Annotated in this window: 108 protein-coding genes, 1 tRNA gene and 1 riboswitch (2 of these 110 only partly in view); of the genes, 59 read left to right on the top strand and 50 right to left on the bottom strand. The window is 60.1% G+C overall.

Features of this window, described 5'->3' with window-relative positions; translation table 11 throughout:
• The 3 genes from CKA81_RS11240 to CKA81_RS11230 all read right to left on the bottom strand — a co-directional run.
• Positions 1 to 51, bottom strand: partial view of a ferritin-like domain-containing protein gene (locus CKA81_RS11240; protein ID WP_128355360.1) — the start only. Its footprint begins 459 nt before the window's first position; 51 of the gene's 510 nt are visible here — the first part of the coding sequence; the start codon lies at positions 49 to 51; the stop codon falls past the left edge of the window.
• 63 nt (positions 52 to 114) lie between these two features.
• Positions 115 to 579: a DUF2269 family protein gene (locus CKA81_RS11235; protein WP_128355359.1), complete on the bottom strand. Its 465-nt coding sequence runs from the start codon at positions 577 to 579 to the stop codon at positions 115 to 117.
• Positions 567 to 1856, bottom strand: coding sequence for an SDR family oxidoreductase (locus CKA81_RS11230; RefSeq protein WP_164878386.1), 1290 nt, complete (start codon positions 1854 to 1856; stop codon positions 567 to 569). Before CKA81_RS11230 ends, CKA81_RS11235 begins: the two co-directional genes overlap by 13 nt.
• Positions 1857 to 1946: 90 nt before the next feature.
• Here CKA81_RS11230 and CKA81_RS11225 point away from each other — a divergent pair, with 90 nt between their 5' ends.
• On the top strand, positions 1947 to 2417 hold the full coding sequence (locus CKA81_RS11225; protein WP_128355357.1) for a hypothetical protein: 471 nt from the start codon (positions 1947 to 1949) through the stop codon (positions 2415 to 2417).
• Here the strand turns inward: CKA81_RS11225 and CKA81_RS11220 are convergent.
• From CKA81_RS11220 to gshA, 4 genes are all read right to left on the bottom strand, one after another.
• Positions 2414 to 5563 carry an error-prone DNA polymerase gene (locus CKA81_RS11220; RefSeq protein ID WP_128355356.1) on the bottom strand — a complete coding sequence of 1050 codons (3150 nt, stop codon included), beginning with the start codon at positions 5561 to 5563 and terminating at the stop codon, positions 2414 to 2416. The two genes, CKA81_RS11225 and CKA81_RS11220, sit on opposite strands and share 4 nt — an antisense overlap.
• Positions 5564 to 5569: 6 nt before the next feature.
• A complete protein-coding gene (locus CKA81_RS11215) occupies positions 5570 to 7018 on the bottom strand; it encodes a Y-family DNA polymerase (protein ID WP_128355355.1) in 1449 nt (482 codons plus the stop codon).
• Positions 6948 to 7661 (bottom strand): translesion DNA synthesis-associated protein ImuA, encoded by a 714-nt coding sequence (gene imuA / locus CKA81_RS11210; RefSeq protein WP_128355354.1) that lies wholly within the window; start codon positions 7659 to 7661, stop codon positions 6948 to 6950. Before imuA ends, CKA81_RS11215 begins: the two co-directional genes overlap by 71 nt.
• Positions 7662 to 7747: 86 nt before the next feature.
• On the bottom strand, positions 7748 to 9319 hold the full coding sequence (gene gshA / locus CKA81_RS11205) for a glutamate--cysteine ligase (RefSeq protein WP_128355353.1): 1572 nt from the start codon (positions 9317 to 9319) through the stop codon (positions 7748 to 7750).
• Between the two features lie 56 nt (positions 9320 to 9375).
• Here gshA and CKA81_RS11200 point away from each other — a divergent pair, with 56 nt between their 5' ends.
• Complete coding sequence (locus CKA81_RS11200) at positions 9376 to 9885, top strand: hypothetical protein (RefSeq protein ID WP_128355352.1); 510 nt, start codon at positions 9376 to 9378, stop codon at positions 9883 to 9885.
• On the opposite strand, the gene CKA81_RS11195 is transcribed toward CKA81_RS11200, so the two are convergent.
• Entirely contained in the window at positions 9827 to 10084 is a 258-nt protein-coding gene (locus tag CKA81_RS11195; protein WP_128355351.1) for a helix-turn-helix domain-containing protein, read from the bottom strand. The two genes, CKA81_RS11200 and CKA81_RS11195, sit on opposite strands and share 59 nt — an antisense overlap.
• Before the next feature lie 158 nt (positions 10085 to 10242).
• Positions 10243 to 10321, top strand: a riboswitch (SAM riboswitch).
• On the opposite strand from CKA81_RS11195, the gene metX reads away from it, so the two are divergent.
• The 5 genes from metX to CKA81_RS11170 all read left to right on the top strand — a co-directional run bounded on the left by metX (position 10311) and on the right by CKA81_RS11170 (position 16947).
• Complete coding sequence (metX, locus tag CKA81_RS11190; RefSeq protein WP_128355350.1) at positions 10311 to 11564, top strand: homoserine O-succinyltransferase MetX; 1254 nt, start codon at positions 10311 to 10313, stop codon at positions 11562 to 11564. It overlaps the preceding riboswitch by 11 nt.
• Positions 11561 to 12172, top strand: coding sequence for a methionine biosynthesis protein MetW (metW, locus tag CKA81_RS11185; protein WP_180014077.1), 612 nt, complete (start codon positions 11561 to 11563; stop codon positions 12170 to 12172). The genes metX and metW overlap by 4 nt, the downstream gene beginning before the upstream one ends.
• Positions 12169 to 13443: a muropeptide transporter gene (locus tag CKA81_RS11180; RefSeq protein ID WP_128355348.1), complete on the top strand. Its 1275-nt coding sequence runs from the start codon at positions 12169 to 12171 to the stop codon at positions 13441 to 13443. The genes metW and CKA81_RS11180 overlap by 4 nt, the downstream gene beginning before the upstream one ends.
• 90 nt (positions 13444 to 13533) lie before the next feature.
• The gene (locus tag CKA81_RS11175; RefSeq protein WP_128355347.1) at positions 13534 to 15675 is read left to right on the top strand and encodes a TonB-dependent receptor; all 2142 of its coding nucleotides are present in this window, start codon (positions 13534 to 13536) and stop codon (positions 15673 to 15675) included.
• Complete coding sequence (locus tag CKA81_RS11170) at positions 15676 to 16947, top strand: PepSY-associated TM helix domain-containing protein (RefSeq protein WP_128355346.1); 1272 nt, start codon at positions 15676 to 15678, stop codon at positions 16945 to 16947.
• 2 nt (positions 16948 to 16949) lie between these two features.
• Here CKA81_RS11170 and CKA81_RS11165 read toward each other — a convergent pair whose 3' ends face one another.
• Both CKA81_RS11165 and CKA81_RS11160 read right to left on the bottom strand, forming a co-directional pair.
• Entirely contained in the window at positions 16950 to 18305 is a 1356-nt protein-coding gene (locus CKA81_RS11165; RefSeq protein ID WP_128355345.1) for a sensor domain-containing diguanylate cyclase, read from the bottom strand.
• Positions 18289 to 19071: an exodeoxyribonuclease III gene (locus CKA81_RS11160; protein ID WP_128355344.1), complete on the bottom strand. Its 783-nt coding sequence runs from the start codon at positions 19069 to 19071 to the stop codon at positions 18289 to 18291. Before CKA81_RS11160 ends, CKA81_RS11165 begins: the two co-directional genes overlap by 17 nt.
• 119 nt (positions 19072 to 19190) lie before the next feature.
• Here CKA81_RS11160 and pyrE point away from each other — a divergent pair, with 119 nt between their 5' ends.
• On the top strand, positions 19191 to 19862 hold the full coding sequence (pyrE, locus tag CKA81_RS11155; RefSeq protein ID WP_128355343.1) for an orotate phosphoribosyltransferase: 672 nt from the start codon (positions 19191 to 19193) through the stop codon (positions 19860 to 19862).
• A gap of 14 nt (positions 19863 to 19876) precedes the next feature.
• On the opposite strand, the gene gatB is transcribed toward pyrE, so the two are convergent.
• The 3 genes from gatB to gatC are packed head-to-tail and all read right to left on the bottom strand — an operon-like array spanning position 19877 to position 23178.
• Positions 19877 to 21331: an Asp-tRNA(Asn)/Glu-tRNA(Gln) amidotransferase subunit GatB gene (gatB, locus tag CKA81_RS11150; protein ID WP_128355342.1), complete on the bottom strand. Its 1455-nt coding sequence runs from the start codon at positions 21329 to 21331 to the stop codon at positions 19877 to 19879.
• Positions 21331 to 22866 carry an Asp-tRNA(Asn)/Glu-tRNA(Gln) amidotransferase subunit GatA gene (gatA, locus tag CKA81_RS11145; RefSeq protein ID WP_128355341.1) on the bottom strand — a complete coding sequence of 512 codons (1536 nt, stop codon included), beginning with the start codon at positions 22864 to 22866 and terminating at the stop codon, positions 21331 to 21333. Before gatA ends, gatB begins: the two co-directional genes overlap by 1 nt.
• A 3-nt stretch (positions 22867 to 22869) precedes the next feature.
• The gene (gene gatC / locus CKA81_RS11140; RefSeq protein WP_128355340.1) at positions 22870 to 23178 is read right to left on the bottom strand and encodes an Asp-tRNA(Asn)/Glu-tRNA(Gln) amidotransferase subunit GatC; all 309 of its coding nucleotides are present in this window, start codon (positions 23176 to 23178) and stop codon (positions 22870 to 22872) included.
• A gap of 225 nt (positions 23179 to 23403) precedes the next feature.
• On the opposite strand from gatC, the gene CKA81_RS11135 reads away from it, so the two are divergent.
• From CKA81_RS11135 to rodA, 5 genes are all read left to right on the top strand, one after another.
• Complete coding sequence (locus CKA81_RS11135; protein WP_128355339.1) at positions 23404 to 24447, top strand: rod shape-determining protein; 1044 nt, start codon at positions 23404 to 23406, stop codon at positions 24445 to 24447.
• Positions 24448 to 24515: 68 nt separating this feature from the next.
• Entirely contained in the window at positions 24516 to 25400 is an 885-nt protein-coding gene (mreC, locus tag CKA81_RS11130; protein WP_128355338.1) for a rod shape-determining protein MreC, read from the top strand.
• Complete coding sequence (gene mreD / locus CKA81_RS11125) at positions 25381 to 25959, top strand: rod shape-determining protein MreD (protein WP_128355337.1); 579 nt, start codon at positions 25381 to 25383, stop codon at positions 25957 to 25959. Before mreC ends, mreD begins: the two co-directional genes overlap by 20 nt.
• 9 nt (positions 25960 to 25968) lie before the next feature.
• On the top strand, positions 25969 to 28029 hold the full coding sequence (gene mrdA, locus CKA81_RS11120; RefSeq protein ID WP_128355336.1) for a penicillin-binding protein 2: 2061 nt from the start codon (positions 25969 to 25971) through the stop codon (positions 28027 to 28029).
• A complete protein-coding gene (rodA, locus tag CKA81_RS11115; RefSeq protein ID WP_128355335.1) occupies positions 28026 to 29162 on the top strand; it encodes a rod shape-determining protein RodA in 1137 nt (378 codons plus the stop codon). Before mrdA ends, rodA begins: the two co-directional genes overlap by 4 nt.
• Positions 29163 to 30006: 844 nt before the next feature.
• On the opposite strand, the gene mutY is transcribed toward rodA, so the two are convergent.
• Genes mutY through CKA81_RS11100 form a run of 3 tightly spaced genes read right to left on the bottom strand, consistent with a single transcriptional unit; the run spans position 30007 to position 32660 of the window.
• The gene (gene mutY, locus CKA81_RS11110; protein WP_128355334.1) at positions 30007 to 31080 is read right to left on the bottom strand and encodes an A/G-specific adenine glycosylase; all 1074 of its coding nucleotides are present in this window, start codon (positions 31078 to 31080) and stop codon (positions 30007 to 30009) included.
• A gap of 3 nt (positions 31081 to 31083) precedes the next feature.
• Positions 31084 to 31992 carry a cell division protein FtsX gene (locus CKA81_RS11105; protein ID WP_128355333.1) on the bottom strand — a complete coding sequence of 303 codons (909 nt, stop codon included), beginning with the start codon at positions 31990 to 31992 and terminating at the stop codon, positions 31084 to 31086.
• Entirely contained in the window at positions 31989 to 32660 is a 672-nt protein-coding gene (locus CKA81_RS11100; protein ID WP_128355332.1) for a cell division ATP-binding protein FtsE, read from the bottom strand. The genes CKA81_RS11105 and CKA81_RS11100 overlap by 4 nt, the downstream gene beginning before the upstream one ends.
• A gap of 224 nt (positions 32661 to 32884) precedes the next feature.
• Here CKA81_RS11100 and CKA81_RS11095 point away from each other — a divergent pair, with 224 nt between their 5' ends.
• The 6 genes from CKA81_RS11095 to CKA81_RS11070 all read left to right on the top strand — a co-directional run bounded on the left by CKA81_RS11095 (position 32885) and on the right by CKA81_RS11070 (position 39032).
• Complete coding sequence (locus CKA81_RS11095) at positions 32885 to 33904, top strand: amino acid ABC transporter substrate-binding protein (RefSeq protein WP_128355331.1); 1020 nt, start codon at positions 32885 to 32887, stop codon at positions 33902 to 33904.
• A 99-nt stretch (positions 33905 to 34003) separates the two neighbouring features.
• Positions 34004 to 35188, top strand: a complete 1185-nt coding sequence (locus tag CKA81_RS11090; protein ID WP_128355330.1) for an amino acid ABC transporter permease — start codon at positions 34004 to 34006, stop codon at positions 35186 to 35188.
• Positions 35189 to 36286, top strand: a complete 1098-nt coding sequence (locus tag CKA81_RS11085) for an amino acid ABC transporter permease (RefSeq protein WP_128355329.1) — start codon at positions 35189 to 35191, stop codon at positions 36284 to 36286.
• Positions 36287 to 36314: 28 nt separating this feature from the next.
• A complete protein-coding gene (locus CKA81_RS11080) occupies positions 36315 to 37055 on the top strand; it encodes an amino acid ABC transporter ATP-binding protein (RefSeq protein ID WP_128355328.1) in 741 nt (246 codons plus the stop codon).
• Between the two features lie 97 nt (positions 37056 to 37152).
• Positions 37153 to 38148, top strand: coding sequence for a Bug family tripartite tricarboxylate transporter substrate binding protein (locus CKA81_RS11075; protein ID WP_128355327.1), 996 nt, complete (start codon positions 37153 to 37155; stop codon positions 38146 to 38148).
• Positions 38149 to 38366: 218 nt separating this feature from the next.
• Positions 38367 to 39032, top strand: coding sequence for an OmpA family protein (locus CKA81_RS11070; protein WP_128355326.1), 666 nt, complete (start codon positions 38367 to 38369; stop codon positions 39030 to 39032).
• A 14-nt stretch (positions 39033 to 39046) separates the two neighbouring features.
• Here CKA81_RS11070 and CKA81_RS11065 read toward each other — a convergent pair whose 3' ends face one another.
• Positions 39047 to 39436 (bottom strand): helix-turn-helix domain-containing protein, encoded by a 390-nt coding sequence (locus CKA81_RS11065; protein WP_164878385.1) that lies wholly within the window; start codon positions 39434 to 39436, stop codon positions 39047 to 39049.
• 112 nt (positions 39437 to 39548) lie between these two features.
• Here CKA81_RS11065 and CKA81_RS11060 point away from each other — a divergent pair, with 112 nt between their 5' ends.
• Positions 39549 to 40274 (top strand): winged helix-turn-helix domain-containing protein, encoded by a 726-nt coding sequence (locus tag CKA81_RS11060; RefSeq protein WP_164878384.1) that lies wholly within the window; start codon positions 39549 to 39551, stop codon positions 40272 to 40274.
• Between the two features lie 8 nt (positions 40275 to 40282).
• Here CKA81_RS11060 and CKA81_RS11055 read toward each other — a convergent pair whose 3' ends face one another.
• Positions 40283 to 41533 (bottom strand): D-amino acid dehydrogenase, encoded by a 1251-nt coding sequence (locus CKA81_RS11055; RefSeq protein WP_128355323.1) that lies wholly within the window; start codon positions 41531 to 41533, stop codon positions 40283 to 40285.
• A gap of 181 nt (positions 41534 to 41714) precedes the next feature.
• Here CKA81_RS11055 and CKA81_RS11050 point away from each other — a divergent pair, with 181 nt between their 5' ends.
• Complete coding sequence (locus CKA81_RS11050) at positions 41715 to 42203, top strand: Lrp/AsnC ligand binding domain-containing protein (RefSeq protein WP_128355322.1); 489 nt, start codon at positions 41715 to 41717, stop codon at positions 42201 to 42203.
• On the opposite strand, the gene proB is transcribed toward CKA81_RS11050, so the two are convergent.
• The 6 genes from proB to CKA81_RS11020 form a co-directional block, all read right to left on the bottom strand.
• Positions 42187 to 43362, bottom strand: coding sequence for a glutamate 5-kinase (proB, locus tag CKA81_RS11045; protein ID WP_128355321.1), 1176 nt, complete (start codon positions 43360 to 43362; stop codon positions 42187 to 42189). The genes CKA81_RS11050 and proB overlap by 17 nt on opposite strands.
• Positions 43363 to 43386: 24 nt before the next feature.
• Complete coding sequence (gene obgE, locus CKA81_RS11040; RefSeq protein WP_128355320.1) at positions 43387 to 44493, bottom strand: GTPase ObgE; 1107 nt, start codon at positions 44491 to 44493, stop codon at positions 43387 to 43389.
• 87 nt (positions 44494 to 44580) lie between these two features.
• Positions 44581 to 44841, bottom strand: a complete 261-nt coding sequence (gene rpmA, locus CKA81_RS11035; protein WP_128355319.1) for a 50S ribosomal protein L27 — start codon at positions 44839 to 44841, stop codon at positions 44581 to 44583.
• A 34-nt stretch (positions 44842 to 44875) separates the two neighbouring features.
• Positions 44876 to 45187, bottom strand: coding sequence for a 50S ribosomal protein L21 (gene rplU / locus CKA81_RS11030; RefSeq protein ID WP_128355318.1), 312 nt, complete (start codon positions 45185 to 45187; stop codon positions 44876 to 44878).
• Positions 45188 to 45309: 122 nt separating this feature from the next.
• Entirely contained in the window at positions 45310 to 46536 is a 1227-nt protein-coding gene (gene argJ, locus CKA81_RS11025; RefSeq protein ID WP_128355317.1) for a bifunctional glutamate N-acetyltransferase/amino-acid acetyltransferase ArgJ, read from the bottom strand.
• A gap of 39 nt (positions 46537 to 46575) precedes the next feature.
• The gene (locus tag CKA81_RS11020) at positions 46576 to 47073 is read right to left on the bottom strand and encodes a MarR family winged helix-turn-helix transcriptional regulator (protein WP_128356754.1); all 498 of its coding nucleotides are present in this window, start codon (positions 47071 to 47073) and stop codon (positions 46576 to 46578) included.
• Positions 47074 to 47203: 130 nt separating this feature from the next.
• Here CKA81_RS11020 and CKA81_RS11015 point away from each other — a divergent pair, with 130 nt between their 5' ends.
• From CKA81_RS11015 to CKA81_RS10985, 7 genes are all read left to right on the top strand, one after another.
• Positions 47204 to 48286, top strand: a complete 1083-nt coding sequence (locus tag CKA81_RS11015; protein WP_128355316.1) for a M14 family metallopeptidase — start codon at positions 47204 to 47206, stop codon at positions 48284 to 48286.
• Positions 48287 to 48407: 121 nt separating this feature from the next.
• Positions 48408 to 50747 (top strand): bifunctional salicylyl-CoA 5-hydroxylase/oxidoreductase, encoded by a 2340-nt coding sequence (locus CKA81_RS11010; protein ID WP_128355315.1) that lies wholly within the window; start codon positions 48408 to 48410, stop codon positions 50745 to 50747.
• The gene (locus tag CKA81_RS11005) at positions 50744 to 51532 is read left to right on the top strand and encodes an SDR family NAD(P)-dependent oxidoreductase (RefSeq protein ID WP_128355314.1); all 789 of its coding nucleotides are present in this window, start codon (positions 50744 to 50746) and stop codon (positions 51530 to 51532) included. The genes CKA81_RS11010 and CKA81_RS11005 overlap by 4 nt, the downstream gene beginning before the upstream one ends.
• Positions 51533 to 51590: 58 nt before the next feature.
• Positions 51591 to 52442 carry an enoyl-CoA hydratase family protein gene (locus tag CKA81_RS11000; RefSeq protein WP_128355313.1) on the top strand — a complete coding sequence of 284 codons (852 nt, stop codon included), beginning with the start codon at positions 51591 to 51593 and terminating at the stop codon, positions 52440 to 52442.
• Entirely contained in the window at positions 52442 to 53629 is a 1188-nt protein-coding gene (locus CKA81_RS10995) for an acyl-CoA dehydrogenase family protein (RefSeq protein WP_128355312.1), read from the top strand. The genes CKA81_RS11000 and CKA81_RS10995 overlap by 1 nt, the downstream gene beginning before the upstream one ends.
• Before the next feature lie 75 nt (positions 53630 to 53704).
• Complete coding sequence (locus CKA81_RS10990) at positions 53705 to 55369, top strand: AMP-binding protein (protein ID WP_128355311.1); 1665 nt, start codon at positions 53705 to 53707, stop codon at positions 55367 to 55369.
• Complete coding sequence (locus tag CKA81_RS10985; RefSeq protein WP_128355310.1) at positions 55366 to 55767, top strand: RidA family protein; 402 nt, start codon at positions 55366 to 55368, stop codon at positions 55765 to 55767. Before CKA81_RS10990 ends, CKA81_RS10985 begins: the two co-directional genes overlap by 4 nt.
• Positions 55768 to 56106: 339 nt before the next feature.
• Here CKA81_RS10985 and CKA81_RS10980 read toward each other — a convergent pair whose 3' ends face one another.
• The 6 genes from CKA81_RS10980 to thiD form a co-directional block, all read right to left on the bottom strand.
• Positions 56107 to 56757 carry a zeta toxin family protein gene (locus CKA81_RS10980; RefSeq protein WP_128355309.1) on the bottom strand — a complete coding sequence of 217 codons (651 nt, stop codon included), beginning with the start codon at positions 56755 to 56757 and terminating at the stop codon, positions 56107 to 56109.
• Positions 56757 to 57101, bottom strand: a complete 345-nt coding sequence (locus tag CKA81_RS10975; protein WP_164878383.1) for a type II toxin-antitoxin system prevent-host-death family antitoxin — start codon at positions 57099 to 57101, stop codon at positions 56757 to 56759. Before CKA81_RS10975 ends, CKA81_RS10980 begins: the two co-directional genes overlap by 1 nt.
• Positions 57102 to 57476: 375 nt before the next feature.
• Positions 57477 to 57743 (bottom strand): YkgJ family cysteine cluster protein, encoded by a 267-nt coding sequence (locus CKA81_RS10970; protein ID WP_128355307.1) that lies wholly within the window; start codon positions 57741 to 57743, stop codon positions 57477 to 57479.
• 36 nt (positions 57744 to 57779) lie between these two features.
• A complete protein-coding gene (hemL, locus tag CKA81_RS10965) occupies positions 57780 to 59060 on the bottom strand; it encodes a glutamate-1-semialdehyde 2,1-aminomutase (protein WP_128355306.1) in 1281 nt (426 codons plus the stop codon).
• A gap of 31 nt (positions 59061 to 59091) precedes the next feature.
• Positions 59092 to 59748, bottom strand: coding sequence for a thiamine phosphate synthase (thiE, locus tag CKA81_RS10960; RefSeq protein ID WP_128355305.1), 657 nt, complete (start codon positions 59746 to 59748; stop codon positions 59092 to 59094).
• The gene (gene thiD, locus CKA81_RS10955) at positions 59745 to 60521 is read right to left on the bottom strand and encodes a bifunctional hydroxymethylpyrimidine kinase/phosphomethylpyrimidine kinase (protein ID WP_228255704.1); all 777 of its coding nucleotides are present in this window, start codon (positions 60519 to 60521) and stop codon (positions 59745 to 59747) included. Before thiD ends, thiE begins: the two co-directional genes overlap by 4 nt.
• A gap of 181 nt (positions 60522 to 60702) precedes the next feature.
• Between thiD and CKA81_RS10950 the strand changes: the two genes are divergently transcribed.
• Genes CKA81_RS10950 through CKA81_RS10935 form a run of 4 tightly spaced genes read left to right on the top strand, consistent with a single transcriptional unit; the run spans position 60703 to position 62675 of the window.
• Positions 60703 to 60867 carry a rubredoxin gene (locus CKA81_RS10950; RefSeq protein ID WP_128355303.1) on the top strand — a complete coding sequence of 55 codons (165 nt, stop codon included), beginning with the start codon at positions 60703 to 60705 and terminating at the stop codon, positions 60865 to 60867.
• 41 nt (positions 60868 to 60908) lie between these two features.
• A complete protein-coding gene (locus tag CKA81_RS10945; protein WP_128355302.1) occupies positions 60909 to 61502 on the top strand; it encodes a YqgE/AlgH family protein in 594 nt (197 codons plus the stop codon).
• Positions 61495 to 61914, top strand: a complete 420-nt coding sequence (gene ruvX / locus CKA81_RS10940) for a Holliday junction resolvase RuvX (protein WP_128355301.1) — start codon at positions 61495 to 61497, stop codon at positions 61912 to 61914. Before CKA81_RS10945 ends, ruvX begins: the two co-directional genes overlap by 8 nt.
• Positions 61911 to 62675, top strand: a complete 765-nt coding sequence (locus CKA81_RS10935) for a lysophospholipid acyltransferase family protein (protein ID WP_164878382.1) — start codon at positions 61911 to 61913, stop codon at positions 62673 to 62675. The genes ruvX and CKA81_RS10935 overlap by 4 nt, the downstream gene beginning before the upstream one ends.
• Here the strand turns inward: CKA81_RS10935 and CKA81_RS10930 are convergent.
• From CKA81_RS10930 to mpl, 8 genes are all read right to left on the bottom strand, one after another.
• Positions 62666 to 63502: a symmetrical bis(5'-nucleosyl)-tetraphosphatase gene (locus CKA81_RS10930; RefSeq protein WP_128355300.1), complete on the bottom strand. Its 837-nt coding sequence runs from the start codon at positions 63500 to 63502 to the stop codon at positions 62666 to 62668. The genes CKA81_RS10935 and CKA81_RS10930 overlap by 10 nt on opposite strands.
• Entirely contained in the window at positions 63499 to 64677 is a 1179-nt protein-coding gene (gene lptG / locus CKA81_RS10925) for an LPS export ABC transporter permease LptG (protein ID WP_128355299.1), read from the bottom strand. The genes CKA81_RS10930 and lptG overlap by 4 nt, the downstream gene beginning before the upstream one ends.
• Positions 64678 to 64754: 77 nt before the next feature.
• A complete protein-coding gene (gene mtgA / locus CKA81_RS10920; protein ID WP_128355298.1) occupies positions 64755 to 65477 on the bottom strand; it encodes a monofunctional biosynthetic peptidoglycan transglycosylase in 723 nt (240 codons plus the stop codon).
• 3 nt (positions 65478 to 65480) lie between these two features.
• Positions 65481 to 66335: a shikimate dehydrogenase gene (aroE, locus tag CKA81_RS10915; protein ID WP_128355297.1), complete on the bottom strand. Its 855-nt coding sequence runs from the start codon at positions 66333 to 66335 to the stop codon at positions 65481 to 65483.
• 3 nt (positions 66336 to 66338) lie between these two features.
• Entirely contained in the window at positions 66339 to 67220 is an 882-nt protein-coding gene (locus tag CKA81_RS10910) for an energy transducer TonB (RefSeq protein ID WP_128355296.1), read from the bottom strand.
• Between the two features lie 12 nt (positions 67221 to 67232).
• On the bottom strand, positions 67233 to 69119 hold the full coding sequence (locus tag CKA81_RS10905) for a ribonuclease catalytic domain-containing protein (RefSeq protein ID WP_128355295.1): 1887 nt from the start codon (positions 69117 to 69119) through the stop codon (positions 67233 to 67235).
• A gap of 46 nt (positions 69120 to 69165) precedes the next feature.
• On the bottom strand, positions 69166 to 69759 hold the full coding sequence (locus CKA81_RS10900; protein WP_128355294.1) for a YqiA/YcfP family alpha/beta fold hydrolase: 594 nt from the start codon (positions 69757 to 69759) through the stop codon (positions 69166 to 69168).
• Positions 69760 to 69780: 21 nt separating this feature from the next.
• Positions 69781 to 71154 carry a UDP-N-acetylmuramate:L-alanyl-gamma-D-glutamyl-meso-diaminopimelate ligase gene (gene mpl, locus CKA81_RS10895; protein ID WP_128355293.1) on the bottom strand — a complete coding sequence of 458 codons (1374 nt, stop codon included), beginning with the start codon at positions 71152 to 71154 and terminating at the stop codon, positions 69781 to 69783.
• 114 nt (positions 71155 to 71268) lie between these two features.
• Between mpl and CKA81_RS10890 the strand changes: the two genes are divergently transcribed.
• The 8 genes from CKA81_RS10890 to CKA81_RS10855 all read left to right on the top strand — a co-directional run bounded on the left by CKA81_RS10890 (position 71269) and on the right by CKA81_RS10855 (position 77756).
• Complete coding sequence (locus CKA81_RS10890; RefSeq protein ID WP_128355292.1) at positions 71269 to 71778, top strand: TlpA family protein disulfide reductase; 510 nt, start codon at positions 71269 to 71271, stop codon at positions 71776 to 71778.
• Positions 71779 to 71888: 110 nt separating this feature from the next.
• Positions 71889 to 72323: a type II 3-dehydroquinate dehydratase gene (gene aroQ, locus CKA81_RS10885; protein WP_128355291.1), complete on the top strand. Its 435-nt coding sequence runs from the start codon at positions 71889 to 71891 to the stop codon at positions 72321 to 72323.
• 80 nt (positions 72324 to 72403) lie between these two features.
• Complete coding sequence (gene accB, locus CKA81_RS10880) at positions 72404 to 72838, top strand: acetyl-CoA carboxylase biotin carboxyl carrier protein (protein WP_128355290.1); 435 nt, start codon at positions 72404 to 72406, stop codon at positions 72836 to 72838.
• Between the two features lies 1 nt (position 72839).
• Positions 72840 to 74186, top strand: coding sequence for an acetyl-CoA carboxylase biotin carboxylase subunit (gene accC, locus CKA81_RS10875; protein ID WP_128355289.1), 1347 nt, complete (start codon positions 72840 to 72842; stop codon positions 74184 to 74186).
• A gap of 14 nt (positions 74187 to 74200) precedes the next feature.
• The gene (prmA, locus tag CKA81_RS10870) at positions 74201 to 75106 is read left to right on the top strand and encodes a 50S ribosomal protein L11 methyltransferase (protein WP_128355288.1); all 906 of its coding nucleotides are present in this window, start codon (positions 74201 to 74203) and stop codon (positions 75104 to 75106) included.
• A gap of 4 nt (positions 75107 to 75110) precedes the next feature.
• A complete protein-coding gene (locus CKA81_RS10865) occupies positions 75111 to 76244 on the top strand; it encodes a zinc-ribbon and DUF3426 domain-containing protein (protein ID WP_128355287.1) in 1134 nt (377 codons plus the stop codon).
• An 8-nt stretch (positions 76245 to 76252) separates the two neighbouring features.
• Positions 76253 to 77194 (top strand): carbohydrate kinase family protein, encoded by a 942-nt coding sequence (locus tag CKA81_RS10860; RefSeq protein ID WP_128355286.1) that lies wholly within the window; start codon positions 76253 to 76255, stop codon positions 77192 to 77194.
• A 61-nt stretch (positions 77195 to 77255) separates the two neighbouring features.
• Positions 77256 to 77756 (top strand): outer membrane lipoprotein, encoded by a 501-nt coding sequence (locus CKA81_RS10855; RefSeq protein WP_128355285.1) that lies wholly within the window; start codon positions 77256 to 77258, stop codon positions 77754 to 77756.
• Between the two features lie 58 nt (positions 77757 to 77814).
• Here CKA81_RS10855 and CKA81_RS10850 read toward each other — a convergent pair whose 3' ends face one another.
• The 5 genes from CKA81_RS10850 to CKA81_RS10830 all read right to left on the bottom strand — a co-directional run bounded on the left by CKA81_RS10850 (position 77815) and on the right by CKA81_RS10830 (position 87414).
• Complete coding sequence (locus tag CKA81_RS10850; RefSeq protein WP_128356750.1) at positions 77815 to 78378, bottom strand: YggT family protein; 564 nt, start codon at positions 78376 to 78378, stop codon at positions 77815 to 77817.
• Between the two features lie 183 nt (positions 78379 to 78561).
• The gene (locus tag CKA81_RS10845) at positions 78562 to 79365 is read right to left on the bottom strand and encodes a histone H1-like DNA-binding protein (protein WP_128355284.1); all 804 of its coding nucleotides are present in this window, start codon (positions 79363 to 79365) and stop codon (positions 78562 to 78564) included.
• 156 nt (positions 79366 to 79521) lie between these two features.
• Positions 79522 to 80685, bottom strand: coding sequence for a ribonucleotide-diphosphate reductase subunit beta (locus CKA81_RS10840; protein ID WP_128355283.1), 1164 nt, complete (start codon positions 80683 to 80685; stop codon positions 79522 to 79524).
• Positions 80686 to 80704: 19 nt separating this feature from the next.
• Entirely contained in the window at positions 80705 to 83629 is a 2925-nt protein-coding gene (locus CKA81_RS10835; protein WP_128355282.1) for a ribonucleoside-diphosphate reductase subunit alpha, read from the bottom strand.
• A 287-nt stretch (positions 83630 to 83916) separates the two neighbouring features.
• On the bottom strand, positions 83917 to 87414 hold the full coding sequence (locus tag CKA81_RS10830) for an indolepyruvate ferredoxin oxidoreductase family protein (RefSeq protein ID WP_128355281.1): 3498 nt from the start codon (positions 87412 to 87414) through the stop codon (positions 83917 to 83919).
• 114 nt (positions 87415 to 87528) lie between these two features.
• On the opposite strand from CKA81_RS10830, the gene CKA81_RS10825 reads away from it, so the two are divergent.
• Entirely contained in the window at positions 87529 to 87981 is a 453-nt protein-coding gene (locus CKA81_RS10825) for an Lrp/AsnC family transcriptional regulator (protein WP_128355280.1), read from the top strand.
• 21 nt (positions 87982 to 88002) lie between these two features.
• Here CKA81_RS10825 and CKA81_RS10820 read toward each other — a convergent pair whose 3' ends face one another.
• A complete protein-coding gene (locus tag CKA81_RS10820; RefSeq protein WP_128355279.1) occupies positions 88003 to 88440 on the bottom strand; it encodes a CopD family copper resistance protein in 438 nt (145 codons plus the stop codon).
• Between the two features lie 151 nt (positions 88441 to 88591).
• Here CKA81_RS10820 and CKA81_RS10815 point away from each other — a divergent pair, with 151 nt between their 5' ends.
• On the top strand, positions 88592 to 89083 hold the full coding sequence (locus CKA81_RS10815) for a hypothetical protein (protein ID WP_128355278.1): 492 nt from the start codon (positions 88592 to 88594) through the stop codon (positions 89081 to 89083).
• On the opposite strand, the gene gltX is transcribed toward CKA81_RS10815, so the two are convergent.
• The gene (gene gltX / locus CKA81_RS10810; RefSeq protein ID WP_128355277.1) at positions 89084 to 90493 is read right to left on the bottom strand and encodes a glutamate--tRNA ligase; all 1410 of its coding nucleotides are present in this window, start codon (positions 90491 to 90493) and stop codon (positions 89084 to 89086) included.
• Positions 90494 to 90575: 82 nt separating this feature from the next.
• Between gltX and CKA81_RS10805 the strand changes: the two genes are divergently transcribed.
• Positions 90576 to 93062: a bifunctional acetate--CoA ligase family protein/GNAT family N-acetyltransferase gene (locus CKA81_RS10805; protein ID WP_128355276.1), complete on the top strand. Its 2487-nt coding sequence runs from the start codon at positions 90576 to 90578 to the stop codon at positions 93060 to 93062.
• On the opposite strand, the gene CKA81_RS10800 is transcribed toward CKA81_RS10805, so the two are convergent.
• Together CKA81_RS10800 and yjgA are read right to left on the bottom strand one after the other, a co-directional pair.
• A complete protein-coding gene (locus CKA81_RS10800; protein WP_128355275.1) occupies positions 93048 to 93719 on the bottom strand; it encodes an alpha/beta hydrolase in 672 nt (223 codons plus the stop codon). The two genes, CKA81_RS10805 and CKA81_RS10800, sit on opposite strands and share 15 nt — an antisense overlap.
• The gene (gene yjgA / locus CKA81_RS10795; RefSeq protein WP_128355274.1) at positions 93716 to 94264 is read right to left on the bottom strand and encodes a ribosome biogenesis factor YjgA; all 549 of its coding nucleotides are present in this window, start codon (positions 94262 to 94264) and stop codon (positions 93716 to 93718) included. Before yjgA ends, CKA81_RS10800 begins: the two co-directional genes overlap by 4 nt.
• A gap of 59 nt (positions 94265 to 94323) precedes the next feature.
• Here yjgA and pmbA point away from each other — a divergent pair, with 59 nt between their 5' ends.
• The 7 genes from pmbA (at position 94324) to erpA (ending at position 100438) form a co-directional block, all read left to right on the top strand.
• Entirely contained in the window at positions 94324 to 95691 is a 1368-nt protein-coding gene (pmbA, locus tag CKA81_RS10790) for a metalloprotease PmbA (protein WP_128355273.1), read from the top strand.
• A 101-nt stretch (positions 95692 to 95792) separates the two neighbouring features.
• A complete protein-coding gene (locus tag CKA81_RS10785; RefSeq protein ID WP_128355272.1) occupies positions 95793 to 96896 on the top strand; it encodes a TRAP transporter substrate-binding protein in 1104 nt (367 codons plus the stop codon).
• 242 nt (positions 96897 to 97138) lie between these two features.
• Complete coding sequence (rplM, locus tag CKA81_RS10780; protein WP_128355271.1) at positions 97139 to 97567, top strand: 50S ribosomal protein L13; 429 nt, start codon at positions 97139 to 97141, stop codon at positions 97565 to 97567.
• A gap of 9 nt (positions 97568 to 97576) precedes the next feature.
• Positions 97577 to 97969: a 30S ribosomal protein S9 gene (gene rpsI / locus CKA81_RS10775; RefSeq protein WP_128355270.1), complete on the top strand. Its 393-nt coding sequence runs from the start codon at positions 97577 to 97579 to the stop codon at positions 97967 to 97969.
• Positions 97970 to 98125: 156 nt separating this feature from the next.
• Positions 98126 to 99193: an N-acetyl-gamma-glutamyl-phosphate reductase gene (gene argC / locus CKA81_RS10770; protein ID WP_128355269.1), complete on the top strand. Its 1068-nt coding sequence runs from the start codon at positions 98126 to 98128 to the stop codon at positions 99191 to 99193.
• Between the two features lie 54 nt (positions 99194 to 99247).
• Positions 99248 to 100006 carry a DUF6776 family protein gene (locus tag CKA81_RS10765; RefSeq protein ID WP_128355268.1) on the top strand — a complete coding sequence of 253 codons (759 nt, stop codon included), beginning with the start codon at positions 99248 to 99250 and terminating at the stop codon, positions 100004 to 100006.
• Positions 100007 to 100069: 63 nt separating this feature from the next.
• A complete protein-coding gene (erpA, locus tag CKA81_RS10760; protein WP_128355267.1) occupies positions 100070 to 100438 on the top strand; it encodes an iron-sulfur cluster insertion protein ErpA in 369 nt (122 codons plus the stop codon).
• 11 nt (positions 100439 to 100449) lie between these two features.
• On the opposite strand, the gene CKA81_RS10755 is transcribed toward erpA, so the two are convergent.
• Together CKA81_RS10755 and CKA81_RS10750 are read right to left on the bottom strand one after the other, a co-directional pair.
• Complete coding sequence (locus CKA81_RS10755) at positions 100450 to 101562, bottom strand: anhydro-N-acetylmuramic acid kinase (RefSeq protein WP_128355266.1); 1113 nt, start codon at positions 101560 to 101562, stop codon at positions 100450 to 100452.
• 20 nt (positions 101563 to 101582) lie between these two features.
• A complete protein-coding gene (locus tag CKA81_RS10750) occupies positions 101583 to 102947 on the bottom strand; it encodes a M23 family metallopeptidase (RefSeq protein ID WP_128355265.1) in 1365 nt (454 codons plus the stop codon).
• Positions 102948 to 103190: 243 nt separating this feature from the next.
• On the opposite strand from CKA81_RS10750, the gene tyrS reads away from it, so the two are divergent.
• From tyrS to CKA81_RS10715, 7 genes are all read left to right on the top strand, one after another.
• Positions 103191 to 104420 (top strand): tyrosine--tRNA ligase, encoded by a 1230-nt coding sequence (gene tyrS, locus CKA81_RS10745; RefSeq protein WP_128355264.1) that lies wholly within the window; start codon positions 103191 to 103193, stop codon positions 104418 to 104420.
• 23 nt (positions 104421 to 104443) lie between these two features.
• Complete coding sequence (locus CKA81_RS10740; protein WP_128355263.1) at positions 104444 to 105088, top strand: YbhB/YbcL family Raf kinase inhibitor-like protein; 645 nt, start codon at positions 104444 to 104446, stop codon at positions 105086 to 105088.
• Positions 105089 to 105268: 180 nt separating this feature from the next.
• The gene (glyA, locus tag CKA81_RS10735) at positions 105269 to 106513 is read left to right on the top strand and encodes a serine hydroxymethyltransferase (RefSeq protein ID WP_128355262.1); all 1245 of its coding nucleotides are present in this window, start codon (positions 105269 to 105271) and stop codon (positions 106511 to 106513) included.
• A gap of 39 nt (positions 106514 to 106552) precedes the next feature.
• A complete protein-coding gene (nrdR, locus tag CKA81_RS10730) occupies positions 106553 to 107014 on the top strand; it encodes a transcriptional regulator NrdR (protein WP_128355261.1) in 462 nt (153 codons plus the stop codon).
• Positions 107011 to 108147: a bifunctional diaminohydroxyphosphoribosylaminopyrimidine deaminase/5-amino-6-(5-phosphoribosylamino)uracil reductase RibD gene (gene ribD / locus CKA81_RS10725; RefSeq protein WP_394342511.1), complete on the top strand. Its 1137-nt coding sequence runs from the start codon at positions 107011 to 107013 to the stop codon at positions 108145 to 108147. The genes nrdR and ribD overlap by 4 nt, the downstream gene beginning before the upstream one ends.
• A gap of 10 nt (positions 108148 to 108157) precedes the next feature.
• Complete coding sequence (locus CKA81_RS10720; RefSeq protein WP_128355260.1) at positions 108158 to 108781, top strand: riboflavin synthase; 624 nt, start codon at positions 108158 to 108160, stop codon at positions 108779 to 108781.
• Between the two features lie 62 nt (positions 108782 to 108843).
• Positions 108844 to 108934, top strand: a tRNA-Ser gene (locus CKA81_RS10715).
• 935 nt (positions 108935 to 109869) lie between these two features.
• Here the strand turns inward: CKA81_RS10715 and CKA81_RS10710 are convergent.
• Positions 109870 to 110511: a DUF4136 domain-containing protein gene (locus CKA81_RS10710; protein WP_164878381.1), complete on the bottom strand. Its 642-nt coding sequence runs from the start codon at positions 110509 to 110511 to the stop codon at positions 109870 to 109872.
• A 750-nt stretch (positions 110512 to 111261) separates the two neighbouring features.
• On the opposite strand from CKA81_RS10710, the gene CKA81_RS10705 reads away from it, so the two are divergent.
• Positions 111262 to 112134 carry an RES domain-containing protein gene (locus CKA81_RS10705; RefSeq protein ID WP_128355258.1) on the top strand — a complete coding sequence of 291 codons (873 nt, stop codon included), beginning with the start codon at positions 111262 to 111264 and terminating at the stop codon, positions 112132 to 112134.
• Between the two features lie 285 nt (positions 112135 to 112419).
• The gene (locus CKA81_RS10700) for an IS3 family transposase (protein WP_394342510.1) occupies positions 112420 to 112445 on the top strand; it runs 1338 nt beyond the window's last position. Within the gene, positions 112420 to 112445 belong to an annotated coding region that runs on past the window's edge; the region does not span the whole gene.

Here is a 112445-nt window from a genome sequence, read left to right as displayed (position 1 = left end):
GGCGTGTGCGTCACGTAGCCAGTCCAGCAGATGCTCTGTTGCGTCATTCATGGTTGTGCTCCGATTGTGAGGTTTTCGACAAGGAGCACTCAGCAAAAGCTGTACCGGCGGTTGCTATACCGGCTTGGCAACCATCAGATAAAACACAATGACGAAAGCGAAAAAGGCGGGAATGCCCAAGGCGAACCAGGCGCGGAACCAGCGCCAATAAGCGGGTGGCAAGGGGCTGTGCTGTTGCGCGGCCAGTTGTGCCAGGTTGCGCAGGCGTATCTGTATGCCGACCACAGGCAACCAGCAGGCAATGGCAAGCGCGTACAAGATAATAGAGTGGTACAGCCAGGCCGCGTCCAGCGGAAAACCGGCCATATACACCAACCAGAAACCGGTCACCGGTTGAGCGATGGCAGTGGTGGCGGTAAATAAATAATCCGCAATCACCACATAGCCCGACACCCGTGCGATCACCTGCACGTCCTTGGACAAGGTGGCCAGCAGCAGATAGAAAGCGCTGCCGATGCCGGTGCCGAATAATATCGTCGAGCTCAACACATGCAGCCATTTAAGAATCACGTAGTCCATGTGCGGTCCTCCAGCTCGTACAGTATCCATAGAGCCGCAAGGAACGGCAGGTTCTTCAGGACGGGGCCGTAGGGGTGCAGCCAGAATTCAGGCAGCTTGACGGTGATGATGGCGGTGTAGGCCAGCACCAGTGTCGCTTGCGCCAGCCATATCAGGCGCGACCTGCGGGGCAGCAGGGCCAGCACGCCCAGCAGTACATCCAGCGCCGCCGCGCCATACAAGAACAGCGGCTGCAGCGGGGGCGGCACGCCGCTGCGGGCCAATAGCGCGTAGCTTTGTTCGACGGGGTACAGGCCCAGAGAAACCAGGCCGGTAACAATCCAGACGAGGCCTACAGCCCATCGCAGCATGGGTAGCAGCCATCGCAGGCGCGCCTGGGCGGCGACCGCGTCGGCATAGCGTGAGGGTACGAACTGGCGGGGAGCGCGTGGCCGGTGCCCCAATAAAGATTGCGTCGCGGCTGCGTCAGCCGTGTTGCCCCGTTGCAGCATGTCCAGGGTTTCGGTGTCGAGAAAACCGCCAGGCAAGCGGTTGCCGATGCGGGCCACCATGCGCATGATGGGCATGGGTATCGCCACGAATCTTGCGGGGCTGCTAAAGCCCATGGCGCGTCGCAGTGCTGCATAGAACGACCGCAAGGATATGGGTTCCGGCCCCACGATGGCCACCCGTCGGTCGGGCCCGGGGGCGGACTCGATCAGGCGCAGCAACACGCTGACCACATCATCAATGTGCACGGGCTGAACTTGCTGAGTGCCGCCGCCGGGCAGTGGGATGAGCGGCATGCTGGCGTAGCGCTCGAACAGAGCCGCGCTGGCGCCGCCGGGGCCATAGACCAAGGAGGGCTGGGCAATGGTGGCCTGTACCGGCAGGGCCAGCAGAAAGTCATCGGCGGCTTTCTTGCTCAGGTGGTAGCGCGAGGCGGCTTGCTCGTCGGCACCCAGCGCCGAGATTTGCACAATATGGCGTACGCCGATTTCGGCGGCGGCCGTAAACAGTGCAATCGGCGCGGCACGATGCAGGGTGTCGAAGGTCTGACCGGGCAATTCGCGCAAGATGCCTACAGCATTAACCACCACATCGACGCCATTGAGCGCGGGCATCCAGTCTTGGGGATGTTGTGCCTTGTTGAAATCCACGACAACCTGCGACAGGCCGGGCCGCGCCGCAGCGCGGGCCTTGCGGACGGCGCACACTACGTCGTGTCCGGCATCCAGCAGTGCGGTGAGCAGATGCCGCCCAATAAAGCCTGATGCTCCGGTAAGCAAAATCTTCATGCAAGCCTCTGAGTCGTTCAACAGATCGTTACAAGGGCGGGACTGCGTCTTGCTATTCTAGGTTGCCGCTGCCGGTAGGGGAGCCCAAAAATGAAAACATTGGTAAGGCTGTTAAAGCGCGCCTTGGTATCAGGCAGTTCCGCAAGCGTGGCATCCACCGTTGCCCTGTTGCATGGTGGAGTGCGCGATTGCCGCAGCGCGATTGCGCCGGTAAACGCTGTAAGTCATTGGGTCTGGGCCGACAAGGCGCTGCGTCAACAGGATAGTTCGTGGCGTTATAGCGTTGCGGGGTATTGCATACATCATGCGGCATCGGTTTTCTGGGCGGTGGCGTACGAGTATCTGGTGTGCCGCTGTAAACCGCAACCCAGCAAGAAGCAGGCACTGGCCATTGCCGGCGGTGTTGCAGCCATGGCTTGCGTGGTCGATATGAAGTGCACCCCCGAGCGCTTGACGCCCGGGTTCGAGCGGCGCCTTGGCAAGCCGGCGCTGGCCGGAGTCTATGTGGCCTTTGGCTTGGGGCTGGTGCTGCATACGCTGTTAAGCTCCAAGAAACCTTAATGGAAGTTGCGGCTGGTGGTGGCAAGCCTGCCTAATAGTGGGCTTAAGTCCACCAGCCGGCCCACGACCAGATTCTGGACACCGCTTTCCGATTGCCACACGCCATAGGCACCGAGCAAGCTGGCGCTTAAAACTTCACGACGCTGCTTTTCCACGATGTCGGGGCGCACAATCAGGTTGACTTGTCCGGCTTCATCTTCCAGCGTAATAAACACCACCCCCTTGGAGGTGCCTGGGCGCTGGCGCACCGTGACGATGCCGCAGGCGCGCACCAGCCGTCGGTTGGGCTGCTCGCGCAAATCAGCCGAGGAAGAAAACCGCAGGGCTGTCAGTTTGTCGCGCAGCAAGGCTAGCGGATGGCGTCCCAGGGTCAGGCCTTGCGAGCGGTAGTCGGCTATCAGAGACTGGCCTTCGGTCAGCAAAGGCAGCATGGGTTGTACAGGTTCGCGGATGTCAGCCTGGTTCAGCAAGCCGCGCTCAGGAGTGCTGACCACGGCTTCCCAAAGCGCGGCCCGCCGATGTCCGGCCAGGGCTTGCAATGCATCACCGGCTGCCAAGGCATTCAAGTCCAGACGCCCCAGGTTGGCCCGGCGGGCAAGGTCGGCCACCGAAGCAAAGGGACGTATGGAACGCGCTTCTTCAATGCGCCATGCACTTTCCTTTTGCATGCCCTTTAGCTGGTTCATGCCCAGGCGAACGGCAGGGGGCTGGCCGGCAATGGGCTCAAGCGTGGCGTCCCAGCGGCTGCAGGTAACATCCACCGGACGCACTATCACGCCATGGCGGCGTGCATCTTGCACCAATGCCGAGGGCGAATAAAACCCCATGGGCTGACTGTTGAGCAGGGCAGCCAAAAAGGCCTGGGGCTCGTGGCACTTGAGCCAGCAACTGGCGTACGCCAGCAAGGCAAAGCTGGCAGCATGGCTTTCTGGAAAACCGTATTCGCCGAAGCCTTGTATTTGCCGAAAAATCTGTTCGGCGAACTCAGGGTCGTAACCGCGGCTGGCCATGCCGCCGATGATCTTGTCATAGAACTTGCCCAGTCCGCCCTTGCGGCGCCAGGCTGCCATGGAGCGACGCAACTCGTCGGCTTCGCCGGCAGAGAAACCCGCAGCCAGCATGGCAATTTGCATGACTTGTTCCTGAAAAATAGGGATGCCCAGCGTGCGCTCCAGCGCTTTGCGCACATCTTCGCTGGGGTAGGTGACCGGCTCCAGCTTCTGGCGTCGGCGCAGGTATGGGTGCACCATGCCTCCCTGAATGGGGCCAGGACGAACAATGGCCACCTCGATGACCAGGTCGTAGAATTCGCGGGGGCGCATGCGCGGCAACATGGACATTTGCGCTCGCGATTCGATCTGAAAAGTGCCGATCGTGTCGGCGGCGCAGATCATGTCGTAGGTGGCGTCGTCTTCGGCGGGGATGTCCTGGAGTTCGAAAGGTTCGCCGCGCTGCTCTGACACATATTCCAGTGCCCGGCGTATCACGCTAAGCATGCCCAGCGCCAGGATATCCACTTTAAGCAAGCCCATGGCGTCAAGGTCATCCTTGTCCCACTGCACCACACTGCGATCGGCCATGGCGGCATTCTCGATGGGAACCAGCCGGCATAGTGGTCCGCGCGAAATAACAAAGCCGCCCGGATGCTGAGACAAGTGACGAGGAAAGCCCAACAGCCTTTCAGCCAGGCTGATCCATTGCTGCGTCGTGGGTGAGTTCGAGTCCAGTCCGCATTCGGCCATGCGGGCCGCCAGATTGGCCCGGCCATCCCAATAGTGATAAGACTTGGCGACGGCGTCGATGATCATGGGGTCTATGCCCAGCGCCTTGCCGGTGTCGCGCAGCGTACTTTTGACGCGATAAGTAATGACCACTGCGGTCAATGCTGCGCGATCGCGGCCGTATTTCTCATAGATGTACTGGATGACTTCTTCGCGTCGCTGATGCTCGAAGTCCACATCGATGTCGGGTGGCTCGTTGCGCTCTTTGCTGATGAAGCGCTCGAACAAATTGTTGCCCCGGGCCGGATCCACTTCGGTGATGCCCAGGCAATAACAGACGGCGCTATTGGCCGCAGACCCGCGACCCTGGCACAGTATTTTGCGGCTGCGTGCGAACTTTACGATGTCATAGACCGTAAGAAAGTAGGGCTCGTAGTGCAGCTCGGCGATCAGGGCCAGCTCATGCTCGAGCTGTTCTTGCACATTCAGCGGTATGCCTTTGGGGAAGCGGCGATGCGCACCGATATAGGTTTCCTGACGTAGATAAGCTTCCGGGCTAAACCCTGCCGGGCAGATTTCGTCCGGGTATTCGTATTTCAATTCGTCCAGCGTGAATGGACATTGCGTGGCAACCTCGAGGGTTTCCTCCAGCGTTTCGCGCGGATAAAGATTGGCCAGGCGCATGCGGGCACGCAAGTGGTGCTCGGCGTTGGGCGCGCGCTGAAAGCCGCATTCCTGTACCGATTTGCCCAGCCGTATGGCAGTCAAGGTGTCGTGCAGGGGCTTGCGCGAACGTACATGCATTTCGACCTGTCCGGTGGCGACGACGGGCATGTTGGCATGGCGCGCCGCCGCCAATACAGCGGCCTTGTGCCTGTCGTCCTGAGCGCGATGCAGCAAGGTCAGGGACATCCAGCAGCGGCCGGGGAAGGTGGCGGCCACCCATTCTGCCTGGGCCAGCAGACGCTCGAAGGGGGCGCCATACTCGGGCACCAGCAGCACGACGCATTCGGGCAGCCCTTGCAAATGAGCCAGTTGTGGATCGGCGGGATGATCGATGTCGGTGGGCGAAAGCCGATATTCGCCCTTGGGTGCACGCCGACGGCCCAGGGTGATGAGTTCGCACAGGTTGCCGTAGCCGCGTCGTGTTTGAGCCAGTGCCACGATCTGTACCGCCGGCTTCGTGTCGGCGTTGCGCAAGATAAAGCTTGCGCCCGTCAAGAGCGGCAGGTTTTGCTTCTTGGCTTCCACGTAGGCCCGGACCACGCCGGCCACCGAACATTCGTCGGTAATTGCGATGGCCGCATAGCCCAGTTGTGCTGCACGCGTCACGAGCTCTTCGGGGTGCGAGGCACCGCGCAGAAAGGTATGGTTGGTCAGGCAATGAAGCTCGACATAAGGCGGCAGGACGGGATCGCTATACATGGCACGCTAGGCAAACAAACCATGAAGAAACCAGCCGCTGTGTGCGCCGCGTTCCTGGTAAAGCCAGTATCGGGTGCCATCGGATGCCTGGGCAATAAAGTAATCGCGCACGGCCAGGCCATTCCACCACCCGTCTTCTATGCGCTCGGGACCGCGCAGAATGCGCAAGGGAGAGCCATAAAAGGGCCGATGCTGGCGCAGCGGCAGGGCGATGGGTGTATCCAGCAGCCAGAAAGGTCGCTCCGCGTCGTCTTTGCATGGTACGCGGGTCGCAACCTGGTCGACTGCGCTCCAGCGGTTGGCGATTTCCGGGCGGTGGTCGGCAACCGGGTTGGGGTGCAATACGTTCTCGCGGCCCAGTCGGGCCACCAGCAGTTCGAGCAGACGGCGACGATCCGCGGGCGTGCCGCCAGGATCCGGAAACAAATCCGTGCAGACGGGCGACATGGTCTCGGTATCGGTCGCCTGCAGCGCAACAGCAACGATGGGGGCAGCCAATTGCAGATTGTGCAGACGTTCTTGCAATAGCCGCAGCAAATGGCCGGACTCCCAGGTGGGCGCACCCAGCGCCAACTCAAGCGGCGTGGGTGCCCGGGCATGGCGGCCGCGCTCGTGTTCCAGCAGCAAGATGACGCGGGTGACGGCGCGCTGATGCGCCGCCAGCCAGCCACAAAGCTGTTCGATCAAGCGGTGCGCAACAAATTGCACGGCCTGGGCATGTTCGACGCGCTCCATCAGTTCAATGCGGCCTGAAAACTCGGGCGGAGCCTGTATCCATTCAAGCAGTTCGGGTGCCTGGCCATAGGCAGCATCCAATGCTTGCAGCACGGTCTTGTGGGTACGCCGTTGCAGACCTGCTCGGGGCAAGGCGCGCAAAGCCGCCAGGGTCGTGCCGCCTATGCCTTCCAGCCAGTCCAGGTAAGGCCGAGCCGCGGGCAGGGCAGCGCAAGGCAAGCGGTCCAGTCGCCGGGCCAGTGTAGGCAGCCGAAGGCTGCGTCGGTGGCGAGCGACCGTGCAGGTAGCCAGCAGCCAGGCCCCTGCGGCCGTGGGCGCCAAGGAAATGCGTGCTGTGGGCCCCAGGGCGCATAGGGATGCCTGTACCCGTTGCAACAATTTGCGCACCCCGCCAAAAAGGCTCAGGCTGGCGAAGACTTCCAGCAGCAATGTGTTGTTCTCGCCTTGTGCCACCTGCGGCGTGTATTGCAGCAAGGCCAGCGCCACCTCGTTGATGCTGCGCGCTTCAACATGGGCATCGTAGTGCGCCAGGGTAGCTTGCGGGCACAAGGCATGGACGCCCCGACTGCGCATGCCGGGTCGTACGCCAAACTGCATGGCAAGCGGAGAGCAGGCCCGGACTTTGTCGTGCTCGAGGATAACGGCGGCCTCAGTGCGCCAGTTCGGGCACAGAGCGTCCAGGCCGGGGTGCAGAAGGTGCACGCCTATCCATAATCGCATGGTCAAACTCGGAAAATCGGGTGTCGGGATAAAGACGAATTTTTATGGGGTCTTCCAGCGTGCCGCCCCGGCGTTTCAGGATGGAAGCATTCAAGCCTTGAGCAGAAGGCTGTAAAGCCAGGCGCAGCGGAGCGGGCGAGGCCTGGCTGGCGGCGTCCAGCGGGCGGATCAGCGCAAACAGGCTGGTGCTTTCCTGGGCAGCCAACTGCAAACGGCGCAATACCTGATTGCGTATCGAGCTTTGCCACAGCAGGACGGCGCCAAATGCGCCACTGCGCAATACTTGTTCTGCTGTCCAGAATGCATCGGCCGAGCGCGCGGCCCGTATCCAGAGCAATTGCGCAGGATTGCCGCCCCAGGCTGCCCATGCCGTAAATTGGGGTGGGTGCGGTGGTTGTATCAACACAATTGGGCGGTGGCTTAAGCCCAGCAGGGCGGGCCGCAATAATTGCAATTCGCCGATGCCGGTTTGTTGCACCAGGATGTCGATAAGATTGCCCAAAGGCCATCCGCCGCCCGGCAGTTCAGTCGATAGGGCGGGGTAGCCAGTGTCGGTGTAATGGCCCGGTGAGCGTGCCAATTGCGAGGCGCGCCACAAGGCGGGATGGATCTGGTCGGGCCGGGAAGAAAGTGCTGTGCCCATAGTGCTCTCCTGCAAATATACTGTACAAATATACAGTATATTTTCTCAGGGAGATGTAACGCAACGCGCTGGGCCAGTCGGCGATGTCAGGGGGTAGGTGGTGGCTTCAATGCGGCATGATAGCGCGCCACATAGCTGGAAAAATCTTCCGTATCGCTGTCTTCCAGTTGCTGTTGGGCAATAAAAGATTCCTGCGTACGGCGATCATATTCCTGCTGAACCGCCGCATCCAGCGGCTGGGCGCGCAGGGCATCCCGGTGCGCCATGCTTTGCTGCAGGGCAAGCTCGTGCATGCTTATGCCCTGGTCGCGCAAGGTTTGGAGTATCCGGGCAGAAGGCGTGTTGTTGCCATCGCGCACTTTATCGGCTTGCTCGGCCAGTGCGGCGGCGTGGTGCTCATTGCCATAAGCCTGATCCAGCAGGCGGGCGTACGGCGCCATCCGCTCCATTAGCTCGGCACTCCAGTCGGCCAGCGACTTGGGTTTGTTCTGATCGATCAGCATCAAGCCGGGTTTGCGCCCTTCCTTGACGACCAGGTTGAAGTTGTCGTGGCTGTCGCGACAAAAACCATTATTGGGAAACAAGCGGCTGGGCTCTGTTGCGCAAAACAGCAGGAAGGTGTCCATAAAGCGGCTGGTGACGGCCGAGATGCCGGTGGGCGATAGCGGGTCGATGTCCAGGCAACGCACTTCGACGTATTGCACGCCCCGTTCGGCCAGTGCCGTAGCGGGACGTTCGCAGCGGCCGGTGCTGCGCTTGGGACGGATGTTGGAGTAGTACTCGTTTTCGATCTGCAGGATGTTGGTGCTTAACTGTATCCATTCGCCATTGCGATGCGTGCCGATGGCTTGATAAGCGGGCCACGGCGTCGTGACGGCGGCATGCATGCGCGCCAGAAAGGTTTCCAGATCGTTATAGCAAAGCTGCAGATCGGATTGCGCCTTGTTCTGGTAGCCCAAATCGCTCATGCGCAGGCTGGTGGCATAAGGCAAATACAAGGTGTCTTCATCCAGCTTGGGCAGGTCGTGCTTCAAGCCGCGCACAAAGCTTGATGACACTGCCGGCGATGCGCCGAACAAATACATCAGCAGCCATGAATACCGCGTGAAATTGCGGATGAGCGCCAGATAGCCCTTGGAGCGCTGTTCATCCAGCGTGGCGCCTTCTGTGCCCAGCACATCCCATAAAGCATCGGGCAAGGAAAAGTTATAGTGCACGCCGGCAATGCATTGCATGGCCTTTCCGTAGCGCTCGGCCAAACCGCGCCGATACACATGCTTGAGCATGCCGGTGTTGGAGGTGCCGTACCAGGCGATAGGGATGTCGGCCTCGGAAGGCAGCAGCGCAGGCATGGACTGATTCCAGATCAGCTCATCCTGTAATTGACAGGCTACATAGCGATGGGTTTGTTCAAGTTCGTGTATGAGGCTTTCGGTAGAATGGTGAGTACCCGTAATCAGTTCCAGCAGCGCTTCAGAATAATCCGTGGTGATTTGGGGGTGCGTCAATGGTGCGCCGAGAGCACGCGGATGCGGCGTGGTGGCAAGCTCGCCATGGGCATCCACACGCAGGCCTTCTTTTTCAATACCGCGCAATATGCCCTTCAGCACCGGCAGATGTGGGCCAAGCACTGCATGGCGTGGGTTACTTGAGCTCATTTACGGATATCTTTAAAGAAAGTCTTGTCGCTGGCGATTTTACCTGAGGAGTGGTGGTGCTACGTTTCGCTTTGATTATGTTGCTGTCCGGTTTGCTGGCAGCTTGCTCGCCTACCTATGATTGGCGAGAAATGCCTATAAACGACGGCGCAATCAGCGCTTATTTTCCAGCCAAGCCCATTACTCAGGCACGCGACCTTACGTTTTCGGGGCACGAGCTGTCTTTTACGCTAACCAGCGCTCCGGTGGATGATGTGCTCTTTACTGTAGCCTACGCCGCCTTGCCGGCGCCCATGCAGGATGATGCGGCGGCCAGTAAGGCGTTTGCCGATGCCGTGGTGCAGTCCTTGTACCGTAATCTGGGCGCCGAGGTGCCGCAAGACCTGCCCGCTACAGGACAGCCTTTTATGATCGAAGGCATGTCGCCGCAAGGCCCCGTGCGATTGCGGGCCACCGTGTGGCTGACTGAGCATGCATTGATAGAGGCCCTGGTAACCGGCGATAGCGCTACGTTCCCCGAGGCAGAGGCCGATGAGTTTCTACGGGGCGTGAAAGTGGCTCGGTAAGCGCGGGAAGCAGACCATGCTGCAGGGCGGCCGTAATGGCGGCTTGGCGGCTATGCACACCCAACTTGCGGCAGGCATTATGAATATGAAAGTTGATTGTGCGTTCGGTAAGTCCGAGGATCACGCCCACTTCCCAACTGGTCTTACCCAGTGCGGCCCATTGCAGGCAGCACAATTCCCTATCGGTGAGCTGCGCCATGAACGTCCTCTCCTTTACCCGATTGATTACATTTTCTCATAGAATGTATCAAGTTTTATCACGAAGGTAAAATCGCGTGGGATAAAAACGCGTGCATAGATGCCTCCTTGTCGGAAGGGCTACCATCAGTCCCGCGGTTAGGGGGTGGTAAAATCCCCCTTCGACACAGCGCCGATTTGCTTGATCTGCTTGCGGGCGCCTCATAAATCCAGCTAAAGAGGTCCTTATGGCCGAACTTTCCGTTACCGATATTTCTTCTTCCTTGCCTGCTGTCCCGTCCGAGATTGCTCCAGTCACCATTCCCCCAGGGTCGGTCGGTATTGTCTCCCCCCAATACATCGCTTTTGATCAGCCGCTGGCCCTTACCAGCGGCCAGGTGCTGCCCAGCTACGAGCTTGCCGTTGAAACCTATGGCGAACTTAACGCCGAACGCAATAACGCCGTACTGATTTGCCACGCGCTGAATGCCTCACACCATGTCGCAGGCATATGTGCAGACAATCCCAAGGACATCGGCTGGTGGGACAACATGGTGGGGCCGGGTAAAGCTGTCGACACCGACCGGTTCTTCGTCATTGGTGTGAACAACATCGGTTCATGCTTCGGCTCTACCGGCCCTGCCAGCATCAATCCGGCGACTGGCCAGCCCTGGGGCGCCGCTTTTCCCATGCTGACGGTGGAAGACTGGGTGCGTGCCCAGGCCCGGTTGGCCGATCATTTCGGTATTCAGAAGTTTGCCGCGGTCATGGGCGGATCGTTGGGTGGCATGCAGGCCTTAAGCTGGGCCATTACCTGCCCGGAGCGGGTCGGCCATTGCATCGTCATTGCCAGCACGCCGCGTTTGTCAGCCCAGAATATCGGCTTCAACGAGGTGGCGCGCCGCTCTATTATCAGCGACCCGGACTTCCATGGTGGTGACTACTACGCGCAGGGCACCGTCCCCAAACACGGGCTTTCCGTAGCACGCATGGTCGGCCACATTACCTATTTGTCGGATGACGACATGGCCGCGAAGTTCGGCCGTGCCCAGCGCGCGCCGGCCGACAATGGCGAATTCCACTATGGCTACGGCGTTGAGTTCGAGGTGGAGTCCTATCTGCGCTACCAAGGCGAAAAGTTCTCGACCTACTTCGACGCCAACACGTATTTGCTGATTACACGGGCGCTCGATTACTTCGACCCCTCGCGCAGTCACGGCGGCGATCTGGCGCGCGCCCTGCAGCATGTGCAGGCCGACTTCCTGCTGGTGTCCTTCAGTACCGACTGGCGTTTCCCGCCGGCAAGGTCGCACGAGATCGTGCGCGCGCTGCTCAAGAACAAGCGGCCGGTCACCTACGCCGAGATCGACGCGCCCCACGGCCATGACGCCTTCTTGCTGGACGACGCCCGCTACCATGCGGTGGTGCAGGGCTACTACGACCGCATCGCCGCAGGGTTGGGCTTGCCCGAGCGCCAGCAAACGTCAGGAGTATTGGCGTGAATCAAACTACCGTTGCGCCCCGGCATGTGCGGGCCGACCTTCGACGCATTGCCAGCTGGATAGAACCAAAAAGCCGGGTATTGGATCTGGGCTGCGGCGACGGCACCTTGCTGGCCTATCTGCAGACCAACAAGAAGGTGGTCGGTGCCGGCGTCGAACTGAACGATGAGCACTTCATCGCCTCAGTGCGACGTGGCGTGTCGGTGATTCAGCAGGATCTCGAAGAAGGCCTGGCCCTGTTCGATGACCAGCAGTTCGATACCGTGGTCTTGTCGCAGACCTTGCAGTCCATGCGCCACACCGAGCATATTTTGCGCGAGATGGCCCGGGTGGCTCGGTTTGGCATTGTGTCCTTTCCCAATTTTGGCTATTGGCCGCATGGTTGGTCCATATTGCGCGGACGCATGCCGGTAACCGGCGAAATGCCGTATCAATGGTTCGATACCCCCAATATCCATCTGTGTACGCTGCGCGACTTCGAGTCCCTGGCGGCAAACTTGCAATTGCGCATCACGCATCTGGCCACGTTCAATGGCAACAAAGAAGTTAAACTGCTGCCCAGTTGGCGTAGCACCCTGGCGGTGTATCGCTTCGAATCTCCCAACTGAAACACAAGGGGCCGGTTATCGCTTCGTTCACCAGTGTTTATGCCAGCCCGCGTGTCATCCCTTTGTTGGTGCTGGGCTTTGCCAGCGGGCTGCCGCTGGCCTTGACGGGGGGAACCCTCCAGGCCTGGGCCACAGTCGAAAACGTCTCACTGCAAAACATCGGCTTCCTGACGCTGATCGGTACAGCCTACACCCTGAAGTTCCTGTGGGCCCCGCTGGTTGACCGCTATGCGCCGCCCCTGTTGGGGCGGCGCCGTAGCTGGATCTTCATTACACAGTTGTTGTTGGCCGCCTGCGTGGCCGCCATGGGCTTGTTCTCGCCCGGCGGGCATCTGGGCCTATTGGCCGCATTGGCCGTCCTGGTAGCTTTTCTTTCGGCTACGCAGGATATCGCTTTTGATGCCTACAGTACCGATGTGCTGCACCGGGAGGAGCGGGCCGCGGGCGCCGCGGTCAAGGTCCTGGGCTATCGCTTGGCGATGATCGTATCGGGCGGGCTTGCGCTGGTGTTGGCCGATCAGTGGCTCGGTTGGCAGAATACCTATTTCTTGATGGGCGGCTTCATGGGCCTGTGCGCGATCGCAACCGTGCTGGCTCCCGAACCGGAAGTCGTAGCGCGCGCGCCACGCTCCTTGCGCAGCGCCGTGGTTGAGCCGCTATCAGAGTTTTTCAGTCGCCGTGGCGCCATCACGATCTTGCTGCTGATCGTGCTTTACAAGCTGGGCGACGCCTTTGCAGGAGCGCTGTCCACCACCTTCCTGCTGCGCGGCGCCGGCTTTACGGTATCGGAAGTGGGTAGCATCAACAAGGTCTTTGGCCTGGCCGCCACGATCGTCGGCGCCCTGGCGGGTGGGGCACTCATGGCCCGCCTGGGGCTATACCGGTCGCTGATGCTGTTTGGGATCTTGCAGGCGGTATCCAACTTCGGTTATTGGGTACTGGCCGTTACGCCGCCGCATCTTTATTCGATGGCGCTGGTTGTCGCGCTGGAGAACGTCTGCGGCGGTTTGGGCACCGCCGCTTTCGTGGCCTTGCTGATGGCCTTGTGCAGGCAGGAGTTCTCGGCCACGCAGTTTGCCTTGCTTTCCGCCTTGTCGGCCGTGGGGCGTACTTACCTTGCCGGCCCCTTGACGCCGCCCCTGGTGCAATCATTGGGCTGGCCCGGCTTCTTTGTCATTACGGTATTGATCGCCATCCCGGGTCTGGTGCTGTTGTGGTGGCGCCGGGCGGAAATCAGAAGTCTGGACGCTGTCCCCGAAACGCAACAGTAGGGCACGTAGAACGATGCGTGATTGACCCTGGTTATTTGGACATGAGAGAATGCGGATCATTCTCAATATCAATTCCGCATCAGGAATATCATGCCCAAGCCTCTCCCGCTGTACGCCGTACTTCTCGCTGTTTTCGCTAGTACGCCGGTCATGGCGCAAACTATCTCCGCAGCTGCCAACACGCTGGAGACCATTACGGTGACCGGAGACGGGTCGGTCAACAACGCGACACCCGAAGCCTACGCAGGAGGCCAAGTTGCCCGCGGCGGCCAGGCCGGCATTTTGGGCAACCTGGACATGATGGACATGCCCTTCACCCAGACCAGCTATACGTCCAAGCTGATCCAGGATCAACAGGCCCGTACCTTGGGCGACGTGTTGAAGAACGATCCGTCGGTGCAAGTGGGTAACGGCTTTGGCAATCAGGCCGAGACTTTTGTAATACGGGGCTTGGCACTGAATAATGACGATCTCTCGTTCAATGGCTTGTATGGCATATTGCCGCGGCAAATTCTTCCCATCGAGATGGTCGAGCGTGTCGAGGTGTTCAAGGGAGCAAGCGCGTTCTTGAACGGTGCCGCGCCGGGGGGCTCGGGTGTCGGGGGACTGATCAATATCCAGCCCAAGCGGGCGGGCGACGATCCCCTTACGCGTCTGAACCTGGACTACACCGGGCCTGCTCATTTCGGGGGCGGTGTGGATATCGGCCGCCGTTGGGGCGAAGACAACCGCTTTGGGATACGTGTCAACGCCGCACAGCATGATGGCGATATATCTTTGCATGACGCCGATATGCGCAGCACGGTGGGGACGGTTGGACTGGATTTCCGTGGGGACGGCGTGCGGGCATCGCTGGATGCAGGCTATCAAAAAATACGCTTCGATCAGCCCCTGCCGACGGTGCGCCTCGCCGGCGATACGGCGCCGCCTGCTGCACCTTCGACGCATACCAACTACGGTCAGCCTTGGTCTTACACCGACCTGGAGAGCACCTTTGGCGTGGCGCGGCTCGAGTACGACATTACGCGCAACTGGACGACTTATGCTGCGGCCGGCATGAGTCGCGACAACGAGCACGGCGACTACGCCGGACCGTTTGTTGGCGCGAATGGTGAAGGTACGGTCGGACTGTTCGGGGCCGCGTATCGTCGCGACACGCTGACCGGCGAAGTGGGGCTGCGAGGAGAATTCGATACTGGATCTGTTGGGCACAGGGTGAACCTGGCGTATTCGGCATTGAACTCAGATAGTTTTGACGGCTGGGTTTCCTCGGCAGCGTCTCCCACCAATTTGTATGACGAAGCTTACATACCGCGCCCCGCCGGCGTGCCTTCGGCTGGCGACCTCGATACCAACCTGGCAAGTCAGGTCAAGTTGCGCAGTTTTGCGGTCGCCGATACGCTCTCATTGTTCGAGGGCGATGTGCTTCTGACCCTGGGCGCGCGGCATCAATCCATCGTCCAGGTAGCGCACGATGCGTTCACACCTGGCAAGTACGATGAATCCGCTACGACACCCGTCTTGGGCTTGGTGCTGCGTCCGTGGGATTCCGTATCGCTGTATGCCAATCGGATCGAAGGCTTGACGCAAGGCGGCCGCGCATCCAATGATCCCAGTGTGGTGGACAATCCGGGTGCAACACTGGGGCCCATACGCAGCAAGCAGACTGAGCTTGGTATCAAGGTGGACTTTGAAAGCTACGGCGGCAGCCTCGGCGTTTTCCAGATAGAGAAGCCGGAAGTAGACGTTGTTCAGCGGGTGTATGGAATTGCGGGCAAGCAGCGCAACCGCGGCGTCGAGCTGAACCTGTATGGCGAGCCGCTATCGGGATGGCGTGTGCTGGGCGGGGTGACCTACATGGATGCCCGGCTGATCGATACTCCGGACGGCGCGCTGGATAATCACCGCGCCCGAGGCGTCCCGCGCTTCCAGGGAACGCTCAGCACGGAATGGGATGTTCCGACAGTTAGTGGCCTGACGCTGCAGGCCAGCCTGATCCATCGCGGCGCGCAATATACATCCTCCGCCAACACTTATGAGATTCCCAGCTGGACGCGTGTGGATCTGGGTGTGGTGTATCGCAGCAAGATCCAGGGGCGTAATGTGACGTACCGCGCTGGCGTGGATAACGTCGCCGACCGCCGCTACTGGGCTACGGTGGCCCCGCAGTATGGTCAGCTTACTCAGGGTCGCGGTCGCACTTTCAAACTGTCGATGTCCGTAGACTTTTAAATGCGCGCTTTTGCTACGCTGGTCCATCGCTGGGCCGGCCTGTTCATTGCCTTGTTCCTGCTCGTTTCCGGACTGACCGGGGCGGTGATCTCTTGGGACCATGAAATCGATGAATGGCTTAACAGCGATCTATACAAGGTCGAGAGCCAGGGCGAATTCCGTCCGCCCCTCGAATTGATGCGCATCATCGAAGCCAGCGACCCGCAAGCGCAGGTGGTGTACGTTCCTTTGCATTTCGAGGCCGGCCACGCGGCCACCTATCTGGTGCAGCCGCGTATCGATCCGGCTACGGGCAAGCCGTTTCCGCTGGACTACACCGAGGTCTTCATTGATCCAGTCACGGCGCAGATCGTCGGCAGGCGCGACGCCAGCGAAGTTTCGCTGTCGCGCCGGGCGTTGATGCCATTCCTTAACGATCTGCACGAAAGCCTGCATGTCCCGGCGTTCTGGGGCTCCGATCGCTGGGGTTATCAGTTCATGGGCATCGTGGCGCTGGTCTGGCTGCTGGACAGCTTCGTAGCCTTGTACCTGACGTTTCCCATCAGGCGGCAACAGGCAGCGGCCCGGCGAGCAATGTTGGCCGCGGATGCTCCCAAGCCGTCGCAGGACAGTCGCTGGTGGGGGCGCTGGATGCCGGCCTGGCGTGTGCGCTGGAAGGCGGGAGCCTACAAGCTTAATTTCGACTTGCACCGTGCCGGCGGCTTGTGGATATGGGGCGTCATCCTGGTGATCGCCTTCACTTCGTTCTCTTTGAACCTGTACCGCGAAGTGTTCTTTCCCGCGATGTCGATGGTGTCGCAGGTAACACCAGGACCATTCGAGACGCGCCCTGCTGCGCCGCTACACCAGCCCATAGCGCCCACCATCACTTATGAGCAGATCCTGCAGCAGGCCCATGAGGAAGGGGAAGCGCGCAACTGGGAGCGCCCGCCGGCGGGCATCTTTTATGCCAGAAGCCTGGGCTTTTACAGTGTCGCGTTTTTCCATCCCGGTGCAGATCATGGCAGCGGCGGCATGGAAATAGCCAATATGTACTTCGATGGGGCGGATGGTCGCTTCCTGGGCGATTATCTACCGTGGCGGGGCAGTGCAGCCGACATCTTCGTGCAGTTGCAGTTTCCGCTGCATTCGGGGCGGATACTTGGTTTACCGGGAAGGGTGCTGATGTCGCTGATGGGGTTAATGGTTGCCATGTTGTCAATCACGGGCATTGTGATCTGGGTGCGCAAGCGCAAGTCCAGACTGCATGCAAGGGCCGGCAGCGTCGCGTAAGCTTATTGATGGCACTCAACGCGGTTGCGACCGCCTTTCTTGGCGCGGTATAGGGCTTCGTCGCTTCTGTTCAGTGCCAGGCTGGCATCGTCGTCGCTGGCATGAAGGTTAGCGATGCCGACGCTGACCGTCAGTACGACTTTCTGGTCGCCGACCAACAGCGGCGATGCTGCCAGGGCCCGTTGCAGGCGGCGAGCAAAATTCATGGCGGCCTCCGCGCCACAGCGGCGCAACAACACGGCGAACTCTTCGCCGCCCATGCGGCCCGCCACGTCGGTGGCGCGCAGTTGCTGGCGCAGCATTGCAGCAAAGTGCTGCAGCCCCAGGTCGCCAATGGCATGGCCCCACTGGTCATTGATGGTTTTGAAGTAGTCCAGATCGCACATCAGCACGGCAGCACTTCCGTCGCCGTCGCGCTTCATGCGGGCCAGTTCAGCGCCCAACTGATCCATGAAGTAGCGCCGATTGGGCAGCTGGGTAAGGTCGTCCGTCGTTGCGGACAGCTGCAGTTCGGCTTCGATGCGCTTGCGCTCGGTAACGTCGGTGATGAATCCGCGCCATACCATGGTGCCGTCTTCCAGCCGTTGCGGACGGGCGTCCAGTTGCCGCCAGCCCAGCCCCTGGCGGGGCAATAGCACGCGGAAATCAAGACGCCAGGGCGCCAGTGTGCTGGCCGAGCGGGCTCGGGATTCGCGATAGCGGGGTATGTCTTCGGGATGGATCACTCGCTGTATTGCGGCGGGATCGCGCAGCGCCTGTTGGGGCTCTAGCTCGTAGATGTCGCGCACCCCTGCGCTGACATAAGTAAAAAAGCCCCTGCCGTCGGCGTCGTCCTGATAACAGAAGACCAGGCCCGGCACCTCGTCGGTCAGGAAGGTAAGCAGGTCCACCGTCTGCTGCAGTGTTTCCGAAAGGCCGCGCAGTGCAGTGATGTCAGTGGTCGTGCCAACCATGCGCAGGGCGTTGCCGTGGGCATCGCGCTCCATGACTTTGCCGCGGCTATGCACCCATTTGTAATTCCCATCCTTGCAGCGCAGCCGGTGCTCCACCTCGTAAATCTCGGTGGTGCCATCCGCGTGAGCCTTCATGGTTGCCTGGACGTAGGCCAGGTCGTCGGGATGGACGCGCTTGTAGCTCTCACTCAGTTGGTTGGAGATTTCATGATCCGCATAGCCCAGCATGGCTTTCCACGCGCGGGAGTAATGAATCTGGTTGGCCGGGATGTCGCGATCCCATACGCCGGTGCCGCTGCCTTCCAGGGCAAGCGCCATGCGGCGCTCTCGTTCACGTAGTGCGCCCAGTTCGCTGCGTAATGCTTGCAGCTCGGCATCTGCTGTCAGGTCAGGCCGCCCAGTCATAATCGATAGTCAGCGGCGCGTGGTCGCTGAACCGCTGATCTTTATAGATGGCGGCGGATGTTGCGGTGGCGGCGATCTGCGGCGTGGCGATCTGGTAATCGATGCGCCAGCCCACATTCTTGGCCCAGGCCTGCCCCCGGTTGCTCCACCAGGTATAGGCGGCATCGGTGGCCTCCGGATACAGCGAGCGATAGACGTCTTTCCATCCCAGCTCGTCGAACACTTTAGTCAGCCAAGCGCGCTCTTCGGGCAGAAAGCCGCTGTTTTTGCGATTGCCTTTCCAGTTCTTCAGGTCGATTTCCTGATGCGCGATATTCCAGTCGCCGCACAAGATAACCTGCCGACCGCATGCGGCCAGCGTGGCCAAATGGCCGAAAAAGTGCTCCATGAACACATACTTTGCCGCCTGCCGATGATCGCCACTGGAGCCCGAGGGCAGGTACACCGAAATGATAGACAGTTCGTCGTAGACGAGCTCCAGATAACGGCCTTCGGCATCGATTTCGGGCACGCCCAAGCCTTCGATGATTTGCAGCGGTTGCTGGCGTGCGTAGATGCCCACACCGCTATAGCCCTTCTTTTCCGCATAGTGGAAATAACCGTAATAGCCCGTGGGGTTGAGCATGTCGGCAGTCATGTTGTCGGCCTGGGCCTTGAGTTCCTGAAGGCAGACGAAGTCGGCCTGCTGCTGCGGCAGCCAGTCGAGTAACCCCTTGGTGACGGCGGATCTGATGCCGTTCAGGTTGGCGGAAATAACACGTAGCATCGTCGGGCCTTTATCAATCTGCAGGATGGGAACTTTAACCCATCGCCCCGGGTGGCCGCTGTCGGGCAAGTCTAATGCGTTTTGGCGATAATGTCGCTTTACCTTTTATCGATTCAGGCATGCTCCACACTTCCAACCGCGCGGATTTCGTTCGCTTCTCCCTGGCGCAGGGCGTACTTCGTTTTGGCAGCTTCAAAGTCAAGTCCGGACGCCAGAGCCCTTATTTTTTCAATGCCGGCCTGTTCAATACGGGCCGTAGTGTGGGTCGTCTGGGCGAGTTCTACGCCCAGGCCCTGGTGGACTCTGGCTTGAGTTTCGACATGTTGTTCGGTCCTGCCTATAAGGGAATTCCATTATCCACCGCCACAGCAGTGGCCTTGGCCGGCCATGCAGACATGGCCGATCGCGATATTCCCTTCGCCTTCAATCGCAAGGAAGCCAAGGATCATGGCGAAGGCGGTGTACTGGTCGGCGCGCCCCTGCAGGGCAAGGTGGTGATCATCGATGATGTCATCACTGCGGGCACCTCGGTCCGTGAATCGGTCCAGATCATCCGCCAGGCCGGCGCCGAGCCCGCCGCGGTATTGATCGCCCTGGATCGCATGGAAAGGGCAGGTCCCGACGATGCGCTATCGGCTCATTCTGCAGTCCAGGATGTGGCGTCCACCTATGGCATCCCGGTAGTCAGCATTGCATCCTTGCACGACATCATGACGGTATTGGCTGACGACGCCACGCTGGCAGAACACCGCGAGGCCGTAGCCGCGTATCGCAGCCGCTACGGCGTATAGGTCAACCCAGCTGGTCAGCCCAGCTTTTGCTTCAGCAGGTCATTGACTTGTTGGGGGTTGGCCTTGCCTTTGGCGGCTTTCATGACCTGACCCACCAACGAGTTAAACGCCTTTTGCCTGCCCGCGCGGTATTCCTCCACGATCGCTGGGTGGGCCGCAAGGACCTCGTCTATCATGGCGCCGATTGCCCCCGTGTCGCTGATTTGTTTCAGGCCGCGAGCTTCGATGATGTCGTCCGGGTTGCCGCCGTGTTCGTTCTCCCACATTGCCGTGAAAACGTCGCGCGCCATTTTGTTGGAGATGGTGCCGTCGATGATGCGCACGATCATGGCCGCCAGGGCTTCGGGTTGTACCGGGCTTTGCTCGATGTCGATTTCATCGCGATTAAGCGCTGCCGATAATTCGCCCAGCACCCAATTGGCGGCCAGTTTGGCCTGGTCGGTTGGCAGCTTGCCGGCCACGCTCTCGAAGTAGTCGGCAATGGCACGCGACATGGTCAGCTGAGCGGCATCGTAGGGTGTCAGACCCAGCTCTTGCTCGAAGCGCGAGCGCTTCTGCGCCGGCAGCTCGGGCATGGCGTCTTTGATGCGCTGTATCCAGTCAGCGCCGATGATCAGCGGTGGCAGGTCGGGGTCGGGGAAGTAGCGGTAGTCGTCCGCATCTTCCTTGCTGCGCATGCTGCGGGTCTCGTCGCGATCGGCGTCGTACAGCCGGGTTTCCTGCATGACTTTGCCGCCATCCTCGATCAGCTCGATCTGGCGGCGCACTTCGTACTGAATGGCGCGCTCGAGGAAGCGGAATGAGTTGACGTTCTTGACTTCGCTGCGCGTGCCCAGCTTTACCTCGCCTTTTGGACGTACCGATACGTTGGCGTCGATCCGGAATGAGCCCTCTTGCATGTTGCCATCGCAGATGCCCAGCCAGACAACCAGGCCGTGCAGGGCGCGCGCGTAGGCCACGGCTTCGGCGGCCGAGCGCATTTCGGGCTCGGACACAATTTCGAGCAGGGGAGTACCGGCCCGGTTCAGGTCTATGCCTGTGGACGACTCGCCATGGGGACCGGTGTAGTCTTCGTGCAGCGATTTGCCGGCATCCTCTTCGAGGTGCGCACGGGTCAGGTTAATGGTTTTTTCCTGACCATCGACAAAAAAGCTAATGGTGCCGCCTTGCACGACCGGGATCTCGAACTGGCTGATCTGGTAGTTCTTGGGCAGGTCGGGGTAGAAGTAGTTTTTTCGGGCGAAGATGGAGCGAGGTGCAACATGGGCGCCCACAGCCAGGCCAAACTGGATGGCCCGCTCTACGGCGCCGCGATTCATGACCGGCAAGCTGCCTGGCAGCGCCATGTCAACTTCGTTGGCCTGCGTATTGGGCGCTGCACCGAAGCGTGTGCTGCTATTTGAAAAGATCTTGGATTCGGTGGAAAGCTGGGTGTGTGTTTCCAGCCCGATGACGATTTCCCATTCCATTATTGTTGTTCCGGTTTGCGTTGATGCCAATCGGTGGCCTGCTGGTAGCGGTGCGCCACGGCAAGCAACTGCCCTTCATGGAAATAATTGCCAATAATTTGCAGCCCTATGGGCAAGCGGCCCTGCGCTCCGCCGAAGCCGCAAGGTACCGACATGGCAGGCAGGCCGGCCAGGCTGACGCCCAGCGTATAGATGTCGGCCAACCACTCGGCGACAGGATCTTCGCGGTTGTCGCCTATGTGCTTGGCGGTGGTCGGCGTGACCGGGCCCATGATGACATCGCAATGATCCGCAAAGGCACGCTGGAAGTCGTCGGCAATCATGTGGCGCACCCGTTGCGCTTGCAGATAGTAGGCATCGTAGTAGCCGTGGGACAGCACATAGGTGCCCACCATGATGCGTCGAAGCACTTCCGGGCCAAAGGCTTCTGTGCGCGAACGGCTGGTCATTTCGGCCAGGTCGCCGTACTGGGCGGCCCGGTGGCCGTAGCGCACGCCGTCGTAGCGCGACAGGTTGCTGGAGGCCTCGGCGGGTGCGATGACGTAGTAGGTTGGTATGGACAGCTCGGTACGCGGCAAGGAGACCTCTACCCGTACAGCGCCCAGTGCTTCAAAAGCCTGCAAGGCGGCCTGGACGGCTTTGGCCACATCGGCATCGAGCTTGTCGTTGACGAACTCTTTGGGCACGCCGATGCGCAGGCCTTTCAGGGGCAGGCTGCCGCCGGCCTCTTGTGCCTGCAGGGCTTGCTCGTACTGGCTGCGAATTCGGCCGGGCACGTTAGCGCTGCCGTTGCAGTGTTCCAGGCTGGTGGAGTCGCGCGGATCGAAGCCGCTGATGGGGTCCAGGATGTCGAGCAGGTCTTGGGCATGGCGCGCAATCGGTCCGGCCTGGTCCAGGCTGGAACCATAGGCGATCATGCCAAAGCGGGATACCGTTCCATAGGTGGGCTTGATGCCGCTGACACCGCACAGGGCGGCCGGCTGGCGCACAGAGCCGCCAGTGTCGGTGCCGGTGGCCGCCATGACCAGGCCGGCCGCCACGGCCGCTGCCGAGCCGCCCGACGAACCACCCGGTATGGTGCTGGTATCCCAGGGGTTTCTGGCAGGACCGAAGGCCGAGTTTTCGTTGCCCGAGCCCATGGCGAATTCGTCGCAATTCAGTTTGCCCAGCGACACGGCGCCCGCCTCGTGCAGGCGTTCGACCACCGTGGCATCGAAAGGGCTGACGTAATTTGCCAGCATCTTGCTGCCGGCCGTGCTGCGCCAGCCGCGGGTGACGAACACGTCTTTATGGGCAATGGGAACACCGGCCAGTGCCGGCGCATCTTGCCCGCTGGCCAGCAGTTTGTCGGCCGCGTGGGCCTGCGCCAAAGTAAGGTCGCGGTCGATATGCAGGAAGGCGTTAAGGTCGGCGCGGGCTTCGGCGGCGTCCAGCGCACTGACCGCAAGCTCGTGGGCGCTCAGCGAGCGCGAGGTCAAGGCCTGGCGTAGGGCGGCAATACTGTCGAATTGTGTGTGCAGGGGTGTATTTGCCATGGATTACTCGATCACCGTGGGTACCAGGAACAGGCCGGCTTGCTCGGCCGGGGCATTGGCCATCAGGGCCTCGCGTTGCGCGTCGGTGCTGGTGGGCGCAGCGGCGTCAGGACGCAATCGCAGTGCGATTTCCTGGTGCGTTGACAGCGGATGTGCCATGGGCTCGATGCCGGTGGTGTCGACGGCCTGTAGTTGCTCGATCAGGTTTAAAATGCCGTCCAGTTCAGTTTGGGCGCGAGCAGTTTGATCCGGCGAAAGCTCAATGCGCGCGAGCCTCGCAATGCGGGCTACGTCTTGTTCGGTAATGGGCATGGATTCTTTAAGATGGGGGTTCTGGCCGAGCGGGTTCACCGGCAAGCTGCACTATATAAGGCGGGTTGCCAAAAGAAACTGCCTTAATTCGGCCTAATCAATAGTCGATTATAAGTTATCATTGCTGGTTTGATTCGTCAGCGAAATTTCGGCGCCTCGCGATTGCGCTTGAAGGCAGCATGTTTCGGACGAATTCTCTTTCAATCTTGATATCACTGAGCGCCCATGTTCGGATTCCTTCGTAGTTACTTCTCCAGCGATATGGCGATCGACCTCGGTACCGCCAATACTCTGATCTATGTCCGCGGCAAAGGGATTGTGCTTGACGAGCCATCGGTGGTGGCCATACGCCACGACGGGGGCCCCAACGGCAAGAAGATCATCCAGGCCGTCGGCCGGGAAGCCAAGCAGATGCTGGGTCGGGTGCCGGGCAACATCGAAGCCATTCGTCCCATGAAGGACGGCGTCATTGCCGACTTCACCGTTACCGAACAAATGCTCAAGCAGTTTATCCGCATGGTGCATCCCCGCAGCATGTTCGCGCCCAGCCCGCGCATCATCGTTTGCGTTCCTTGCGGTTCTACGCAGGTCGAGCGCCGCGCAATACGCGAGTCGGCCCTGGGGGCAGGCGCCAGCCAGGTTTATCTCATCGAAGAGCCCATGGCAGCAGCCATCGGCGCCGGACTGGCCGTTTCCGATGCCAGCGGCTCCATGGTGGTTGATATCGGTGGCGGCACCACCGAAGTGGCCATTATTTCCCTGGGTGGCATGGTGTACAAGGGTTCGGTCAGGGTGGGCGGCGATAAATTCGACGAAGCCATCATCAACTACATCCGCCGCAACTACGGCATGCTGATCGGCGAACCGACGGCCGAACTCATCAAGAAAGAAATCGGCTCGGCTTTCCCGGGTTCTGAAATCCGCGAAATCGAAGTCAAGGGCCGTAACCTGTCCGAAGGCGTGCCGCGCAGCTTCACGGTATCGTCCAACGAGATCCTTGAATCCCTTACCGATCCGCTCAACCAGATCGTATCGGCCGTCAAGACCGGGCTCGAGCAAACTCCCCCCGAACTGGGTGCCGACATCACCGACAAGGGCATCGCCATTACGGGCGGTGGGGCCTTGCTGCACGATCTGGACCGCTTGCTCCAGGAAGAAACCGGTCTGCCAGTGGTCATCGCAGAAGATCCGCTTACCTGCGTCGTGCGCGGCTGCGGCGAGGCGCTTGAGCACCTCGAGCGGCTGGGCGGGGTATTTATTTACGACTAACTGCATTGGGTAGAGGTCGGGTGCTCTAGTGTGCGCCGGGCGTACCCAGGCATAGGCACAAACAGTTCATGCGAGAATCCGGCACGATCAGGCTGTTCAAGCGCGGTCCCACGGCCGAATTCCGCTTGTTCGTGTTCGTATTGCTGTCCCTTACCTTCCTTATTGTCGATTCCCGATTCCAGGCGCTGGACCCGGCTCGTCAGGCAGTGTCTGTCGTGCTGTACCCCTTTCAGCGTTTGATGCTCGCGCCGCGCGACGCGGTCGAGCACATCAACAACTGGACCGACGCCGCCGCGCTGGCACGCACTGAAAAAGAAGCCTTGCAGCGCCAACGCATCGAGCTGGCCCAGATCTCGACCCATGCTGCGCAACTCGCCGCCGAGAACGAACAATTGCGGCGCTTGCTGGACGTGGGCGAGGCCGTGACCCAGCGCTCGGTTGCCGTGGAAGTCATGTACGAGCCGCCCAATGCGTTTTCGCATCACCTGGTGTTCAACAAGGGCTCGTCCAGCGGTATTCAGCCCGGCATGCCGGTGATTGATGAGGGCGGTGTCGTTGGGCAAATCGTGCGGGTTACGCCGTTCACCTCCGAGGCCGCCTTGCTGACGGACGACAAGGTCGCGATTCCTGTCCAGGTATTGCGCAACGGTTTGCGCTTGATCGCGTTCGGCGGCAATGTCAGCGGCAAGGTAGAGGTGCGTTTCCTTACCGCCAATGTAGACTTGGCTCCGGGCGATATCCTGATCACCAGCGGAATCGGCGGTATGTTCCCGGCCGGCTTGTCGGTGGCCGAGGTCGATGAGGTCGAGCGCGACGATTCCTCGGGCTTTGCGCTTGCCGTGGCCACGCCCTTGTCTCATCCCGAACGGCATCGGCATTTCCTGGTGTTGCAGGTCGATGTCTCGGCGACCGACCCCCAAAAGAGTTTGAAAGATGCTACGCCACTCCAGTAACAACGCCGCGCTTCCGGCGCAACGAAACTCGGGCCTGAGTGCGCTGCAGCCGCTGGACACCACGCCGCTGAAGCGCCCGACCAGTCCCTTGTTCATCTGGTTCACCCTGATACTGGTGTGGCTGCTTTCGCTGTTGCCCTGGCGCCTGTGGCAACCCTCGCCCGATCTGCTCTTGCTGGTGATCGCGCTTTGGTGCCTTAACGAACCGCAGCGCGTCACCATGCTTACCGCTTTTGTATTCGGTCTTTTCATGGATGTCCACGACGCCGCGCTGCTGGGTGGCCAGGCGCTGACCTTCACACTGGTCGCCTACGGCGCCACGGTGCTGCATCGCCGGCTTCAGCGCTTCAATTCGATCGTGCAGGCCATACATATGCTGCCCATCTTCGTGTTGGCGCAAGCCGTGACGCAAGTGGTTTATACCTGGCTGGCAGGCGAGTGGTCGGGATGGCAATGGCTGTGGTCGTCGCTGTTTACCGTCGCCCTGTGGCCGCTGGCCGACTTCCTGCTGCTTATGCCCCAACGCCGCCTGGACGATACCGACGCCGGTTCGGTATAGCGGTCGGCCATGTTCGAGTTCAAGAAAACCACCCAACACCAAAAGCGGCGCATGTTGATCCGCGTCGTGGTGGCGGCGGTTTTCGCATCGCTCTGCTTTGTTGGGCTGGTTGCGCGACTGTGGTATTTGCAAGTGGAGCGCTACGAAGGTCTGGCAGCCCGTGCCGACCAGAATCGTATCGCCGTCGTCCCCATACCCCCACCGCGCGGCGAGATCATGGATCGCAATGGCGTAGTGCTGGCCCGCAACTACCGGGATTACACGCTCTCGGTGGTGCGCGCCCAGGTCGAAGGCGACATCCAGGCGCTGGTGGACGACCTGAGCCAACTGGTGTACCTGAGCCCTTCGGATCGCCGGCGCTTCTTTCGGCAACTGAATCAGAACAGCCGCTATACCCCTATTTTGCTACGCAACGACCTGAATGAAACAGAGGCCTCGTGGTTTGCCGCGCATTCGTTCAAGTTTCCAGGCGTGGAGCTCAGTGCGCGGTGGGTGCGCGAGTATCCGGAAGGCGAATCGGCGGCCCATGTGCTGGGCTACGTAGGCCGCATATCCGAAGCCGACCTGGCCCGGCTCGAGGAAGCCGGACAGTCGGGCAACTATCGGGGCAGCGACACCATAGGCAAGAAGGGTATCGAGAAAACCTGGGAAGAGGCCCTGCATGGCCGTACTGGCGTGGAAGAGGTCGAAGTCACTGCAACGGGCCGTCCAGTTCGCACGCTTAGCCGTGTGGACCCGATTCCCGGTTCCGATCTGATTCTTTCCCTGGATATCGGCTTGCAAAAGGAAGCCGAGGCGCAGTTCGCCGGACGGCGTGGCGCTTTGGTCGCTATTGAACCGGACACCGGTGATGTTCTGGCTTTTGTGTCGGCGCCATCCTTCGATCCGAATTTGTTCATCGACGGTATCGACGTGGAAAACTGGCGCAAGCTGAACGAATCCCCTGACCATCCCTTGATCAATCGACCGCTGTACGGCACCTATCCCATCGGTTCGACCTACAAGCCCTTTGTAGGCCTGGCTGCTCTCGAACTGGGCAAGCGCACGGCCACCGAGCGAATTTCCGATCCGGGCTATTTCGAACTGGGCGGCCAGCGCTTTCGCAACGCCGGAGGCGCTGCGTACGGCCCCACAGATCTGCACCGCGCCATCGTGGTGTCGTCCGACACGTATTTCTTTTCGCTGGGCCCGGAGATAGGCGTAAACGCGCTGCACGATTTCAGCAAGCAGTTCGGCTTTGGCCAGATTACCGGCATCGATCTGGAGGGCGAGCGGCGCGGCGTGCTGCCGTCCACAGAATGGAAGCGCCAGCACTATAAAGACCCTGAGCAGCAGCGCTGGTATGCGGGCGAGACCGTGTCGGTCGCCGTGGGCCAGGGCTACAACGCCTTTACACTATTGCAGCTGGCCCAGGCCACTGCAGTGCTGGCCAATGACGGCCGCTACATGAAGCCTCATTTGGTCAGCCTGATCGAGAACCCGCAAACCGGGGCGCTGGAGCGCACGGTTACCGAGCCGTCCCACACCATACCGCTGAAGCCGGAGAACCTGGAGGTCATCCACAAGGCCATGGCGGACGTGATGCGTAAAGGCACGGCGCGGCGCGCTTTCACTGATGCACCTTACCAGGCGGCGGGCAAGACCGGCACCGCCCAGGTCTACAGCTTGAAAGGCGCCAAATACAACGCCAGTGCCGTGGACGAACGTTTGCGCGACCATGCCCTGTTCATGGCTTACGCGCCGGTGGAAGATCCCAAGATCGCTATCGCGCTGATCGTTGAGAACGGCGGCTGGGGCGCGACAACGGCGGCGCCGGTGGCACGCAAGGTCTTCGACTATTGGCTCTCGCCCGAACGTCTGGCGCGTAACAAGCTGCCCGGCCCGCTCACGCCGCCAAAAGTGCCTGCGGATGAAAGCTTGATCGAGGAGGGCGCGCAGAGCGAATCGCTGGATGCCATGCTGCCTCCCGAGCATATGGCACCATCGTTGCCAGATGAGGCGACCGTCGAGCCACCCGAGCTGTCCGACGGCCCAACGGATGTGTCTGCGGTTCTGCGAGGTGGGCGATGAAGCGACTGCTGCAGTGGGTCACGCGCGCTGTCCTGGCTTTTGACTGGCCGTTGCTGGCCCTGTTGGTGATCATGACGATACTGGGCATGACCATCATGCATTCGGCCGTCGGCGGCACCGACTGGCGCTTTGCCGACCAGTCGCGCAATTTCCTGATCGCCTTCGTTGCCATGTGGATAGCTGCCATGCTGCCCCCGCCGCTGTTGATGCGGCTGGCTCCCTACATTTATGTCGCAGGCGTCGTGCTGCTGTTGGGTGTGGAGTTTTTTGGCGAAACCAGCAAGGGGGCGACGCGCTGGCTGGATCTGGGCTTCGTTCGCCTACAACCGTCCGAGATGCTCAAGATCTCTGTGCCTTTGATGCTGGCCTGGTACTTTCATCGAAATCAAGGTCGGCTGCATGTTCTGGATTTCGTGGTGGCAATGGCCCTGCTGGCGCTGCCTTTTGCCCTGATCGTCATGCAGCCCGACCTGGGCACGGCGCTGCTGGTGTTCGTGTCCGGCTTCTGCGTCATCTATTTTGGCGGTCTGTCATTCAAGCTGCTGGCGCCGCTGACGGCGGCTGTCGTCATAGGCGTGGGCACATTGGTGTATTTCGAGACGGACATCTGTCAGCCCGATGTGGACTGGGTGTTGCTGCACGAATACCAGAAGTATCGTGTTTGCACGCTGCTGGACCCCAGCTCGGACCCGCTGGGCAAGGGCTTTCATACCATACAGTCCATGATTGCGGTGGGCTCGGGCGGGGTATACGGCAAGGGCTACATGATGGGCACGCAGGCGCATCTGGACTTCATCCCCGAACGCACGACCGACTTCATCTTCGCGGTTTTTGCAGAAGAATTCGGTCTGTATGGCGGCGTGATGCTGTTGGTGCTTTACGCCCTGCTGATCGCCCGCGGCCTGGCGATTGCCGTGAAAGCGCACACGCACTTCGGTCGCCTGATGGCCGGTTCTATGTCGATGATGTTCTTCGTTTACGTGTTCGTGAACGTGGCCATGGTGACGGGGATACTGCCCGTAGTCGGCGTGCCACTGCCGTTCCTGAGCTACGGGGGGACGGCGCTGTTGACGCTTGGTGTTGCCAGCGGGATATTGATGAGTATTAGTCATTATCGGCCGTTACGGAGTTAGGTGTAGTAACGGCTTAGGGCTCTATACCGGCTTGGGTTCTATTGACGCGTCCGGGGCTGGGTGGACGGTGTGGCGGGACACGGTGCCGGTTCGGCGCCCTGCGCGCCGAACAGCGCGTTGCCTTGCTCGTCCGCCCATACGGGCTCCCTTCGCTTCCGGCTCGCTCGGCCCCAAAGTCCCGCCACACCGTCCACCCAGCCCCAGCCGCTGCATTGGATCGGGCTTGCCGCGTAGCTGGGACGAGTCGGTTGCTTGGCATGCTTGCCGCTAATCCTGCTTGTTTGAGAAGGGTTTGCGTCGCCGCAAAATTCGGCGCCCCTGCGGCGCCGAATTTTGCATTCGCGATCGCTTGCGGTGGGCGTCACTTCTTTTTATTCTTCGGAGGTGGGGTCAGGTCTTGCAATCACGCATGCGGCCTAGGCATTGGCAATTCGCGAATCCCCGTCGCATGCGTGATTGCAAGACCTGACCCCACTAGCAAGCGCCGCCAGTTCCTACGCGAACTGATGCCGTCCGCCATACCTAACCCGATGCTACGCGTGGCCCGGCAGGCGGGCCGCGTGGGGCGAGCGCAATAATCCTTTCTTATTAAGTGGGGACGGCTCAGAATCATGCCAAGCACCCTGACCGTCCCTACGATGCGCCGCCAACCTCAATGCAGCCGGGGCTGTGGAGGTAAGGGGTGAGGGCCATTTGGAGCCGAGCGAGCCGTAGGCGAAGGAAGCCCGTACGGGCGGACGAGCAAGGCGATGCGGTGTTCGGCGCGCAGGGCGCCGAACCGGCTCCGTTGGCCAGCACCCCTTACCTCCACAGCCCCGGCGTGTTAAGTAAGTAACACAGCAATCTAAAAAAACAACCCATCAAGAATCTTGCGAACAGGCGCCGGCAACGCCGTCTCCGACAGTTCACCAATCGCTGTCCAGGACCGTCCCTTACCTACCTCCATCACAGCGCCCCCACTGCCCACCTCCGTGTACCAGGGTTCGATGTGGAGTTTGAAGTGTGTGAAGGTGTGCGAGAAGGCGGCCATTTTTTGCGGTGGCGCCCCTGACATCCCGAGGGCCAGGCTGGCCGCTTCCAAGGTCAGCCGATCCTCGTACTTGGGTAGGCTCCAGAGGCCGCCCCAGATTCCTGGGGAGGGTTGCCGCTCCAGCAGGATGTGGTCGTTGTGGCGGGCGACCAGCATCAGGCATAGTCGCTCGGGGATGGCTTTTTTCTTTTTGGGCGTGGGAAGTTCGTGCTGGCATGCGTTGCGGCGGGCGTAGCAGCCTGCTTGCAGCGGACAAGCTGCGCAGGCGGGTCGGCCGCGGGTGCAGCGCTGTGAGCCGAGGTCCATCAGGCCTTGTGTATAGGCGATCATGTCCAGTGAGGCTGGCGCGCAGGCCAGCGCGGCGTGGGCTTGCTCCCATAGCGCCTTCTCGGTGGCGCGTTCGCTGGTTATGCCATGGATGCCGAAGTAACGCGTGAACACGCGTTTGACGTTGCCGTCCATGATGGGGCTGCGTTCGCCATGGGCAAAGGCGGCGATGGCGGCCGCCGTGGACGGGCCGATGCCGGGTAGGGTGGCAATGTCGGCGGATTGCTCGGGAAAGCGGCCATTCCATTGCGCGACCAGGGTCTGGGCGCAGCGATGCAGGTTGCGGGCGCGTGCGTAGTATCCCAGCCCAGCCCAATAGGGCATGACTTCGTCCTGGCTGGCTGCGGCCAGGGCGGCTATGTCGGGGAAGCGTTGCAGGAAGCGCTCGTAGTAGCCGATAACCGTGGCGACCTGCGTTTGTTGCAGCATGATTTCCGACAGCCAGATGCGGTAGGGATCGCGCGTGCCTTGCCAGGGCAGATGATGTCGCCCGTGTTCCTGTTGCCATTGGACGATGGTGCTGGCGAAATCGGCCAGCGGGGTGCCCGAGCTTGATGTCATGGCCTAAAAACGGGTATTGCGGGTGACCGACCAGCGGGCGGAAAGCGCCGCCAGTATGGCCACAACCACCGTTGCCAAGGCCAGGTTGACGGGGTCGGGCATCTGCAGCACGAACTGGGTGCCGTAGCTGCTGGCAAGCCGGGCCAACGCTGCGTTAAGCGGCAGCAGCGCCACGGCGGACAGCGCGATCGCGACGCCACTGGCAATCACGCCGGTCAGGGCGCCCAGATACAGAAATGGCCGGCGCACGAAGGATTCAGTCGCGCCTACCAGCCTTGCCACGCCGATCTCTTCACGCTGCGTCAGTGCTTGCATGCGCACAGTGTTGAACACCGTCGCCAGCACCACCAGGGCAACACCGATGGCCAGCATGCCCAGTCCGATGCGCACGAACCTCAGGATGGCTTCCAGGCGTCTGACCCAGTCGCTGTCCAGTTGCACGGCGTCCACCGCATCCAGCTGGCGCCATTCGTCGGCCAGCGAACTGGCCTGGCTAGCCAGTTCGCTGCTATCGCGCAGAGTCACGACGATCGCATCGGGCAGGGGGTTGCCCGGCAATACCGCCAGGGCGGTGCTCCAACTGGGGTTCTCTTTTAACGCTTTAAGGGCTTGATCGCGGGTAACCACACGCACGGACTGTATCTGCTCTGCGTGCTGGGTTTGCAGGTTTTGAGCAAGTTCGCGCGCGTCCTGGTCGCTGGCAGAAGGCTTGAGGAAGACGGTGACTTCCGGCGAGACGGGGATCTCGCGCACGACCGGCTGGGCCGAGGCCAATACGGCTGCCGCAATAATAGGTATGGCCAGGGTCAGGCCTATGACCAAAATATTGGATAGGGACGAAAAAGGTTGGGACATCAGGCGCCGCAGGGCAATTTGCAGGGCGTAACGGTGTTGCCGCAGCCATCGTCTCATGCCGGCGCTCCTGCGGAATCAAAAAAGCGGCCCGCTTCGATCCGCAAGGTGCGGCCGGCATAGCGGGCCATCAGCGCCCTGTCATGCGAGGCAATTAGCGTTGTAACCCCCACCCGGTTGAAATCCCGGAAGACTTCCAGGATTTTACGGGCGCTTTCTTCGTCCAGATTGGCCGTGGGTTCGTCGGCGATCAGTATGGCCGGCCGATTGACGATGGCCCGTGCAATGGCCAGCCGTTGCTGCTCGCCGCCCGACATTTCGATGGGGTTGAGGTCTTCCTTGCCCGACAGGCCGACTTTCTCGATCGCAGCCCGGGCGCGCGTAGCCGCCACCCGCCTTTCCAGGCCGGCGACCGCAAGCGGCAGCAGCACATTGTCGATGGCGTTGCGATCGTAGAGCAGATGCATGTCCTGCAAGATCACGCCTACGGCGCGGCGAAGGTAGGGCCGCGCGCGCCCCGGCATTTTGTCGATGCGATGGCCGTTGACGTGGACGGAGCCGCGACTGGGCGGCTCGAGCCCGCCGATAAGTTTAAGCAGCGTCGATTTGCCTGCCCCGGAAGGCCCCGAGACAAAAACGAACTCGCCCGGTTCCACGCGAAAGTTGATGTCGGCCAGGATGTTGCGGCTGCGACCATAGGATTTGAATACGTGCTGGAATTCGATCATGGCAACATTGGAATCAAGGCCTCTATCATATAGATATAGGGATGGCGGCGTCAGGTGCGACGAAACAGGTATGTGAACGAAGTTTGCCGAGCGTTACACGAGGTGTCGCAAGGGATATCCCCCATGTTTTTTGCACTAGCCAACAGCTACGATTTGAGCCCTAACGGCGCAACACGATTGTATGCCGTGAATCATCAATGAATTGAATACGGATGGGACAAAATATGAAACTAATCAAAGCGGCTGCACTGGGCGCCTCGTTGTTCTTCATGACAGCGACGGCGTCTCATGCCGGTGAGACCTACGATTCCGTGAAAGCGAAGGGCTTCGTTCAATGCGGCGTGCATACCGGCCTGCCCGGTTTCGCGATCGCCGACAGCAAGGGCGAATGGTCCGGCATCGACGTCGATCTGTGCCGCGGCATTGCAGCCGTCATGTTCGGCGACGCCACCAAATATAAAACCACACCGGTCACGACGCAACAGCGCTTCACCGCCTTGCAGTCGGGCGAAGTCGACGTTCTTACGCGCAACACCACCGCCACCTTGACTCGCGACACCACGCTGGGCCTGATGAGCGCCGGTATCAACTATTACGATAGCCAGGGCATCATGGTTTCCAAGAGCCTGGGCGTGAAAAGTGCCAAAGAGCTCGGCGGCGCCGCAGTTTGCGTACAGCCCGGCACCACGACCGAACTGAACCTGGCCGACTGGTTCCGTGCCAATAACCTGGAATTCAAGCCTGTCGTCATCAACAGCCCCGATGAAGCCATGCGCTCCTACGTGGCTGGCCGTTGCGATGCCTACACGACCGACAAGTCGGGCCTGGCCACGATCCGTTCCACGCTAAGCAACCCGGACGATCACGTCATCCTGCCCGAAGACTTCTCCAAAGAGCCTTTGGGCCCCATGGTGCGTCAGGGCGACGACCCCTGGTTCATGGTGGTGCGTTGGACGCTCAACGCCATGCTGGAAGCTGAAGAGTACGGCATCAACTCCAAGAACGTCGACGAAATGGTCAAAAGCAGCAACCCCAACATCCAGCGTATTCTGGGTGTGACGGGCGAGATGGGCAAGGGTCTGGGCCTGGATTCCAAGTGGGCCTATAACCTGATCAAGCAGGTAGGTAACTACGGCGAATCCTTCGAGCGCAACATCGGCCCAAGCTCGGCCATGAAGCTCGATCGTGGCCTGAACGCACAATGGCGTGACGGCGGCCTGATGTATGGCTGGCCCATCCGCTAATCTGGCGGATCTGTAAGACGAAGGCTGGGCGGCACCACGCTGCCCAGCCTTCGAACACTTGGGGATGCTGCGTCAGGGTCCCCTAACGATTGCACCGCTATGACGAAAATAACTCTATTGCCGCAAACGCCCAAACGGCGTCTGTCCTGGAACGACCCGGGCGTTCGATCGATCATCTATCAGGTGCTCGTGCTGGGCATCGTAGGCTTGGGCGTCTGGTATCTGGTTTCCAATACCCTGCATAACCTGGCCGTACGTAATATTTCCACCGGATTTGGCTTTCTTCATCGGGAAGCCGGCTTCGCCATTGGCGAATCCGTCATCGACTACACCCCTGCAGACACCTACGGCAAAGCCATCTGGGTCGGCATATTGAATACACTGCGTGTCTCCGTCGTGGGGATCATCGCGGCCACTTTGTTCGGCACCATACTGGGTATTGCCCGCCTGTCCAAGAACTGGCTGGTTGCCCGTGTGGCCAGCGCCTATATCGAAGTCATGCGCAACATTCCCCTGTTGCTGCAGTTGTTCTTCTGGTATGCCATCATCACTGAGATCATGCCTGGGCCTCGCGATGCGCTAAACCCCGTGCCCGGTGTGTTCCTTTCCAATCGTGGGCTGAAGTTGCCCAGCCTGCACGGCGACGCCCTGGACTGGATCCTCGGCGGTATCGCGCTGGCTATTGTTGTCATCGTGCTGATTGCTCATTGGGCGCGGAAACGCCAAGAGGCTACCGGGCAGATTTTTCCGCTGGTGCGTACCGGCGTGGTGTTGCTGCTGGCACTCCCGGCGGTGGCGTGGCTGATCAGCGGCGCCACGCTTACGGTCGAGCTGCCGGAGCTCAAGGGCTTTAATTTCGTGGGTGGGCTGAACCTGTCGCCCGAGTTCGCCGCGCTGCTTGCCGGCTTGGTCATCTATACCTCTGCCTTTGTGGCCGAGGTCGTACGCTCGGGCATAGAGTCGGTCAACCAGGGGCAATGGGAGGCTGCCGGCGCCATCGGACTTAGCCGCCCGCGCGTGTTGCGCCTGGTCATACTGCCGCAGGCCTTGCGTGTGATTATCCCGCCCATGACCAGCCAATACCTCAACCTTACCAAGAACAGCTCGCTGGCAGTGGCGATAGGCTATCCGGATATTGTCTCCGTCGTGAACACGACCTTGAACCAAACGGGCCAGGCTATCGAGGGCATCCTGATCATCATGGCCGCCTATCTTACGGTCAGCCTGTCTATATCCGTATTCATGAACTGGTACAACAAGCGCATCGCGCTGGTGGAGCGCTAAATGAGCCAGGATCTAACCGCGCCCGCGAAGCTCGGGCCGCCCCGGGCGCATCAAAGCACTTGGGGCTGGATGCGGGCAAGCCTGTTTTCTTCGCCGCTCAATACCATCTTGACCGTGCTGGTGGCGTGGCTGCTGCTGATGTCGGTTCCAGCATTGATTGAATGGCTGTTCATACGGGCCGATTTCAATGCCACCAGCGCTGCCGAATGCCGGGAGTCGGGCGGGGCCTGCTGGGCTTTCATCGTAGAGAAGCACCGGTTTATTCTATTTGGCGTCTACCCCTACGACGAGCAGTGGCGGCCCTTGCTGGCCAGCATCATACTCATCGCCGTCATTGTCTGCAGTTGCGTTCGGTGGTTCTGGCGACCCTTCCTGGGCATTATCTGGATCGTGTCCCTGGTGGCGGTGGCGGTACTGATGTGGGGCGGCGTGCTGGGCATGAGCCATGTCGAGAACGACCGCTGGGGCGGGCTGCCATTGACCCTTATTTTGGCAACCTTCGGCATTGCATTTGCCTTCCCCCTGGGCTTGTTGCTGGCGCTGGGCCGCCGGTCGCACATGCCAGCCGTCAAGGCCTTGTGTGTCGTTTATATTGAATTGATCCGCGGCGTGCCACTGATCAGCTTGCTGTTCATGTCGTCGGTCATGTTGCCTTTGTTTCTGCCCGAGGGCTTCAGCATCGACAAACTGCTGCGCGCGCAAATCGCCATCATCCTTTTTGCTGCGGCCTATGTGGCCGAGACGGTTCGGGGCGGCCTGCAAGCCATTCCCAAGGGGCAGTATGAAGGCGCCGATTCGCTGGGCTTGAGCTACTGGCAACAGATGCGCAAGATCATCCTGCCACAGGCACTCAAGGTCGTCATTCCACCCCTGGTCGGTATCTTTATTGCGCTGTTCAAAGACACCTCCCTGGTGGTGATTATCGGTATTTTCGACTTGACCCTGGCCGCCAAGACGGCAGTGGCCGATGCCGCGTGGCGCGGCTTCAGCACCGAGGCGTATCTGTTCATCGCCTTCATTTACTTTATTTTCTGCTTTTCGATTTCCCGTTATAGCCAGTCGCTGGAGAAGCACTTGCGTACGGGAGAGCAGCGCTGAACTGCGCTAACAACAAGGGAGTACAGACATGTCTGAGGCCATCATTCGCCTGGCAGATGTCAATAAGTGGTTCGGGCAGTTTCACGTACTGCGCAATATCAATCTGAACGTCGCGCCCAGCGAGCGCATCGTGATTTGCGGGCCTTCGGGCTCGGGTAAGTCAACGATGATCCGTTGCATCAATCGACTGGAAGAGCATCAGCAGGGCAGCATCATCGTTGACGGCAAGGAACTGACCAACGATTTGAAACAAATCGAAACCATACGGCGAGACGTCGGCATGGTGTTCCAGCACTTCAATCTTTTCCCGCATCTTACGGTCCTTGAGAACCTTACATTGGGTCCCATCTGGGTACTCAAGAAGTCCAAGGCCGAGGCCGAGGCCACTGCCATGAAGTACCTGGAGCGCGTGCGTATACCCGAGCAAGCCCTGAAGTTCCCGGGGCAGTTGTCCGGCGGGCAGCAACAGCGGGTGGCAATTGCGCGTTCCTTGTGCATGAGCCCGAAGATCATGCTGTTCGATGAGCCGACCTCCGCCCTGGACCCCGAGATGGTCAAGGAAGTACTGGACGTCATGGTTAGCCTGGCCGAGGAAAGCGGCATGACCATGCTGTGCGTGACGCACGAAATGGCCTTCGCCCGCAAGGTGGCCGACCGCGTCATCTTCATGGATCAGGGCGAGATTATCGAAGAAAACACGCCAGACGCCTTTTTTGATCACCCTCAAAACGAACGCACCAAGCTGTTCTTGAGCCAAATTTTGCACTGAGCCACGAAGGCCCCATAGTGTCCGGTTCTTCGGTCAAGCGCGAGAGCGACATTTGGTGTAGGGTACTGCCTTTGCACTTATTTCAAGGTATTACCCAATGATGTCCGGTTTCAAGCCCCTTACCTCTCTCGCAGCCGCTGCTTGCGTTGCGTTTTCCGCTTTGGCCGCGCCCGCACTGGCTGAAGAGTTCCCCACCAAGCCGCTTAGCTTCATCGTGCCTTACGCGCCCGGCGGTCCGCTTGATGGCATGGCGCGCCTGCTGGCCGAGAAGGTTCAGCCGGACTTGGGCACTGTTGTGGTGGAAAACAAGCCAGGGGCGGGCGGTAATATCGGTGCCAGCATAGCGGCCAAGGCAAAACCCGATGGCTATACCCTGGTGATGGGCGCAGTTGCGATCAACGCCATCAATCCCTGGCTGTACGAGAAGCTCCCGTTCGACCCAATTACCAGCTTCGAGCCCGTCACGCTGGTCGCTTCGGTTCCTAACGTACTGATTCTGAACAACGAGTTCGCTGCCGACAATAATATAAAGACGGTCGCTGATCTGGTTGCCTATGCCAAGAAACATCCGGACTTGCTGAACTTTGCTTCAGGCGGTAATGGCAGTGCCGGACATCTTGCCGGCGAACTGCTTAACGTACGTACCGGCACCAAGTCGGTACACGTGCCTTATGCCGGCTCTTCGCCCGCCAAGCTCTCTTTGCTGGCCGGTCAGACCAACTTCATGTTTGACAACTTGGCCTCGGCCGCAACGTTGATCTCCGAAAACAAAGTCAAGGCACTGGCTGTGACGACCACCACGCGCTCGTCGGCCTTTCCCGATCTGCCGACGATGGAACAGGCAGGCATCGAAAAGTTCGACCTGGGCACCTGGTTCGGCGTCTTCACGACCGGCGGCACGCCCAAGGCCATCGTGGACAAGCTCAACGCTGCTTACGTCAAGGCTTTGCGCGACCCAGCCGTGCGTAAAAACCTCTTGACCATGGGTTCGGACTCCGAGCCCACCAGCTCGGAAGAGTTCGCTGAACTGGTAAAGAACGATCTGGCCAAGTACAAGGAAATCGTCGAGGTTTCCGGTGCGAAGTTGTTCTAACCACTGATGGCGGTGTGTGCCGGGCGCTCTGCGCCGGGCACTGGCAGCTTCGATCCCTGACCGCCTCGCGCGCTCAGGGATTTTTCCTTTCATGGGCACTGTCAACAAAGGTCAAGCTGGCCTGCATTGAACCAAACGGTAACACGCGGGGGCGGCCCTGCTTGGTAGCATGGCTGGCGGCAGCTTCCACGCTGTCACTGACGAACAAGGAGAACTCTATGAAAATTTCCATGCGCACTGGGCGACTTGCCACGTGTATCGGTGTGATTGCCTTGGTGGCAGGTTGCGCGAACATGAACGAGATGGGTACCGGTGGAAAGACCGCGATGGGAGCAGGTGCGGGCGCCGCAGTGGGTGCCGGGCTCGGTGCATTGATCGGCGACAGCAGTAAAGCGGCTGCCATTGGCGCAGGCATAGGTGCCGTGGCCGGTGGCATTGCGGGTTACAACTGGGCGGGCGTCAAGAACGATGTTGAGAAATCGGGCGCCAGCAGCCTGGGCGTCGACGTCACCGAAATGCCGGATGGAACCTTGCGGGTCAATATACCCAGCAATGTGTCGTTCGATAGCAGCCAGTATGTGCTCAAGCCCGCGTTGCTTCCCGTGCTCGATAGCGTAGCGCGCGCCCTGGTTCAGCACCCAGAGTTGCGGGCGAAGTCCATTGGACACACCGACAGTACGGGCTCGCAGGCGACCAACCAGACCTTATCGGTGAACCGCGCGCAAGCAGTCACCAATTACCTGGCGCAACAGGGCGTGCCTGCCACCAAGCTGACTGCTGAAGGCCGCGGCTCTTCCAACCCGGTAGCCGACAACGGCACCGTGGAAGGACGCGCCATGAACCGTCGGGTAGAGCTTTACCTGTACGCGGTTCAGCCGCAGTAAGTCAGGTCGCCAACCTATTTGGTCTGTAAAGACTGAACCAGGGTGGCGAGCATCTCTTCAGCGATGGCCCTTTGCCGGGGTGTCAGCGACCAAATTACGGACGCCGGCACGGTCGGAAAGGGCCATAGTTGCGCCTGGCTTCCCGGGCTGGCCTCGGCAACATGGAAAGCCGATGGAGTTGTGGGTGCCTCGGGTTTTTCCATAGGGCCTATGCCTTCGGCCAGCCACTGAGGCTCTACGTTCAACGCTGCCGCCAAGCGGAAAATTTCTTTGGTCTGTTGACGGGCCTTGCTCTCGTAGTTGGCGATGGCTCCTTGCGAGAGTCCGCAGGCAGCCGCCAGCGCAGACTGGCTCAGGCCACGCAACTTGCGGGCATAGCGTAGACGATCGGCAAAGTTGTTCACGTTTGTGATTGAACGATGTAATTCAAACACATTGGTAATAATGCCGATTACAAACGTGATGGATAACGGTAAATTGGGTCGGGACTGTCCGTGTAACCTTCCTGGGCTCGCCATGTTTCCAGACCCTGCTGTATTGCTTTTCGCACCCGTCGATAGCTGCCCACAATACGCAGCTACCGAGCTGGTGGGCGGGCTGCAAGCACATGGGCTGCCGGTGCGTCGCTATCCCGACATGGCCGGGCTCTACCGTGCCACTGACGAAAGCCTGCTTGCCTATGCCGCCGTGGCTGTCATTCTGGCAGGGTTGCCCGAACAAAATGCCACCATGGCAGTCAACTTGCGAGCGTCGCACCCGCAGGTATTCATGGTGGCCCTTGCCGACACCACGATCGAGTCGCAAGTCATCCAGCTACTGCATAACGGTGCCGACGCCTATTGCCCGCAAGAGGCATCGTCGGCCTTGTTGGCGGCGATCGTGTTCCGGCTGCTGGCGCGCGCTGCCACGGTGGCGCCTCAGCCGCTCGAAAGCAGCCGGCCGGCCAGTGCATGGTCGCTTCAAGAGCAGGGTTGGGTGCTGGTCAGTCCCGAGGGCAAGCGCATCTCGCTTACCACGGGCGAGCGGGCATTTGTTACGGCGCTGCTGGCCTCCCCAGAAAAAAGCGCCAGGCATGGCGCCTTGGTCGCTGCTCTAAATTCGGCTTACGCCGACGGCCAAGCAACGGCGCGGCGGCGCACGCTGGGGGTAACCGTCAGTCGTCTGCGTCGTAAATGTGCACAGCAGGGCGCCAGCATCCCCTTGCAGTCGGTGCACAAATGGGGCTACATGTTTACGGGTTGAGCCCCGTGTCAGGCATAGCGACCTATGGATAAATCATCACTGCGTATGGCCGTCGGCCGGCCCGACACAATGTCGGCTATCAGTTGTCCGCTACCGCAGGCCATCGTCCATCCCAGGGTGCCATGGCCTGTGTTCAGGTACAGGTTCGGTACGCTGGTTGCGCCCACAATAGGCGTGCTGTCAGGAGTCTTGGGGCGCAGCCCGGTCCAGAATGTCAGTTCCTCAGTCGAATAGCTACCCGGGAACAAATCCCCCAACACCATCTCCAGCGTCTCGCGCCGCTTTGGGTTCAGGGTTTTGTCGTAGCCGGCAATTTCAGCCATGCCGCCCACTCGTATGCGCTGGTCGAAGCGGGTAATGGCAATTTTGTAGGTCTCGTCCAACAGGGTCGAAACCGGGGCGCATTGTTCGTCGGCAATCGGCACGGTAATCGAATATCCCTTCAAGGGGTATACCGGCAGCCTGACCGCGCCTTTCAGCAAGGGTCGCGACCAACTGCCCAGCGCAACGACATAGGCATCGGCTGTCAAAATCTGGCCATCCACCACCACGCCAGCCACCCGTCCCCCTTGCATCACCAACTGCTGCACGGTGACGCCGTAGCGAAATTGCACACCCAGGCGTTCGGCTTCGGCCGCCAAACGGGTGGTGAAGACATTGCAGTCGCCGGTTTCGTCATCGGGCAGGCGCAGGCCGCCGACCAGCTTGTCGGCGGTTCGGGCCAGGGCTGGCTCTACGCGCGCAAGGTCCTGGCGCGCCAGCAACTCGTAGTGGATGCCAGCCTCTTTCAGTACCTGTATGTCCTGGGCCACGGCGTCCAGCTGCTTCTGTTCGCGAAACACCTGCAAAGTACCCTGGCGGCGGCCTTCGTACTGGATGCCCAGTTCGTCGCGCAGGCTGTCCAGGCAACTGCGGCTGTAGCTGGACAAGCGCAGCATGCGCTCTTTGTTGACGGCGTAGCGGCGTGCATCGCAGTTGCGCCACATCTGCAACATCCACCAAAGCTGGTAAAGGCTGCCATCCGGTCGGATCGACAGCGGCGGATGCTTGGCGAACATCCATTTGATGGCTTTGAGCGGTACGCCGGGGGCGGCCCAGGGCGACGAGTAGCCGTAGGAAATCTGCCCTGCATTGGCATAGCTGGTCTCCAGTGCCGGCCCTTCCAAGCGCTCCAGCACCGTGACATCATGGCCCAGACGGGCAAGATGATAGGCGCTGCTTACTCCTACAGCGCCAGCCCCCAATACAATGATTTTCATGCTGTTGTGCTATCCGTATCCTGTTTACGTGATGGTAGACGAGGTGATGCAGTCATTTTGCCTAAAGAATCGTGTTTTTCAGGCCATTTTTCTGGTAGAGGCGGCGGCCATGCGCTAAATCAGTAATAATCACTGAACCGGCCTGACGGCCCAGTCATCGATCGATTAATTGGCGGGAAAAATGCGCATACAACGAACGCCGGTGGCGGTGCTTGATAAGCTCGACCGGCATATTCTCGACCTGCTGCAGCGAGACGGCCGCATGTCCATGACCGAGCTGGCTGAAAGCGTGGGGCTTACTGTCACCCCTTGCATCGAACGGGTGAAACGGCTGGAGCGTGATGGCGTCATCATGGGCTATCACGCCCGTGTTTCGCCTCAGGCGCTGGACGCGGGCTTGCTGGTGTTTGTGGAAGTTTCCATGTCCAGCAAGTCGGATCGCAGTTTTGACGACTTCCGTCGCGAAATTTTATGCATACCTCAAGTGCAGGAATGCCATCTGGTCTCGGGCGACTTCGATTATCTGGTCAAGGCGCGAATCAAGGAAATCAGCCAGTATCGCAGCCTGTTGGGCGACATCCTGTTGCGGCTTCCCGGCGTTACACAGACCAAAAGCTGTGTGGTCATGGAGGAAGTCAAAGAGACGCTGTTTATTACTGCTCAGCAGTAGCTGCGGTAGCGCTGGTCTGGGTGCGCAGGAGCACCATGTTGTCGCGATGCATCAGTTCGGGATCCGACATGCTGCCCAGGATGTCAGCAATGCGCTGGCTGGGTTGTCGCATGATGCGCCGGGTGTCAGCGGCCGAATAATTGATCAGGCCGCGCCCGCACTCTACGCCGTGCTGATCCACGCAGGCGACGACATCACCCCGGTCGAACTCGCCCTCGACGGCAACCACGCCGATGGCCAGCAGGCTTCTATGGCCTTGAGTCAGTGCCCGCACTGCACCGGCATCCAGCGTGACGCGGCCGCGTAGGCGCAGGTGGTTGGCCAGCCACCGCTTGCGCGCTGAACGCACTGGCAGGATGGCGCGTAGTTCGGTGCCGATGGACTCGCCGGCGGCCAGTCTGAGCAGCACGTTGGGTTCGCGCCCCGAGGCGATGACCGTATGGCCGCCGCTGTTGGCGGCCCGTTTGGCAGCAAGCACTTTAGTCAGCATGCCGCCCGTACCTATGCTGCTGCCCGAGCCGCCCGCCATGGCTTCGAGGGCGGGGTCGCCGGCCTGGCCCAATGCAATGAAGGTGGCGTCCGGATCGCGGCGCGGATCGGCGCTGAACAGGCCGGTCTGATCGGTCAGGATGACCATGGCCTCGGCTTCGATAAGATTGGTAACCAGGGCCCCCAGGGTATCGTTGTCGCCCAGGCGGATCTCATCGGTGACGACGGTGTCGTTCTCATTCACGATGGGCACCACGCCCAGGCCGAGCAGCGTGTACAGCGTGCTTCGGGCATTGAGATAACGGCGCCGATCGGCCAGATCTTCGTGAGTCAGGAGAATTTGCGCCGTCCGTATGCCATGGCGGGCAAAGGCGGCTTCGTAGGCCTGGATCAGTCCCATCTGGCCTACTGCGGCGGCGGCCTGCAGCTCGTGCATGGCGTTGGGCCGACGCGGCCACCCCAGGCGCGCCATGCCTTCCGCGATGGCCCCGCTGGACACCAGCACCATCTGTTTGCCGCCTGCATGCAGTTGTGCGATTTGGCTGGCCCATTGCTCTACGGCCTGAACGTCTATGCCCTTGCCTTCGTTGGTGACCAGCGAAGAGCCCACCTTGACGACCAGGCGTTTAGCGTGCGAGACGGCAGGTGCCGTGGATTGTGTAGCGGCCATGAGCGAGATTGCGGTGCGTTAGGGTTATTCGGCGTCGGAACGAGTATCGTCGAAACGCGGGTCTTCCGCCACATAGCTGCCGTCGGCCTTGTCTTGCTCGATGTTGGCTTGCTGGCGTTCGGCGTCCAGCCATTCTTGCAAGTGCCAGGTGAGATCCTGGGTGCCTTCGCCGGTCAGCGCCGAAATCGTAAAGACGGGGCCAGTCCAGTCCAGTGCTGCGCATATCCTTTTCTGGACGTCTTGCGGGTCGTTGACCATATCGAGTTTGTTCAGCACCAGCCAGCGGGGCTTTTCGTAAAGATCGGCGTCGTACAGGCGCAGCTCTTCGACGATGGCCTTGGCATCGGCCACGGCTTGCTCGACCGGATCGACGTCGGGATCGGCTGAAGAGACATCCAGTATGTGCAGCAACACGCGTGTGCGCGAAAGGTGACGCAAGAACAAGTGACCCAGTCCGGCTCCTTCGGACGCGCCTTCGATCAGGCCGGGAATGTCGGCAATGACAAAACTGTGCGATGGCGATGTGCGCACCACACCCAAATTAGGGTGCAGGGTGGTGAAGGGATAGTCGGCAATCTTGGGCTTGGCGTTGGAGACCTTGCTGATCAGCGTGGACTTGCCGGCGTTGGGCATGCCCAGCAGGCCGACATCGGCCAATACCTTGAGCTCTAGCCGTAGCTTGCGCTGTTCGCCTTCTTGACCCGGGGTAGTTTGCCGCGGTGCCCGGTTGGTGCTGGACTTGAAGTGCAGGTTGCCCAGCCCGCCGGCTCCGCCAGCCGCCAGGGTGACTTTTTCGTTATGGCGGTCCAGGTCGAACAGCTGCTCGCCCGTTTCGGCATCCAGAATGGTGGTGCCCACCGGCACTCGCAAGGTGATGTCGGGCGCAGCGGCGCCGTATTGGTCGGAGCCGCGGCCGTTTTCGCCATTTTTGCCCCGATGCAGACGGGCGTAGCGGAAGTCGATCAGTGTATTGATGTTGCGGTCGGCTATAGCGTAAATGCTGCCGCCGCGTCCGCCGTCGCCGCCGTCAGGGCCGCCCTTCGGTATGAATTTTTCGCGGCGAAAGCTGGCCGCGCCATTGCCGCCCTTGCCGGCAATGACTTCGATGGTGGCTTCGTCGACGAATTTCATGGGACTGCCTTTTGCATGATGTAGGTATTCTAAAACAAAAAACCCTGCCTTTATGGCAGGGCTTTTTGCTGGTGTGCCAGGCTGAGATTACTCGGCGGCAACAACCGAAACGGTACGCTTGTTAAGGGCGCCCTTGATGGCAAACTTGACCGTGCCGTCAACCAGCGAGAACAAGGTGTGATCCTTGCCGATGCCCACGTTGACGCCCGGGTGGAACTGGGTGCCACGCTGGCGCACGATGATGGAACCGGCCGAGATCAGCTGGCCACCGTAGGTTTTTACACCAAGTCGCTTCGATTCTGAGTCGCGACCGTTGCGCGTAGAGCCGCCGCCTTTTTTCTGTGCCATGTTTAGCTCCTGCTATTCAAACCGTCGTTGATCGTTAGGCCGTGATGGCGTCGATGCGAACTTCGGTGTAGTTCTGACGATGGCCCTGGCGCTTTTGGTAATGCTTGCGCCGGCGCATCTTGAAGATCTTGATTTTGTCGTGGCGGCCTTGCGCAAGAACGGTTGCTGTGACCACGGCCCCGGTAACCAAAGGCGCGCCAATTTGTAGCTGCTCGCCTTCGCCAACCGAAAGTACCTGGTCTAGCGTAATTTCTTGCCCAATGTCTGCCGGTATCTGTTCTATCTTTAGTTTTTGACCTGCAGCAACACGATACTGTTTGCCGCCGGTTTTTATGACCGCGTACATGTGGGAGTTCCTAAATAATAAATCTTGGCCAAATGCCAAGCTCATGATTCTAGCGCGCGAGCGTGGCTGCGGTCAAGTTGGGCTTGGCGCGAATGTTGTGGGAAGTCAAGGGCTTGCCGCTCTCAGGAGCGGTAATCCGCATTGATGCTGACGTATTCGTGAGAAAAATCGCAGGTATAGACGGTTTCGGTGACGTCGCCGCGGCCCAGAGCGATGCGCACCGTAATTTCGGGCTCTTTCATGACGCGCTGGCCGTCGGCTTCCTGGTAGTCGGGGTGGCGTTCGCCCCGACTGGCAACCAGTACGTCGCCCAGCCACAGTTTGGTGCGGCTGACATCCAGGTCGTCGATGCCGGCATAGCCGACGGCGCAAAGGATGCGGCCCAGGTTGGGGTCGGAGGCGAAAAAGGCGGTCTTTACGAGGGGCGACTGGGCCACGGCGTAGGCCACCTTCAGGGCCTCTTCGGTATTGAGGGCCTGCTCGACCCGTACAGTAATGAATTTGGTAGCGCCCTCGGCGTCACGCACGATTTTCTGGGCGAGTTCGGCGGCGGCGTCCGTCAGCGCCCGATACAGGGGTTCGTACTGCGGGTCGGATTCGGACTCAATGCGCAGCGGGCTGGCGCCGGTAGCCGCCATAATGAAGGAGTCATTGGTCGAGGTGTCGCCGTCTACGGTAATCCGGTTGAACGAGCGGTCGGCGATGCTCCCGGCCATGCGTTTGAGCAGGTCTGGCGCGATGCCGGCGTCGGTGGCCAGGAAACCCAGCATGGTAGCCATGTTGGGCCGTATCATGCCCGCGCCTTTGCTGATACCGGTGATGGTAATGGTTTGATTACCGATAGCGACCCGCTGCGAAACAATCTTGGGCTGCGTGTCGGTGGTCATGATGCTGTGTGCTGCCGCGAACCAGTTGTCGGCTGCGGTGCCGCGAATAGCGGTGGGCAAGGCGGCGACGAGGCGATCCAGGGGCAAGGGCTCGAGGATGACGCCGGTTGAAAACGGCAAGACCTGTTCGGCTTCTATGTCCAATAAGGAGGCCAGTGCGGTGCAGGTCTGGCGAGCGATCTCCAGTCCGCTTTGGCCAGTGCCGGCGTTGGCATTGCCGGTGTTGATGACCAGGGCCCGGATGCCGCGGTCGGCAGCCAAATGCGCTTCGCACACCTGCACCGGCGCGGCCCGAAACCGATTGCGCGTAAACACGCCCGCTACGCTGCTGCCTGCGGCCAGCCGAAACACGGTCAGGTCGCGGCGATTGGCTTTGCGTATGCCGGCTTCGGCGATGCCGATTTCGACGCCCGCAACGGGAAATATCTGGGACTCGGGAGGGATGTACAGATTGACGGCCATGGCAGCGGTTCAGCGGTTGGGGAAAGCTTTGATTCTAGCCTAGGCTCTGGTGTCGCGCCTGGCCATGCGGGCCTGCGTCACGAGCTTCAATTCGCCCAGGGCTTCAAACAGCGCTGCCCGGCTTTTTTCCGACACGCCACTGAACATCGACTGCACCCACTGCTCGTGTGATTGGGCCATCTTCTTGAAAGTGCGCTTGCCTTTGCTGGTCAACCGAATTAAAGAGCTGCGTCTGTCCGTTGCCACCTTTACCCGTTCGACCAAGCCCTCGCGTTCGAGTTGGTCCGTGATGCCGGTGATGTTGCCGTTGGTGACCATCATGTGTTGGGACAGCTCGCTCATTTTCATGCCGCCTGGCACGCGCAGCAATTGCGCCATGAGGTCGAAGCGCGGCAAGGTCGTCTGATACTCGGTGCGCAGACGCGTGCGGATATCGCTTTCGATCAGGTTGCAGCATGTCAGCATGCGCAGCCATAGGCGAAGATCATGGTGGTCTTCGGGTACGGTGCGGCTTTCCAGATCGGGAATGTCGGACAGTATTCTGGTGCTCGAAAGAGTATCGCTCATGACGTTCGGTGTGTAACCCCAGGATATAAAAGCAAAGATAGTTTAATCTTCAATCAGATGTTAGTGGTAAATTGCCTTTTCCCGATGACGGAGTACAACAATGTTCGGACAGTATTTCGGTCGCAGCTATGCCGACGCGCGCGAGCGCTTCGTGGCTGCGGGGCGCGAACGCGCTTGCCAGTTGCAATCCTTTGTCAACCCGGTCAGCAAGGGGGCAGGGGGCGAAACACTGTCGATGGACACCGCTTACTTCGGCCCAGCAGACGCGCCTGCCTTGCTGGTACTGACCTCGGCCATGCACGGCGAAGAGGGCTATTGCGGTTCGGGTTGCCAGGTCGCACTGTTGCACGATGCCGCACTGCTGGACAAGGCCGCTGCGGCGGGTGTGGGTATCTTGCTGGTGCATGCCGTGAACCCCTATGGGTTCTCGTGGGGGCATCGTACCAACGAAGACAACATCGACCTGAATCGCAACTTTTGCGATTTCGGCAAGCCCTTGCGCGACAACCCGCATTATCGCAGCCTGCACCCCTTGCTGATTCCTGAAAGCTGGCCGCCCGGGCCCGACAACGACGCCGCCATACAAGAGTTCAGGCGCAAAGAGGGCGAGCAGGCCTACCGCGAAGGCATGATGATGGGCCAGCACAGCCATCCGGATGGCTTGTTCTACGGGGGACAGGAACCGAGCTGGAGCAACCGTACGCTGCGCCACATTATCGGGCAGTACGGGCGCGGTCGGCAACGTATAGCCTGGATCGACTACCACACCGGCCTTGGGCCTTATGGGCACGCTGAGAAGATATTTGTGCAGAAGGGGCAGCCCGAGTATGACAGGGCGTGTGTATGGTGGGGCGCCGACGTGGTGGCCGTGTCCGACCCGGACTCCAGCACGGTGGATATCGCCGGCACGGGCATGCAGGCATTGCTGGAAGAGTGCGCCGACATACCCGAACTGACTTTCCTGGCGCTCGAGTATGGCACCGTGCCGATGGACCAGGTGTTCCTGGCCTTGCGGGCGGATCGCTGGCTGGCCGCGCACCCGCAGGCCGATGCCGCGCTGCGCAAGCAACTGAAGGCGGCGCACCGCGCTGCCTTTTATCCGGATCACGACGATTGGCGCGGTGCAGTCATTGGCCAGTCACGTGTCGGTTTATTGCAGGCCATATACGGCCTGTCTCGCTAGCCTGGCGCGGGAAACCCCTTAGTCTCGTCGTTTCGAAAAGTCCTTGCGCCGGCTTTTTTTTGGTTATATAGTTTAAACCTAAAGTAAATGGCGGCGGCAAGTCGGGTCCAACGGAGAGAAAATGAAAATTGCATGCATAGGTGGCGGTCCGGCGGGCTTGTATTTTGGTCTGCTGATGAAACTGGCAGACCCTTCCAATACGGTTACCGTCGTCGAGCGCAATCGTCCCTACGACACCTTTGGCTGGGGCGTGGTGTTCTCTGATGCCACGCTCGAGAACCTGAAGGAAGCCGACCCCGTGTCTGCCGAGCAGATCAGCGCGGCTTTCAATCACTGGGACGACATCGAAATCCACTACAAGGGGCGCAGCCTGCGCAGTAGCGGCCATGGGTTCATCGGCATAGGCCGCAAGAAGCTGCTTAACATCCTGCAGGCGCGTTGCGAGCAGGTAGGCGTCGATCTGGTCTTCGAAACCGACGTGACCGATGACCAGGAAATCGCCCGCAAATACCAGGCCGATCTGGTCATCGCCTCGGATGGCCTGAACAGCCGTGTGCGCACCCGTTACGCCGATACCTACAAGCCCGACATCGACACCCGCGAGTGCCGGTTTGTGTGGCTGGGCACACACAAGACTTTCGACGCCTTCACCTTTGCCTTTGTGCAGACCGAGCATGGCTGGTTCCAGGCGCACGCCTATCAGTTCGAACCTGGCATGGCGACCTTCATTGTCGAAACCCGCGACGAAACTTGGCGGGCGGCGGGGCTGGACACCATGAGCCAGGAAGACGGCATCGCCTATTGCGAGCAGTTGTTCGCACCCTGGCTGGATGGCAATGCCCTGATCTCTAATGCCGGCCATCTGCGAGGCTCCGCCATCTGGATCCGCTTCCCGCGCGTTATCTGCGATACCTGGGTGCACAAACAAGCGCTGCCCAATGGCCAGCAAGTGCCCGTTGTCCTGATGGGCGACGCCGCCCATACCGCGCACTTTTCCATCGGGTCGGGAACCAAGCTGGCTCTGGAAGATGCCATCGAGCTGCACCGCTCCATACAGGCGCATCCCGACGATCTGTCGGCGGCGCTGGACCACTATCAGGATGTCCGCAGCGTGGAGGTCCTGAAGATTCAAAATGCCGCCCGCAACTCCACCGAGTGGTTCGAGAACGTCGAGCGCTATGCTGATTTCGAGCCCGAACAGTTCGCCTATTCGTTGCTGACACGCTCCCAGCGAATTTCGCACGAAAACCTGCGGCTGCGCGATTCCCAGTGGCTGGAAGGCTACGAGAAGTGGATGGCCGAGCGCGCCGGCGTCGCTACAGGTGGACTGCACCCCGTGCCGCCCATGCTCACTCCTTATAAAGCGCGCAGCGTACAGTTGAAAAACCGCATCATGGTCTCCCCCATGGCGATGTACTCCAGCGTCGACGGCGTGCCTGGCGACTTCCATCTGGTCCATCTGGGCGGCCGTGCGATGGGCGGGGCCGGTATGGTTATGGTCGAAATGACTTGCGTGTCGCCGGAGGCCCGCATCACCCCGGGATGCCCAGGGCTGTGGAACGATCAGCAAATGCTCGCCTTCAAGCGCATCGTCGATTTCGTACACGACAACACGGACGCCAAGCTGGGCATACAGTTGGGCCATGCCGGACGCAAGGGTTCGACACGCGTCAGTTGGGAAGGCACCGACATGCCCTTGAACGAAGGCAACTGGCCCCTGGTGTCTGCATCGGCAATTCCGTATATCGAAGGTGTCTCTCAGGTGCCGCAGGCCATGACGCGGGCTCAGATGGTTGAAGTGCGCGATCAGTTCGTCGCCTCGGCGCAGCGTGCCGCGCAAGCCGGCTTCGACTGGCTCGAGCTGCACTGTGCCCACGGTTATCTGTTGTCCAGCTTCATCTCGCCGCTTTCCAACCACCGCTCTGACGAATATGGCGGCTCGCTGGACAAGCGCTTGCGCTATCCACTTGAAGTCTTCCACGCCGTACGCGCTGTATGGCCGCAAGACTTGCCCATGTCAGTGCGCATATCGGCTCATGATTGGGTCGAGGGCGGCATCACCGCCGATGACGCCGTCGAGATCGCGCGGCGCTTCAAGGACGCCGGTGCGGACATGGTGGACTGCTCGTCGGGGCAGGTCAGCAAGGCCGAGCAACCGGTATACGGGCGCATGTATCAAACGCCTTTCTCGGACCGCATCCGCAACGAAGCGCGCGTGCCCACCATTGCGGTCGGCGCCATCTTCGAGGCCGATCACGTCAATAGCATTATTGCTTCTGGGCGGGCAGACCTTTGCGCGCTGGCAAGGCCGCACTTGGCCGACGCGGCATGGACGCTGCGCGAGTCTGCACGCATCGGCTATCAGGATGTCAGTTGGCCGCGACAGTACTTCCCCGCCAAGCGTCAGCTGGAAACCAACTTTGAAAGGGCGGCTGCCTACGCGCAGCCCGTCGGTAAATGAGCAACCATCTTCCCTTGTCCGGTCGCCACGCCATCGTTACGGGCGGGTCACGCGGAATTGGCCTGGCCATCGCGCACAAGCTTGCGGGCATGGGTGCGCAAATTACGCTGATGGGGCGCGATGCCAGCTCGCTGCAACAGGCGGTCGAGCAACTGGCCGCCGGCAGCCGCGCCGGCTATGTCACGGGCGATATCGCCGACCCCGTCCAGGTAGAGCAAGCCATGGGGCAAGCTCGGCAACGGGCCGGCACCATACACATCCTGGTCAATAACGCCGGCCAGGCAAGCAGCCAGCGCTTCGATCGTGTGGATCGGGCCCACTGGAACCAGATGATCGCCGTGAACCTGGGCGGCACCTTCCACTGCATGCAGGCCGCCTTGCCAGACATGCTGCAGGCAGGTTGGGGGCGCATCGTCAACGTTGCCAGCACCGCTGCGCTGATCGGCTATCCGTATGTCAGTGCCTATTGCGCAGCCAAGCACGGCGTCGTGGGGCTGACACGCGCTGTTGCGCTCGAGGTCGCCGCCAAGGGGGTGACCGTCAACGCGGTGTGCCCCGGCTATACCGAAACCGATATCGTGCACGATGCCGTTGCCAACATCACCCAGAAAACCGGTATGACGCCAGAGCAGGCCAAAGCCCGCTTGGCCGAGCGCAACCCGCAAGGCCGGCTGGTTCAGCCCGAGGAAGTGGCCGGTACTGTGGGGTGGCTGTGCGACCCGGCGTCGGCATCAATCAACGGACAGGCCATCCCGGTGGATGGCGGAGAGGTCATGGCAGGATAGGGAAGCTCTGAACAAGAGCTTCCCTGGGCCGCCCCTTATCGAACACAAGGAGTATGGAATGGAACAGGCAGTACACACGATGGCGCATCACAAGCGCCCCTACGCCGACTATCAGGCCAAGAATTTTCTGTGGCAGGTATCCGAGGACGGCAAGGTGGCCACCATCACGCTGAATCGGCCCGAGCGCAAGAATCCGCTGACCTTCGATTCGTATGCCGAGCTGCGCGACCTGTTCCGTGGGCTGGTCTATGCCACCGACATCAAGGCTGTCGTCATAACCGGGGCAGGCGGAAATTTCTGTTCAGGAGGCGATGTCCACGAGATTATCGGCCCGCTCACTGAAATGACCATGCCGCAGTTGCTGGACTTCACGCGGATGACGGGCGATCTCGTCAAAGCCATGCGCGCCTGCCCGCAGCCCATCGTGGCGGCGGTCGACGGTATCTGTGCGGGTGCAGGCGCCATGATCGCGCTGGCCTCCGATCTTCGCGTCGGTACGGCGCAAGCGCGCACCGCTTTCCTGTTCACGCGCGTCGGCCTGGCTGGCGCCGACATGGGCGCATGCACCTTGTTGCCGCGCATGATAGGCCAGGGGCGTGCTTCCGAGCTGCTGTACACCGGACGCGCCATGACGGCAGACGAAGGTATGGCCTGGGGCTTTTTCAATGCCTTGCACCCGTCCGATGCGGTGCTGACGGCGGCCGACAAGCTGGCTCGCCAGTTGGCCGATGGCCCCACATTTGCCCACGGCATCACCAAGAAGTTGCTGCACCAGGAATGGAATATGGGCGTGGACGAAGCCATCGAAGCAGAGGCCGAGGCGCAGGCTATCTGCATGCAGACCCAGGACTTCCGGCGCGCCTACGACGCCTTTGTGGCGAAACAGAAACCGGTATTCCAGGGGGATTGATGCGCGACGCTAGCTGGCTGGACTGGCCGTTCTTCGATCAGAAGCATCACGAGCTGGCGCAAAGCCTGGAAGACTGGTGCGCCGCGACGCTGCAAAATGTGGACCACTCCGATACGGATGCGGCCTGCCGCCACCTGGTTGCCCAGTTGGGCCGCGGCGGGTGGTTGCAGTTTGCGGTCCCGCAAGGCCCGGATGGCAGTTGGGGCGGCCGTTGGCCTCAAATCGATTCGCGTGCTGTGTGTATTTTGCGCGAAACCCTGGCGCGCCACGATGGGCTGGCGGATTTCGCCTTCGCGATGCAGGGTTTGGGCAGTGGCGCCATTTCACTGGCTGGTAGCGATGCCTTGCGCCAGCACTATTTACCGCGCGTCGCCAGCGGCCAGGCCATTGCCGCTTTTGCCTTGTCCGAACTCGATGCCGGGTCCGATGTGGCGGCCATGGCATGCGCGGCCGTCCCTGACGGCGACGATTACGTGCTGGATGGTGAGAAAACCTGGATATCCAATGGTGGCATCGCAGACTTTTACTGCGTGTTTGCGCGGACAGGTGAAGCCCCGGGCGCGCGTGGCATCAGTGCCTTTGTGGTCGATGCCGACACGCCGGGCCTGACCATCGCCGATCGCATCGATGTGATGGCGCCGCATCCGCTGGCCACATTGCGCTTCGAGGCCTGCCGCATTCCGCGTACCCAGATGCTGGGCGCGCCGGGCCAGGGGTTCAAGCTGGCCATGATGACGCTGGATATCTTCCGCGCTTCGGTGGCGGCGGCGGCACTGGGGTTTGCTCGCCGTGCGCTGGACGAGGCGCTGACGCGGGCCACATCGCGCAAAATGTTCGGCCAGCGCCTGGCCGACTTGCAGCTTACTCAGGCCGCGCTGGGTGACATGGCTTGCGACATCGACGCTGCAGCCTTGCTGACCTACCGCGCGGCATGGCTGCGCGATGTCAAAGGTGTACGCACTACCCGCGAGGCCGCCATGGCGAAAATGGCAGCGACAGAGTCGGCGCAACGGGTCATTGACCGTGCGTTGCAGATGTTTGGCGGCGCCGGCGTCGTGTCGGGTGCGCCGGTCGAGAAGCTTTATCGAGAGATACGGGCGCTGCGCATCTATGAAGGCGCCACCGAAGTCCAAAAATTGATTATTGCGCGTGAACTATTAAAAGACCTGGAAGCCAAGCAGCCATAGGCCTGGTCGGGCGACTGGCTACACGCCGGCCGCCCGCGTACTGCCAGCGCTCATACAACGAGACAGGAGACAAGCATGGAAGCATCCGCCCATACCGATACCTTTGCGCGGGACCACCTTCCGCCCCTACATGAATGGCCCGAATTGCTGCTGGACGGCAATCCCGACGTAGCCTATCCGTCGCGCGTCAATTGCGCGAAGGCGCTGGTCGACGACTTGGTCGAGCAGGGCATGGGCGAGCGCGTGGCCTTGCGGTGGCAAGATGGTACAGAGCGCAAGACCATGACTTACCGCGAACTCATGGTCTTGACCAACCGCATTGCGCATGTGCTGGTCCAGGACATGCAGCTGCAGCCGGGTAACCGGATCTTGCTGCGCGGCCCCAATAACGTGATGATGGCGGCCTCGTGGCTGGCCGCGATCAAGGCCGGCCTGGTTACTGTCCCCACCATGCCTTTGCTGCGCGCCGGCGAACTGAAAAAAGCCATCGACAAGGCAAAGATTCAGGCTGTGTTGTGCGACAAGCGTCTCGCTGCGGAAGTCGAGCGTTGCATGGACGAAAACGATCCGGCCTATTGCGCCGATCTGAAGCACTTGCGCTATTTCCACGATGAAGGGGCTGACAGCCTGGAGTCGTTGGCGGCCGGCAAGCCGGCCGAGTTCACCAGTTGCGACACGGCGGTCGATGACATCTGCTTGATCGCCTTTACCAGCGGCACCACGGGCAAACCCAAGGGCTGCATGCATTTTCATCGCGACGTGTTGGCCATGTGCGACACGTTTTCGCGCCACACGCTCAAGATGCATGCGGACGATGTGGTTTGCGGGACGCCGCCTTTGGCATTTACCTTTGGCTTGGGCGGGCTGTTGTGCTTTCCCTTGCGGGTGGGTGCCAGCACGGTGCTGGCCGAGAAGCTGACGCCCGAGCAGTTGCTGCAAACTGTCCAGGATTTCAAGGTGACGATGACCTTCACCGCTCCGACTTTCTATCGAAAAATGGCGGCGCAGGTCAGCAACTACGATCTTTCTTCGCTGAAGAATTCGGTGTCGGCGGGCGAAGCATTGCCCGATGCAACACGACAGTTATGGAAGCGAGCCACCGGTATCGAAATGATCGATGGCATAGGCGGCACCGAGATGATCCACGTGTACGTGTCCAGTGCCGGAGCCGATGTGCGGCGCGGCGCCATCGGCAAGGTGGTGCCCGGCTATGTCGCCCAGGTCGTGGATGAAGCGTTCAAGCCGGTGGCCCCGGGCGTGGTCGGTCGCCTGGCCGTGAAAGGCCCCACCGGTTGCCGCTATCTGGACGACGAGCGCCAGCGGGTGTTCGTCCAGCAGGGCTGGAATCTTCCGGGCGATACCTTTGCGATGGACGAAGACGGGTATCTGTACTATCAGGCCCGCAACGACGACATGATTATTTCGGCGGGCTACAACATTGCCGGCCCGGAAGTGGAGGGCACACTGCTGCTGCACGACGCCGTGGCCGAATGCGGGGTGGTCGGGCAGCCGGACGAGCAGCGCGGCATGATCGTCAAGGCTTTCGTGGTGCTCAAGCCGGGGTATCAGGGCGATGAGGCTATGGTCAAAGCCCTACAGGAGCACGTCAAGGCGGCGATCGCGCCCTATAAGTATCCGCGAGCTATCGAATTTGTGGACAGTCTGCCAAGGACTGAAACAGGAAAATTACAGCGCTTCGTTTTGCGCAAGCAAGCAACTGAACAAGGAATCACGCAATGAAGATTTTGCAGCCGCCCAGCTGGGTGGAGCCGCGCGGGTACGCCAACGGCATCATGACGGAAATGAAGGTGGGCAGCCGCCTGTTGTTTGTAGGCGGGCAGATCGGCTGGAACGAGCAGCAAGAGTTCGAGACGGATGATTTCGCCGAGCAGGTGGGCCAGACGCTGCGCAACATTGTTGCCATCCTGAAGGAGGGTGGTGCCGGGCCGGAGCATATTACGCGCATGACTTGGTATGTTTGCGACAAGCAGGAGTATGTTGCGGCGCTGCGTGATGTGGGGCGCCACTACCGGGAGGTGATAGGGCGGAATTTTCCGGCTATGACGGCGGTGGAGGTGGCTGATCTGGTGGAGGATAGGGCGCGGGTGGAGATTGAAGTGACGGCGGTTGTGCCTTGAACCAACGCCGTTCTTCTTAACAGAACCTCGTTCTTAAGAGGCGCGGGTGACCGGGTGTTCCGCCCGGCTTAGCGGTCTCGATCCCGGCGTTGCCGGGATTGCCCGTCGGCCAGCGCCGATTCGGGGCGGTCGCGGAACTCGTCGCTGCGCTCCTCAGACAGCCGCTCCCTTCATCCCCGAATCGACAGTGGCCGTCGGCGAGCCCGCGAAGTCGCCGGGCGGGACACCCGGCCGCCCACGCCTTTATGGATGGGCTGATGTGGGGACGTGCTATTGCGGTTGCTGATGGCAGTGGAACGGTGTGGCGCACGTGGCGTTACTTTAATGACCTGCTTTGAGTTACATGGTTAGATCGCGCGAGCTGTCGAGGGTGAAGGCCGCTTCGAGTATTGGCTTTGCCCAGTCGGGGGTGTTGGCTGCCTCTTGTATTGTGGCGGGGAACCGTCGTCGACCTTGCGCGAGTTCAAGCAGCAGGAGGGGGTCGGGGATGGCGGCGCCTATGTCGACTTGATGGCTGTTGTCGTAGACGCGTAGGTGCGCAAGCCTTGGCATGAGGGCGATCAGGTTCTGTACGGAGCTATTCCAGCGTTCGCGAATTTTGGTTTCGGGAATATCGTGGCCTCCCTGGGTTACGCGCAACTTGACTCTGGCGATGTGTTGCTCGGGACTGCGCAGGCCGCAATACCAGATCATGACGTCGTGGGTTTGCGTGGCAGATTGGAGCTTGTGGGCGATGGTTAGTCCGCCCAGTGTGGTTTCGAAAGCGAAAGAGCGCAGGTTTTGGATGGCTTCATCGAGGCGGCGCACGCTTTCTTGCCATGCTTGCGCGTTGGCGTCTTGTTGGCTGTATTGGTTTTCCAATACTAGAGCTCTGGCAAAGGTATCTGGGTTGAACCACGCGAGGCCGGCCTGCGTTAGGTGATAACCACCGATTGAGCTTTTCCCGGCGCCATTGACGCCTGCCAGCACGTATAGGGCGGGCCTGGGCATTAATAGGATGCGCCGGCTTTGACTTTGCCGGATAGGGCGGCTGGTTGGTTCATTAGATCGCGCAACTGGTCGGCGGCGTCGGCTGCGTTCAGGGAGGAAAGTCGCTGGTCGAAGCGTTCACGCAGGGCTTGCAGAGGATCGTCTGTGCGATTTTTTGCGCTGTGGGCCAGTTGCATCAGGCGGTCATATTCCGGGACGGACAGGATGACTGCTTCGGGCTGCTTATGGTTGGTGACTACAAGTTTCCCGGTTCTTGACACGCTACGCATGATGCCGCGCCAGCCTTGTTTCTTTATTTCGGAGGCGGGTGCGAAGCTTAGCTGATCGATCGCTTCAGAGGTCATAGAAGACTCCATAGAAAGGGCATTTTTGCCATTTTACCCTTTTTGTTGGTCGCATATCCGTTCGTTCTTAAGAGGCGTGGGTGGCCGGGTGTTCCGCCCGGCTTAGCGGTCTCGATCCCGGCCTTGCCGGGATTGCCCGTCAGCCAGTGCCGATTCGGGGCGGTCGCGGAACTCGTCGCTGCGCTCCTCAGACAGCCGCGCCCTTCATCCCCGAATCGACACTGGCCGCGGCGAGCCCGCGAAGTCGCCGGGCGGAACACCCGGCCACCCACGCCTTTATGGATGCTGCTGATGTGGGATCGGGCTTGGCAAGGCGATGTCTGAGTTGCGGCGTTGTGGGATGTTGGTATAGCGAGCCATATTTCTGGGCCTATGCTATTTATTACCGAACGGGGAGGTTTGCTCTTCCAGCTGCCCCAGCCAAAGCATTGCCTGTTCGCGGCTTTCACCACACATCACAACGCTTGGCTTCAATGAGCTACAAACTGCAGGTCGGTCTGGATGCCCAAAAATTTTACATTTCTCGTCATCGTCGAGCTGAACGCAGCGAACACCGGCGGGTTTTCCTCCAGGCATGCCTGGAATGGGGCTGGAGATGGAGGGCGCCGTACAGCATGCTCCGCAGCGTTCTCGACAATTCATTGGTATCCCCAGAGAGCCCTGCGGCGCTCCCGGTTGTTACTTCAAGCTGGCGAAAACCTCTTCGGCGGCGTCCAGGGTGGTTTGGATGGTGGCATCGTCGTGGGCGGCGGAGACGAAGCCGGCTTCGAAGGCGGAGGGGGCGAAGTAGATGCCTTTGATGAGCATGGCGTGGAAGAAGCGTTTGAAGCGTTCAACGTTGGCCAGGGAGACTTCGTCGAAGGTATGGGGGACGGCCTCGCTGAAGTACAGGCCGAACATGCCGCCGACGTGATCGCTGCAAACGGCAACGCCTGCTGCGCGGGCGCGCTCGGCCAGGCCTTCGGCGAGCTTGCGGGTTTGTTCGCCCAGGCGTTCGTAGAAGCCCGGTTCGCTTAGCAGCTTCAGTGTGACTAGGCCGGCGGCGACGGCGACGGGGTTGCCGGACAAGGTGCCCGCCTGGTAGACATTGCCTATGGGGGCGATGTGTTCCATGATGTCGGCCCGGCCGCCGAAGGCGCCTACGGGCATGCCGCCGCCTATGACTTTGGCCAGGGTGGTCAGGTCGGGTGTGACGCCGGTGAGGCCCTGGACGCCTTGCGGTCCGACGCGAAAGCCCGTCATGACTTCGTCGAAGATCAGCAGCGCACCGTACTGAGTGCACAGGTCGCGCAGGCCTTGCAGGAAGCCGGGCAGCGGCTTGACGAGGTTCATGTTGCCGGCAATGGGCTCGATGATGACGCAGGCAATTTCGCTGCCGTACTGCTTGAACGCTGCTTCGGCGGCTTCCAGGCGGTTGTAGTCCAGCACCATGGTGTGCTGGATGAATTCGGCCGGGACGCCGGCGGAGGTGGGGTTGCCGAAGGTCAGCATGCCCGAGCCGGCCTTGACCAGCAGGCTGTCTGCATGGCCGTGATAGCAGCCTTCAAATTTAACGATCTTGGTTCTGCCGGTCGCGCCGCGCGCGAGGCGGATGGCGGTCATGGTGGCTTCGGTGCCGGAGCTTACCAGCCGTACTTTTTCGATGGACGGGATACGCGCGACGATGGCTTCGGCGATTTCGATCTCGGCTTCGGTAGGCGCGCCGAAGGACAAGCCGTTCACGGCTGCCTCTTGTACGGCGCGTATGACTTCGGGATGCGCATGCCCCAGGATGGCAGGCCCCCAGGAGCCGACATAATCAATATAGCGAGTGCCTTCGGCATCCCACATATAAGGGCCTTGGGCGCGTTCGATGAAGCGAGGCGAACCACCCACCGATCGGAAGGCACGCACGGGAGAATTCACGCCGCCCGGGATGGTCTGAAGGGCGCGTTCAAAAAGCTGGCTGTTGCGGGACATAATGGGGCTCTATCTAAAGGTGAAGAAGGGCTCAGGCAAACAGGGCCGAGCAGCGTGCAGCGGTGGCGGCAATGTCGTTGCTGCCGAACAGTCCGCTGATCAGGGCGATACTGTCAGCGCCGGCCTCAACGAGCGGCGCGGCATTGTCGGCAGTGATGCCGCCGATGGCGACGACGGCAGGCCGGGGCCGTGTGGCGATGTTTTCGACCAGCGCGCGACCCAGCCGCAATTGCTCAAGCGTAGCGCGCACTGCCTCAGGCTTGACGCTGGATGGATACATGGCGCCAAAGGCTATGTAGTCTACGTCGGCGTCCAGCGTCTGGGCCGCCAGCGCGAGGTCGTTATAGCATGAACACCCCATAAGCTTGCCCGGCCCCATGGCCAGGCGCGCCTCGACCAGACTGCCGTCTTCACGTCCCAGATGTACGCCATCGGCATCCACCAGGGCTGCCAGTCGCCAGTCGTCATTGATGATGCTGACGACGCCCAGCTTGCGGCAATGCTCGACCACCCGCCTGGCCTGGGACAAGCGCGCTTCAGGGCTGATGGTCTTACGGCGCCACTGCAGCGCCGTCATCCCGCCCGACGCCGCCGAACTGATGGCTTGCAGCAAAGTGTCGGTGTCGTCCCATTCAGGCGTCACGCCATAAAGACCAGCTGGAAATCGCAAATGCTTGTCGCTGGTCATGGCGTGGTCCGGTCGATCAGGCGATGCCCCATGCCAGGCTGGAGCCAGCGTGCCGCGGCATTGCCGCACGAGGCGATGGCGTTTGCCACCGCGGCCTGCATGGGCTGACCGTGGGCCAACTGCGTGGTGATGGCGCAGGACAGCAAGCTATCGGGGTCGGTCAGTCGGGTGGTGGGCGGCTGCCAGGGCCAATCGCCGGTCTCTCCGCTTTGGCCTCGCAGGGAATGGCTGTAATGGCCCGGTCGCAAGGGTGCGCCGGTACTTAGCACCCATTTTGCGCCGTACTCGAGCAAGGCGTCGGTGGGGCTTTCGGCGTCGCTGTCTTCAAACACGCCTTCGGTGTGCCATTGGGCAAGCAGGTTGTGGTCGATCACGACAAGATCGGTCTGGGGAAGCAGCAACTCGCAGACGGCCAGCAGCACGTCTTCGGTATGCAGGTCTTCGGCAAGCGATTCGTCGGGCAGGCGATCCAGATGCAGCACCAGCGGGACGTGGCTGTAGTCGGCGGCTATCTGCGCAAGCACGCTGGCTGATTCCGTTGTATAAATTGGCCCGACCTTGATCGCCTGCACCTTCATGTCTTCAAGCAGACAGCGGGCCTGGTCGTCAATCAGTTCGGGCGACACCGGCTGGATGTCTTCGACGCCGGCGGTGTCTTGCACCAAAATAGCCGTTACCGTGCTTAGCGGGTGGCAGCCCAGCGAAGCGCAGGTAACCGCGTCGGCAGGCAGGCTACTGGCGCCGCTGGGGTCGTAAGGGCCGAAAATAAGCACGAGTGGCGGGCATGGAGCTTGCAAAGCGGGGGTCAAGACCTTAATGGGGCGTTGTCTTTACGAAGGGTTTTGGTAAAACTCACGAGACAAGGCTTGGGTTTAGTAACATAGACCCCATTCTAATAGATGCGTCCCAGGTCCGTCGGGCTATGGGCGCCTAATTTTACTGAGTAACAACAATATGCGTACCTGGATGTGTTTGATTTGTGGTTGGATCTATGATGAAGAAACGGGCCTGCCAGAAGAAGGGATAGCACCCGGAACTCTCTGGGAAGACGTACCCCCCAACTGGGTATGTCCCGAGTGCGGGGCCCGCAAGGAAGACTTCGAACTGATCGAGGTATAGCCTATTGATGCAGGTGCATTGATTGCACAGGAGGACGAGTCATGAGTACATCGGCTAAACGACCTGATACGGCATCCAGCGTCGACTTGTCCCAACAGCTTTTGGTAGCCATGCCGGGCAAGGTGGGTGGCAACCTGGCAAGTACTGTCATCTATGTGTGCGAACACACCGAGCATGGCGCCTTGGGGCTCGTCATTAACCGACCGACCGACATTACCGTGGGCGATCTGCTCAAGCGCATCGACCTCGACCTTTCGCTCGAGATCGGGCCTGTGCAGGACTTCCCCGTATTCTTTGGCGGGCCGGTCCAGACCGACCGCGGCTTCGTATTGCACGCACCGGCCGGCGGCTATAACTCCAGCATCAAGCTGGGCGAGGTTGCATTGACCACATCCCGCGATGTCTTGCAGGATGTCGCCAAAGGCAAGGGACCGGCCCAGCTGCTTATTACGCTGGGTTATGCCGGTTGGGGGGCGGGGCAACTCGAAAGCGAGATGTCGCGCAATGCCTGGATCAATGTGGGCGCTACCAACGACATTTTGTTCAACACGCCGTTCGAAGAACGCTACGAAGTCGCCTTGGGGCAATTGGGTATAAACCCAATCATGCTCGCGGGCGACGTGGGTCATGCCTGACCAGACGCTGCTGGCCTTCGACTACGGCACCACCAAGATCGGGGTGGCCATTGGCAATACCCTTACCGGGCGCGCCCGGCCGCTGGATATCCTGTATTCGGTAACGCGCCAGCAGCGGTTTGCCGCTATCGCCGCCCTGTTTGACGAGTGGCGCCCCGATCGCGTCATCGTGGGGTTGCCGCTGGCGCTGGACGGGCAAGAACAATACGCCAGCCTGCGCTGTCGTCGCTTCGCCAATCAGTTGCATGGCCGGTTCGGCGTCGATGTCGTATTGGTCGACGAGCGCGGCTCCAGCATGGAGGCCCAAGAGCTACTGGGCACCCATGCGCCCGATGACGCGGTGGCCGCCATGGTCATCCTTCAGCGTTACCTGGATGCTTATGCGTCTTCGCCGGATGCCGTGAAGGCATGATCGGTATCGCGCTGTTTTCTGCTCGTATTGTGTTTGTCGCGGTGTGGGTATTGCTGGGCCTGGCCTCCGTGATGTTGGTTTTTCCGCTGGCAGGTTCGCGGCTGCGCGCCGCGATGACGCTGTGGTGGTCCAGGATCCTGATGGTCTTTTGCGGGGTGCGCATGCGCGTGGTCGGCGAGCCCTGCCGCGAGGGGCCGGTATTGTGGGCGGCCAATCACGTTTCTTGGGTCGATATCTTCGTGCTTAACAGCGTGCGCCCAACCGCCTTCATTGCCAAGAGCGACATCCGCAAATGGCCGCTCCTTGGGTGGCTGGTCGCGGGCGCCGGTACCGTCTTCATCGAGCGCGGGCGCCGCCATGCGGTCAGGGCGGTCGGGCGCGAAATGAAGTTGCGGTTCGAGCGTGGCGAAGTCATCGGGCTGTTTCCGGAAGGCACAACCTCGTCGGGCTACGACGTTGCGCCGTTTCACTCCAGCCTGTTTGATGCGGCGATCCGCGCGGGCGTGGACATACAACCTGTTGCCTTACGTTTCTTTCACCGGGGGCAACGCAGCGATGTTGTCGCCTTTGTCGGCGAGCAAACTCTGATGCAGAATCTTTGGTGCTTGTTAAGCAGGACGGGTACCGAGGTGGAAGTCTGTTTTCTGCCCATCATGGCAGCGGACCATTGCGACGCCGAAGGGCGTGCGCATATTGCCGCGCGGGCCCATGGCGCCATACGGGCACGGGTTGTCGAACAGGCGATGGCCGGTCAGTCTTGATGAGGCTGCTGATACTGGCTGCAGGGTATTTGCACCAGCTTATGATCCGATAGCCTCAAGGCGGTCAGTTGGCGGCCCCATACGCAACCGGTGTCCAGGCAGATCGCATCGGGGCGTATCATCAAGCCCAGGGCGGACCAGTGGCCGAAGATGACGGTGTCATCCGTGATGGCGCGGCCGGGTACGTCGAACCACGGCATCAGCCCGCCATCCTTCACGGGCGGGCCCTTGTGGGCAAACTCCATGTGTCCATGGCTATTGCAAAGGCGCATGCGTGTCAGGGCGTTGACAATGACCCGCATGCGTGCGGACCCCGCCAAGTCATCCTTCCAGCCGGTGGGTTCGTTGCCATACATGCGCTCGAGCGTGTCTTTCCAGTTGGGTCCGCGCAGGGCAGCTTCCAGTTCGCCGGCCAGCGCCAGCGTTTTGGCCACTGTCCACGCAGGCAGCACACCGGCGTGCACCATCAGGTGCCCGTATTCGTAATGCGCTAGCGAACGGTGACGCAGCCAGTCCAGCAATTCCGGCGCATCGGGCGCGTCCAGTATGGCGTGGATCGTGTCTGATTTGCCGAACTTTTTGCGGCCTGCCGCCACGGCAAGCAAGTGCAGATCGTGATTGCCCAGCACGGTGACGGCCCGATCGCCCAGGGCCATGACAGTACGCAAGCTGCCCAGGGAATCGGGCCCTCGGTTCACCAGGTCGCCCGCGAACCAGTAGCGCGCATCAGGATCTGCTGTCAGATCGGGATGTTGCAGCAGCGCCTGCAGCGGCTGGCCGCAGCCCTGTACATCGCCTATCACCCAAACATTGCCGCTGTCCGTCATGCCGCAGCCTTGCTCCAGGGCCAGCGCGTCTGGTTGAAGCGCCTGACGTTGTGCTGATTTTCCATCAGGATCAGTGCCGCAAGCGCGACTGCCAGCGCCCCCAGGTTAGGCACCAGCGCGGTAACCCAGGGTGCCCACTGGCTTAGCATGCCGACGTTCAGGGCCAATTGATTAAGCATGAAAAAACCCACGCCGAGCAAGATGCCCACGAATACTTTGCTGCCTACGCCACCCCGGCGGGTTTGCATGAAACCGATAGGCGCGGCAATGGTGATCATGACCAGCAAGGTAAACGGATACGCCATCTTGCGCCACAAGGCGACCACCTGTCGTTCCGTTTGAAGCTGGTTGCTTTCAAGGTAGTCGATGTAATCGACCAGATCCAGCATGGACATGCGCTCTGGCGTCAATACCCGCGCGATCAATCTTTCTGGTGTCAGGGTGGTTTGCAGCACGCGCTCGCCCACCGACTGTACGCGCGTAAGCGGAGCGTCTGGCTTGATGGCGTCCGCCAGTGCGGACAGGGAACGCGCGTCAATATGCGTTTGCACCACCTGTTGCAACACCAGCGTGCCATCAGCGAAATGACCCGTGCCGGCCTGCGACAACGAGGTAAGCTCTTGTCCGGTATTGAACTCGTACACGGTTACATCGCCTACATTGCCGTTGGCTTTCAGTTGGGCGATATTGATGATGCGGGTCCCGCCTTGCTCAGCGGTTTCCTTGAACCAATAACCGCTGTTAAGCCGGCCGCCACCGGCTTCGCCCAGCAAGGTCAGGCTGGTTTCGCTGGCCTTGATCTCTGCCGCCGGTGTGACCACTTCGGACAGCACGAAGGCGCCGATCACCAGCGGAATGGTGACCAGCCACAGCATGATCAGCAGCTTGATGCCGCTAACCCCCGAGACCCGCAAGATCACCAGTTCGTTGCGCTGCGCCAAGCCCGCCAGCGACAGGATGGCGCCAATCAGCAGCCCTATGGGAAGCAGATCGTACAAGCGGGTGGGCAATTGCAAGGCCTGCATGTAAAACAGGTTCGCCAGCGTGAACTTCTTGCCGACATCGTCAAGCTCTTCGATGAGGGCAAAAAAAGTGAACAGGCCGATCAACGCCAGCAGCACCACGGTGCTGGAACGGTAGATTTCGCGGGCAAGATAGCGGCGGGCGGTACGCATGAAGGCAGGCAAACTGGGCGTTCAGGCCCTAGCGTAAAACCACAAGCTTAACATTGGGTCACGCGACGGGCCGGTGTTTATTTCGGGATTTCCACCATGTGCATGCGCTTTTGGATGGTGCTGGTGCGCGAGCGCAGATAGGAAGTGTTGCCGTTGGCATCGTAATACGCGGGATTGGGCAGCATGGCCGCCAGCCGCGCCGCTTGATGCTGTGTCAGGCTGGCGGCACTGGTCTTGTAATAATGGCGTGCGGCCGCCTCCGCGCCAAAGGCCGTCTTGCCCCATTGGGCCACATTCAGGTAAAGCTCGAGTATGCGTCGTTTGCTCATTACCATTTCTATCATGTAGGCCAGCACCAGTTCCTGGCCCTTGCGCCAATACGAGCGCGAACTGGAAAGAAATAGGTTCTTGGCCAACTGCTGGGTAATGGTGGAGCCGCCCCGCCGCTTGGCTGCGCCGCTCGCGGCCTGCTTGCGGTTGTATTCCCACGCCTTGCGGATGGCATCCCATTCCACACCTTCATGGCCGGTGAAGTTCGCGTCTTCCGAGGCGACCACCGCGCGCTTCAGGTTGTTGCTGATCTTCTCGTAGGGGATCCACTGATGCTGCAGATTGGCGTCCGGATTGGACAGGCGCAATTCGGCAATGGTGGCCTTCATGAACGCGCTGCTGTTCGGGTTGCGCACGCTTAGCCACAACACCATGACGAAAAGGCCAAACTGGTATAGCAGCAGGGCGGTGAGCCCAAGCAGCAGTGCCGCGCCGACGGCCTTGGTTTTATTGATTCTTCTGGCAACCATGGCCTAAGTATAAAGAAGCGCGTCGCGCAACTTGTGCAAGACCGGTTCGATATCGGGAGCCACGCCATGCCAGATGGCGAAACTGGCGGCTGCCTGCCCCACCAGCATGCCAATCCCATCGACGGCGCGCCCCGCGCCCTGTTGCCGTGCCTGCTGCATGAACGCGGTAGGCTCCGGGCTGTAGACCATGTCATAGGCCAGGGCATCCTGCGCGTAAAGACCCTCGGGCAGGTCTGGGGCCGTATTGGCCAGACTGCTGGAGGTGGCGTTAATGACGACATCCCAGTTTTGGCCGGCGTCTTCCAGGCCGCCGGCCTGCACACGAGCTGCGAGCTCCGGCATGGCGCGGGACACTACGTCGTGCAACTGGCCGGCTCTGGCAGGGTTCCGGTTGGCGATGCGCAGGGCCGCGCATCCCGCCAACAGCAAAGGCTGCATGACCCCTCTTGCCGCGCCGCCCGCACCCACCAGCAATACCCGCCGCCCTTGCAGCGAGTACCCCAATCTTTCCAGGTCGCTCAGCAAACCGACGCCATCGGTGTTGCACGCATGCAGTTCGCCCTCGTGCATCCACAACGTATTGGCGGCGCCCGCCACGCTGGCCCGCTGGCTAAGATGCCCGCTGGCCAGTGCGCAGGCCTGTTCCTTGAACGGAACCGTGACATTCAGCCCCTTGCCCCCGGCACGGAAGAAGTCCTCGACCGTGGCGGTGAAGCCTTCCAGCGGCGCGAGGATGGCTTCGTACTCAAGCTCGATGCCAGTCTGCCGCGCGAACTCCCGATGTATGAAAGGAGATCGGCTTTGCGCGATGGGGTTGCCGATGACGCCGTAGCGATGGGTGGTGGCGAGCACGTTCACGGACTATTGAGTTTCCAGGGTTTGGTTCACGAAATGCCAGGTGCGCGTGATGGCCAGCACATCCATGTTGGCGGCCATGGTCGGTGGCAGGGGCGCGAAGGGCGCGGCCAACTGCACAATGCGGGCTGCGGCCAGGTTCAGTATGGCGTGCGGCGACGGCCGGTCGATCTCGACCTTTTCCAGCGTGCCGTCGCGGCGTATGTATACCGTCAGTTGCAGGCTGCCGTAGACTTTACCTCGGGCTTCATCGGGGTAGTGCTCCGTGCCGAGCAATTCAATTTTCTTACGCCAGGCTTCGACATATTCGGCGTAGTCCACGGCCTTGGTCGATGGCCCGGTGAACTGGCGCCGGGGCCGCTCGTTGTAGCGTTCTATCCGTTCGCGTAGCGCGCTGATCTGTGCATTGACCACCAGGCTTTCCTGATGGCGTTCGTCAGCGCCCGGATCGCTCGAGCGCTCGAATAGATCGGGTTGCTTGCGCTCTGGGCGGGTCTTTTGCTCAGACATCACTTGGGTGTAGAGCCGCTGCTGTTCGACCTCCAGCTCTTCCTGGCGCTTGCGCAAGGCCGCCAGCACGATCTCGTCGGCAGATTCGGCCGCCGTGCGCGGCAAGGGGGAAGAGGCCTGCCCCGTTGCAGCCGTACCGCCGCCATTGATCTGTTCCTGTGCCAGCATTTTTGGTTGCAGCGGGGGCGCTTCAGTACGGGCGTTTACCAGCGTGACCTCCAAGGCTTCAAGCGGAGGCACGGGCTGGGGCGGAGCGACCAGGCGCAAACTGAGCACGGCGGCGTGTATCGCCAGCGACAATATAAGAGCGATGCGCAGGTAGTCGCTGCGCACCCGCGGCCAGCGTGCGTCGGAAAGCGGGGAAGGGTCGCGTTCCATAGTCCGTGCTGGCTAGTCGGTAATGACTTCGCGCAGTCGACAGTCCAGCTCGAGCGCAAGCTCGTCATAACCGAGTATGTCGAGGGTGACCGCCTGGCCACGCTCCAGCTCGGGCAGAGACGCGACGCGGGTGACAAAGGGCGCGCAATCCAGCCGAACCAGGTCATCGCGGATGACACTGCCCTGTACGGTTTTCATATCGTGTTGCTGCAGCCAGCGCATGCACCAGTAGCGCTCCATGGCCGATTGGTACTCGCTCCATGCGCTGTACTGGGCGTCGAAGGCGCCAATGATGGCAAAAAGATCGGCATCCTTGGGCTTGAAGGGCGCCACCAGTCGTGCCGACACGCCATGTTCCGCCGTCGCCAGTATTTGCCACTGATTGACCAGGTCCACATACCGGCGCAAGGGGGAAGTCGACCATGCATATTGGGGGACACCGATGGCCTCATGGGGCAGGGCATGGGTAGACATGCGGACCCGGCCAGTTTGCTGTGAGCGGTATATGCCGGGTACGCCATGCTTTGCCAGCAGGCCGCCCCAAACGTTGTTGGCCAGTATCATGTATTCGGCCACCAGGCGGTCCAGCGGCGCATTGCGGCGCCGAGGCACCAAACGCACCGGCGTGTCCGGATCGTCATGCGGACCCTCCAGGACAAACGAATACTCCACGCGGTTGTTGTTTTCCGGTTTGCCACGTACCTGGTCGCGAGCTGCGCACAAGTGCATGGCCATGCGCCATAGTGGTCGCAGCCATTCACCGTAAGGCAGATCGCCCTGCGCGTCGGCCAGGGCTTCGTCAGTCACTGCCTCGTCCAGCAGGTTGTGCCTGAGGTTTTCGCGCACTTGTATGCGTTCAAGACGGGTCTGTGAAGACAGGATTTCGCCGGTTGCCAGGTTGGCCTCTATATATAGAGACAGGGCGGGGCGGATATGCCCGGCGTCCAGCGAGAAGCTGCCTATGAGCTCATCGGGCAGCATGGGGATCTTCAACCCCGGTATATACACGGTAGACATTCTGCCGCGCGCCAGGTGATCCAGTTCGCTGTCGCGTGTGACGGCCAGGCCCGGCGCGGCAATGTGGATGCCGATGGTGGCCATGTCGCCATCGTGCAGCACGACCGACAAGGCGTCATCCACTTCAGTCGTGGTGGTGTCATCCATGGAATAGGCCACGACGTCATTCAGCGGCAGATGCTCATACGCATTTGCTACTTGCACTGGGCCGAACTGCGTGCCACGTGGAAAATATTGCGACAGGAAGCGATGCTGGTGCAGCGCCAGCGCATGCGGCCAGGCACCCAGCGACAGCAGCAGTTTTTCCGGGCTGGTGTTGCTTTGCGCGACGGCCGCCTCGAAGGCCTTCCATTGCTGCGAGTTCTTGTCCGGCTTGGTCAACAGCGTATCGGCTACTTCGGCGATCGCTGCAGGCAGTTCGCCGGCCACCATCTGGTCCACCCATTGCTGCTGTTGTTCCGCCTGCTTGCGCTTCTTCTCGATAGCGGCCAATGCCGCCGCGAGGATCTCTGGCGGTGCAGGCCGGTAACAGCCTTTGCCGCGACGGTGAAAGTAGGCGGGCGCGGCGTTCAAGGCGAAAATCAGCGCGGCCTTCTCAGGTGCGCTGGGTGGGTGACCAAAATATTCTTCCGCAAAGGCTGCCGCTTCGAACTCCTCTTGTGGCGCGCATTCCCAAAGAAAATCCACATCCAGGGTCTGGGCCAGGGCGTTGCCTTGCTCCAGCAATTGGGCCGGTGACGGCTGGTCGAAACTGAACAGTACGCTGGCGTTCTTTATTTTGCTGCGCTTGCCCGATTCGGACTCCACCTGCATGGTGGAGTCGCTCTGCGAAAATATCTTTTCCGCCTTGAAATTTCCGCTGTCTTCGTAAAGAACGTACATAGTTTTCCGTGGGGATACGGGCCTTGTGCCCGTATGGTTGTGTTGGCTAGCCGGGGCTCAGGGCAAATGCCAGGACATCCGGTAGCCATTGTTCGAAATCGGTCAGTCCGTGGTCGCCGCCTTCCAGTATGCGGCCCTGGCAACCGTCGAACCAATCTGCCATTTCCTGCCAATCGAGGACTTCGTCGCCTTTCGCGGCAAGAAGGTAATAGCGCTCGGGATGGGCAGGCCGGCCCACGGCCATTTCAGCCAGCTCGTCCACATATTCGGGCAGGAAGGTAAAAAGATCGTCGGAATGATACATGCTGTGCTCACCCACTTGGGTGGCAAGGTCGCGCGCGGCGTGGACGACCGGGTTCAGCAGCACCGCCCGGCACCGCCAGTCTTCAGCCAGGCAAGTGGCGTAATAGCCGCCCAGCGAAGAGCCCATGATGACCAGATCTTTATTGGGTGCAAGGCCTTGGTCGCGTATGGCTTGCTCGATCAAGTGGTTGGCCAACGCCATGGCGCGGGCAGGGCTGGCGGGCAATTGGGGACACCGCCATTGATCGGCAAGGCCGCGTTCCTGCATGGCTTGCGCCATGAGCGCAGCTTTATGGGATTTGGGCGATGAACGAAAACCGTGCAGGTACAGGATCATGGGGATCTTCCGGTGATGGGCTCAGGCAGCCTGGGTTTGCAATTGTTGCAGCAGCTTCTGGTGCACGCCGCCAAAGCCGCCATTGCTCATGACGAGAATGGCATCGCCGGGTTGCGCCGCGCGTCCGATAGCCAGCACCATTTTATCCAGATCGTCGTAGGCGCAGGCGCGGCCGTTAAGCGGAGCCAGGACTATGGCCGGATCCCAGCCCAGGGCGTGCTTGCCCTGGGCGGCGCCAAAGCAAAACACAAGATCGGCCGCCTCCAGCGCCTGAGGTAGCCTGGCGGCCATAGTGCCCAGCTTCATGGTGTTGGAGCGTGGTTCCAGGACCGCGATAATCCGGCCCCGGCCCACTTGTTTGCGCAGGCCGGCCAGCGTCGTGGCGATAGCCGTGGGGTGGTGGGCAAAGTCATCGTATACCGCAATATCTTGCACGGTACCGCGCAGCTCCATGCGTCGTTTCACCCCCTGAAATGCCGACAGCGCTGCGATGGCGGTCGGCAGTGGTACATGCACGTGCTCGGCAGCCGCCACGGCCGCCAGCGCATTCATTTGATTATGCTCGCCGGTCAGATCCCACTGAACCGTGCCAGCCGTGGCGCCGTCGCAGCGCAGCTCAAAATGCGAGGGGTGCGCACTGGCGACGGCCTGCCACCGTCCGCCGGGCCCGAAGCGTTCAACAGGGGTCCAGCAGCCTTTGTCGAGCACCCGGTCCAGCGCCTGACAGCCGGCCGGCAACAAGATGCGGCCACTGGCCGGGATCGTCCGGACCAAGTGATGAAACTGGGTTTCTATGGCGGCCAGGTCGGGGAAGATGTCGGCGTGATCGAACTCGAGGTTATTTAATATGGCGGTGCGCGGCCGATAGTGCACGAACTTGGACCGTTTATCGAAGAAGGCCGTGTCGTATTCGTCCGCCTCGATAACGAAGAACCGGCTGGCGGCGTCGTGACGAGCGGACACCTTCAGGTCGGTGGCGATGCCGCCGATGAGAAAACCGGGCTCCAGCCCGGCGTACTGCAGTATCCAGGCCAGCATGGCGCTGGTGGTGGTTTTGCCATGGGTGCCCGCCACGGCCAGCACGTGCCGCCCATTCAGGATGTTTTCACCCAGCCACTGGGGGCCTGATATAAAGGGCTGGCCCTGGTCGAGTATGGCTTCCATCAAGGGGTTGCCGCGCGTAACCACATTGCCCACCACGAACAAGTCGGGCTTCAGGCTTAACTGGTCCGCCTCGTAGCCCTCGACCAGGCGTATGCCCTGTTCTTCAAGCTGCGTGCTCATGGGGGGATAAACGCCGGCGTCGCAGCCCGTTACGGTGTGGCCTGCCGCACGGGCGATCAGCGCCAGCCCACCCATGAACGTGCCGCAAATGCCCAGTATATGTAGATGCATGTGGATCCTCCGGCACTTATTGTAGTCAGTTCGAGGGCTGCCGCCCTGGTTAGAAACGCGAGTGCGCCGATGCTATCATGGGCTTGAGATGCTTACTCCCTGGACTGTATATCTATGAAACGGCGAGACTTCCTGCGCCAGGCTGCGGTGCTTGCAGCCGGCGTGGCGGCGCTGCCCTGGCCCGCAACGGCGGCCGCGGCAAGTGCCCTGCCTCCTCACCCCTTTTATGGCAACGCCTTCCCCGATACGCAAGGCCGCTCCGTCGGGCTGGACAGCTATCTTGGCAAGCCCATGGTGCTGAACTTCTGGGCCACCTGGTGTCCGCCCTGCGTGAAGGAAATGCCCGACCTGGATGCCTTGCATAACAAATACCCTTCTATTCATTTTGTGGGCTTGGCCGTCGATACGACCAAAAACGTTCTGACGTTCCAGGAGAAGGTGCAGGTTTCCTATCCGCTCCTGGTCGCCGGCCACGGCGGCATCAAGCTGATGCGCGATCTGGGCAACAAGCAGGGTGGCCTGCCTTTTACCGTGGTGTTCAACGGAAATGGCCGAATTACCGAAAGCATCCTGGGTCAGATAAAACCGGCCGAACTTGATGCCTTGCTTGCCTCCCTTGCATAGGCTGGGGCCTGCTTGCGCCAGGGTTTGCCTACCGGCCGATCAGTCGGCGTTAATGGACAAATACCGCCATTTAGCGTAAAAAGGCGGTCTGTCTTCACAAAAATTTCGCAATGGCGCAGCACATCCTGGTTTTGCACGGCCCCAATCTGAATCTGCTCGGCACACGCGAGCCAGAGGTCTACGGGCGGCATACTTTGGCAGACATCAACCAGCGTTTACAGCAAATTGCCGCCGATAATGGTGCGCAATGCGCGACGTTTCAAAGTAATCACGAAGGCGGGCTCGTCGATCGCATCCAAGCTGCCAGTCAGGACCAGACCGATTTCATCATTATCAATGCTGCAGCCTATACGCATACCAGCGTTGCGCTGCGGGATGCCTTGGCAGGCGTGGACATTCCCTATGTCGAAGTGCATTTGTCCAACGTCCACCAGCGGGAAAGTTTTCGTCACCACTCGTACCTGGCCGACAAGGCACGGGGAGTCATTACGGGGCTCGGGCCATACGGTTACGAGGCCGCCCTCTGTTTTGCCTTGGCAAACTAGCGCCTGATCATTTCTTTTAACCTTAATCATTCACATTCATTCTGTGCGCCGGCAACAGAGTAATGTCACGGGAAGTAGGTATGGACCTCAGAAAACTTAAAACCTTGATCGACCTGGTAGCAGAGTCGGGGATTGCCGAACTGGAGATCACCGAAGGCGAAGGCAAGGTAAGAATCGTCAAATTCTCGCAAAGCCTGCAACCGGTCGCGTATGCGCCCGAACCCGCGCCTGCGCCGGCAGCGGCAGCTCCTGTGGCGCCTGCCGCTGCGCCGGTGCCTGCAGGCCATGCCGTCAAGGCTCCCATGGTCGGAACCTTCTATCGCGCGCCCAATCCGGGCGCGTCGCCGTTTGTGGAAGTCGGTCAGGCGGTCAAAGAAGGCGAGCCCTTGTGCATCATCGAGGCCATGAAGCTTCTCAACGAGATCGAAGCCGACAAGTCAGGCGTGATCAAGGAAATCCTGGTCGAAAATGGCGAGCCGGTCGAGTACGGTCAACCTTTGTTTGTGATCGGCTGACATGTTCGAAAAAATCCTCATTGCCAACCGTGGCGAGATCGCCTTGCGTATCCAGCGCGCTTGTCGCGAGCTGGGCATCAAGACGGTTGTCGTCCATTCTGAAGCCGACCGCGATGCCAAGTACGTGCGTCTGGCCGACGAGTCGGTGTGTATAGGGCCAGCTCCCGCGCGCGACAGCTATCTGAATATGCCGGCAATTATCTCGGCGGCCGAGGTCACTGACTCCGAAGCCATCCATCCGGGTTACGGCTTCCTCGCCGAGAACGCCGACTTCGCCGAGCGCGTCGAGAAAAGCGGCTTTGTGTTCATCGGACCGCGTCCCGAATCCATCCGGGCCATGGGCGACAAGGTCTGCGCCAAACGCGCCATGATAGAAGCCGGCGTGCCCGTCGTGCCAGGCTCTGAAGGCGCGCTGACGGAAGATCCCGAAGAGATCATGCAAACCGCACGCGATGTCGGCTATCCCGTCATCATCAAGGCGGCCGGTGGCGGTGGCGGTCGCGGCATGCGCGTCGTCTACACCGAAGCGGCACTGTTGAGCGCTGTGGCCATGACTCGTAATGAAGCCGGTGCCGCCTTCAATAATCCCGAAGTCTATATGGAGAAGTTCCTCGAGAACCCTCGCCATATCGAGATTCAGGTGCTTGCAGATGGGGGCCGCCACGCTGTCTGGCTGGGCGAGCGCGACTGCTCCATGCAGCGACGCCACCAGAAGGTCATAGAAGAAGCCCCTGCACCTGGCATCGCACGCCGCCTGATCGAACGCATCGGCGAGCGCTGTGCGGAAGCCTGCCGCAAGATGGGCTACCGCGGCGCGGGAACCTTCGAGTTCCTGTACGAAAACGGCGAGTTCTTCTTTATCGAGATGAACACCCGCATACAGGTCGAACATACCGTGACCGAAATGATCACCGGCATCGACCTGGTGCAGCAGCAAATCCTGATTGCCGCCGGCGAGAAGTTCACCTTGCGCCAGCGCGACATCCAGTTTCGCGGGCACGCCATCGAGTGCCGCATCAATGCCGAAGACGCGTTCAAGTTCACGCCCAGCCCTGGCCGCATTACCAACTGGCATACGCCGGGCGGTCCGGGCGTGCGCATGGATTCGCATGTGTTCACCGGCTACATGGTGCCGCCCAATTACGACTCCATGATTGCCAAGCTCATCACCTATGGCGACACGCGCAAACAGGCGATTGCCCGCATGGAGATCGCCTTGTCGGAAATGGTCGTAGAAGGCGTTCAGACCAATATTCCACTGCACCGCGAGCTCATGCAGGATGCCCGTTTCATTGAAGGCGGCACCAGCATTCATTACCTCGAACACAAGCTGTCGCAGCGACCTTAGGTCGGTACAGTCTTATGCGCGAACTCGTGTTGACATGCCCAGAGGCGCAGGCCGAGGCATTATCTGATGCCTTGCTGGATGCCGGCGCGCTGTCCGTATCGGTAGAGGATGCCGACGGAGACACCGGCGCCGAGCGCCCCCTTTTTGGCGAGCCCGGCCTTGAGCCAGAGGTTCAAGCCTGGCATCGCAATCATATTGTGGCTTTGCTGCCCGATGGACTCGACCCCGCGCAGATGCTCGAGCAGATCCGCGCCGCCGGCATCGACGACATTCCACCAGGTGACTGGTCCATACGCGAGGTCCCGGATGCCGATTGGGTAAGGCTTACCCAATCGCAGTTTCCACCCATACAGGTCGGAAGCCGTATCTGGATCGTGCCCAGCTGGCATCGCGAGCATCCCGATGTCCCGCCCGGCGAAGGAATGATCCATATTGAACTGGACCCGGGCCTGGCCTTTGGCACGGGCAGTCATCCTACGACGCACTTGTGCCTGGAATGGCTGGCGGCGAACTCCCCGGTCGGGCAGTCGGTGCTGGACTATGGTTGCGGTTCGGGTATTTTGGCGATCGCGGCCCAGATGTTGGGTGCACGCCGTACCGACGCGGTCGACATCGACGAGCAGGCTGTGGAGGCGACCCGGTACAATGCACAGGTAAACAGGGTGCAGGTCAATGCCATGCTGCCCGATCAATTGTCCGACGGGCAGTTCCAAGTCGTGGTGGCCAACATTCTGTCCAATCCGCTCAAGGTGCTGGCCCCCATGCTCGCCAATCGCGTGGCCCCCGGTGGGCGCCTGGCTTTGTCCGGCATACTGGAGCGACAGGCGGAAGAGGTCGCCCAGGCTTATGCACCCTGGCTCAAAATGAGCGTGTGGCAGGCGCGCGAGGGCTGGGTCTGCCTGCACGGCACTGCACACTAGGCTTATGGATCTGACCACGCGCTGCCCAGAATGCGGCACAACGTTCAAGGCAACCCTTGCGCAACTGCAACTGCGCAAGGGCTATATCCGTTGCGTGCACTGTGCCCATATCTTCGACGGCTACGAAGCGGTGGTTCCGAACCAGCCTGAGCCTGCACCAGAACCTGCGCCAGAACCTGCACCAGAACCTGCACCAGAACCTGCGCCAGCACCCAGATCCCAGTTACCCCATGTGCTCCGGACTCGACCGGCGGCCAACGAAAGCCAGGGAACGGTGGCTGCTCGACCGGCGCCCACCGGGCATACGGTAGGCGCCGATGCGCCCCTGCCAGCCAGCGCCGACGAGGCCCGCTTCACGATCTCTACGCGTGCCCATACCTTGGCACATGCAAAGCCAGACCCCGTCCTTCATGTGGATACACCGCTGGTGGCAAGCAGGCCCGAGCCCGCCATTGGGCACGGCGGACCGCAGCCCGTATCCGACATAGCCGCGCGCAGCGCTTCGATCTACATGGAGCCGCGTCGCGATCCCGTGGGCCCCCGCAACCCTCGTGTGGCGCTCAACCCGGACTATGATGATCACCGCTCGGACCGTGGCGCGCTGCTGCGTTTGTTCTGGACAGTGCTGGTCGTCGTCGGCATGTTGGTGTTGGCGGGGCAACTGACTTATATATATAGGGCGCAGCTGGCCAATAACATGCCGGTCCTAAGGCCGGTACTCGAACGCGCCTGCGTCAAGCTGCAATGCCAGGTGCCGTATTCGCGGCAGATAGATCAGATCTCCATCATGAGCTCGGCATTGCGTGCCGGGCCACGTGCGCCTGGTGCATCTGCCGGCGCTGCGGACACGGCGGGAACAACCGGGGCTGCGGTGCCGGCCGCAACTGATACCATGAGCCTACACTTCACGCTGCGCAATATGTATGACAAGCCGCAGGAGTGGCCCACTTTGCAGTTGGATCTAACCGACTTCTCGGGCACCCGCGTGGTTCGCAAGAACCTGCCGCCGGAAGCGTATCTGACGCCGGAGGACCTGCAGCGCCCCTTCCCGGCGGGAAGCGAATTGACCAGCGCGGTACCCGTGGCGCTGAATGGCGTGAAGGTCAATGGTTTTCAACTCGAGAAGTTTTTTCAATAAGGAAAGGCATGTCTGACAAGGTTCTGATTTGCGGATCAGTGGCATTCGATACTATTGCGGTCTTCGAAGGGCACTTCAAGGATCACATACTGGCGGACAACATCCAGTCGCTCAGCGTCTCGTTTTTCGTACCCACGATGCGCAAGGAATACGGCGGCTGCGCGGGCAATATTGCGTATAACCTGCAGTTGCTGGGTGGCAGCCCCGTGCCGGTGGGCACGGTCGGATCAGACGCCGCCGACTATATCGTTTATATGCAGCAATTGGGTATAGACACCAGCATGGTTCGCGTGCTGGCCGACATGTACACGCCGCAGTGTTTCATTACGACGGACCTGGACAACAACCAGATCGCTTCATTTCACCCCGGCGCCATGACGCGGTCCGCCGAGAACGATATTACTGGGCACAATGCGGCCTGGGCGATCGTGGCCCCCGATGCCAAGGAAGGCATGTTTGCACATGCGCGGCGCTTGCACGCCCAAGGCATCCCCTTTGTCTTTGACCTGGGGCAGGCCATGCCACTGTTCTCGGGCGATGACATCAACGAGATGCTGCAACTGGCGCAGATTTTTACCGCCAACGACTATGAAGCCAGCGTGGTCGAGCAGCGTACCGGACGCAAGATGGCCGACATCGCACAGGGCATGCGGGCGATCGTAGTCACGCAGGGCGCCGCAGGCGCCATCCTTTACACCGAGGGCTCGCAAACCCATATCCCACCCGTCGCGGCAACCGAAGTGGTTGACCCAACGGGTTGCGGCGACGCCCACCGGGCGGGCCTGTTGTACGGCTTGACACAAAATTGGGGTTTGGCCGATGCATGTCGCTTGGCGAACGTGATGGGTAGCTTTAAAATTGCATCACGGGGTCCGCAAAACCATCGCCCGACCCGTGCCGAAATCGGTCTCGCCCTGAATCATCACTATGGTGTCGATTTATTAGCTTGAACCCGAACCGGCAAGCGGCTTGCTAACACAGCGGCAAGCTTTATCCCTCAAGGAGTCCCACATGAATTCATCTACTATGCAGCGTCCGGGCGGACGTTCCCCGAGAATCCTGGCGATGGCGGTTGTGGTCAGCGCCATGGCCGTACTGGCCGGTTGCGCAAACGACAACGCATCATCGTCGGTGTACAGCTATGGGCAGGCACAGCGCGAGCAGGTCGTTCGCCTGGGCACGGTCGAAGCCGTACGCTCGGTCACTATCCAAAAAGACAAAACCAGCGGAGCCGGCGTATTGGCTGGCGGCGCCCTGGGCGGTGTTGCCGGTAGCTCCATCGGTGGCGGGCGGGGCAATGTCCTGGCCACGATCGGCGGCGGCATACTGGGCGCCGTTGCGGGTAACGCGGTCGAAAATCAGGTTGGCAAAACACAGGGCCTGGAAATCACCGTGCGTCTGGACAACGGCGAAACCCGCGTCATCGCGCAAGCGGCTGATGTCGCAGTCAGCGCAGGTCAGCGTGTACGCCTCATCAGCGGTAACGGACCAACGCGAGTCGTGCCCATGTAAGCCAAATTGCAACGCAAAAAATACGCTGCCTCGGCAGCGTATTTTTTTTGGGCGCGTTCTACATGCCGAACATCGAGTACGAGAAGTGTTGCAGGAACATCATGGCCAGCTGCGCAATAACCAGCAGCACCAGCGGCGACAAGTCCAGGCCGCCCAGATTGGGCAGTATGCGGCGGATGGGATCGAGCAAGGGCGCAGTCAGGGTATGCAGCACGGGCATGACCGGCGCCAGCGGGTTGACCCACGACAGCACTGCCTGGATCAGTGTCATCCACAGGATCACATTGAAGGTCCATTTCAGCATCGTCAGGACGGCCGCCAATAGTGCCGGCAATATCGCTTGTAGCGGCGGCAGTTGGCCGCTAAATATTGTCCAGGTCAAGAGCAGCAATACCAGCGCCGTCAGCCAGCACGCCAGCAAGGTGGGCCAATCGACGCGGTTGCCCGGGCCGACAAGCCGGCGCAAAGGTTGGACCAGCCAGTCGGTGATACGCAGTACTGCTTGCGAGTAGGGGTTGAATGGGTGCAACCGTATCGCGTAGATCCAGGCGCGGATAATCAGTGCGATCCCGAACAGGGAGAACACGATGTTGATGACGAAGTGCAGGGCATCGCTGAACATGGCTGGCGGGATCGGGGTGATTTCAGAAGCGACATTGTCGCATGCCTGTAGGGGCGGCGAAAGTTGCTTCATGGAAGCAAACAGCCGCCCAATAAAAAACTGCCCGAGACGATCGGGCAGCAAGTATAGCCATCATGCTTTACAGACAGTGCTTGCCGCTATCGACGGGCAAGCACTGAAGGGTTAAGGACGGCCGCCGGTGGGGAAGGGCCACGAAGCGGCAGGGTTGATGGTTTTCTTGTTGGCAGGTGCCGCCGTTGCAGCCTTGGTAGCCTGAGCCGCCGACTTAACGTTGGCTTTCTTGGGCGCTGCCTTCTTGGGCGCTGCCTTCTTGGGCGCTGCCTTCTTGGGAGCCGCCTTCTTGGCTACGGTTTTGTCGGCTGCCGGCGCTGCCGTTTTGGCGGGCGCGGCTTTGGCCGGAGCCTTCTTGGCTGCTGCTTTCTTTGCGGGTGCTTTCTTGGCTACCGCCTTTTTGGCTGCTGCTTTCTTGGCTGGCGCTTTCTTGGCCACGGCTTTCTTTGCTACCGCTTTTTTGGCGACTGCCTTTTTAGCCGGTGCTTTCTTGGCTACCGTTTTTTTAGCAACGGCTTTCTTTGCGGGAGCCTTCTTGGCGACGGCTTTTTTAGCGACTGCTTTTTTAGCAACTGCCTTTTTGGCTGGCGCTTTCTTGGCTACGGTTTTCTTGGCAACAGCTTTCTTTGCTACCGCCTTTTTAGCGACTGCTTTTTTAGCTACCGTTTTCTTGGCCGGTGCTTTTTTGGCAACTGCTTTCTTGGCGGGTGCTGCCTTCTTTACTGCTGCCTTTTTCGCGGGCGCCGTTTTTTTGGCGACTGCTTTTTTGCTTGCAGCGGTGGACTTCTTGGCAGGTGCAGCTTTTTTGACTGCGGTTGTTTTCTTTACAGCAACTTTCTTAGCGGGTGTAGCCTTCTTGGCGGGTGCAGCTTTTTTGGTAGCCGCTTTCTTGGCGGCCTTTTTGGCTGTTGCCATAGTAATGCTCCTTGAGATCGAATCGTAGAGAACGTCCACCCATTTGATATGGCCCCCACGAAAGGGTGCGACCCATCTCAAATGGCGCAAGCGTGCGAAGCACTATGTGCTTCGCACGCCTAGAGTCTAACGTAAGCTCATACTCTCTTCCAAGCATTATTCCCAGCTTAAGGCACCACCTGTTTGATATTCGATGACTCGTGTCTCAAAAAAGTTGCGTTCCTTTTTCAGATCGATCATCTCGGCCATCCATGGGAAGGGATTTTCTTCTTGCGCAAAGAGCGGTTCAAGACCAATTTGCTGGCATCGACGATTGGCAATAAAACGCAAATATGATTTGAACATCGATGCGTTCAAACCCAACACGCCGCGAGGCATGGTGTCTTCAGCGTAAGCATATTCAAGGTCTACAGCGCGTTTGAAGAGTTCGCGCATCTCTTCGCGAAACTCGGCCGTCCACAAATGTGGGTTCTCGAGCTTGATGGTATTGATCAGGTCGATGCCGAAATTGCAGTGCATGGATTCGTCGCGCAGTATGTACATGTACTGCTCGGCTGCACCCGTCATTTTGTTCTGACGACCCAACGCAAGTATTTGCGTAAAACCAACATAAAAGAACAAGCCTTCCATCAGGCATGCAAAAACAATCAAGGATTTAAGCAGTGTCTGGTCGGCTGCAGGGGTGCCGGTTTGGAAGTGCGGGTCGGCAATCGCGTTGATGAACGGGATGAGGAATTCATCTTTGGCGCGTATGGATGGCACTTCGTTGTACGCGTTGAAAATCTCGGATTCGTCCAGGTCCAGGCTTTCCACTATGTACTGATAGGCGTGGGTATGGATGGCCTCTTCGAATGCCTGGCGCAATAGAAACTGGCGGCACTCTGGTGCCGTGATGTGGCGGTAGGTGCCCAGCACAATGTTGTTCGCCGCCAGGGAGTCCGCGGTAACGAAGAAACCCAGATTGCGCTTGACGATGCGACGCTCGTCTTCAGTGAGCCCGGTGGGGTTCTTCCAAAGTGAGATGTCGCGCGACATGTTGATCTCTTGCGGCATCCAGTGGTTCGCGCAAGTGGCGAGGTATTTTTCCCAGGCCCATTTGTACTTGAATGGCACCAACTGGTTGACGTCGGTCTTGCCATTGATGATGCGCTTGTCCGCAGCGCGCACACGGCCGGCGGTGTCTGCAGTGGTGCCCCCGGCTTGCTGGATGGGCGGCATGGCGCTGTCGGTCATGTTGTGCTGCGCGCGCGTGGCTGCCTGCCCCTGGTCTGGGGTGGGCGTTGCAGTTTGTGTGGCAGGGGTGTCTTCCCAATTCAACATAATAAGTTCCCGTATTAAATTATTGGCAGGCTTCGCATTCTTCAAAGCCTTCGTCACCGGGGCGCATCATGCAAGCGTCTCCGACGAATTCGGCTTCGGGCAATGCGGGTACCGATGGCGCGGCCGCTGTCTGTGCAGCGGGACTGGATTCGCCCATGGAGACAGCATTGAGCTCGCCTCCGCGGCCCGTGGATTTCTCGGCATTGGTTGCGCCGATGGACCGAAGGTAATACGTGGTCTTCAGGCCGCGCACCCAGGCCAGCTTGTAGATGTCGTCCAGCTTCTTGCCCGAGACACCCGCCATGAATATGTTCAGCGACTGGGCCTGGTCTATCCATTTGGAGCGGCGCGCTGCGCATTCAACCACCCACGTTGGGTCGACTTCGAAAGCGGTGGCGTAGAGCTCGCGCAGTTCGTCGGGGATGCGATCGATGCGAGCCAGGCTGCCATCGAAATACTTCAGGTCGGCAACCATGACTTCGTCCCACAGCTTGCGCGACTTCAGGTCACGTACCAGGTAGTCGTTGACCACGGTAAATTCGCCCGACAGGTTGGACTTGACGTACAGGTTGCGGTAGTTGGGTTCGATGCAGGGCGACACACCAATAATGTTCGATATGGTGGCCGTTGGCGCAATGGCAACGCAGTTGGAGTTGCGCATGCCGTACTGCTTGATATGACCGCGCAGCGACTCCCAGTCCAGCGTGCTGCTGTCGTCAACTTCGACGTAGCCGCCGCGTTCGTCACGCAGCATGGCCAGTGTGTCCTGAGGCAGGATGCCGCGATCCCACAAGGATCCCTTGAAGCTGGCATAGGCGCCGCGCTCGGCGGCCAGTTTGCTGGAAGCCCAGTAAGCGTAATAGCAGGCGGCTTCCATGGAGCGGTCCGAGAACTCGACGGCGGCATCCGATGCAAACGGCACGCGCATCATGTGCAGGCAATCCTGGAAGCCCATGACGCCCATACCGACCGGGCGATGACGCACGTTGGAGTTGCGTGCTTTGGGCACGGCGTAGTAGTTGATGTCGATGACGTTATCAAGCATGCGCATGGCGATGCCGATCGTGCGCTCGAGCTTCTCGTGGTCCAGCACGTACTGGCCGCTGGCGTCTTGCTTCAGGTGGGCGGCAAGGTTGATCGAGCCCAGGTTGCACACGGCGATCTCGGTGTCGCTGGTGTTCAGCGTGATCTCGGTGCACAGGTTAGAGCTGTGCACGACACCGACGTGCTGTTGAGGCGAGCGGATGTTGCACGGGTCCTTGAAGGTGATCCAGGGGTGGCCGGTTTCGAACAGCATGGAAAGCATCTTGCGCCAGAGGGCGTTGGCCGGGATCTTCTTGAACAAGGGCATTTCGCCGCGTGCGACTTTCTCTTCGTAGCCGAGGTAGGCTTCTTCGAATTCGCGACCGTACTTGTCATGCAGGTCGGGCACGTCGGATGGCGAGAACAGCGTCCATTCGCCGTTTTCCATGACCCGCTTCATGAACAGATCAGGTACCCAGTTAGCGGTGTTCATGTCGTGTGTGCGACGGCGTTCGTCGCCGGTGTTCTTGCGCAGCTCGAGGAACTCTTCGATGTCCAGGTGCCAGCTTTCCAGGTAAGCGCAGACCGCGCCCTTGCGCTTGCCGCCCTGATTGACCGCGACGGCGGTGTCGTTGACCACCTTCAGGAAGGGAACCACACCCTGGCTTTCGCCGTTGGTGCCCTTGATATGGCTACGCAGCGCGCGCACCGGTGTCCAGTCGTTGCCCAGGCCGCCGGCATACTTGGCAAGCAGGGCGTTTTCCTTGATGGCGTCGTAGATGCCGGCCAGGTCGTCAGAGACCGTGGTCAGGTAGCAAGACGACAACTGCGAATGCAAGGTACCGGAATTGAACAGCGTGGGCGTGGAACTCATGAAGTCGAAAGAAGACAGGACTTCATAGAACTCGATGGCGCGCGCTTCGCGATCGATTTCGTTCAGGGCCAGGCCCATGGCCACACGCATGAAGAACACCTGCGGCAATTCGATGCGGCGACCGCCCAAGTGCAGGAAGTAGCGGTCGTAAAGTGTTTGCAGGCCCAGGTAATTGAACTGCAGGTCGCGTTCGGCTTTCAGGGCTGCGGCCAACTTGGGCAGATCGTACTGGCCGAGTTTTTCGTCCAGCAACTGGCCTTCGATGCCGGTCTTGATAAATAGCGGGAAGTATTCGGCGTAGCGTGTGTTCATGTCGGCCTGCGTGGCTTCTTCGCCCAGCACTTCCTTGCGGATGGTGTGCAGCAGCAGTCGGGCAGTCACCTGGCTGTACGACGGGTCGTTCTCGACCATGGCACGCGCGGAAAGAATGGCCGACTTGAAGACTTCGTCTACGGGGATGCCGTCGTATACGTTCTTGATGGTTTCGCGCAGGATGGCATCAACGTCGATTTCGTGCGGCAGGTTCTGGCCGGCTTCGGCGACGATGTGACGCAGTCGGGCCATATCGAGCGGGCGCTTGATGCCGTTGTCCGTTACGTTAAGCGCGACGGCTTCAGTTGCCGGCTGGGCGGGAGCAGTGCGCGCGCGCTCCTGTGAGCGCTTTTCGCGGTACAGCACATAAGCGCGCGCCACATCATGCTCGCCCGAGCGCATCAGGGCAAGTTCGACCTGGTCCTGAACTTCTTCTATATGGAAGGTGCCGCCGCTGGGACGGTTGCGCACCAGCGCGTTGACCACTTGGGTGGTCAGGCTTTCGACGAGTTCGCGTATCCGTGCCGACCCGGCACCCTGGCCGCCGTTGACAGCCAAAAAGGCTTTGGTCATGGCAATGTTGATCTTGCCTGGCTCGAAACCGACCACGGCGCCATTGCGGCGAATAATATGGAAGTTGCTCCATTGGCTGCCTGCGCTGCTTGTAGCGGAAGCTGCGGTGGTTTCGGGAAGGATAGTTTGGGGCATGGACTCAGCGATCTGTGTACTTTGCATGAATGCTCCTGAGGCAATAAAGACGCACGTTTACACGCGCGTAAAAAGAATTAGGGGTAGTAGGTGGACTGCAAACAGCGTTTGCTGCAGTAGGTTGAAAGACGCCTTCTGGCGTGGCTCAACCACAACATCTTGTGGTCTGTTATTTGTTGAGCACTAATTGTAGTGAGCGGGACCGTCCTAGGCAAGCCCGAAATGGGCTTGATTTTCGGCGATTTGTATGGAAGGGCAGACAATAAAAAGGGGCCTTGCAGCGCAAGGCCCCGGCTGGCTTGGCTTACGCCTTTTTATTGCACTGCAGCGCGCATGTGGGAAATATTGTTAACTTTCATTTCCGGCCTGGACGCTGCCGCTGTGAGGTCCGCAACGGTTTTGCGATAAGCCTGTATGTTGGCCAATTTTATGTGGCCGAAGCCCCGTATCTCTTGCGGGGCCTGCGCCAATTGCAGAGCCGAGGCGTAGCTGTCGGCGTTCAGTGTACCCAACATATCTTGCACCGCTTGCCTGAAATCGATGATCAACTGACGCTCCATTTTTCGCTCGGCGGTGTACGAGAACACATCCAGCCACGAGCCGCGTAAGCCCTTGCACCGGGCCAGCAGCCGGAACAGCTTTTCGGTTGTTGGGCCGAAGGTCATCTTTCGAGGAATACCCGTATGTGGATCACGGCGCGCAAACAGCGGCGGCGCCAAATGGAACTGCAGGCTGTAGTCGCCCTCGAACTGTTCAGCCAAGGACTTGCGGAACTCGCCGCTGGCAAATAAGCGGGCGACCTCGTATTCGTCCTTATAAGCCATCAGCTTATACAGGGACTTTGCCACCTGGATGGTCAATTGCGGCCGACCTTCCGGCCGCAGCTTGCGCTCGGCGTGCAGTACCTGGTCAATGAAGCCAGTGAACTGCGCCGCATAGGCATCGTTTTGATAGGCACGCAGCGCGGTGCTACACCGCTCCAGCACTGTCTCCAGCGACTCGGGCATGTGGATCAGGACCGCTTTCTCCTTAGCCGTGGCCACGCGCAATGCGTCTGGCTGGGCAGCCAGCAAGCGGCCCATCTGGAACGCGCGCTGGTTGCGCTCGACGGCCACGCCGTTCAGTTCCAGGGCACGCATGATGGCGGGCAGGCTTAAGGGTATGCCTCCGTGTTGCCAGGCAAAGCCCAGCACCATCATGTTGGCCATGATGCTGTCGCCAAAATAACGAGAGGCTTGTTCGTGGGCATTCAGCGTCCAAGTATGGTCTGCGCCGGCGGCGCTGCGCACTGCGGCAATCAGCGGCTCTGGGTTCAGGTCCGCTTGCGGATCCTGAGTGAACTCGGTGGTCGGCGCCAGGTAGCTGTTTACGATGGCCTGGGTTTTGCCTGAGCGCACAGCCTGCAAGGCATCGGCCCGGCTGGCGGCAACGATGTCGCAGGCGATCAGCACATCGGCCTGGCCGGCGTCTATGCGTACGGTTCCGGTCGCGTCGGCATTGCTAGACAGGCGTATGTGGCTGATGACGCTGCCGCCTTTCTGGGCCAGACCGGTAATATCCAGTACAGACGCCGCCCGGCCTTCCAGGTGCGCTGCCATGGACAATATGGCGCCGACGGTTACCACGCCGGTGCCGCCTATCCCGGCCACCAGGATGTTACATCGGTCGGCATAGGGTAGGAACCTGGGCTCGGCCAGGGTGGTCAGCAGCTCTTGTAATCGCTCGCGTTCCCGTTCGCCCGAGGCGCTTGCCTCTTTACGCAAATTGCCACCGACCACCGACACAAAGCTCGGACAGAAACCGTCCACACAGGAGTAATCCTTGTTGCAGCTGGATTGGTCGATGGCCCGCTTGCGCCCGAAAGGCGTTTCCACCGGCACCAGCGACAGGCAGTTGGATTGTTTGCTGCAATCGCCGCAACCTTCACAGACCGCCGTGTTGATGAACAGGCGGCGGGCGGGGTCGGGATACGCGCTTTTCTTGCGACGGCGCCGCTTCTCGGCGGCACAGACCTGGTCGTGTATCAGTACAGTTACGCCCGGTGGGTCGCGCAGCTCGCGTTGCAGCGCATCCAGCTCATGGCGATCGTGGACCGCCACGCCGGCGGGCAAGCTGATGTCGCGGTACTTGTCTACGTCATCGGAGGTCACGACCACGCGTCGCACGCCTTCGCCCAGCATCTGCTGGCAAATCTGCGGCACCGATATCGAGCCGTCCACCGGCTGGCCGCCCGTCATGGCAACGGCATCGTTGAACAGAATCTTGTAGGTAATATTGGCGCCAGCGGCGACCGCCTGTCGTATGGCCAGGTAGCCGGAGTGAAAGTAGGTACCCTCGCCCATGTTCTGGAACACATGCGGCATGCGGGTGTAGCGCGACAGCCCGATCCAGTCGGTGCCTTCGCCGCCCATTTGGGTCAGGCCGCTGGTCTCGCGGTTCATCCAGGTTGCCATATAGTGGCAGCCGACGCCGGCCAGTGCCTGGCTGCCGTCAGGCACTTTGGTGGATGTATTGTGTGGACAGCCCGAACAGAAATAGGGTTTGCGCGTCAGCGACGTTGATGAACTCGGCGTTGCTTGCTGCAGGCCGGCGTCACACACATCGGGCCAAGCCAGGCCGCCCTGGCGCAACCAGCGGCGCAGTGCGATCGCGACCAGCGCCGGGCTTAGCTGGCCCTCCTGCGGGACCAGGGCGGCGTTCTCCAGATCGCGCTTGCCGGCCACCCGCGGCCGGATGTCCAGATTGAACAAGGCGTCCTTGACCTGCGTTTCGATAATCGGTGCTTTCTCTTCAATGACAAGAATGTGGTCCAGCCCTTGTGCGAACTCGCGCAGCCCCTGCAGGTCCAGCGGCCAGCTCAAGCCTATTTTGTAGTGCCGCAATGCCGGCAGGCCCGTGCCGGGAAGCTCGGCTGCCAGTTGCTTCAGCGCGTCTTGCGTGTCCAGGTAAGCCTTGCCGGTGGTGATAATGCCCAGCCGCGCATTCGGCGCAGCGTCCACCATGCGGTCCAGTGGGTGCAGGCGTGCGAATTCCTTGACGGCTTCCAGGCGTTGAGCCATGCGCGTTTCCATCGCCGGCGTCAGGAACTCGCGAGCGCTGTACTCCAGCGTGCCGTGCCGGTTTTCGTCCGGGACGGAAAAATCCGGCACGGCCTGCAAGCTGAACGAACGGCCGCTTTCAACTGTTTCAGTAATGGCCTTGAAGGCTACCCAGGCTCCGCTATAACGCGATAGCGCCCAGCCCCAAAGGCCAAAAAGTTCGTACTCCTCGATTGAGGCCGGATGGACTATGGGTATGCTCAGTGCCGACAAGCTGGTTTCGCTGGCGTGGGGGATGGAAGAAGACGCTGCCGTGTGGTCGTCGCCCACAATCAACAGCACGCCGCCGTGCCGCGACGCGCCCGCCGCGTTGCCATGGTGCAGGGCGTCGCTCGCCCGATCCACGCCCGGACCCTTGCCGTACCACATGGCAAATACGCCATCGACCGTCTTGTCGTCTCGCACGCCGGCTTGCTGTGTGCCCATGACGATGGTGGCGCCCAGGTCTTCATTGATGGCGGGCAGGAACGACACCTGGTTTTCGTCCAGCGATGCCTGTGCGCGCCACATGGCCTGATCGACCCCGCCCAATGGCGAGCCGCGATAGCCGGTGACAAAGCCGGCGGTGTTCAGGCCGCGTTCGCGGTCGGCACGGCGTTGCGCCAGCAGCATGCGCACCAAGGCCTGGGTGCCGGTCAGGAACACCCGGCCTGATGTGGCGGTCAGGTTGTGGCTTAGCTGGTACTGGCTGTCTACAGCAATAGGGGAAGGCATAGTGAAACTCCATAATTCCTATCCATGATAGACAGCATGGACAGCGCGTTTATTGCTATCTCATCGCGTAAAATCCCTTGTTATTGAAATGAACATTGCGTGCAAGAGGCCAATATGGACAAAATTGATCTAAAAATCCTGGAACAGCTTCAGGTGGACGGGCGGGCCTCGGCCCAGCAGCTTTCCGAGCATGTGGGCTTGTCCGCGGCGCCGGTCTGGCGCCGGGTCAAGGCATTGGAGTCGGCCAAGGTCATTCAGGGGTATTACGCCAGCGTGGACCGCAACAAGGTGGGCTTGCAGGGATGCATGTTCACGCAGATCAGCCTGGAAAGGCATTCGGCCGACATCGTGCAGAACTTCGAACGCTCGGTGCGCGACGCCCCCGAGATCCTGGAGTGTTATGCCGTAACGGGCGACGCCGATTTTCTGTTGAAGATCCTGGTGGCCAGTCCCGAAGCCTACGACAGCTTCCTGCACCGCTTTCTGTTCAACTTGCCCGGCGTGCGCCAGACGCGCACCATCGTCGCGCTGCGCGAGATCAAACACGAGATCAAGTTGCCGCTGTAGCGGCGGCTGGTGGCGGTTTGCCTAGCCGACGTAAAGCATGGCCTTGGCCAGCAAGATAATGGCCAACATATGCAAGAACACGCTGACATGAATCGCCTGGAAGTGGCGTGTCTTCATTTTGCCGCGAGTGCTAAGGACCATAGCGGTAATGAAGTGCGCCAGCACGCTGAGGGCCAGCAGGATCTTCAGGCTCAGCAGCGTAGCAAAGGGAGTGTCCAGCGGATGCGCCAGCACCACGCGGTAGTGCCAAGCCATGCCGATGCCGGCGCCGTAAAGCACAATGATCACCCAGGGCATGAAGCGGCGCGCCCGTTTGCCTATGGCCTGTTCGACGCTGCGCATAGCGTCGCGCGGCACCTGTTTGCGTATACCCTCCAGCATCAGCACTTCAAAGAACACCGTGCCGACAAAAATGAAGGCGGCAAACAGATGCAGGGTAATCAATACAGCGTAGTTCATGACGGGCGCAGCTCCGGCGCAACCCAATGGGCGGCGAGCCTGGCGCGCCGACCATTCAGGTAGAATATTTTTGTAAATCGATTGTAGGTCGTGCGGGTTCGCGCGGCTGCCGATACCCCTTGCGGTTTGTGGTTTTGCAAAGGAAGTGACCATGTTCTTCATTCCGTCGCGCTATTGTTCCTTGATGACAGGCCTGGCCGCCGCCATGGTCCTGGGCGCTTGCGCCACACCGCCGGCGCCCCAGCCGCAAGAGAAAGCGCCGCCGGCCTGCCAGGCCGCCGCGACGGACGACAAGCTGGTCGGCAACTGGCTAAGCATACGCAAGCAAAAAGGCGTCGCCGGAGAACTGCGCACCTTGTACACCCTGAACGCAGACGGCACCATGGCGTATACCGAGCTTCTGAAGCGCGGCAAGAACCCTTCGCAAGGGTTGGCCGAGACGGGTTGCTGGCAGCACACCAAGCAAACGCTGGTATTGCAGACCCTGACATCCAACGGGATGCCGGTGGATCTGGACGATCCGATCTATACCAACCGCTATGCCGTCACATCGATCACAACCGACAACGTGGCGCTGCGCGATGCGGACGGCGCGCGCATCACCGCGCGTCGCATGTCGCCGGGTTATCGCCTGCCGTTCTGATCAGGCGGCTGCCAGCCGTTGCAGTACCCGCTCACGACCGATGATGGCCAGTACCGCGCCGATGGCAGGTGTCTGCTTCTGGCCGGTAACCGCCAGCCGCAGCGGCAAGCCCAGCTTGGGCATCTTCACGCCGTGCTCGGTCAATAGTTCTTTGATCAGGCCATCGAGCGATTCTGTATTCCATTCGGCCAGGTCTGAGGCCTTGGCGGCAAACGCTGCCAGCAAAGACTTGGCGCCGTCGTCCAGATATTGCGCCTGCAGTTCGGGGTCGGCTGGGCTGAAAGGTGCGCAAAAGAGCATGGCGCCGTCCGCCAGTTGCTCCAGCGTTTCGGCCCGGTCTTTCAGCAATGCCATGACCGCAAGCAAATCGACGGCGTCAGGATCGCCGCCGCGTGTCCGTATGCGCGGCGCCACATGCGCGGCCAGGTCAGCGTCTGTCGTCGTCTTGATGTAGTGCGCATTGACCCAGTTCAGTTTCTTTGGGTCCCACTGCGCTGCTGATTTGGTCAGGTGCCGGGTGTCAAACCATGCGACCAGTTCCTCGCGTGTGAACAGCTCGTCGTTGCCGTGGCTCCAGCCCAGCCGCGCCAGATAATTGATCATGGCTTCGGGCAAATAACCCTGGCCTTCGTATTCCATGACATTGACCGCGCCGTGTCGCTTCGACAGCTTTTCGCCGTCGGGCCCGAGGATCATGGGCAGGTGGCCGTATTCGGGCAGGGTGGCGCCCAAGGCGCGCAAGATATTGATCTGCCGGGGGGTGTTGTTCACGTGGTCGTCGCCGCGCAGTACATGCGTGATGTTCATGTCCCAGTCATCGACCACGACACAGAAGTTGTAGGTCGGGGTGCCGTCCGGACGCGCAATAATCAGGTCGTCCAGCTCGGTGTTGTCGAAACTGATGGGACCCTTGATGAGATCGTTCCAGGCGGTGACACCATCCACCGGATTGCGAAAGCGCACGACGGGCTTGCGGCCTGCGGGCGGGCTGGGCAGCGTTTTGCCGGCTTCAGGCCGCCAGGTGCCGTCATAGCGTGGCTTCAGTCCCGCGGCGCGCGCCTTGTCCCGCATGGCTTCGATCTCTGCGGGGCTGCTGTAGCAATAATAGGCCGTGCCTTCCTTCAGCATTCTTGCAATGACCTCGCGGTAGCGGTCCATGCGCTGCATTTGATAAAACGGGCCCTCATCGGGCTGCATCCCGAGCCAGTCCATGCTGTCCAGTATGGCCTGCACAGCTTCCGGGGTGGAACGCTCCAGGTCGGTGTCTTCGATGCGAAGTACGAAGACGCCCTGGTGATGGCGCGCAAACGCCCAGGAAAACAGTGCCGTGCGTGCGCCGCCCAGATGCAGATACCCTGTCGGGGACGGTGCAAAGCGGGTGCGTACTTGGGTAGGGGTGGACGTAGTCATTGTTACTCGTTAGTCTTTAGCGTGTGCTGGCAATCCTGTATTTTAGAGTACCCACCGTTCAACGCTGAAACCACCATAAATCATGCCGCGTCATCGTCTCGCCTCTTTGTTCGAACCGCGTACGCTGCTTGTGCTGGCCGAGAGCGAGCTGACGCTGATGGCAACGCCTCCGCGTTGCCTGCATAACGCCGTAAGCACCGTCCCGGTGGCCAGCGGCCAGCCCATCACCTTGCCGACCACACTGGCCGGTGTGGCGGCTGGCGCGCGCCTCGACCTGGCGCTGGTGTGCGTGGCGCCGGCTCGCCTGCCCGAAGCGCTCGAGTCGCTCAAGCCGGCACGACCACGCAGCCTGGTGGTGCTGGCACACCCGCAGGCCTCGGCCGATCCGGTAGAAGACATAGCATATTGCCGAGCCTGGGCAACCCTGCAAGACTGTACGCTGCTGGGCCCGCGGGCTTTCGGTTTGCAGCGCCCGCATCTGGGCCTGAACCTGACTCATCAGCCCAAGGTGGCCTTAAGCGGTCGGGTCGCACTGGTGGCGCAGTCCCGATCCATCACCTCGGCGGTTCTCGATTGGGCCGAGGATATCGATCTGGGGTTCTCTGCCGTGGTGTCCTTGGGGGACGAGGCGGGTGTCGACATTCCGGATGTGCTCGATTATTTGGCCATGGACACGCGCACCGAAAGCATAGTGCTGTACCTGGAAGATGCCTCGTCATCGCGGCGCTTTACCAGTGCGCTACGCGCTGCGGCCAGCGTCAAGCCCGTGGTGGTGCTCAAGTCGGGGCACAAGGTGCTCAGGCCGTCCATCGAAGACGCCGTATTCAATGCCTTGCTGCGCCGCGCCGGCGCCGTGCGCATACGTTATTTCGTGCAGCTGTTTTCGGCCTTGAAGGTCATGGTGCACACGCGGCGGGTGCGCGGCCGCAAGATCGCCCTGTTTTCCAACGGCAACGGGGCGTCCCAGCTGGCCATTGATGTCATCGGCGATAACGAATCCGTGTTCCCGGCAGAACTGGCGCAGTCCACCATCAAGGCGCTCAGGGATCTGCTCGAGCCTGGCGCCAGCACCGTCAACCCGATCGTAACGCACGCCCCCTTGTCGGCGGACAAGGTGCAGCGCGTGGTCGCGTTGCTGGAAGCCGATACGGGCGTCGATGGCGTGTTGGTGTTGTTGGCCCCCGACCCCTTGTCTGATCTGGAAGGTGTGGCGCGCCAGGTGGCAGGCATGGCGGCCCAGGCACGCAAGCCCATTGTTTCCTGCTTTATGGGCGACGCGGGCATGCGCGCGCTGCGGCAAGTGCTCGACCGGGTCGGCACGCCGGCCTTCCGCACCCCCGAATCGGCTGCCAATGCCTTTGGCATACTGGGGGCGTATCACTACAACCAAACCTTGGCGCAGCAGACATTGCCGCCCGAGCCGCTGGGCAAGCCGCCCTTGCTGGACAAGGCCCGAGCCCTGGTTGCCCATGCCCAACAAGAGCGCCGGCGCAGCCTGACGCCACAAGAGTGCGAGCAACTGCTGGCCTGCTTTCACATACCGGTGCGCGTGGCGGCGCAAGCCGATGCCCATGGTATCGACCGCGAAGACAACATGCCGATGTCCATACGGGTGCGCCGCGATCCGCGTTACGGGCCGTACTTTCTGTTTGGCTCTGGCGGGGATGATGCGCTGATCGCCGGTGGCTTCCCCGCCCTGGAGCTGCCACCGCTCAATCGCTATCTGGCCCGCAAGCTGGTCCAGCGCAGCGATTTGTGGCGCGGGGCCTTGTCGCGGCAGATGACGCCAGCCGCATTCGAGAATCTGCTGGAAGCGCTGGAGAACCTCTCGCAGGCAGTCAGCGAACTGCCCGCGCTGGACAGCTTCCTCATCGATCCGCTGTATGCGGACGATATGCAACTGATTGCCCTTGGCGTGCAGGTGGACTTGCGCAGCGAATCCATGCTGGTTCTGCCCGAAACCACCGGTTATCGGCACATGGCCATACATCCCTATCCGCGGGGTCTGGTCCAGGCCAAGACGTTCAAGGATGGCCAGCCCTGGATGCTGCGGCCCATACGACCAGAAGATGCCGAGCCCTTGCAGGAGTTCGTGCGCGGCTTATCGGACGAGTCGCGATACATGCGCTTCGTGTCCATGCTGCGCGAACTCACGCCGCGTATGTTGGCGCGCTACACCGCGATCGACTACGACCGCGAACTGGCCCTGGTGGCCACAGTGCAGATGCCCAACCCCTTGAACCGGGGGCACCCGCGCGAGCAGATCATCGGCTTTGCGCATTATCTGCGTAATGCGGATGGGCGTGGGGCCGAATATGCGCTGGTCATCGGCGATGCGTGGCAGCGGCGCGGCCTGGGCGCCCAGTTGATGCGCGGGCTGATCGATGCCGCTCAGCAGCAGGGCCTGACCTATATCGATGGCGTGGTCCTGGCATCCAACCGTCCGATGCTGGCCTTGATGACGCATCTGGGTTTTCAAAACGACCAGGACCTCGAAGACGCCACGATGCGCCGGGTGTGGCTGAATCTGGGTGAAACCGGCGGGGTCCAGTCGCTATACGAGCACTGAACGCAAGAAGGCCGACACATCGTCGACTTCGGGCAGACATACCGAGTGGGGCATCGGATAGGTCTTCCAGGTGACGGTGTAGCCCATCTTGTCCAGTGCGGCCCGGGTGTCTTCGGCACGGGCCAGCACCACCACGGGGTCTTGCGTGCCGTGAGCCAGGAAAATAGGCGTGTCCTGATTGGCGGGATGACGCTCGGCCTCGATCAGCGAAGCCAGTGGCAAGTAGCCCGACAAGCCAATGATGCCGGCAAGCTTTTCATCCAGGCGCAGGCCGGTTTGCAAGGCCATGGCGCAGCCCTGAGAGAACCCCGCCAGCACGATGTTGGAGGTGGGTACGCCGCGCTGGTTCTCGCGGGCGATCAAGGACTGGACTGCAAGCTGTGAGTCCCGCAGGCCTGGCTCATCTTCGCGGCGCACCAGATCGGGCGCGAAAATGTCGTACCAGGCTCGCATGGACACCCCGTTATTGATGGTGACGGGGCGCACGGGCGCATGAGGAAAAACAAAGCGGATCGCGGGGCAGCCCTGTAGTTTCAGCTCGGGCACCAGCGGTGCGAAGTCGTTGCCATCGGCACCCAGGCCATGTAGCCAGATAACGGCATGTTGCGGTTCGGGGCCGGTTTCTATTTCTATGCATTCCAGCAAGGTAGAGCTCATTCGGTTTCCTGTGTGTCGTCCAGGGCTTTCAGTGCCTGAAATAGCGCCCGGTAATGTTTGCGTTGTGGATCCTGGCCGGCTTGCAGACGTTCGTTGGCTTGCGCCTCTTTGCGTCCCTCGCGTATCAGTGTGCGCAGATGCTGGATGTCGGCGCCCGGATATTCCTTCAAGAGGCCAGTCAGGGCGTCATCGTCGCGCAACAACAGGTCGCGCAGCGACTCGATCCGGTGCATGGCCAGTGTTTGCTGCTTTGATCCATTTTCCCAGATGTCCAATTGGGTTCGGATGGCGTCCGCATCGGCGTCGCGCATCAGTTTGCCCACGTAGTGAATCTGGCGTCGCCGGCCTTCGCGGCTGGTTGTCTTTTGCGCCAGCTTGATGGCATCGAGCATTTTTTCTGAGAGCGGCAGTTGTTTCAGCTTTTCTGAAGACAGGTCGACCAACTGCCGTCCCAGGTCTTGCAAGGCGAGCATGTCGCGCTTGACCTGAGACTTGCTGGGCCGGTCGTAGCCGTGGTCGGGAGTTTCGTCAGGATTATTTGACATGGGTTCGAAAAAATTGGCGTTAATTGGCTATGATAACCGTCTAACCTGAAAGAGCATCAATGAGCCACCCATCCACTTCCTCCTTGCCCATCGTCGAAAACCAGGCACGCTTTCGTGAACTTGTCGGCGACGCGCTCAACCATGCCAAATCCCTCGGCGCCTCCGATGCAGCCGCCGAAATATCCGAAAGCCGCGGCTTGTCGGTGTCGGTACGCAATAAAGACATTGAAACCGTCGAGCAGACCCGCGACCGCTCGCTGGATGTCACCGTGTTCGCTGGTGCCCGCCGGGGTTCGGCGTCGACCTCGGATTTTTCGGCCCAGGCACTGCGCGAAACCGTCGAAGCCGCCTGGCATATCGCCCGCTATACCGCCGAGGATCCCGCCGCAGGCCTGCCCGAGGCCGAGCTTCTGGCTCGCGACTATATCGATCTCGGTTTGCACCACCCCTGGGATATCACCGCCGAAGACGCGGCCAGCCTGGCCATACGCGCTGAAAGCGCCGCACAGGACACCAGCCCGCTGATCACCAACACTGACGGTGCATCGGTAGACACCTATGAAGGCCACTTCGTGCTGGGCAACAGCCGGGGCTTTCTGGGCGGCTACCCGTATTCGCGTCACAGCCTGTCGGTGGCGCCAATTGCCGGCAAGGGCGCCCATATGCAGCGTGATTACTGGTATTCCACGGCGCGTGCGGCCGGCGATCTTGCCGAGCCCGAGGCGGTAGGCCGCTACGCTGCCGAACGCAGCCTGTCGCGCCTGTCCGCCCGCCGCATCAAGACCGGTCGTTTCCCTGTGCTGTTCGAGGCCCCCTTGGCCATCGGTCTGCTGGGGGCGCTGGTGCAGGCGACCAGCGGCGGGGCCTTGTATCGCAAAGCCAGTTTCCTGCTGGACAGTCTGGGCAAGCCCGTGCTGGCCGATCACCTGGACGTCATGGAAGACCCCCACATACCGGGCGGCATGGGCAGCTCGTCGTTTGATGCGGAAGGCGTACGCACCACGCCGCGTGATGTCGTCGTCGCGGGGGTGCTGTCGGGCTATTTCCTGTCCACCTACACCGCCCGCAAACTCAATATGCAAACCACCGGCAATGCAGGCGGATCGCATAACCTGCAGTTGCGCTCGCGCCATACCCAGCCGGATGACGACTTTCGCGCGATGCTGCGCAAGCTGGGCACCGGCTTCCTGGTTACCGAACTGATCGGGCAGGGCGTCAATTACGTGACGGGCGATTATTCGCGCGGTGCGTTTGGCTATTGGGTGGTCGATGGCCAGATCCGCCATGCGGTTCAAGAGGTCACCATCGCCGGCAACCTGAAAGACATGTTCCGCCAGATCGCCGCCATCGGTGCCGACACCATCACGCGTGGTTCGAAAACCACCGGCTCTATATTAATAGAGCAGATGTCCATCGCAGGCCAATAAGGCAGGGCTAATACTGCGTTACAAGCCTTGCAACACGGTGTAATATCTGCGTTGGCAGTTTTACTGCAAAAAATAAACGAATGCCCACAGGAGAGCCTTTAATGCAGCGTCGTTCATTCCTTAAAAAAGCCGGCCTCGGCGCTGTGGCAGGTTCTGCCGCTGTAGCCGCCCCCGTTTTTGCGCAAAGCAATCCCAAGATCAGCTGGAAAATGACATCCACCTACGGACCGTCGCTTCCCCCGCTTTACACGACTGCACAGACATTCTGCAAAATGGTCGAAGAAGCCTCCGACGGCAACTTTTCCATCCGCCTGTACCCGGCTGGCGAAATCGTTCCCGGCTTTGGCGTGATGGACGCAGTCGGCAACCGCACGGTCGAATGCGGCCAGACGGCTTCTTACTATTACTACGGTAAAGATCCTTCCTTCTGCTTCGACACCGCCGTGCCTTTCGGCCTGAACGCCCGCCAGATGTACTCCTGGATGTACGAAGGCGACGGCATGAAGCTGATGCGCGAACTCTTCGCACCACGCAATATCATCAACTTCCCGCTGGGCAATACCGGTACGCAAATGGGCGGCTGGTATCGCAAGGAAATCAAATCCGTCGCCGACCTGCAAGGTCTGAAAATGCGCACGGCCGGTTTCGCTGGCGAAGTCCTGTCCCGCATGGGTGTGGTGCCTCAGCAGATTCCTCCTGGCGACATCTACCCATCGCTGGAAAAAGGCACACTGGACGCCGTCGAATTTGTCGGCCCGGTCGATGACGAAAAGCTGGGCTTCCAGAAGGTCGCCAAGTACTATTACTATCCGGGTTGGTGGGAAGGTTCCGCCCAGGTATCGCTGTACGTCAACGACGAAGCCTACAACAGCCTGCCCAAGCAATATCAGTCCCTGATCGAAATCGCCTCGCGTGCCGCGGGCGGCAAAATGATCGGCGACTACGACGCCAACAACCCTGCAGCCCTGCGCCGCCTGATTGGTAGTGGCGCTGTGCTCAAGGCTTTCCCGCGCGATGTCATGGACGCGTCCTTCGCCGCTTCCAACGAGCTCTACAAAGAGTTCTGCGCCAAGAACGAAATGTTCAAGAAGATCCACGACAACTACATGGAATTCCGCGACAACATCGTGCCATGGTTCCGCGTTGCCGAAGGTTCCTACGACAACTATCTGGGCCTTGCCCTGGCAAACCAGAAAAAATCGTAAGCAGGCAAGCACAACAAAACGGCCGCGCGAGCGGCCGTTTTGTTGTCCGGGCGCCGCGCCCAGACAAGGGCAGGCGCCAGAATGCTTAATTGCGACAGCGACTTATGGTATTATTATGGGCTTTTCTGGCTACTTGCACGGGCGAAGAACAACGCTTAGGCAGTATTTATAGTTTTCTTTAGCCAGGAAAGCGCGCCATGCAATGTTTGCGTGGCCATCAAACTGTATATTTAGGAACCATCATGAAGACCTTTGTGGCCAAGCCGCATGAAGTCAAACGTGACTGGTACGTGATTGACGCCAAGGGCAAAGTCCTCGGTCGTGTGGCCAGCGAAGTCGCACGTCGTTTGCGCGGCAAGCACAAGCCAGAATTCACGCCCCACGTTGACACCGGCGATTATATTGTCATCATCAACGCTGCCGACATCGTTGTGACCGGTAATAAGTCGCAAGACAAGATTTACTACCGTCACTCGGGATACCCAGGTGGTATCACCGAGACCAACTTTCAGAAGATGCAAGAGCGTTTTCCTGGCCGTGCCATCCAGAAAGCCGTCAAAGGCATGCTGCCCAAGGGGCCGCTCGGATACGCCATGGCCAAGAAGCTCAAGGTTTATGCTGGCGCCGAGCATCCCCATTCGGCTCAGCAGCCCAAACCGCTGGAAATCTAAGGACAGGTCATGATCGGTAATTGGAATTATGGAACCGGCCGCCGCAAAACATCGGTGGCTCGCGTTTTCTTGAAGAAAGGCTCGGGCAAGATCGTTGTCAACGGCAAGCCCGTTGATGAATACTTCGCTCGCGAAACCGGCCGTATGGTCGTTCGTCAACCCCTGGAACTCACCAGCCACCTCGAATCGTTCGACTTCCATGTCAACGTTCATGGCGGCGGCGAAAGCGGCCAGGCCGGTGCAATACGCCACGGCATCACTCGCGCCCTGATCGACTACGACGAGACGCTTAAACCGTCCCTGAAGCAGGCCGGTTTCGTAACGCGTGACGCCCGTGAAGTCGAACGTAAGAAAGTCGGTTTCCACAAGGCACGTCGCCGCAAACAGTTCAGCAAGCGTTAATTCGCTGTACTGGGGCTACACGCCTGGCGACACCAAAAACCCCCGGCCCAGCGTCGGGGGTTTTTGCCTTTGGGTCAGTTTTGTCCCGGCTTTTGCCACGGGCAAGCCGGCTTGTTGCATAATCTATTGTGTTGAATCGCGTTTTTAGGAATTGTTATGACGACGGCAGCAGCTCCCTCTCGGATCAAGGTTGGTATTGTTGGTGGTACCGGATACACGGGCGTCGAACTGTTGCGCCTGCTGTCTCAACACCCCCAGGTCGAGCTCACCGCCATTACCTCGCGCAAAGAGGACGGCATGCCGGTGTCCGACATGTACCCGAATCTGCGTGGTCATGTAAACCTGGCGTTTCAAACGCCCGAAAAAGCTGCGCTCGAGCAGTGCGATGTGGTGTTTTTTGCTACGCCTCATGGCGTGGCCATGAGCCAGGCCGAGGCCCTGCTCAAGCATAAGGTTCGCATCATCGACCTGGCGGCCGACTTCCGCCTGCAAGATCTCCAGGTGTTCGAGCAGTGGTACAAAATGCCGCACGCCTGCCCACCCGTCTTGCGTCAGTCGGCTTACGGCCTGGTAGAGCTCAACCGGGAAAAAATCGCCAATGCACAAGTCATAGGCAACCCGGGCTGCTATCCGACCACAGTACTGCTGGGTCTTGCGCCCTTGCTGGAAGGCGGCAAAAAGCTCATCGATACCTCCAACATCATTGCCGACTGCAAGTCGGGGGTGTCTGGCGCCGGCCGCAAGGCCGAAGTCGGTAGCTTGTTCTCCGAGGCCAGCGACAACCTGAAGGCCTATGCCGTACGCGGCCATCGGCATCATCCCGAGATCTCCGAGCAACTGCAGATCCTGGCCGGGCAACCCGTCGGCCTGATCTTCGTGCCTCACCTCGTACCCATGATCCGGGGCATGTTTTCGACCTTGTACGCGCGCATACTGCCCGAGGCACTCGACACTGATTTCCAGGCCTTGTTCGAAGAGCGTTATGCTGACGAGCCCTTCGTTGATGTCATGCCGGCGGGCAGCCTGCCCGAAACCCGGTCGGTCCGCGCCTCGAATGTGTTGCGCATTGCCGTGCACCGGCCCGAAGGCGGCAATCAGCTGGTCGTCCTGGTCGCGCAAGACAACCTGGTCAAGGGGGCGTCCGGCCAAGCCGTCCAAAACATGAACCTCATGTTTGGGCTGCCCGAATCAACCGGCCTGACTCAGGTTGCCGTGCTGCCGTAACATCCGCGAACCCGGCAAGCGGGAACTGTTCCCCTTGTTGGGGGTCTGTTCATCATGCACAAATCAGAGTCAGCCGCGCAGCCTTCGCCGGCAAGATCGGCATCGCAGGCTATCGCGCGGCGGTATCGCACGCGTCGGCTACGTTATGCGCTTTGGCTGGGCATATTAGTACTGGGTCTTATATTGGGTGCATCGGTCGCGCGCCATTGGTTCGGCAACGAAGCCTTGCGCCAGTATGATGTCTTGAAATCTCAAACGCAGGCGCAGCTGAACCAGGTACGCGCACAGCTTGCCGCGGCGCGGGCCCAGAACGATGCGCTGCAGGGCCAGTTGATGGTTGAAGAAAGCACCCGCAGGGGGCTGGTAACATCACTGGCGGACGCGCAGGCCGAGCTTGGCCAGTTGCACGAACAGTTGGCGTTTTTCGATCAGTTGTTGCCGCCGGGGCCCAAAGGGGCGGTCAGTATACGGGCCCTTGAAATCGAGCACGTCGGGCCCATCTTGCAATACAAGGTACTGCTGATGCGCAATGCGCAAGAAGACGTCCCCTTCAGCGGCCGGATGCAGTTCGTGGCCAAGGGTTTGCGTCAGGGCAAGCCGGCCACTGTTACCCTGGACCCCGTGCGCTTGCCGGGCAACGAGCCGGCCGAGGCCGCGCCCGCTACCCTGGCGCTGGGTTTTGACCAGTTCCAGCGAGGCGCCGGCGTGCTGGGCATACCCCCCGACTTCACGCCGCAGACTGTTACGCTCAACGTCCTGGAGGGCGACACTTTGCGGGTATCGCGTACTGTGAATCTGCCCGCCGCAGATTGATCGCAGCGTGGTGTTATAGTAGTTTTTATGGCGCGGCCCGATCAGGCCGCCACGGAGTACCAAATGAATACCCTTACCGAAACCACCAATCTCCAAGCGCCGCCGTCCCCGCTGCTGTTTACCGACGCCGCGGCATCAAAAGTCAAGGATCTCTTGGCTGAAGAAGGCAACCCCGAACTGAAACTGCGCGTTTTCGTGCAGGGTGGCGGGTGCTCGGGCTTCCAGTATGGTTTCACCTTCGATGAAACCATCAACGACGACGACACCACCATCGACAAGGCAGGCGTTCAGTTGTTGGTCGACCCCATGAGCTTCCAGTATCTGGTCGGGGCCGAAATCGACTACAAGGACGATCTGGAAGGCGCGCAGTTTGTTATCCGCAATCCCAACGCCACCACCACCTGCGGCTGCGGCTCGTCCTTCACACCTTAAGACGCCGTATCTCAGGCGGGGTATTTGCAGCCAAGCACGTTGGCTGAGACTGCGCCTGTAACCGAAGGCAGCCCGGCGGCATAAGCTTGGTCGTGGGCCCAGGCCAGCCAGGCAAATGCCAGGGCCTCCACCTGTTGTACCGGTACACCCAGCTCACTCGTAGCCCGGACGGGGTAGGGCAGGGCGGCGGTCAACTCACGCATCAGGCTGCCATTCAATGCGCCACCGCCGCAAACCAGCAGGTCCTCCGTATTCGGGGCGTAGCGCTTCAGAGCCCGGGCGATAGTCTGGACGGTCAGTTGTTGTAGCGTGGCCTGTACATCTTGCTCTCTCAGCCCGGCCGCCTGCCAATCAAATTGTGCAAGCCGCTGACCAAGCCATGCCCAATTGAATCGGTCGCGCCCCGTCGACTTGGGTGGCGGCAGTTCAAACCAGGGCTCACTGCTCAGCAAGTAGTCCAGCAATTTGGTATTGCATAGTCCGCTGGCCGCCCACGCACCGTCTTCGTCGTAGGTCTTGCCCTTGCAGGACGCCACCCACAAATCCAGCAAGACATTGGCCGGACCGGTATCAAAGCCGCGCACTTCCTCGTTGGGGTCCAGCAAGGTCAGGTTGGCAATGCCGCCCAGGTTCAATACCGCGCGTGGTCGTGAACTGGCAAACAATGCCTGGTGAAAGGCGGGAACCAGGGGTGCTCCCTGGCCGCCGGCCGCCACATCGCGTGAGCGGAAATCCGCAATAACGGCGATGCCGGTGCGCTGGGCCAGCAGGGCGGGGGCGTTGATCTGTATGGTGTAGCCGGCTGCGGGATCGTGGCGCACGGTTTGGCCATGTGCCCCGATGGCTCTTACGTCTGACGGTGTGCAGCGGGCAAGTGCAAGAAGTTTGAGGGTGGCGCTTGCATAGAGTTCGGCCAGCGCGTTGGCAGCCAGCGCAGAGCGGGCGAGTTCGTCGGGCCCGGTGATGTTCAAGGCCAGGAGCTCGGCTCGTAGTGGCGCCGGCATGGGCAATGAAACCGCTGCACGAACCGTCGGCTGAGTTGGCCGGCTAAAGTCGGCCAGCACCGCGTCCACACCGTCGGTACTGGTGCCCGACATCAATCCTGCATAAAGCATGTTAGGCATGGGCGCGCTGAGCCAGCCGCTTAGCGGCTGGCCACCTGCGTGTCGCTGTCCTGCAACGTAGTAAGCAGGTGGATGTGCTCTTGGTACTGCGCGACCGCTTTCTCGAAGGCCAGACGGTGCGACTTCTCGAGCGTACGTGCCACTGGCAGGTCGACAGACAAGGGATCTACCGGCGTTTTGTTGACACGGAACTCATAATGCAGATGCGGACCGGTTGCCCACCCGGTGGCGCCGACGTACCCGATCAGTTGACCTTGCTGCACGCGATCGCCCTTCTGCAGGCCTTTGGCGAAACGGCTTTGGTGGGCGTACAAGGTGCTATAGCCATTGTGATGCGTCAGGATGATGGTATTGCCATAACCATTCTGGCTGCCCTTGAAGGACACCACACCATCGGCTGTGGCATGTATGGGGGTGCCGGTAGGTGCGGCATAGTCGACGCCCTTGTGGCCGCGCCAGCCGCCATGCACCGGGTGCTTGCGCATCCCGAAGGTGGAGCTGATGCGCGAAAACTTGAGGGCCGTGCGCAGGAAGGCCCCTTTCAGGCTGCGCCCTTCAAAGTCGTAATAGCTGCCCGAATCGCCATCGGGCGAGAACCACACTGCTTCATAGGTTTTTTTCTTGTTGATGAATTCCAGCGCCAGAATGCGGCCTACGCCGATTTCGCGGCCGTCGTGGCTGTATGACTCGTAAATGATGCGGAAGCGGTCGCCTTGGCGCAGATCGCGTATGAAGTCGATCTTGCTGCCCAGTATGTCGGTCATCTGCATGGTGATGGCGTCGGGGATGTCGGCTTCGTCAGTCGCCCCGAATAGCGAGCTTTTGATTTCGCTTTCGGCGATACGCACCTGCATGTCTGCCGGCTGGCTTTGCTCTATGGCCGTAAAACCCCCGGCGTCGTCGGGCGTGATTTCCAGCCAGCGCGAGACGTATTGGCCGTTATCTTGGGCGCCCGGCGTATGGTTGTACCGCAGCCACTGCAGTTGGCCGTCCTTGTCCAGGGCCGCCTGTATGCTGCGGCCCGGGTATAGCTTGTAGATGGATCGTGCGTCTTTGTTCTGTACCAGAAATTGCTGCAGGCCGGGCTGCTGTATGCGCAGGCGCTGCAACAGCGCTGCCAAGGTGTCCCCGCGCCGGATCTGGGTTTCGCTGATATAGGGGGTGGATGAACTGAGGGGCTCGGGGAAGGGATTGGGCAGTGCCAGCGGCTGATTTGCCTGGTATACCGGTGGCGCCTCGGGCGGCTTCACCACAGCTAAAGCCGCGGCTCCGGCGAACAATCCCAACGCAATCAGTACAAGACCATTGCGAAATAAATTACGAGTGCGATGTGCGCTTAACGTGTGACGGTACGAGGGAGTGCCATTAGTCCCTTTTTTGAACATAAACTAAACCTGGTTGTGCGCTGCTGAATTGGTGGGAAGCCCGCCGGCCGGTCGCGTGCAGATACGCGTCCTGGCCACGAGCTGCGCCCTTTTTTTCTAGTGCGAGGCGCTCTGATAATATGTTGCCGTGAGACTTCAGGACGGATGCGCTTGCCATGCAAGGGCGCGCCCCGCACGCTATGCTAGCGTATTAAGCCTGATTTTTCGAGCATTTTTTTGTATATCTCCTGATAAAGCGCCGTTATGCCGTCCACTGAAGCACCAATTTCCCCAGAAGTACAAGAGCATCTGCGCATCGCCAAACGGGGCTGCGACGAACTTTTGGTTGAAACCGAGTTCGCCGCCAAGCTGGCCCGCAGCCATGCCAGCGGCACACCGCTGCGCATCAAGCTGGGGCTGGATCCCACTGCGCCGGACATTCATCTGGGCCATACCGTGGTGCTGAACAAGATGCGGCAACTGCAGGATCTTGGCCATACCGTTATTTTTTTGATTGGCGACTTCACTTCCATGATCGGCGACCCCAGCGGCCGCAATGCAACGCGGCCGCCCCTGACGCCCGAGCAGATTCACGAAAACGCCAAGACCTATTACGCCCAGGCCAGCCTGGTGCTGGACCCTGCCCGTACCGAGATTCGCTATAACTCTGAATGGTGCGATCCGCTCGGCGCCCGTGGGCTGATCAAGCTGGCCTCGCGCTATACCGTGGCACGCATGATGGAACGCGAAGACTTCACGCGGCGATTCAAGGGCGGCATCCCCATTTCGGTTCACGAGTTCCTGTATCCCTTGATGCAGGGCTACGACTCCGTCGCCCTGAAGGCCGACCTTGAACTGGGCGGCACCGACCAGAAGTTCAATCTGCTCGTCGGACGCGAACTGCAAAAGGAATACGGCCAGGAGCCGCAATGCATCTTGACCATGCCCTTGCTTGAAGGCACGGACGGTGTCGACAAAATGTCCAAGTCCAAGGGCAATTACATAGGCATCACCGAGTCGCCCGACTCCATGTTCGGCAAGCTCATGTCCATTTCCGATACGTTGATGTGGAAGTACTTCGAGCTCCTGTCGTTCCGCTCCATGCAAGACATCGCCCAGTTACAAAAGCAAGTAAACGACGGCATGAATCCGCGCGATACTAAGGTCTCGCTGGCGCAGGAAATCGTCGCGCGCTTTCATTCGCAACACGCTGCCCAGCAGGCCCTGGCAACTTTCGACGCGCGATTCCGCGATGGCGCCATCCCCGAAGACATGCCGGAAGTCCAGCTGGGCGCCGCACCACTGGGCATACTGAAGGTATTGCGCGAGGCCGGCCTGGTGGCATCCGGCTCCGAGGCGCAGCGCAATGTAGAGCAGGGCGGCGTGCGCGTCGACGGCGATCGCATTGATGACAAGGCACTGCAATTGCAGGCCGGCACCTACGTGGTGCAGGTGGGCAAACGGAAGTTCGCCCGCGTCACCTTAACTGGCTGACACCCCTTACAAAGGAGTTCGTTATGAAGCTTTTCAGCGATTCTTTTACCGATCAAGGCTCTATCCCAGAGCGCAACGCCTTCGGCAAAATCGACGGACAGAACCATGTCGCGTTGGCCGGCAACGAGAACCCCCACCTGGCATGGACCGATGTACCGGACGCGACGCAAAGCTTTGTTGTCATCTGCCACGATCCCGACGTACCCAGCAAGCCGGATGACGTCAATCAGGAAGACCGCGAAATTCCCAGCGCATTGCCGCGTGTTGATTTCTACCATTGGGCCTTGGTCGACGTCCCGGCCACCTCCACCGAGATCGCCCAGGGCGCCTATTCCAGTGGCATTACGCCACGCGGTAAAGCCGGCCCACTGGCGCTCGATGGCACACGTCAGGGTGTCAATGACTTTACCAATTGGTTTGCCGCCGATCGCGACATGAATGGCGATTATTTCGGCTACGACGGTCCTTGCCCGCCCTGGAATGATTCCATTCCGCATCGCTACGTCTTCACGGTATACGCGCTGGACATCGCCGAGCTTCCTTTCGAGGGGCGCTTTACCGGTGCCGACGTGATCAAGGCGATTCAGGGCCATGTGCTGGGACAGGCGTCCATTACCGGTCTATATACCTTGAACCCGCGGCTAAAGAATAGCGCGACCCAAGGGTAGTGACGGACACCATGAACAAGCCTCAAGTCAGTTTGAGCTTCGACTGGTATTGACGAGGTTTTAGGCCGGAAAGAATCGGTATGTGGGGCGTTAGACGGTGTTGACCGGGAAATCCGGGGCAATCACGGTAAAATGTCCGTCTTTGTCTTTCGCCATCGCAGTCTTTCACCAGGATATCCAATGTTTGACCGTTCCCGTACCCTCGATCACGCCGACCCAGATGTCTGGGCCGCTGTCCAGAAAGAAAATGTCCGCCAGGAACAGCATATCGAGCTGATCGCCTCCGAAAACTACACCAGCCCGGCAGTGATGCAGGCGCAGGGTACGCAGTTGACCAACAAGTATGCAGAGGGATATCCGGGCAAACGATATTACGGCGGTTGCGAGTACGTCGACATCGTCGAACAACTGGCTATTGATCGCCTGAAGGAAATCTTCGGTGCGGAAGCCGCCAACGTACAGCCCAACTCGGGCTCGCAAGCTAACCAGGGTGTTTATATGGCTGTGCTCAAGCCCGGCGACACCGTGTTGGGCATGAGCCTGGCCGAAGGCGGTCACCTGACACACGGTTCGCCGGTCAACGCCTCGGGCAAGCTGTACAACTTCCTGTCTTATGGGCTGGATGCCAACGAAGAACTGGATTACGACCAGCTCGAGCAACTGGCAAAGCAGCATAAGCCCAAGCTTATCGTAGGCGGTGCGTCGGCTTACTCGCTGCGCATCGACTTCGAACGCATGGCCCGTATTGCACACGACAACGGCGCGCTGTTTATGGTCGACATCGCCCACTACGCCGGTTTGGTGGCGGGCGGTGTTTATCCCAACCCCGTGCCGCATGCCGACTTCGTTACCTCCACCACGCATAAATCGCTGCGCGGCCCTCGTGGCGGCGTCATCATGATGAAGGCCGAACACGAGAAAGCCGTCAATTCGGCAATTTTCCCGGGCATTCAGGGCGGCCCACTAATGCACGTCATTGCCGCCAAAGCCGTGGCCTTCAAGGAAGCGCTGCAGCCCGAGTTCAAAGACTATGCAGCCCAGGTCGTAAAGAACGCCGACGTACTGGCGCGTACGCTGGTCAAGCGCGGTCTGCGCATTGTGTCCGGTCGCACTGAGAGCCACCTGATGTTGGTCGATCTGCGCGCCAAGGGCATTACCGGCAAGGAAGCCGAAGCAGTCCTGGGTGAAGCACATATCACCGTAAACAAAAATGCCATCCCGAATGACCCGGAAAAGCCTTTCGTCACCAGTGGCGTTCGCTTGGGCACGCCGGCGATGACAACGCGCGGTTTCAAGGAAGCCGAGGCCGAACTCACCGGCAACCTGATCGCCGACGTGTTGGACAACCCACGCGACCAAGCATCCATCGCCGACGTTCGTGCCCGAGTCAACGAACTGACGGCGCGCTTGCCGGTCTACCGTTAACGCGACAACAGCCCCGGCATCATCCGGGGCTTGCCACTTATGAAATGCCCATTTTGCAGCAGCTTCGATACGCAGGTCATCGACTCTCGGGTTTCAGAAGAGGGCGACACCATCCGTCGTCGTCGGCGCTGCACGGCCTGTGACCGTCGTTTCACCACCTACGAGCGCGTCGAGCTGGTCATGCCCACATTGGTCAAGCGCAATGGCACGCGGGTGGAGTTCGATGTCGATAAGTTGCGGGGCAGCCTGAACCTGGCATTGCGCAAGCGCCCGGTCAGTACCGAGGATGTCGATGCCGCAGTGGCACGCATCGAAGAGGCCTTGCTGGTCAGCGGCCTGCGCGAAGTGGAGTCCGGCTATGTGGGCGAACTGGTGATGGCCGAGCTCAAGAAGCTGGATCAAGTCGGCTACGTGCGCTTTGCGTCAGTCTACAAAAGCTTTGAAGACATCGGCGAATTCGTCAAGGCCATCGACGAAATCCAGGTTCAGCGCAAGCCGTGAACGCCAGTCCGGTCGCCACCGACGAGCACTGGATGGGCAGGGCGCTGGCGCTGGCGGAAACCGTCATGGCCATCACCTCGCCCAACCCGCGCGTTGCTTGCCTGATCGTCCGTCAGGATCAACTGCTCGCCAGCGGCGCCACGCAGCGTGCCGGCGGCCCGCATGCCGAAGTAATGGCCTTGCGGCAGGCGGACGAGCGCGGCTGTGTGACGACGGGCAGCACCATCTATGTAACGCTGGAGCCCTGCAGTCATCATGGCCGCACACCGCCCTGCGTGGACGCTTTGATACGCGCCCAGCCAGCGCGCGTGGTCATTGCCATGCGCGACCCCAACCCCCTGGTAGGCGGACAGGGCATCGCGCGGTTGCGGGCCGCTGGCATCGAGGTAAGAGTGGGTGTCTGCCAGGAAGAGGCATTGGCGCTTAACCCGGGGTTTGTGGCCCGCATGACGCGCAAGACGCCGTGGGCCTGGCTCAAGCTGGCTGCCTCGTTGGACGGCCGCATCGCGCTGGCCAACGGCGAGTCACAATGGATCACCGGCCCGGCCGCGCGGGCCGACGGTCATCATTGGCGTGCCCGCAGTTGCGTCGTACTGACCGGATCGGGAACGGTGCTGGCAGACAATCCGCAAATGAATGTGCGTCATGTAGAGACCTCCCGACCGCCCATCAAGGCCATTGTCGATACCCGCTTCGAAGTGGACGAGAACGCGCGCATTTTCGACGGTATCAAGACCTGGGTGTTTACATGCAGTGGCAACCCCGAGAAGGCCAGGCGCCTGGCCGAAAAGAATGTCGAAGTGGTCGAACTGCCGCCCAATAACGGTCGCGTCGATCTGGGCGCCATGATGCGCTGGATGGGACAGAACGATATCAATGAGGTGCATGTCGAGGCCGGCGCACGACTAAGCGGCGCCTTGCTGCAGGCCGGCTGCGCGGATGAACTGCTGGTATATTTGGCGCCGGTGCTGTTGGGCGACGCCATCGGGATGGTGGGCATGCAAGCCTTGCAGTCGCTGGCCGAGGCGCAACGGTTCGAGTTCATGGAAACCACGGCGCTGGCACCCGACCTGCGTTTGCGCGCCCGGCATGTCGGCCACTGGAAATCGCTGATGGAAAGCGTGCAGGATTAAGGAATCGTCAATGTTTACAGGTATTGTTGCAGCCGTCGGAAATATTGTTCAAGTCGCGCCTTATCACGACGGTGACCGGGACGCGGGCGCGCACGTATGGGTACGTGCGCCCGGCTTCCTGCGCGAATCCACACGGCTGGGTGACTCCATCGCCATCCAAGGCGCATGCATGACCGTCGTAGAACTGGGCAACGACAGCTTCAGCGTGGATATTTCTCGCGAAAGCCTGAGCAAGACCGCCGGCCTGGACACCGAGGGCGAGGTCAACCTGGAGCATGCGCTGCGCATGGGCGATTCGCTGGATGGCCATCTGGTTTCCGGCCATGTCGACGGGGTGGGCGAAGTCAGCGGCTTCGAGCCTGTGGGCGAATCCTGGGACTTGCGCATCCGCGTGCCGCACAACCTGGCCCGGTACATGGCGTACAAGGGTTCCATTACCGTCGACGGCGTAAGCCTGACGGTCAACGAAGTGGATGACGACGGCAGCGGCTGCCAGATCCGCATCAATCTTATTCCGCATACCGTGCAGGTCACGACCCTGAAGCATTTGACGGTGGGGTCGCTGGTTAACCTTGAGGTCGACATGATCGCACGCTACGTGGAGCGGGTGTTGGCCGTTAAGGGCCAAGCCTGAAAAACCATGCGGACGCGATTCTGTTAGAATAGCGGACTTCGCTTTTGTTCAAAAAGCAGAACGGACAGGTGGCCGAGCGGTTGAAGGCGCACGCCTGGAAAGCGTGTATACGTGAATAACGTATCGGGGGTTCGAATCCCCCTCTGTCCGCCAAGAATTAGTCTACAGCAGTACATAGAAGTCTACGGAACCCACACAGTTAAACGCTCTGCGGGTTTTTTGTTGTCTACGGTAATCTATGACAGCCTCTAGCCAGATACCCCCCATCTGGGGGTACATTTGGGGGTATCTCCTGTACCCGCTGGAAAAAGTACCCCCAATATGGCCCTGACCAACATCCAATGTAAGCAGGCTGTACCCAAGGCAAAGCCCTATAAGCTAGCGGCTGGCGCTGGGCAAGATGATTGAAGTGGGCGACCTTGAAAAACGCATCGAGGCGCTTGAGGATCAAGCGGGGCAAACATGAGCGCACTAGAAAGAAGGCTCGTGAAACTTGAGCGGGTGCACGGGGGCGGCGTTCAAGAACGGCTGTTCGTCTTCATCACGGCTTTAGGGCCTAGGCCACATGAGCTTATCGGCCTTTCTCCGTGTTCCTCTAGCGGCAAGTTGTTACCTCGCTTAGCTGGCGAGTCAGTAGACGCCTTGCAGGCCCGGGCAGTACGTCAGCATCCCGGGGTGCCTGTGTGGGTTAGTCGATATGAAGAAGGCGAAAACCAAACCTCCAAACTTAACTTTGACCTCCCACCATAGCTTATCCCTGGCGCAATCCGAAACTTTGACCCGGCGGGTATTGTCGGTAATCTGCCGCAGTGTGGCGGACAGGCGATATACGGGGGCGCAAATAAGCAGATGGCAAGTCAGCTTGCCGAGGCGTTACTTAGCCCTCAGACTACAACCGGCTTGATGGCACCGTCTACGATGGCAATCCCGCAGATACAGGCACTGGTGGCAGCATTAAGGGCACTGAAAGCCACAGGGTATAGGGGAGCGTCAGTAGTTGCAGTGCAGTAAAGTTTGGGATAGCAGCTCCAGGGCTTTGCTTGGGCTGCTATCGCCGCTACTCACCATCACGCGGCCCGATCAGTATCTTAGTTGTTTGGTACGGTGATTTTTATCATTCCCTTTGAGTCTCCCGCAATGTAGGGCATCGCAGCTCTAAGCATTTTTGGAAATGCTGATCGCAAATCGCCGTTGCGCGAATTGCCAGAAGCGACAATGTTCCAGACTTGCCTAATGTCTTTTCCGTCCGCCGTCTTAGCCCATGCGCCCAATGCAAACCCTATTGGGTAGTAGGTGACTGTATTAGAGTACGGCATGTAGCCAGTTACGCCGTATGTCGGTGTGTAGTAGGTGTTCGCCTGGTACTGATTGCCAACGACCGAGCCATACGTCTGAGCGCTTCTGTATCCGGTCTGGCCCCATTGCGGAATTACGCCAGAGTTAGTGGTGGCTTTCGCATCGCCCACATTTGTCGTTAGCCCTATAGCAATATTGGCCTGGCTGATTTCGTTTACTTTAATAAATCCTTTTTCTGCCAACGCCTGGTCAACCAGTGCGACGTACTGATCAAACTCTAGCCCGCGCGATTTCTCATCAGCGGGCATCATCACGTATGTTTTGTACTGGTCTGCGTCGGGCGCAGCGATTGCATTGACCGTCACTTCTGGCCGACTCAAGGCGGCGCATCCCGTTAACGTTGCCAGCAACACCAAAAGAATTAGTTTTTTCATTTCGTTACCTCTCGGCCAAAATATATTCAGATAAAAGCCCAAGCTACGGCATTTGTGATTACCACTACGCAGATTGAGATTGTACGCAGGTGAGAGCGTATGCTTTTCCATTGCGCAACGTTGCACAATTGGACATGGCCCAAAGATTGGGCTGTATCTTGTGATGGATCGCAAGATGGCGCGCCCGATAGGGGAAATTTCATAGCCCTTAAAAAGAGTGCTGTAACTGCTAAAAGCCGCTGGGCAGCTTGAAAACAATCAAAACCAATCAACAGCCCTATCCCTGCTCTCAAATGCTTACGTGGTTACACAAACTTGCGGGAACCTGATACACATGTTGATGGCTATCGTTTTAGTGCAATTTTGCCAGGTATTTTCAAATCGATAACACCCCCCTCAAAACGCATACGTAGTTAATCGGTAATGGCACCCTCAAAATGCCTACGGGCCGGCGTGTGACAAGCTGTTGAGGGGTACTTCGCCTATTTGAGCTTTTGAGCATCTGCGGATGTGTGATGGGTACTGTCTTGATCGTAGAGATGCAGCAACAGGTCTATCTTTCTATGCAGAGCTTTCCCTCGGGTGGCTGGTTACGCAGCGTTGTAGTGGCACTTTCGAAGCATGGTTTTCAAACGGGAGAAATCGATACCTAGTCAATACAAAATCGTTAGCTATATATCGGTCAGATGAGTTTGGTTGCAACTCCTTGTAGCATACGGGTTAGCTGAAACTGTTTAATTGCTTGCTTACATGAAGACAATCACACAAGTCCATCCACCGATGCCGCTCCAGACGCTCGTAGACGGAATTAAATCCTTTGGCGCGCGGTCGTTAGAGGAAAAAATCCAATTTATCTCGGCATTAGTTGTTGTTCACGTGACTTTCAACGTAAGGTGGGGGCCTGGCTCTTGGTATTATCGAGCTAGATCAATGCCATTTTTCCCCGGCGCCTTGAACGTTGACGAGATAATTTGGCAAACAGATGCGCCTGCGCGACCGGGGCGGGCCAACCCAGGCGGATTTCCGGTGTTGTATTTAGCTAATCGCTCAGAAACCTGCTACCGGGAGATAGGCATAACTGTTGCAGACGTCGCCCTTGCGGAGTTCACAATAAGGCACGATAAGTTCTGTCATGTCGCACCAATTGGAGAGATTGCGAATATTTACGCATCTGGACGTGGCAGGCTTATTGGTGACCAAGCCAAGCTGCTCTATCCGTTCCTAAATGCTGGCGACATTCAAGATATCAGATCGCTCGTGATAACTGATTCGTTTCTGCAGCGAGTTATGGCCACAGATGAAGCACCGTATTTGCTATCAAGCCACATTGCCAGATCGATTTTCGAGAAAACCCCCGCTGTCCGATGTATCGCGTTTGAAAGCACAAAGCTGCCCGGCTCTATTAATTTCGCTGTCCGCACCGAAGGTTTTTGGGAGACATGGGGATTGACCTCTGTCAGTGCTCTACAAGTCGAGCATCTCGCCGAAGGTGTCTATTCGACGCCCGCTAGAAGAAATGTAGTGCAAGTTGACCAGCAGGGAGCTTTCCGGTGGGCGCCGCAACATCATGACCCCAATGTTTGTAGACGGTTCACTGAGTGGGCGCCAACTCGGTTTCGGTAGCGGCTGCAACTAATAATTCGGAGTCTACTTTCTAACAGGGTGCCCGATTTGCTCGAGCAAAAATGCCTCCAGCGCCAACGCTCTGGGGGTACATTTGGGGGTACATCCTATTTATTGTTTTTGTAGATAATTTGTTAATGCGGATTTAGCGCAACAGTATGAATGACCCTCTGTCCGCCAAGAATGCATCCATGGTAGTACACAGAAGTCTATGAAGCGGCTCTTCCCCGTTATTGAACTGCACCCCAAAAGTTGGACACCCATCCAACCTTCGGGGTGTTTTTTATGGCGCAATATGACGAGGAATTTAA

Source organism: Pollutimonas thiosulfatoxidans (genome assembly GCF_004022565.1).
GTDB classification, from domain to species: Bacteria; Pseudomonadota; Gammaproteobacteria; order Burkholderiales; family Burkholderiaceae_B; genus Pusillimonas_D; species Pusillimonas_D thiosulfatoxidans.
The sequence above is the reverse complement of the archived record's forward strand: the minus strand, read 5'-3'. Positions and strand labels throughout refer to the sequence as shown.

What these genes read in the sequence shown, in the direction of transcription:
- CKA81_RS10830 (WP_128355281.1), bottom strand. Translation starts at nt 87,414, where the DNA reads ATGCCTTCCCCTATTGCTGTAGACAGCCAGTACCAGCTAAGCCACAAC.
- CKA81_RS11105 (WP_128355333.1), bottom strand. Translation starts at nt 31,992, where the DNA reads ATGAGACGATGGCTGCGGCAACACCGTTACGCCCTGCAAATTGCCCTG.
- CKA81_RS11165 (WP_128355345.1), bottom strand. Translation starts at nt 18,305, where the DNA reads ATGACTGGGCGGCCTGACCTGACAGCAGATGCCGAGCTGCAAGCATTA.
- CKA81_RS10930 (WP_128355300.1), bottom strand. Translation starts at nt 63,502, where the DNA reads ATGACGGACAGCGGCAATGTTTGGGTGATAGGCGATGTACAGGGCTGC.
- gltX (WP_128355277.1), bottom strand. Translation starts at nt 90,493, where the DNA reads ATGACTACGTCCACCCCTACCCAAGTACGCACCCGCTTTGCACCGTCC.
- hemL (WP_128355306.1), bottom strand. Translation starts at nt 59,060, where the DNA reads ATGTCCCGCAACAGCCAGCTTTTTGAACGCGCCCTTCAGACCATCCCG.
- CKA81_RS10905 (WP_128355295.1), bottom strand. Translation starts at nt 69,119, where the DNA reads ATGTACGTTCTTTACGAAGACAGCGGAAATTTCAAGGCGGAAAAGATA.
- CKA81_RS11175 (WP_128355347.1), top strand. Translation starts at nt 13,534, where the DNA reads ATGCCCAAGCCTCTCCCGCTGTACGCCGTACTTCTCGCTGTTTTCGCT.
- CKA81_RS10995 (WP_128355312.1), top strand. Translation starts at nt 52,442, where the DNA reads ATGCGCGACGCTAGCTGGCTGGACTGGCCGTTCTTCGATCAGAAGCAT.
- pmbA (WP_128355273.1), top strand. Translation starts at nt 94,324, where the DNA reads ATGAGCCACCCATCCACTTCCTCCTTGCCCATCGTCGAAAACCAGGCA.
- CKA81_RS10705 (WP_128355258.1), top strand. Translation starts at nt 111,262, where the DNA reads ATGAAGACAATCACACAAGTCCATCCACCGATGCCGCTCCAGACGCTC.
- CKA81_RS10815 (WP_128355278.1), top strand. Translation starts at nt 88,592, where the DNA reads ATGTTCTTCATTCCGTCGCGCTATTGTTCCTTGATGACAGGCCTGGCC.
- CKA81_RS11195 (WP_128355351.1), bottom strand. Translation starts at nt 10,084, where the DNA reads ATGGCGCAGCTCACCGATAGGGAATTGTGCTGCCTGCAATGGGCCGCA.
- CKA81_RS10835 (WP_128355282.1), bottom strand. Translation starts at nt 83,629, where the DNA reads ATGCAAAGTACACAGATCGCTGAGTCCATGCCCCAAACTATCCTTCCC.
- CKA81_RS11080 (WP_128355328.1), top strand. Translation starts at nt 36,315, where the DNA reads ATGTCTGAGGCCATCATTCGCCTGGCAGATGTCAATAAGTGGTTCGGG.
- rplM (WP_128355271.1), top strand. Translation starts at nt 97,139, where the DNA reads ATGAAGACCTTTGTGGCCAAGCCGCATGAAGTCAAACGTGACTGGTAC.
- glyA (WP_128355262.1), top strand. Translation starts at nt 105,269, where the DNA reads ATGTTTGACCGTTCCCGTACCCTCGATCACGCCGACCCAGATGTCTGG.
- CKA81_RS10805 (WP_128355276.1), top strand. Translation starts at nt 90,576, where the DNA reads ATGCCGCGTCATCGTCTCGCCTCTTTGTTCGAACCGCGTACGCTGCTT.
- mutY (WP_128355334.1), bottom strand. Translation starts at nt 31,080, where the DNA reads ATGACATCAAGCTCGGGCACCCCGCTGGCCGATTTCGCCAGCACCATC.
- CKA81_RS10840 (WP_128355283.1), bottom strand. Translation starts at nt 80,685, where the DNA reads ATGTTGAATTGGGAAGACACCCCTGCCACACAAACTGCAACGCCCACC.
- CKA81_RS10800 (WP_128355275.1), bottom strand. Translation starts at nt 93,719, where the DNA reads ATGAGCTCTACCTTGCTGGAATGCATAGAAATAGAAACCGGCCCCGAA.
- nrdR (WP_128355261.1), top strand. Translation starts at nt 106,553, where the DNA reads ATGAAATGCCCATTTTGCAGCAGCTTCGATACGCAGGTCATCGACTCT.
- argJ (WP_128355317.1), bottom strand. Translation starts at nt 46,536, where the DNA reads ATGGCCGTCAATCTGTACATCCCTCCCGAGTCCCAGATATTTCCCGTT.
- CKA81_RS10990 (WP_128355311.1), top strand. Translation starts at nt 53,705, where the DNA reads ATGGAAGCATCCGCCCATACCGATACCTTTGCGCGGGACCACCTTCCG.
- CKA81_RS11015 (WP_128355316.1), top strand. Translation starts at nt 47,204, where the DNA reads ATGTTCGGACAGTATTTCGGTCGCAGCTATGCCGACGCGCGCGAGCGC.
- mrdA (WP_128355336.1), top strand. Translation starts at nt 25,969, where the DNA reads ATGTTCGAGTTCAAGAAAACCACCCAACACCAAAAGCGGCGCATGTTG.
- accB (WP_128355290.1), top strand. Translation starts at nt 72,404, where the DNA reads ATGGACCTCAGAAAACTTAAAACCTTGATCGACCTGGTAGCAGAGTCG.
- CKA81_RS10825 (WP_128355280.1), top strand. Translation starts at nt 87,529, where the DNA reads ATGGACAAAATTGATCTAAAAATCCTGGAACAGCTTCAGGTGGACGGG.
- CKA81_RS11075 (WP_128355327.1), top strand. Translation starts at nt 37,153, where the DNA reads ATGATGTCCGGTTTCAAGCCCCTTACCTCTCTCGCAGCCGCTGCTTGC.
- obgE (WP_128355320.1), bottom strand. Translation starts at nt 44,493, where the DNA reads ATGAAATTCGTCGACGAAGCCACCATCGAAGTCATTGCCGGCAAGGGC.
- CKA81_RS10785 (WP_128355272.1), top strand. Translation starts at nt 95,793, where the DNA reads ATGCAGCGTCGTTCATTCCTTAAAAAAGCCGGCCTCGGCGCTGTGGCA.
- gatA (WP_128355341.1), bottom strand. Translation starts at nt 22,866, where the DNA reads ATGGCAAATACACCCCTGCACACACAATTCGACAGTATTGCCGCCCTA.
- CKA81_RS10890 (WP_128355292.1), top strand. Translation starts at nt 71,269, where the DNA reads ATGAAACGGCGAGACTTCCTGCGCCAGGCTGCGGTGCTTGCAGCCGGC.
- CKA81_RS11135 (WP_128355339.1), top strand. Translation starts at nt 23,404, where the DNA reads ATGTTCGGATTCCTTCGTAGTTACTTCTCCAGCGATATGGCGATCGAC.
- rpmA (WP_128355319.1), bottom strand. Translation starts at nt 44,841, where the DNA reads ATGGCACAGAAAAAAGGCGGCGGCTCTACGCGCAACGGTCGCGACTCA.
- prmA (WP_128355288.1), top strand. Translation starts at nt 74,201, where the DNA reads ATGCGCGAACTCGTGTTGACATGCCCAGAGGCGCAGGCCGAGGCATTA.
- CKA81_RS11235 (WP_128355359.1), bottom strand. Translation starts at nt 579, where the DNA reads ATGGACTACGTGATTCTTAAATGGCTGCATGTGTTGAGCTCGACGATA.
- CKA81_RS11060 (WP_164878384.1), top strand. Translation starts at nt 39,549, where the DNA reads ATGTTTCCAGACCCTGCTGTATTGCTTTTCGCACCCGTCGATAGCTGC.
- CKA81_RS10750 (WP_128355265.1), bottom strand. Translation starts at nt 102,947, where the DNA reads ATGTTCAAAAAAGGGACTAATGGCACTCCCTCGTACCGTCACACGTTA.
- CKA81_RS11215 (WP_128355355.1), bottom strand. Translation starts at nt 7,018, where the DNA reads ATGCGATTATGGATAGGCGTGCACCTTCTGCACCCCGGCCTGGACGCT.
- aroQ (WP_128355291.1), top strand. Translation starts at nt 71,889, where the DNA reads ATGGCGCAGCACATCCTGGTTTTGCACGGCCCCAATCTGAATCTGCTC.
- CKA81_RS10740 (WP_128355263.1), top strand. Translation starts at nt 104,444, where the DNA reads ATGAAGCTTTTCAGCGATTCTTTTACCGATCAAGGCTCTATCCCAGAG.
- CKA81_RS10945 (WP_128355302.1), top strand. Translation starts at nt 60,909, where the DNA reads ATGAGTACATCGGCTAAACGACCTGATACGGCATCCAGCGTCGACTTG.
- mreD (WP_128355337.1), top strand. Translation starts at nt 25,381, where the DNA reads ATGCTACGCCACTCCAGTAACAACGCCGCGCTTCCGGCGCAACGAAAC.
- CKA81_RS10855 (WP_128355285.1), top strand. Translation starts at nt 77,256, where the DNA reads ATGAATTCATCTACTATGCAGCGTCCGGGCGGACGTTCCCCGAGAATC.
- lptG (WP_128355299.1), bottom strand. Translation starts at nt 64,677, where the DNA reads ATGCGTACCGCCCGCCGCTATCTTGCCCGCGAAATCTACCGTTCCAGC.
- CKA81_RS11050 (WP_128355322.1), top strand. Translation starts at nt 41,715, where the DNA reads ATGCGCATACAACGAACGCCGGTGGCGGTGCTTGATAAGCTCGACCGG.
- CKA81_RS11100 (WP_128355332.1), bottom strand. Translation starts at nt 32,660, where the DNA reads ATGATCGAATTCCAGCACGTATTCAAATCCTATGGTCGCAGCCGCAAC.
- gatC (WP_128355340.1), bottom strand. Translation starts at nt 23,178, where the DNA reads ATGCCCATTACCGAACAAGACGTAGCCCGCATTGCGAGGCTCGCGCGC.
- mreC (WP_128355338.1), top strand. Translation starts at nt 24,516, where the DNA reads ATGCGAGAATCCGGCACGATCAGGCTGTTCAAGCGCGGTCCCACGGCC.
- CKA81_RS11095 (WP_128355331.1), top strand. Translation starts at nt 32,885, where the DNA reads ATGAAACTAATCAAAGCGGCTGCACTGGGCGCCTCGTTGTTCTTCATG.
- rodA (WP_128355335.1), top strand. Translation starts at nt 28,026, where the DNA reads ATGAAGCGACTGCTGCAGTGGGTCACGCGCGCTGTCCTGGCTTTTGAC.
- gatB (WP_128355342.1), bottom strand. Translation starts at nt 21,331, where the DNA reads ATGGAATGGGAAATCGTCATCGGGCTGGAAACACACACCCAGCTTTCC.
- CKA81_RS10935 (WP_164878382.1), top strand. Translation starts at nt 61,911, where the DNA reads ATGATCGGTATCGCGCTGTTTTCTGCTCGTATTGTGTTTGTCGCGGTG.
- CKA81_RS10820 (WP_128355279.1), bottom strand. Translation starts at nt 88,440, where the DNA reads ATGAACTACGCTGTATTGATTACCCTGCATCTGTTTGCCGCCTTCATT.
- mtgA (WP_128355298.1), bottom strand. Translation starts at nt 65,477, where the DNA reads ATGGTTGCCAGAAGAATCAATAAAACCAAGGCCGTCGGCGCGGCACTG.
- thiE (WP_128355305.1), bottom strand. Translation starts at nt 59,748, where the DNA reads ATGACCAGCGACAAGCATTTGCGATTTCCAGCTGGTCTTTATGGCGTG.
- pyrE (WP_128355343.1), top strand. Translation starts at nt 19,191, where the DNA reads ATGCTCCACACTTCCAACCGCGCGGATTTCGTTCGCTTCTCCCTGGCG.
- CKA81_RS10865 (WP_128355287.1), top strand. Translation starts at nt 75,111, where the DNA reads ATGGATCTGACCACGCGCTGCCCAGAATGCGGCACAACGTTCAAGGCA.
- erpA (WP_128355267.1), top strand. Translation starts at nt 100,070, where the DNA reads ATGAATACCCTTACCGAAACCACCAATCTCCAAGCGCCGCCGTCCCCG.
- CKA81_RS11160 (WP_128355344.1), bottom strand. Translation starts at nt 19,071, where the DNA reads ATGCTACGTGTTATTTCCGCCAACCTGAACGGCATCAGATCCGCCGTC.
- CKA81_RS11055 (WP_128355323.1), bottom strand. Translation starts at nt 41,533, where the DNA reads ATGAAAATCATTGTATTGGGGGCTGGCGCTGTAGGAGTAAGCAGCGCC.
- CKA81_RS11090 (WP_128355330.1), top strand. Translation starts at nt 34,004, where the DNA reads ATGACGAAAATAACTCTATTGCCGCAAACGCCCAAACGGCGTCTGTCC.
- CKA81_RS10975 (WP_164878383.1), bottom strand. Translation starts at nt 57,101, where the DNA reads ATGACCTCTGAAGCGATCGATCAGCTAAGCTTCGCACCCGCCTCCGAA.
- accC (WP_128355289.1), top strand. Translation starts at nt 72,840, where the DNA reads ATGTTCGAAAAAATCCTCATTGCCAACCGTGGCGAGATCGCCTTGCGT.
- CKA81_RS11005 (WP_128355314.1), top strand. Translation starts at nt 50,744, where the DNA reads ATGAGCAACCATCTTCCCTTGTCCGGTCGCCACGCCATCGTTACGGGC.
- metX (WP_128355350.1), top strand. Translation starts at nt 10,311, where the DNA reads ATGGCCGAACTTTCCGTTACCGATATTTCTTCTTCCTTGCCTGCTGTC.
- CKA81_RS10720 (WP_128355260.1), top strand. Translation starts at nt 108,158, where the DNA reads ATGTTTACAGGTATTGTTGCAGCCGTCGGAAATATTGTTCAAGTCGCG.
- CKA81_RS11085 (WP_128355329.1), top strand. Translation starts at nt 35,189, where the DNA reads ATGAGCCAGGATCTAACCGCGCCCGCGAAGCTCGGGCCGCCCCGGGCG.
- ruvX (WP_128355301.1), top strand. Translation starts at nt 61,495, where the DNA reads ATGCCTGACCAGACGCTGCTGGCCTTCGACTACGGCACCACCAAGATC.
- CKA81_RS11230 (WP_164878386.1), bottom strand. Translation starts at nt 1,856, where the DNA reads ATGAAGATTTTGCTTACCGGAGCATCAGGCTTTATTGGGCGGCATCTG.
- CKA81_RS11225 (WP_128355357.1), top strand. Translation starts at nt 1,947, where the DNA reads ATGAAAACATTGGTAAGGCTGTTAAAGCGCGCCTTGGTATCAGGCAGT.
- CKA81_RS10970 (WP_128355307.1), bottom strand. Translation starts at nt 57,743, where the DNA reads ATGAATTGTCGAGAACGCTGCGGAGCATGCTGTACGGCGCCCTCCATC.
- CKA81_RS10980 (WP_128355309.1), bottom strand. Translation starts at nt 56,757, where the DNA reads ATGCCCAGGCCCGCCCTATACGTGCTGGCAGGCGTCAATGGCGCCGGG.
- yjgA (WP_128355274.1), bottom strand. Translation starts at nt 94,264, where the DNA reads ATGTCAAATAATCCTGACGAAACTCCCGACCACGGCTACGACCGGCCC.
- CKA81_RS10710 (WP_164878381.1), bottom strand. Translation starts at nt 110,511, where the DNA reads ATGAAAAAACTAATTCTTTTGGTGTTGCTGGCAACGTTAACGGGATGC.
- argC (WP_128355269.1), top strand. Translation starts at nt 98,126, where the DNA reads ATGACGACGGCAGCAGCTCCCTCTCGGATCAAGGTTGGTATTGTTGGT.
- CKA81_RS10900 (WP_128355294.1), bottom strand. Translation starts at nt 69,759, where the DNA reads ATGATCCTGTACCTGCACGGTTTTCGTTCATCGCCCAAATCCCATAAA.
- CKA81_RS10910 (WP_128355296.1), bottom strand. Translation starts at nt 67,220, where the DNA reads ATGGAACGCGACCCTTCCCCGCTTTCCGACGCACGCTGGCCGCGGGTG.
- CKA81_RS10845 (WP_128355284.1), bottom strand. Translation starts at nt 79,365, where the DNA reads ATGGCAACAGCCAAAAAGGCCGCCAAGAAAGCGGCTACCAAAAAAGCT.
- CKA81_RS11070 (WP_128355326.1), top strand. Translation starts at nt 38,367, where the DNA reads ATGAAAATTTCCATGCGCACTGGGCGACTTGCCACGTGTATCGGTGTG.
- rpsI (WP_128355270.1), top strand. Translation starts at nt 97,577, where the DNA reads ATGATCGGTAATTGGAATTATGGAACCGGCCGCCGCAAAACATCGGTG.
- CKA81_RS10850 (WP_128356750.1), bottom strand. Translation starts at nt 78,378, where the DNA reads ATGTTCAGCGATGCCCTGCACTTCGTCATCAACATCGTGTTCTCCCTG.
- CKA81_RS11220 (WP_128355356.1), bottom strand. Translation starts at nt 5,563, where the DNA reads ATGTATAGCGATCCCGTCCTGCCGCCTTATGTCGAGCTTCATTGCCTG.
- CKA81_RS11170 (WP_128355346.1), top strand. Translation starts at nt 15,676, where the DNA reads ATGCGCGCTTTTGCTACGCTGGTCCATCGCTGGGCCGGCCTGTTCATT.
- CKA81_RS11000 (WP_128355313.1), top strand. Translation starts at nt 51,591, where the DNA reads ATGGAACAGGCAGTACACACGATGGCGCATCACAAGCGCCCCTACGCC.
- tyrS (WP_128355264.1), top strand. Translation starts at nt 103,191, where the DNA reads ATGCCGTCCACTGAAGCACCAATTTCCCCAGAAGTACAAGAGCATCTG.
- CKA81_RS10765 (WP_128355268.1), top strand. Translation starts at nt 99,248, where the DNA reads ATGCACAAATCAGAGTCAGCCGCGCAGCCTTCGCCGGCAAGATCGGCA.
- CKA81_RS11010 (WP_128355315.1), top strand. Translation starts at nt 48,408, where the DNA reads ATGAAAATTGCATGCATAGGTGGCGGTCCGGCGGGCTTGTATTTTGGT.
- gshA (WP_128355353.1), bottom strand. Translation starts at nt 9,319, where the DNA reads ATGAGCTCAAGTAACCCACGCCATGCAGTGCTTGGCCCACATCTGCCG.
- proB (WP_128355321.1), bottom strand. Translation starts at nt 43,362, where the DNA reads ATGGCCGCTACACAATCCACGGCACCTGCCGTCTCGCACGCTAAACGC.
- CKA81_RS10860 (WP_128355286.1), top strand. Translation starts at nt 76,253, where the DNA reads ATGTCTGACAAGGTTCTGATTTGCGGATCAGTGGCATTCGATACTATT.
- CKA81_RS10755 (WP_128355266.1), bottom strand. Translation starts at nt 101,562, where the DNA reads ATGCCTAACATGCTTTATGCAGGATTGATGTCGGGCACCAGTACCGAC.
- mpl (WP_128355293.1), bottom strand. Translation starts at nt 71,154, where the DNA reads ATGCATCTACATATACTGGGCATTTGCGGCACGTTCATGGGTGGGCTG.
- imuA (WP_128355354.1), bottom strand. Translation starts at nt 7,661, where the DNA reads ATGGGCACAGCACTTTCTTCCCGGCCCGACCAGATCCATCCCGCCTTG.
- CKA81_RS10950 (WP_128355303.1), top strand. Translation starts at nt 60,703, where the DNA reads ATGCGTACCTGGATGTGTTTGATTTGTGGTTGGATCTATGATGAAGAA.
- CKA81_RS10985 (WP_128355310.1), top strand. Translation starts at nt 55,366, where the DNA reads ATGAAGATTTTGCAGCCGCCCAGCTGGGTGGAGCCGCGCGGGTACGCC.
- rplU (WP_128355318.1), bottom strand. Translation starts at nt 45,187, where the DNA reads ATGTACGCGGTCATAAAAACCGGCGGCAAACAGTATCGTGTTGCTGCA.